At 73.0% G+C, this 111,172-nt stretch carries 108 protein-coding genes and 2 tRNA genes (2 of these 110 only partly in view); 38 read left to right on the top strand and 72 right to left on the bottom strand.

The annotated features are described in order from the left end of the window. Positions 1–70, bottom strand: partial view of a hypothetical protein gene (locus ACZ5UI_RS21965; RefSeq protein ID WP_464191043.1) — the 5' portion only. The gene continues 497 nt to the left of window position 1, outside the view; 70 of the gene's 567 nt are visible here — the first part of the coding sequence; it begins with the start codon at positions 68–70; its stop codon lies off the left edge, out of view. A gap of 85 nt (positions 71–155) precedes the next feature. Here ACZ5UI_RS21965 and ACZ5UI_RS21960 point away from each other — a divergent pair, with 85 nt between their 5' ends. Continuing rightward, complete coding sequence (locus ACZ5UI_RS21960) at positions 156–1,139, top strand: DMT family transporter (RefSeq protein WP_464191041.1); 984 nt, start codon at positions 156–158, stop codon at positions 1,137–1,139. Next, positions 1,066–2,013, top strand: a complete 948-nt coding sequence (locus ACZ5UI_RS21955) for a lytic polysaccharide monooxygenase (RefSeq protein WP_464191039.1) — start codon at positions 1,066–1,068, stop codon at positions 2,011–2,013. The genes ACZ5UI_RS21960 and ACZ5UI_RS21955 overlap by 74 nt, the downstream gene beginning before the upstream one ends. Here the strand turns inward: ACZ5UI_RS21955 and rlmD are convergent. Both rlmD and ACZ5UI_RS21945 read right to left on the bottom strand, forming a co-directional pair. Next, a complete protein-coding gene (rlmD, locus tag ACZ5UI_RS21950) occupies positions 2,010–3,392 on the bottom strand; it encodes a 23S rRNA (uracil(1939)-C(5))-methyltransferase RlmD (RefSeq protein WP_464191037.1) in 1,383 nt (460 codons plus the stop codon). The two genes, ACZ5UI_RS21955 and rlmD, sit on opposite strands and share 4 nt — an antisense overlap. Before the next feature lie 21 nt (positions 3,393–3,413). Continuing rightward, a complete protein-coding gene (locus ACZ5UI_RS21945; RefSeq protein ID WP_464191035.1) occupies positions 3,414–3,884 on the bottom strand; it encodes a hypothetical protein in 471 nt (156 codons plus the stop codon). Between the two features lie 38 nt (positions 3,885–3,922). On the opposite strand from ACZ5UI_RS21945, the gene ACZ5UI_RS21940 reads away from it, so the two are divergent. Next, a complete protein-coding gene (locus tag ACZ5UI_RS21940) occupies positions 3,923–4,600 on the top strand; it encodes a DUF6518 family protein (RefSeq protein WP_464191033.1) in 678 nt (225 codons plus the stop codon). Positions 4,601–4,789: 189 nt separating this feature from the next. On the opposite strand, the gene argF is transcribed toward ACZ5UI_RS21940, so the two are convergent. After that, on the bottom strand, positions 4,790–5,680 hold the full coding sequence (argF, locus tag ACZ5UI_RS21935; protein WP_464191031.1) for an ornithine carbamoyltransferase: 891 nt from the start codon (positions 5,678–5,680) through the stop codon (positions 4,790–4,792). A 27-nt stretch (positions 5,681–5,707) separates the two neighbouring features. On the opposite strand from argF, the gene ACZ5UI_RS21930 reads away from it, so the two are divergent. Then, positions 5,708–6,370 (top strand): endonuclease/exonuclease/phosphatase family protein, encoded by a 663-nt coding sequence (locus ACZ5UI_RS21930; protein ID WP_464191029.1) that lies wholly within the window; start codon positions 5,708–5,710, stop codon positions 6,368–6,370. On the opposite strand, the gene ACZ5UI_RS21925 is transcribed toward ACZ5UI_RS21930, so the two are convergent. The 5 genes from ACZ5UI_RS21925 to thiO are packed head-to-tail and all read right to left on the bottom strand — an operon-like array spanning position 6,336 to position 10,087. Continuing rightward, entirely contained in the window at positions 6,336–7,517 is a 1,182-nt protein-coding gene (locus ACZ5UI_RS21925; RefSeq protein WP_464191027.1) for an MFS transporter, read from the bottom strand. The genes ACZ5UI_RS21930 and ACZ5UI_RS21925 overlap by 35 nt on opposite strands. Beyond that, positions 7,517–7,990, bottom strand: coding sequence for an ester cyclase (locus tag ACZ5UI_RS21920; protein WP_464191024.1), 474 nt, complete (start codon positions 7,988–7,990; stop codon positions 7,517–7,519). Before ACZ5UI_RS21920 ends, ACZ5UI_RS21925 begins: the two co-directional genes overlap by 1 nt. Next, positions 7,987–8,766 carry a thiazole synthase gene (locus tag ACZ5UI_RS21915; protein ID WP_464191022.1) on the bottom strand — a complete coding sequence of 260 codons (780 nt, stop codon included), beginning with the start codon at positions 8,764–8,766 and terminating at the stop codon, positions 7,987–7,989. The genes ACZ5UI_RS21920 and ACZ5UI_RS21915 overlap by 4 nt, the downstream gene beginning before the upstream one ends. Positions 8,767–8,771: 5 nt before the next feature. Then, positions 8,772–8,975 (bottom strand): sulfur carrier protein ThiS, encoded by a 204-nt coding sequence (gene thiS / locus ACZ5UI_RS21910; RefSeq protein WP_464191020.1) that lies wholly within the window; start codon positions 8,973–8,975, stop codon positions 8,772–8,774. Then, complete coding sequence (gene thiO, locus ACZ5UI_RS21905; RefSeq protein ID WP_464191018.1) at positions 8,972–10,087, bottom strand: glycine oxidase ThiO; 1,116 nt, start codon at positions 10,085–10,087, stop codon at positions 8,972–8,974. The genes thiS and thiO overlap by 4 nt, the downstream gene beginning before the upstream one ends. 148 nt (positions 10,088–10,235) lie before the next feature. On the opposite strand from thiO, the gene thiE reads away from it, so the two are divergent. The 7 genes from thiE (at position 10,236) to ACZ5UI_RS21870 (ending at position 17,423) form a co-directional block, all read left to right on the top strand. Next, complete coding sequence (gene thiE, locus ACZ5UI_RS21900) at positions 10,236–10,877, top strand: thiamine phosphate synthase (RefSeq protein WP_464191016.1); 642 nt, start codon at positions 10,236–10,238, stop codon at positions 10,875–10,877. Further along, positions 10,874–11,374 (top strand): hypothetical protein, encoded by a 501-nt coding sequence (locus ACZ5UI_RS21895; RefSeq protein ID WP_464191014.1) that lies wholly within the window; start codon positions 10,874–10,876, stop codon positions 11,372–11,374. The genes thiE and ACZ5UI_RS21895 overlap by 4 nt, the downstream gene beginning before the upstream one ends. Before the next feature lie 13 nt (positions 11,375–11,387). Continuing rightward, the gene (gene lpdA / locus ACZ5UI_RS21890; protein ID WP_464191012.1) at positions 11,388–12,764 is read left to right on the top strand and encodes a dihydrolipoyl dehydrogenase; all 1,377 of its coding nucleotides are present in this window, start codon (positions 11,388–11,390) and stop codon (positions 12,762–12,764) included. Next, positions 12,733–13,284, top strand: a complete 552-nt coding sequence (locus ACZ5UI_RS21885) for a DsbA family protein (RefSeq protein ID WP_464191010.1) — start codon at positions 12,733–12,735, stop codon at positions 13,282–13,284. Before lpdA ends, ACZ5UI_RS21885 begins: the two co-directional genes overlap by 32 nt. Beyond that, positions 13,281–13,526 (top strand): hypothetical protein, encoded by a 246-nt coding sequence (locus tag ACZ5UI_RS21880; RefSeq protein ID WP_464191008.1) that lies wholly within the window; start codon positions 13,281–13,283, stop codon positions 13,524–13,526. The genes ACZ5UI_RS21885 and ACZ5UI_RS21880 overlap by 4 nt, the downstream gene beginning before the upstream one ends. 64 nt (positions 13,527–13,590) lie before the next feature. After that, complete coding sequence (locus ACZ5UI_RS21875; protein WP_464191006.1) at positions 13,591–16,398, top strand: sensor domain-containing protein; 2,808 nt, start codon at positions 13,591–13,593, stop codon at positions 16,396–16,398. A gap of 266 nt (positions 16,399–16,664) precedes the next feature. Next, positions 16,665–17,423, top strand: a complete 759-nt coding sequence (locus tag ACZ5UI_RS21870) for a class I SAM-dependent methyltransferase (RefSeq protein ID WP_464191004.1) — start codon at positions 16,665–16,667, stop codon at positions 17,421–17,423. On the opposite strand, the gene ACZ5UI_RS21865 is transcribed toward ACZ5UI_RS21870, so the two are convergent. Next, a complete protein-coding gene (locus ACZ5UI_RS21865) occupies positions 17,408–18,262 on the bottom strand; it encodes a hypothetical protein (RefSeq protein ID WP_464191002.1) in 855 nt (284 codons plus the stop codon). The genes ACZ5UI_RS21870 and ACZ5UI_RS21865 overlap by 16 nt on opposite strands. A 35-nt stretch (positions 18,263–18,297) precedes the next feature. Then, positions 18,298–18,900, bottom strand: coding sequence for a hypothetical protein (locus tag ACZ5UI_RS21860; protein ID WP_464191000.1), 603 nt, complete (start codon positions 18,898–18,900; stop codon positions 18,298–18,300). Between the two features lie 77 nt (positions 18,901–18,977). On the opposite strand from ACZ5UI_RS21860, the gene ACZ5UI_RS21855 reads away from it, so the two are divergent. After that, positions 18,978–19,235, top strand: a complete 258-nt coding sequence (locus tag ACZ5UI_RS21855; RefSeq protein ID WP_464190998.1) for a hypothetical protein — start codon at positions 18,978–18,980, stop codon at positions 19,233–19,235. Between the two features lie 21 nt (positions 19,236–19,256). Here the strand turns inward: ACZ5UI_RS21855 and ACZ5UI_RS21850 are convergent, their stop codons facing one another. Continuing rightward, a complete protein-coding gene (locus ACZ5UI_RS21850; RefSeq protein WP_464190996.1) occupies positions 19,257–19,886 on the bottom strand; it encodes an MOSC domain-containing protein in 630 nt (209 codons plus the stop codon). Between the two features lie 14 nt (positions 19,887–19,900). Here ACZ5UI_RS21850 and lipB point away from each other — a divergent pair, with 14 nt between their 5' ends. The 6 genes from lipB to ACZ5UI_RS21820 all read left to right on the top strand — a co-directional run bounded on the left by lipB (position 19,901) and on the right by ACZ5UI_RS21820 (position 24,565). Then, positions 19,901–20,596, top strand: a complete 696-nt coding sequence (gene lipB, locus ACZ5UI_RS21845) for a lipoyl(octanoyl) transferase LipB (RefSeq protein WP_464190994.1) — start codon at positions 19,901–19,903, stop codon at positions 20,594–20,596. 67 nt (positions 20,597–20,663) lie between these two features. Further along, positions 20,664–21,845, top strand: a complete 1,182-nt coding sequence (locus ACZ5UI_RS21840; RefSeq protein ID WP_464190992.1) for a DUF4394 domain-containing protein — start codon at positions 20,664–20,666, stop codon at positions 21,843–21,845. An 85-nt stretch (positions 21,846–21,930) separates the two neighbouring features. After that, positions 21,931–22,863, top strand: coding sequence for a lipoyl synthase (gene lipA, locus ACZ5UI_RS21835; RefSeq protein ID WP_464190990.1), 933 nt, complete (start codon positions 21,931–21,933; stop codon positions 22,861–22,863). A gap of 21 nt (positions 22,864–22,884) precedes the next feature. Beyond that, complete coding sequence (locus ACZ5UI_RS21830) at positions 22,885–23,427, top strand: rhomboid family intramembrane serine protease (RefSeq protein ID WP_464190988.1); 543 nt, start codon at positions 22,885–22,887, stop codon at positions 23,425–23,427. Next, positions 23,424–23,600, top strand: coding sequence for a hypothetical protein (locus tag ACZ5UI_RS21825; protein ID WP_464190986.1), 177 nt, complete (start codon positions 23,424–23,426; stop codon positions 23,598–23,600). Before ACZ5UI_RS21830 ends, ACZ5UI_RS21825 begins: the two co-directional genes overlap by 4 nt. After that, complete coding sequence (locus ACZ5UI_RS21820; protein ID WP_464190984.1) at positions 23,597–24,565, top strand: D-alanyl-D-alanine carboxypeptidase family protein; 969 nt, start codon at positions 23,597–23,599, stop codon at positions 24,563–24,565. The genes ACZ5UI_RS21825 and ACZ5UI_RS21820 overlap by 4 nt, the downstream gene beginning before the upstream one ends. Here the strand turns inward: ACZ5UI_RS21820 and ACZ5UI_RS21815 are convergent. The 8 genes from ACZ5UI_RS21815 to hydA all read right to left on the bottom strand — a co-directional run bounded on the left by ACZ5UI_RS21815 (position 24,562) and on the right by hydA (position 33,389). Beyond that, positions 24,562–25,881 (bottom strand): lactonase family protein, encoded by a 1,320-nt coding sequence (locus ACZ5UI_RS21815; protein ID WP_464190982.1) that lies wholly within the window; start codon positions 25,879–25,881, stop codon positions 24,562–24,564. The genes ACZ5UI_RS21820 and ACZ5UI_RS21815 overlap by 4 nt on opposite strands. Before the next feature lie 51 nt (positions 25,882–25,932). Further along, a complete protein-coding gene (locus ACZ5UI_RS21810; protein WP_464190980.1) occupies positions 25,933–27,111 on the bottom strand; it encodes an ABC transporter substrate-binding protein in 1,179 nt (392 codons plus the stop codon). Between the two features lie 46 nt (positions 27,112–27,157). Beyond that, the gene (locus ACZ5UI_RS21805; protein ID WP_464190978.1) at positions 27,158–27,931 is read right to left on the bottom strand and encodes an ABC transporter permease; all 774 of its coding nucleotides are present in this window, start codon (positions 27,929–27,931) and stop codon (positions 27,158–27,160) included. Then, on the bottom strand, positions 27,928–28,746 hold the full coding sequence (locus tag ACZ5UI_RS21800; protein ID WP_464190975.1) for an ABC transporter ATP-binding protein: 819 nt from the start codon (positions 28,744–28,746) through the stop codon (positions 27,928–27,930). Before ACZ5UI_RS21800 ends, ACZ5UI_RS21805 begins: the two co-directional genes overlap by 4 nt. Beyond that, the gene (locus ACZ5UI_RS21795) at positions 28,743–29,588 is read right to left on the bottom strand and encodes an ABC transporter permease (RefSeq protein ID WP_464197856.1); all 846 of its coding nucleotides are present in this window, start codon (positions 29,586–29,588) and stop codon (positions 28,743–28,745) included. Before ACZ5UI_RS21795 ends, ACZ5UI_RS21800 begins: the two co-directional genes overlap by 4 nt. Before the next feature lie 110 nt (positions 29,589–29,698). Further along, positions 29,699–30,730: a TIGR03842 family LLM class F420-dependent oxidoreductase gene (locus ACZ5UI_RS21790; protein WP_464190973.1), complete on the bottom strand. Its 1,032-nt coding sequence runs from the start codon at positions 30,728–30,730 to the stop codon at positions 29,699–29,701. Then, a complete protein-coding gene (locus ACZ5UI_RS21785; protein WP_464190971.1) occupies positions 30,730–31,995 on the bottom strand; it encodes a hydantoinase/carbamoylase family amidase in 1,266 nt (421 codons plus the stop codon). The genes ACZ5UI_RS21790 and ACZ5UI_RS21785 overlap by 1 nt, the downstream gene beginning before the upstream one ends. After that, a complete protein-coding gene (hydA, locus tag ACZ5UI_RS21780) occupies positions 31,992–33,389 on the bottom strand; it encodes a dihydropyrimidinase (RefSeq protein ID WP_464190969.1) in 1,398 nt (465 codons plus the stop codon). The genes ACZ5UI_RS21785 and hydA overlap by 4 nt, the downstream gene beginning before the upstream one ends. 211 nt (positions 33,390–33,600) lie before the next feature. Here hydA and ACZ5UI_RS21775 point away from each other — a divergent pair, with 211 nt between their 5' ends. Genes ACZ5UI_RS21775 through ACZ5UI_RS21760 form a run of 4 tightly spaced genes read left to right on the top strand, consistent with a single transcriptional unit; the run spans position 33,601 to position 38,332 of the window. Continuing rightward, positions 33,601–34,818 carry an acyl-CoA dehydrogenase family protein gene (locus ACZ5UI_RS21775; protein ID WP_464190967.1) on the top strand — a complete coding sequence of 406 codons (1,218 nt, stop codon included), beginning with the start codon at positions 33,601–33,603 and terminating at the stop codon, positions 34,816–34,818. Next, entirely contained in the window at positions 34,815–35,882 is a 1,068-nt protein-coding gene (locus ACZ5UI_RS21770) for an acyl-CoA dehydrogenase family protein (RefSeq protein ID WP_464190965.1), read from the top strand. The genes ACZ5UI_RS21775 and ACZ5UI_RS21770 overlap by 4 nt, the downstream gene beginning before the upstream one ends. 22 nt (positions 35,883–35,904) lie before the next feature. Next, positions 35,905–37,215, top strand: coding sequence for a class I SAM-dependent methyltransferase (locus ACZ5UI_RS21765; protein WP_464190963.1), 1,311 nt, complete (start codon positions 35,905–35,907; stop codon positions 37,213–37,215). A 10-nt stretch (positions 37,216–37,225) separates the two neighbouring features. Then, complete coding sequence (locus ACZ5UI_RS21760; RefSeq protein ID WP_464190961.1) at positions 37,226–38,332, top strand: DNA glycosylase AlkZ-like family protein; 1,107 nt, start codon at positions 37,226–37,228, stop codon at positions 38,330–38,332. On the opposite strand, the gene ACZ5UI_RS21755 is transcribed toward ACZ5UI_RS21760, so the two are convergent. Then, on the bottom strand, positions 38,319–39,002 hold the full coding sequence (locus tag ACZ5UI_RS21755; RefSeq protein ID WP_464190959.1) for a ferritin-like domain-containing protein: 684 nt from the start codon (positions 39,000–39,002) through the stop codon (positions 38,319–38,321). The genes ACZ5UI_RS21760 and ACZ5UI_RS21755 overlap by 14 nt on opposite strands. A 101-nt stretch (positions 39,003–39,103) precedes the next feature. Further along, positions 39,104–40,768: a PAS domain S-box protein gene (locus ACZ5UI_RS21750; RefSeq protein WP_464190956.1), complete on the bottom strand. Its 1,665-nt coding sequence runs from the start codon at positions 40,766–40,768 to the stop codon at positions 39,104–39,106. A 135-nt stretch (positions 40,769–40,903) separates the two neighbouring features. Between ACZ5UI_RS21750 and ACZ5UI_RS21745 the strand changes: the two genes are divergently transcribed. Continuing rightward, a complete protein-coding gene (locus ACZ5UI_RS21745; protein WP_464190954.1) occupies positions 40,904–41,350 on the top strand; it encodes a hypothetical protein in 447 nt (148 codons plus the stop codon). Positions 41,351–41,358: 8 nt separating this feature from the next. Here ACZ5UI_RS21745 and ACZ5UI_RS21740 read toward each other — a convergent pair. The 4 genes from ACZ5UI_RS21740 to ACZ5UI_RS21725 all read right to left on the bottom strand — a co-directional run bounded on the left by ACZ5UI_RS21740 (position 41,359) and on the right by ACZ5UI_RS21725 (position 45,046). Further along, positions 41,359–41,431, bottom strand: a tRNA-Ala gene (locus ACZ5UI_RS21740). 216 nt (positions 41,432–41,647) lie between these two features. Further along, on the bottom strand, positions 41,648–42,499 hold the full coding sequence (locus tag ACZ5UI_RS21735) for a PhzF family phenazine biosynthesis protein (RefSeq protein WP_464190952.1): 852 nt from the start codon (positions 42,497–42,499) through the stop codon (positions 41,648–41,650). Positions 42,500–42,521: 22 nt separating this feature from the next. Then, entirely contained in the window at positions 42,522–43,157 is a 636-nt protein-coding gene (locus tag ACZ5UI_RS21730; protein ID WP_464190950.1) for a hypothetical protein, read from the bottom strand. Between the two features lie 8 nt (positions 43,158–43,165). Next, positions 43,166–45,046: a diguanylate cyclase gene (locus ACZ5UI_RS21725; protein ID WP_464190948.1), complete on the bottom strand. Its 1,881-nt coding sequence runs from the start codon at positions 45,044–45,046 to the stop codon at positions 43,166–43,168. Between the two features lie 28 nt (positions 45,047–45,074). On the opposite strand from ACZ5UI_RS21725, the gene ACZ5UI_RS21720 reads away from it, so the two are divergent. Both ACZ5UI_RS21720 and ACZ5UI_RS21715 read left to right on the top strand, forming a co-directional pair. Further along, positions 45,075–45,147: transfer RNA gene (locus tag ACZ5UI_RS21720), tRNA-Ala, on the top strand. Between the two features lie 101 nt (positions 45,148–45,248). Then, positions 45,249–45,833 (top strand): hypothetical protein, encoded by a 585-nt coding sequence (locus tag ACZ5UI_RS21715; RefSeq protein ID WP_464190946.1) that lies wholly within the window; start codon positions 45,249–45,251, stop codon positions 45,831–45,833. On the opposite strand, the gene ACZ5UI_RS21710 is transcribed toward ACZ5UI_RS21715, so the two are convergent. From ACZ5UI_RS21710 to ACZ5UI_RS21700, 3 genes are read right to left on the bottom strand one after another with little or no spacing between them, the layout of a single operon-like run. After that, on the bottom strand, positions 45,830–48,952 hold the full coding sequence (locus ACZ5UI_RS21710; RefSeq protein WP_464190943.1) for an MFS transporter: 3,123 nt from the start codon (positions 48,950–48,952) through the stop codon (positions 45,830–45,832). The two genes, ACZ5UI_RS21715 and ACZ5UI_RS21710, sit on opposite strands and share 4 nt — an antisense overlap. 9 nt (positions 48,953–48,961) lie before the next feature. Then, a complete protein-coding gene (locus ACZ5UI_RS21705) occupies positions 48,962–49,963 on the bottom strand; it encodes a linear amide C-N hydrolase (protein ID WP_464190941.1) in 1,002 nt (333 codons plus the stop codon). After that, the gene (locus ACZ5UI_RS21700) at positions 49,963–51,267 is read right to left on the bottom strand and encodes an aspartate aminotransferase family protein (protein ID WP_464190939.1); all 1,305 of its coding nucleotides are present in this window, start codon (positions 51,265–51,267) and stop codon (positions 49,963–49,965) included. Before ACZ5UI_RS21700 ends, ACZ5UI_RS21705 begins: the two co-directional genes overlap by 1 nt. Before the next feature lie 59 nt (positions 51,268–51,326). On the opposite strand from ACZ5UI_RS21700, the gene ACZ5UI_RS21695 reads away from it, so the two are divergent. Further along, entirely contained in the window at positions 51,327–51,626 is a 300-nt protein-coding gene (locus tag ACZ5UI_RS21695; RefSeq protein ID WP_464190938.1) for a cupredoxin domain-containing protein, read from the top strand. Here ACZ5UI_RS21695 and ACZ5UI_RS21690 read toward each other — a convergent pair. The 29 genes from ACZ5UI_RS21690 to ACZ5UI_RS21550 all read right to left on the bottom strand — a co-directional run bounded on the left by ACZ5UI_RS21690 (position 51,623) and on the right by ACZ5UI_RS21550 (position 84,158). Then, entirely contained in the window at positions 51,623–52,636 is a 1,014-nt protein-coding gene (locus ACZ5UI_RS21690; protein ID WP_464190936.1) for a LacI family DNA-binding transcriptional regulator, read from the bottom strand. The two genes, ACZ5UI_RS21695 and ACZ5UI_RS21690, sit on opposite strands and share 4 nt — an antisense overlap. 12 nt (positions 52,637–52,648) lie before the next feature. Continuing rightward, positions 52,649–53,671 (bottom strand): 1-aminocyclopropane-1-carboxylate deaminase/D-cysteine desulfhydrase, encoded by a 1,023-nt coding sequence (locus ACZ5UI_RS21685; RefSeq protein WP_464190934.1) that lies wholly within the window; start codon positions 53,669–53,671, stop codon positions 52,649–52,651. Beyond that, positions 53,668–54,450 carry a 2-keto-4-pentenoate hydratase gene (locus ACZ5UI_RS21680; protein ID WP_464190932.1) on the bottom strand — a complete coding sequence of 261 codons (783 nt, stop codon included), beginning with the start codon at positions 54,448–54,450 and terminating at the stop codon, positions 53,668–53,670. The genes ACZ5UI_RS21685 and ACZ5UI_RS21680 overlap by 4 nt, the downstream gene beginning before the upstream one ends. Beyond that, positions 54,450–55,292, bottom strand: coding sequence for a shikimate dehydrogenase family protein (locus ACZ5UI_RS21675; RefSeq protein ID WP_464190930.1), 843 nt, complete (start codon positions 55,290–55,292; stop codon positions 54,450–54,452). Before ACZ5UI_RS21675 ends, ACZ5UI_RS21680 begins: the two co-directional genes overlap by 1 nt. Then, a complete protein-coding gene (gene cofH, locus ACZ5UI_RS21670; protein WP_464190928.1) occupies positions 55,289–57,067 on the bottom strand; it encodes a 5-amino-6-(D-ribitylamino)uracil--L-tyrosine 4-hydroxyphenyl transferase CofH in 1,779 nt (592 codons plus the stop codon). Before cofH ends, ACZ5UI_RS21675 begins: the two co-directional genes overlap by 4 nt. A 4-nt stretch (positions 57,068–57,071) precedes the next feature. Beyond that, the gene (locus tag ACZ5UI_RS21665; RefSeq protein WP_464190926.1) at positions 57,072–58,301 is read right to left on the bottom strand and encodes a cobalamin-independent methionine synthase II family protein; all 1,230 of its coding nucleotides are present in this window, start codon (positions 58,299–58,301) and stop codon (positions 57,072–57,074) included. 36 nt (positions 58,302–58,337) lie between these two features. Further along, complete coding sequence (locus ACZ5UI_RS21660; protein ID WP_464190924.1) at positions 58,338–59,837, bottom strand: amidase; 1,500 nt, start codon at positions 59,835–59,837, stop codon at positions 58,338–58,340. Beyond that, positions 59,834–60,841, bottom strand: coding sequence for an ABC transporter permease (locus ACZ5UI_RS21655; RefSeq protein ID WP_464190922.1), 1,008 nt, complete (start codon positions 60,839–60,841; stop codon positions 59,834–59,836). Before ACZ5UI_RS21655 ends, ACZ5UI_RS21660 begins: the two co-directional genes overlap by 4 nt. After that, positions 60,838–61,851 (bottom strand): ABC transporter permease, encoded by a 1,014-nt coding sequence (locus ACZ5UI_RS21650; protein WP_464190920.1) that lies wholly within the window; start codon positions 61,849–61,851, stop codon positions 60,838–60,840. The genes ACZ5UI_RS21655 and ACZ5UI_RS21650 overlap by 4 nt, the downstream gene beginning before the upstream one ends. Continuing rightward, positions 61,848–63,386 carry a sugar ABC transporter ATP-binding protein gene (locus ACZ5UI_RS21645; protein WP_464190918.1) on the bottom strand — a complete coding sequence of 513 codons (1,539 nt, stop codon included), beginning with the start codon at positions 63,384–63,386 and terminating at the stop codon, positions 61,848–61,850. The genes ACZ5UI_RS21650 and ACZ5UI_RS21645 overlap by 4 nt, the downstream gene beginning before the upstream one ends. Positions 63,387–63,467: 81 nt before the next feature. After that, entirely contained in the window at positions 63,468–64,568 is a 1,101-nt protein-coding gene (locus ACZ5UI_RS21640; RefSeq protein ID WP_464190915.1) for an ABC transporter substrate-binding protein, read from the bottom strand. Between the two features lie 87 nt (positions 64,569–64,655). Continuing rightward, complete coding sequence (locus ACZ5UI_RS21635) at positions 64,656–66,119, bottom strand: benzaldehyde dehydrogenase (RefSeq protein ID WP_464190913.1); 1,464 nt, start codon at positions 66,117–66,119, stop codon at positions 64,656–64,658. Then, positions 66,116–66,634, bottom strand: coding sequence for a hypothetical protein (locus tag ACZ5UI_RS21630; protein WP_464190911.1), 519 nt, complete (start codon positions 66,632–66,634; stop codon positions 66,116–66,118). Before ACZ5UI_RS21630 ends, ACZ5UI_RS21635 begins: the two co-directional genes overlap by 4 nt. Then, entirely contained in the window at positions 66,631–68,229 is a 1,599-nt protein-coding gene (locus tag ACZ5UI_RS21625; protein ID WP_464190909.1) for a GMC family oxidoreductase, read from the bottom strand. The genes ACZ5UI_RS21630 and ACZ5UI_RS21625 overlap by 4 nt, the downstream gene beginning before the upstream one ends. Then, positions 68,229–69,170 (bottom strand): dihydrodipicolinate synthase family protein, encoded by a 942-nt coding sequence (locus ACZ5UI_RS21620; protein WP_464190907.1) that lies wholly within the window; start codon positions 69,168–69,170, stop codon positions 68,229–68,231. The genes ACZ5UI_RS21625 and ACZ5UI_RS21620 overlap by 1 nt, the downstream gene beginning before the upstream one ends. A 52-nt stretch (positions 69,171–69,222) precedes the next feature. After that, the gene (locus tag ACZ5UI_RS21615) at positions 69,223–70,257 is read right to left on the bottom strand and encodes an LLM class flavin-dependent oxidoreductase (protein WP_464190905.1); all 1,035 of its coding nucleotides are present in this window, start codon (positions 70,255–70,257) and stop codon (positions 69,223–69,225) included. Positions 70,258–70,275: 18 nt separating this feature from the next. Beyond that, a complete protein-coding gene (locus ACZ5UI_RS21610; RefSeq protein WP_464190903.1) occupies positions 70,276–71,040 on the bottom strand; it encodes an enoyl-CoA hydratase/isomerase family protein in 765 nt (254 codons plus the stop codon). Next, on the bottom strand, positions 71,037–72,578 hold the full coding sequence (locus tag ACZ5UI_RS21605) for an acyl CoA:acetate/3-ketoacid CoA transferase (protein ID WP_464190901.1): 1,542 nt from the start codon (positions 72,576–72,578) through the stop codon (positions 71,037–71,039). The genes ACZ5UI_RS21610 and ACZ5UI_RS21605 overlap by 4 nt, the downstream gene beginning before the upstream one ends. Beyond that, positions 72,575–73,351 (bottom strand): SDR family NAD(P)-dependent oxidoreductase, encoded by a 777-nt coding sequence (locus tag ACZ5UI_RS21600; protein ID WP_464190899.1) that lies wholly within the window; start codon positions 73,349–73,351, stop codon positions 72,575–72,577. Before ACZ5UI_RS21600 ends, ACZ5UI_RS21605 begins: the two co-directional genes overlap by 4 nt. Positions 73,352–73,454: 103 nt before the next feature. Continuing rightward, positions 73,455–74,390: a hypothetical protein gene (locus ACZ5UI_RS21595; protein ID WP_464190897.1), complete on the bottom strand. Its 936-nt coding sequence runs from the start codon at positions 74,388–74,390 to the stop codon at positions 73,455–73,457. Beyond that, the gene (locus ACZ5UI_RS21590; RefSeq protein ID WP_464190895.1) at positions 74,387–75,307 is read right to left on the bottom strand and encodes a PfkB family carbohydrate kinase; all 921 of its coding nucleotides are present in this window, start codon (positions 75,305–75,307) and stop codon (positions 74,387–74,389) included. Before ACZ5UI_RS21590 ends, ACZ5UI_RS21595 begins: the two co-directional genes overlap by 4 nt. Further along, positions 75,304–75,867, bottom strand: coding sequence for a DUF4202 domain-containing protein (locus ACZ5UI_RS21585; RefSeq protein WP_464190893.1), 564 nt, complete (start codon positions 75,865–75,867; stop codon positions 75,304–75,306). The genes ACZ5UI_RS21590 and ACZ5UI_RS21585 overlap by 4 nt, the downstream gene beginning before the upstream one ends. After that, entirely contained in the window at positions 75,864–76,781 is a 918-nt protein-coding gene (locus ACZ5UI_RS21580) for a PEP/pyruvate-binding domain-containing protein (RefSeq protein ID WP_464190891.1), read from the bottom strand. The genes ACZ5UI_RS21585 and ACZ5UI_RS21580 overlap by 4 nt, the downstream gene beginning before the upstream one ends. Before the next feature lie 163 nt (positions 76,782–76,944). Beyond that, positions 76,945–77,667, bottom strand: a complete 723-nt coding sequence (locus ACZ5UI_RS21575; protein ID WP_464190889.1) for a cyclase family protein — start codon at positions 77,665–77,667, stop codon at positions 76,945–76,947. A gap of 20 nt (positions 77,668–77,687) precedes the next feature. Further along, positions 77,688–78,485 (bottom strand): SDR family NAD(P)-dependent oxidoreductase, encoded by a 798-nt coding sequence (locus tag ACZ5UI_RS21570; RefSeq protein ID WP_464190887.1) that lies wholly within the window; start codon positions 78,483–78,485, stop codon positions 77,688–77,690. Between the two features lie 21 nt (positions 78,486–78,506). Next, entirely contained in the window at positions 78,507–79,556 is a 1,050-nt protein-coding gene (locus ACZ5UI_RS21565; RefSeq protein WP_464190885.1) for a xanthine dehydrogenase family Fe-S subunit, read from the bottom strand. Beyond that, a complete protein-coding gene (locus ACZ5UI_RS21560; protein WP_464190883.1) occupies positions 79,553–81,637 on the bottom strand; it encodes a xanthine dehydrogenase family protein molybdopterin-binding subunit in 2,085 nt (694 codons plus the stop codon). Before ACZ5UI_RS21560 ends, ACZ5UI_RS21565 begins: the two co-directional genes overlap by 4 nt. Continuing rightward, complete coding sequence (locus ACZ5UI_RS21555; protein ID WP_464190881.1) at positions 81,634–82,440, bottom strand: FAD binding domain-containing protein; 807 nt, start codon at positions 82,438–82,440, stop codon at positions 81,634–81,636. The genes ACZ5UI_RS21560 and ACZ5UI_RS21555 overlap by 4 nt, the downstream gene beginning before the upstream one ends. Then, positions 82,437–84,158: a PEP-utilizing enzyme gene (locus ACZ5UI_RS21550; RefSeq protein ID WP_464190879.1), complete on the bottom strand. Its 1,722-nt coding sequence runs from the start codon at positions 84,156–84,158 to the stop codon at positions 82,437–82,439. The genes ACZ5UI_RS21555 and ACZ5UI_RS21550 overlap by 4 nt, the downstream gene beginning before the upstream one ends. 167 nt (positions 84,159–84,325) lie before the next feature. Between ACZ5UI_RS21550 and ACZ5UI_RS21545 the strand changes: the two genes are divergently transcribed. From ACZ5UI_RS21545 to ACZ5UI_RS21535, 3 genes are read left to right on the top strand one after another with little or no spacing between them, the layout of a single operon-like run. Then, the gene (locus ACZ5UI_RS21545) at positions 84,326–84,937 is read left to right on the top strand and encodes a GntR family transcriptional regulator (RefSeq protein ID WP_464190877.1); all 612 of its coding nucleotides are present in this window, start codon (positions 84,326–84,328) and stop codon (positions 84,935–84,937) included. Between the two features lie 32 nt (positions 84,938–84,969). Beyond that, positions 84,970–85,767, top strand: coding sequence for an SDR family NAD(P)-dependent oxidoreductase (locus tag ACZ5UI_RS21540; RefSeq protein WP_464190875.1), 798 nt, complete (start codon positions 84,970–84,972; stop codon positions 85,765–85,767). After that, positions 85,754–86,611, top strand: coding sequence for an SMP-30/gluconolactonase/LRE family protein (locus ACZ5UI_RS21535; protein ID WP_464190873.1), 858 nt, complete (start codon positions 85,754–85,756; stop codon positions 86,609–86,611). The genes ACZ5UI_RS21540 and ACZ5UI_RS21535 overlap by 14 nt, the downstream gene beginning before the upstream one ends. Positions 86,612–86,690: 79 nt before the next feature. Here the strand turns inward: ACZ5UI_RS21535 and ACZ5UI_RS21530 are convergent, their stop codons facing one another. Together ACZ5UI_RS21530 and ACZ5UI_RS21525 are read right to left on the bottom strand one after the other, a co-directional pair. After that, on the bottom strand, positions 86,691–87,608 hold the full coding sequence (locus ACZ5UI_RS21530) for a sugar phosphate isomerase/epimerase family protein (RefSeq protein ID WP_464190871.1): 918 nt from the start codon (positions 87,606–87,608) through the stop codon (positions 86,691–86,693). Continuing rightward, complete coding sequence (locus ACZ5UI_RS21525) at positions 87,605–88,789, bottom strand: Gfo/Idh/MocA family protein (RefSeq protein WP_464190868.1); 1,185 nt, start codon at positions 88,787–88,789, stop codon at positions 87,605–87,607. The genes ACZ5UI_RS21530 and ACZ5UI_RS21525 overlap by 4 nt, the downstream gene beginning before the upstream one ends. A 118-nt stretch (positions 88,790–88,907) precedes the next feature. Here ACZ5UI_RS21525 and ACZ5UI_RS21520 point away from each other — a divergent pair, with 118 nt between their 5' ends. Further along, complete coding sequence (locus tag ACZ5UI_RS21520) at positions 88,908–89,636, top strand: GntR family transcriptional regulator (protein WP_464190866.1); 729 nt, start codon at positions 88,908–88,910, stop codon at positions 89,634–89,636. Here ACZ5UI_RS21520 and ACZ5UI_RS21515 read toward each other — a convergent pair. From ACZ5UI_RS21515 to ACZ5UI_RS21495, 5 genes are read right to left on the bottom strand one after another with little or no spacing between them, the layout of a single operon-like run. Further along, the gene (locus ACZ5UI_RS21515; protein WP_464190864.1) at positions 89,633–90,601 is read right to left on the bottom strand and encodes an aldose 1-epimerase family protein; all 969 of its coding nucleotides are present in this window, start codon (positions 90,599–90,601) and stop codon (positions 89,633–89,635) included. The two genes, ACZ5UI_RS21520 and ACZ5UI_RS21515, sit on opposite strands and share 4 nt — an antisense overlap. Continuing rightward, complete coding sequence (locus tag ACZ5UI_RS21510; RefSeq protein WP_464190861.1) at positions 90,598–91,239, bottom strand: HAD family hydrolase; 642 nt, start codon at positions 91,237–91,239, stop codon at positions 90,598–90,600. Before ACZ5UI_RS21510 ends, ACZ5UI_RS21515 begins: the two co-directional genes overlap by 4 nt. Further along, positions 91,236–92,240, bottom strand: coding sequence for a zinc-dependent alcohol dehydrogenase (locus tag ACZ5UI_RS21505; RefSeq protein ID WP_464190859.1), 1,005 nt, complete (start codon positions 92,238–92,240; stop codon positions 91,236–91,238). The genes ACZ5UI_RS21510 and ACZ5UI_RS21505 overlap by 4 nt, the downstream gene beginning before the upstream one ends. 60 nt (positions 92,241–92,300) lie before the next feature. Further along, a complete protein-coding gene (locus ACZ5UI_RS21500; protein ID WP_464190857.1) occupies positions 92,301–93,773 on the bottom strand; it encodes a DHA2 family efflux MFS transporter permease subunit in 1,473 nt (490 codons plus the stop codon). Beyond that, positions 93,770–94,447 (bottom strand): DUF899 family protein, encoded by a 678-nt coding sequence (locus ACZ5UI_RS21495; protein WP_464190854.1) that lies wholly within the window; start codon positions 94,445–94,447, stop codon positions 93,770–93,772. The genes ACZ5UI_RS21500 and ACZ5UI_RS21495 overlap by 4 nt, the downstream gene beginning before the upstream one ends. Positions 94,448–94,555: 108 nt before the next feature. Between ACZ5UI_RS21495 and ACZ5UI_RS21490 the strand changes: the two genes are divergently transcribed. The 3 genes from ACZ5UI_RS21490 to ACZ5UI_RS21480 are packed head-to-tail and all read left to right on the top strand — an operon-like array spanning position 94,556 to position 97,597. Next, positions 94,556–95,221, top strand: a complete 666-nt coding sequence (locus tag ACZ5UI_RS21490) for a winged helix-turn-helix transcriptional regulator (RefSeq protein WP_464190852.1) — start codon at positions 94,556–94,558, stop codon at positions 95,219–95,221. Between the two features lie 32 nt (positions 95,222–95,253). Beyond that, positions 95,254–96,225 (top strand): iron-siderophore ABC transporter substrate-binding protein, encoded by a 972-nt coding sequence (locus tag ACZ5UI_RS21485; RefSeq protein WP_464190850.1) that lies wholly within the window; start codon positions 95,254–95,256, stop codon positions 96,223–96,225. Between the two features lie 43 nt (positions 96,226–96,268). Then, positions 96,269–97,597, top strand: coding sequence for a cupredoxin domain-containing protein (locus ACZ5UI_RS21480; protein WP_464190848.1), 1,329 nt, complete (start codon positions 96,269–96,271; stop codon positions 97,595–97,597). A gap of 4 nt (positions 97,598–97,601) precedes the next feature. On the opposite strand, the gene ACZ5UI_RS21475 is transcribed toward ACZ5UI_RS21480, so the two are convergent. Continuing rightward, a complete protein-coding gene (locus tag ACZ5UI_RS21475; protein WP_464190846.1) occupies positions 97,602–97,832 on the bottom strand; it encodes a hypothetical protein in 231 nt (76 codons plus the stop codon). A 29-nt stretch (positions 97,833–97,861) separates the two neighbouring features. On the opposite strand from ACZ5UI_RS21475, the gene ACZ5UI_RS21470 reads away from it, so the two are divergent. After that, positions 97,862–98,599, top strand: a complete 738-nt coding sequence (locus ACZ5UI_RS21470) for a 4'-phosphopantetheinyl transferase family protein (RefSeq protein WP_464190844.1) — start codon at positions 97,862–97,864, stop codon at positions 98,597–98,599. Positions 98,600–98,644: 45 nt separating this feature from the next. Here the strand turns inward: ACZ5UI_RS21470 and ACZ5UI_RS21465 are convergent, their stop codons facing one another. Next, positions 98,645–99,286: a hypothetical protein gene (locus tag ACZ5UI_RS21465; RefSeq protein WP_464190842.1), complete on the bottom strand. Its 642-nt coding sequence runs from the start codon at positions 99,284–99,286 to the stop codon at positions 98,645–98,647. Positions 99,287–99,367: 81 nt separating this feature from the next. Next, positions 99,368–99,565: a hypothetical protein gene (locus ACZ5UI_RS21460; protein ID WP_464190840.1), complete on the bottom strand. Its 198-nt coding sequence runs from the start codon at positions 99,563–99,565 to the stop codon at positions 99,368–99,370. A 20-nt stretch (positions 99,566–99,585) separates the two neighbouring features. Between ACZ5UI_RS21460 and ACZ5UI_RS21455 the strand changes: the two genes are divergently transcribed. After that, positions 99,586–100,560, top strand: a complete 975-nt coding sequence (locus tag ACZ5UI_RS21455; protein ID WP_464190837.1) for an acyl-CoA dehydrogenase family protein — start codon at positions 99,586–99,588, stop codon at positions 100,558–100,560. Here ACZ5UI_RS21455 and ACZ5UI_RS21450 read toward each other — a convergent pair. Continuing rightward, positions 100,557–102,593, bottom strand: coding sequence for an ArnT family glycosyltransferase (locus ACZ5UI_RS21450; RefSeq protein ID WP_464190835.1), 2,037 nt, complete (start codon positions 102,591–102,593; stop codon positions 100,557–100,559). The genes ACZ5UI_RS21455 and ACZ5UI_RS21450 overlap by 4 nt on opposite strands. A gap of 75 nt (positions 102,594–102,668) precedes the next feature. On the opposite strand from ACZ5UI_RS21450, the gene ACZ5UI_RS21445 reads away from it, so the two are divergent. Genes ACZ5UI_RS21445 through ACZ5UI_RS21435 form a run of 3 tightly spaced genes read left to right on the top strand, consistent with a single transcriptional unit; the run spans position 102,669 to position 106,753 of the window. Further along, entirely contained in the window at positions 102,669–103,070 is a 402-nt protein-coding gene (locus tag ACZ5UI_RS21445; RefSeq protein WP_464190832.1) for a GtrA family protein, read from the top strand. Between the two features lie 30 nt (positions 103,071–103,100). After that, positions 103,101–104,540, top strand: coding sequence for a dihydrolipoyl dehydrogenase family protein (locus ACZ5UI_RS21440; RefSeq protein ID WP_464190830.1), 1,440 nt, complete (start codon positions 103,101–103,103; stop codon positions 104,538–104,540). A 41-nt stretch (positions 104,541–104,581) separates the two neighbouring features. After that, complete coding sequence (locus tag ACZ5UI_RS21435) at positions 104,582–106,753, top strand: S8 family serine peptidase (protein ID WP_464190828.1); 2,172 nt, start codon at positions 104,582–104,584, stop codon at positions 106,751–106,753. On the opposite strand, the gene ACZ5UI_RS21430 is transcribed toward ACZ5UI_RS21435, so the two are convergent. The 3 genes from ACZ5UI_RS21430 to ACZ5UI_RS21420 all read right to left on the bottom strand — a co-directional run. Beyond that, the gene (locus tag ACZ5UI_RS21430; RefSeq protein ID WP_464190826.1) at positions 106,740–107,339 is read right to left on the bottom strand and encodes a hypothetical protein; all 600 of its coding nucleotides are present in this window, start codon (positions 107,337–107,339) and stop codon (positions 106,740–106,742) included. The two genes, ACZ5UI_RS21435 and ACZ5UI_RS21430, sit on opposite strands and share 14 nt — an antisense overlap. Positions 107,340–107,427: 88 nt before the next feature. After that, the gene (locus tag ACZ5UI_RS21425; protein ID WP_464190824.1) at positions 107,428–110,898 is read right to left on the bottom strand and encodes a hypothetical protein; all 3,471 of its coding nucleotides are present in this window, start codon (positions 110,896–110,898) and stop codon (positions 107,428–107,430) included. Positions 110,899–111,062: 164 nt separating this feature from the next. After that, a protein-coding gene (locus ACZ5UI_RS21420; RefSeq protein ID WP_464190821.1) for an ATP-binding protein crosses the window boundary here: on the bottom strand, positions 111,063–111,172 show its 3' end. Its footprint extends 3,334 nt past the window's final position; only the last 110 of its 3,444 coding nucleotides appear in the window; its start codon lies off the right edge, out of view — the gene reads right to left on this strand; its stop codon occupies positions 111,063–111,065.

Here is a 111,172-nt window from a genome sequence, read left to right as displayed (position 1 = left end):
CGGGCTCGCCCGTGGCCTGGATGACGGCGACCGCGATCAGGTAGACGGCGACCGAGACCGCCCCTGCCACCCCGACTCGGTCCCGTGCCCGCTGCATCCCGGCGGCCAGCGTAGTTGCCCGTCACGTTTGGGGAGGCTCGCGCGTCTGACCGGGGATGAGCGCCGATCGCACGTGGCAGGGCCCGTTCATCGCCCTGGCGGCGATCTGGGGCGCGAGCTTCCTGTTCATCAAGGTCGCCGTCGAGGACCTGCCCCCGTTGCTGGTCGCCCTGAGCCGCTGCGCGCTGGGCGCCGCGGTGCTGTTGGCCGTACTGGCGCTGCGGCGCGAGGGGCTGCCGCGGGACCCGCGCGTGTGGGGTCACCTGGCCATCGTCGCGCTGCTGGGCAACGCGCTCCCGTTCACGCTGTTCGCCGCGGGCGAGCAGCACATCTCCTCGGTGCTGGCCGGGCTGTGGAACGCGACGACGCCGCTGCTGACGCTGGCCGTGGTCACGGTGGCGCTGCCCGAGGAGCGGCCGACCGCCGCCCGCGTCGCCGGCCTGCTGGTCGGGTTCGCCGGGGTCGTCGTCGTGCTCGGCCCGTGGCGCGGCGTGGGCGGCAGCGAGCTGGCCGGGCAGCTGATGTGCCTGGGCGCCACGGCCGGCTACGGCCTCGCCTTCCCGTATCTGCGCCGGACGCTGTCGGGACGGCCGGAGTCGGCGTTGTCGATGTCGGCGGGGCAGCTGCTGTGCGCGACCGGGATGCTCGCGGTCGTCGCGCCCTTTGGGGGCGGCGTCGCCGCGATCCACGCCGACACGATCGCCTCGCTGGTCGCGCTCGGGGCGCTCGGGACCGGCCTGGCCTACGTGCTGAACTTCACCGTCATCCGGCGCGCGGGGGCCACGATCGCCGCGACGGTGACCTACGTCATCCCGCTGTTCTCGACCGTGCTCGGGATCGTCGTGCTCGACGAGCGGCCGACCTGGAACCAGGCGGTGGGCGCGGTCATCGTGCTGGCCGGGGTGGCATGGTCCCAGCGGCCGGTGGGTAGGGTTCCCGCTCGTGGGAGGACGACGCGTCAGGGGCATGACGTGGGTCGGCGGCGTGGCCGTCGCGCTGGCCTGCGCGATCCTGCCCGCGTCCGCCAGCGCCCACGGTGACCTGTCCACGCCGGCCGGGCGCACGACCGTCTGCCATCTGCTCAACCGCGACGCGGCACCCTGCGCGGCCGCCTGGCGGGCCAATCCGCAGGCGCTGTACGACTGGATGGAGGTCAACATCGGCGACGTCGCCGGCCGCCATCGCCAGCGCATCCCCGACGGGCACCTGTGCTCGGCCGGGCGCGACAAGTACGGCGCCTTCGACGCGCCGGGCTCGGCCTGGCCGGCGACGCCGATCCAGCCCGGGAAGCAGACCTTCGCCTACAACGCCGTCGCCCCGCACGCGACGCAGTACTTCCGGCTGTACCTGACCAAGGAGGGCTGGGACGACAGCCAGGCGCTGCGCTGGGACGACCTCGAGCTGATCTACGACAGCGGCAAGCGCCCGGCCGAGGCGGCGCCCACGTTCGACGTCGACGTGCCGGCCCGCACCGGCCATCAGCTGCTGTACCTCGTGTGGCAGCGCAGCGACAGCCCCGAGGCCTTCTACTCGTGCGCCGACGTGCGCTTCTCCGGCGATGGCCCGACGGTCAGCGCCGCGCCGACCGCCGCGGCGCCCGACGCGCCCATGTCCCACGGCACCCACACGATGCCCGCACCCGCCGCCCGGACCTCCAAGCAGGGCGACCTGTCCCTCAAGCGCACGGTGACCAGCGACTGGGGCGCCGGCTACTGCGCCACGGTCAAGGTCACCAACAAGGCCAAGCGCCGGCTGGCCTGGAAGGCGATGGTCGCGGCCACCGGCAAGATCACGTCCCTGTGGGACGCCGCCGGCGCGCAGCACGGCGCGATGCTCCACGTGCACGGTCCGGACTACGCCAAGACGCTGGCCGCCGGCGCGAGCACCAGCTTCGGCTGGTGCGCTGACCGCTAGACGGCCCGGTCCAGCAGCGCGACGCACTCGATGTGCGGCGTCTGCGGGAACATGTCGACCGGCCGCACGCGCTTGAGCGTGTAGCCGGCCTCGGCGAGCTGGGCCGCGTTGGGGGCCAGCGTCGTCGGGTTGCAGCTGACGTAGACGATGCGCTTGGGCGCCGTCTCGATGATGCGGCGGACGATCTTCTGGGACAGCCCGGCGCGGGGCGGGTCGACCATGACGATGTCCGGCCGGCCGGCCTTCTCGGTCAGCTCACGCATCGAGGTGCGCACGTCGCCGGCGAAGAACTTCGCGTTGCGCACGTCGTTGGCGCGGGCCGCGTTCATCGCGTCGGCCACGGCCTCGGGGATGATCTCCACGCCCCACACCTCGCCGGCCCGGCGGGCCATCGAGAGGCCGATCGTGCCGATGCCGCAGAACAGGTCGTAGACGCGCTCGAAGCCGGTCAGCCCGGCGTACTCGCGGGCCACGGCGTACAGCTGCTCGGCCATCTCGGTGTTCGTCTGGAAGAACGCCTCGGGCGAGATCGCGAAGGTCAGGCCGCTGAGCTCCTCCTCCAGCGTGGGCAGGCCCGAGACCAACGAGGTCTCGCCGCCGGCCGTGGTCTCGGCCAGCTGGTCGGTGCGCGTCCAGAAGATGCCCTCGGCGTCGACCGCGTCGACCAGCGACTCGATGTCGAACGCGTCGTCGGGCGCGGGACCGGTGACCAGGCGCACCTGCAGCTGGCCCGTGCGCCGCCCCTCGCGGACGACGAGGTTGCGCAGCAGGCCCTGGTGGGAGCGGCGGTCGATCGCGCTGAGGCCGCGCGCGCGGGCCCAGTCGAGCACCGCGCGGCGCGCGGCGTCGGCGCGCTCGGAGATCAGCAGGCACTCCTCCATCGGAGCAACGAGGTCCCAGCGGCCGGGCGGGTGGAAGCCCAGGTGCAGGGTGCCGGCCTCGTCGTTGCCGAACGAGAACTCGGCCTTGTTGCGGTAGCGCCACTGCTGCTCGGCGGGGACCATGTCCTCGAGCACGAAGCCGTCGAGGTGGCCGATGCGCCGCAGGGCGTCCGCGACCTGCTCGTGCTTGATCTCGAGCTGACGCTCGTAGGGGATCACCTGCCAGGGCGCGCCCGGATGGTCGGCCACCGGCGCGATGCGGTCGGGGCCGGGCTGGACGATCTCGAGCGTGCGCGCCTCGCCGTAGTGGCGCTTGCGCTTGGTCACGCGGGCGCGGACGCGGTCGCCGGGGATCGCGCCCGCGACGAACAGGACGTAGCCGTCCAGGCGCGCGACGCCGTTGCCGCCATAGGCCAGCGTGTCGATCGTCACCTCGACCTCGGCACCCATGTCGGGGCGCGGCGGGCGAGCGGTCGTATCGGGGGTCGAAGCCTCCACCCCCTTGAGCCTAGGGGTGGCTCAGCCGAGCTTCTGCTCGATCGCCCGCAGCACCGTCTTGCGGTTGCCGTGGCGGCGCTCGTAGTCGCGCACCTTGCGCAGCTCCGGCGGGTCCAGATCGGCCAGGCGCGTGACGACCTGCGCGGCGGTCATGTCGTCGTAGCGCGAGATCGGGAAGCCCGGCAGCCCCGCCACCCGCCGGGCCCGATCGCCCTCGCGCAGCAGCCGGTCGCCGACCTGGCGCGAGGCGTCCCCGGCGACGTCCAGCGAGCGGCCGACGAGCGCCTCGAGGTCGTGCAGCAGGTCCTCGGTCTGCTTGCGGCCCGACTCGACCAGCGCCCGGGCCAGCTCCTCGGCGTCGTCGCGGGTCATGCGCCCGCGGCTGACCGCGTCGTCCAGCGTGGCCTGGATCCGGTCCGTGGTGAGCAGGATCCCCTTGGTCAGCAGCTCGACCAGCGATGTCGGGTCGGCCGGCGACGGCGTCTGCGCCATTCCGGCAACCTAGCGCGCGCTGGCGTGTTCCACCACACATGACCCACGCCCCTCGCAATCCACGCGCGCAGCGTGTGCTGCTCCTGGTGCTCGCCGCGATCCTGGCGGCGATCACCCTCGGTGCGGCGATCCGCGGCAGTGCCATGGCCGGGTTCCTCGACGGGCTGGGCCCGGTCGACCGGCTGCGCCCGTGGGTCGCAGCGCTCGGCGCGCCCTGGCTCGTCGTGGCCTGGCTGCTCGGCGTGATCGCCCGCCGGGCCTGGCTCGGCGCGCTGGCCGGAGCGCTGGCGCTCAGCGGCGGCACCGTGGCCTGGTACCTGCTGACCGCCGCCCACCACTACGACCGCGTCGCGCACAAGGTCGTCGGCGTGGCGGCGAGCTGGATCGTGCTGGGCCTGGCCGCCGGCGCGCTGATCGGCGCGGCCGGCGCGCTGTGGCGCTCGCCGCGGTGGCGGGCGATCGGTGCAGCGATCCCGGCCGGCTGTCTCGTCGGCGAGGCCGTGCTGCTGTCGCGCGAGTGGGCCGGGCTGGCGCCGGCGTTCGTCCTGCGCGTCGAGCTCGTGGTCGGGCTCCTGCTGCCGCTCGTGCTCGTGCGTCGGGATCCCTGGCTGCGGCTGGCCGCGGTCGGCCTGACGCTCGTGGTCGCCGCGCTGGCCTTCGTCGGCGAGGACGCGGCGCGGGAGTTCGCGCGCGGCTTCGGGTGGAGCGGGCGCTAGGCGCCGAAGTCGCGTCCGCGCACGAGGAATTCGGACACGCGAACGCGTGTCGCAGCCGCTCGTTGTCCGCCTGAGCCCGGTATGCGGGTCGAAGCCGACAACGGCTCGCGGCGCCACTGCCCGTTGTCCGCTTGAGCCCGATATGCGGGTCGAAGCGGACAACGGGCGTCGCTGAGACCGACGGCGCGCCTAGGCGTTCGCCGTGACGAGCAGCTCAAGCAGCGCCTTCTGGGCGTGGCGCCGGTTCTCCGCCTGGTCCCAGATGCGCTGGCGCGCGCCGTAGAGCACCTCGGGCGTGATCTCCTCGCCGGGATGCGCGGGCAGGTCGTGCAGGGCGATCGCGTCGGGCGCGGCCAGGTCCAGCAGCGCGTCGTCGACGCGGTAGGCGGCCAGATCCCGGCGCCGCGCGTCGGCGGTCTCCTCGTCGCCCATCGAGACCCACACGTCGGTGTAGACGGCGTGCGCGCCGCGGACCGCCTCGGCCGGGTCCTCGACCAGCGTCGCGCCCGCCACCGGATCGATCTGGTAGCCGGGCGGGGAGGCGATCGCCACCTCGACGCCGGCCGCGCCGCCGACGATGGCCAGCGAGCGCGCGACGTTGTTGCCGTCGCCCACGTAGGCGATCTTCAGCCCCTCGACGCGTCCGAACGTCTCGCGCAGGGTGAGCAGATCGGCCAGCGCCTGGCACGGATGGTGGCCGGCGGTGAGCATGTTGACGACCGGCACCGAGGACCACCGGGCGAGCTCCTCGACCAGCGCGTCGGGCCCGGTGCGGATCCCGATCGCCGCCACGTGCCGCGACAGGACGAGCGCGGTGTCGCGGGGCGACTCGCCGCGCGAGAGCTGCATCTCGTCGGGGCGCAGGACGACCGCGTGGCCGCCCAGCTCGAAGATCCCGGCCTCGAAGGAGACGCGCGTGCGCGTCGACGGCTTCTGGAAGATCAGCGCGACGCTGCGGCCCGACAGGACGCCGCCCACGCGCTCGGCCGTGGGCGCGGCCTTCATCTCCAGCGCGCGTTCCAGCAGCGCCAGGATCTCGTCGTGGGAGAGCTCTGCGCCGGTGAGGAGGTGACGGGTCATCGTGAAGCGGGCAAGGATACGACCGCGATGGAGCTGCTCATGTGGAACCTCTTCCACGGCCGGTCGGTCCCCCCTGCCGGTCGCGACCTCCTGCCCGACTTCCGCGAGCGCATCACGGACTGGGACTGGGACGTCGCGTTCCTGCAGGAGGTGCCGCCCTGGTGGCCGCGCGCGCTGCCCGCGACCGCGCGCGACACGGTGCTCACGTCACGCAACTTCCCGCTGTGCCTGCGCCGCCCTCTGGCCCGGCGCTGGCCCGACGTCCTGAAGTCGAGCGGCGGCGGTGCGAACGCGATCCTCGTGCGTCACGGGACGATCCTCGAGCGCCACCGCCTGGTGCTGCGCCGGCTGCCCGAGCGGCGCGTCGTCCAGGCGGTGCGGATCGCCAACACCTGGTTCGTCAACCTGCACGCGACCGCCCACCGACCGGAGCGGGCGCTCGAGGACGTGACGCTCGCGGCCCGCGCGGCGCGCGTGTGGGCGGGCGACGCGCCGATCGTGTTCGGCGGCGACCTCAACCTGCGCAACCCCCAGGTGGACGGCTTCGAGCACGTCGGCGGCCGCGACGTGGACCACCTGTTCGTGCGCGGCCTACGGGCGATCGGTCCCGAGCGCCTGGACCACGGCCCGCTGTCGGATCACGTCCCGCTGCGGTTCACGCTGTCGCCGGGCGGCCGACCCGCTGGGTGACCCCCCACAGCGCCAGCGCGACAACCATGATCGCCGCACCGACCACGCACACCGCCGCCCAGCCGCCGCCCTCGTAGGCGAACGTGCCCAGCAGCGTGCCGGCGGTGCCACCGAGAAAGTAGGCGACCATGTACGCGGTGGTCAGGCGGCTGCGCAGGTCCGGCGCGAGCGCGTAGATCGCCGCCTGGTTGGTGATGTGCGCGCCCTGGACCCCGGCGTCGAGCACGACGATGCCGACCATCAGCGGCCACAGCGACGTCTCGCCCAGCGCCAGCAGGCCCCAGCCGGCCAGCAGAAGCAGGAGGAAGCCGGTGGTGGCCGCGCGGCCGTGCCCGCGGTCGGTGATGCGTCCGGCCACCGGGGCGATCGACGCGCCGACGACGCCCAACAGGCCGAACAGGCCGATCACGCCCTCGCCGTAGCCGTAGTGCGACCCGCCGAGCAGGAAGGCGATCGCCGTCCACAGCATCGAGAAGCAGGCCATCCCGCAGGCGCCCAGGGCCATCCGCTGGCGCAGCACGGGCTCGCGCCGGATCAGCGTCAGCACCGAGCCCAGCAGCGCCGGGTAGGACAGCTCGGTGGTCGGCTCGACCCGGGGCAGCGCCCGGCGCAGGACGAAGCCGAGCACGAACATCGAGGCGGCCGCGAACACGAACACCGCACGCCACCCGGCGACCTCGGCGATCAGGCCGCTGACCGTACGGGCCAGCAGCACGCCGATCAGCAGGCCGCTCATGACGGTGCCGACGACCTGCCCGCCCTCCTTGGGCCCGGCCAGCACCGAGGACAGCGGCACGACGATCTGAGCCACGCAGGCGGTCAGGCCGAGCAGGATCAGCGCGACGCCGAGCCAGGCGATCGACGGCGCCGCCGCGCAGGCCGCGGCGGCCAGCGCCGTCCCGATCAGCACGCGCACGATCAGCTGGCGGCGCTCGAACAGGTCGCCGAGCGGGACCAGCAGCGCCAGGCCGACGACGTAGCCGCCCTGCACCGCGGTGACCAGCAGCCCCGCGGCGGCGGTGGACGCGCCGAAGTCGCCGGCCACCTCGTTGAGCAGCGGCGTGATGTACCAGAGGTTGGCCGCCGTGGCGCCCGAGGTGATCGCCAGCAGCGCGACCAGCCAGCGCGACATGCGCTGCTCGGGCATCAGTCGCCGCGCAGGCCGAAGCCGCGCAGCATCATCAGCGCGCGCTCGCCGACCGTGCCGTGCTTGGGCAGCACGCTCAGCTGGACGGCCGCGTCGTAGACGTCGTAGAAGGCCCGCACCCGCCACAGGCGATCGTCGTCGGGCGCCAGCTCGCAGTAGAAGACGCCGTGCATCGACAGGCGCCGCTTGCTGGCGGGCAGGCGCGGCAGGTCGCCGAGGTGCGTGCCCACGAGCTGGAACGGCGCCGCCACGAAGCGCCCGCCGACGAGCCGTTCGCCGGTGCGCTGCACCTGCGCGTCGGGCATCATCGTCCACAGCTTCGCGGCGTGGTCGGCCAGCTGGTCGAGCCCGTGCAGCGCCCGGCCGCTGAGCGGATCCTCGTAGTGGACGTCGACCGCGCAGCACGAGGCGAACGCGCTGCGCACGCGTCCGCTGAGCGCGGACTGGAAGGCGTCGATGTGGTCGTCGATCACGGCGATGGCGCGAACTCTGGCAGTCCGTCCATGGGCGAGGAGGCCTCGGCGAAGCGGCGGCGCGGGATCCGGCCCGCTTCGAGCGCCAGGCGACCGGCGTCGACGGCGCCGCGGATCGCCCGGGCCATGGCCACCGGATCGGCCGCGCGCGAGATCGCGCTGGCGCACAGCACGCCGTCGCAGCCCAGCTCCATGGCCAGCGCCGCGTCGGACGCCGTGCCGATCCCCGCATCGAGGATCACCGGCACGCCGGCCTGCTCGCGGATGAGCGTGAGGTTGTACGGGTTGGCGATGCCCATCCCGCTGCCGATCGGCGAGCCCAGCGGCATCACCGCGGCGCAGCCCACGTCCTCCAGGCGGCGGGCCAGGACCGGATCGTCGGTCGTGTAGGGCAGCACGACGAAGCCGTCGGCCACCAGCTGCTCGGCGGCGGCCAGCAGCTCGGGCGCGTCGGGGAGCAGGGTGCGCTCGTCGCCGATCACCTCGAGCTTGACCCAGGCGGTGTCGAACGCCTCGCGGGCCAGGTGCGCGGTCAGCACGGCGTCGCGGGCGGTGAAGCAGCCGGCCGTGTTGGGCAGCAGGTCGACGCCGGCGGCATCGAGCACGTCGACCAACGAGCCGCGCGCGGCCGGATCGATCCGTCGCAGCGCGACCGTGACGAGCTCGGCCTGGGACGCCGCGATCGCGGCGGACAGCAGCTCCAGCGTCGCGAAGCCGCCGGTGCCGAGGATCAGGCGCGAGCGCAGCGTGCGCCCGGCGATGACGAAGTCGGTCATGCGGGTCAGCCTCCTTGGACGGCGGTCACGATCTCCACGGCGGCGCCGTCGGGCACCGCCGTCGTCTCCCAGGCGCCGCGGCGCACGACCTCGCCGTCGACGGCGACCGCGACACCGCGGCCCTGGGCGGGGACGCCGAGGCGCTGCACCAGGTCGGCCACGGTCCCGTCGGGCAGATCGTGCTCCGCACCGTTGACTCGGATCGTCATCGAGTGGCCACGAAGCGGTCGGGAGCACACGAGGCCAGCAGCTCGGCGTCGCCGTCGGCGGGCGGGCCGGCCAGCGTGCGCGCGATCAGGTCGGCGGTCAGCGGTGCGAGCAGGACGCCGTCGCGGCCGTGGCCGGTGGCCAGCAGCACGCCGTCGTCGCGCGCGCCGATCAGCGGCAGCGAGTCGGGCGTCGCCGGGCGCAGCCCGGCCAGCGTCTGCTCGATCTCCAGCTCGGCGATCCCGGGCACCAGCTCGCCCGCCTCGCGCAGCAGCTCGTAGACGCCGCCCGCGGTGACGGTGGTGTCGAACCCGCGCTCCTCCATCGTCGCGCCGATCACGTAGCGGCCGTCGCCGCGCGGCACGACGTAGGACTGCGAGAAGCGCAGGGTGCGGGTCAGCAGGCCGGGCCCGGCGGGGTCCCGGAGCCGCACCACCTGCCCCTTGAGCGGGCGCACGCGCACGCCGGCCAGCTCGCCGCTCCAGGCCCCGGCCGCGACGACGACGTGGCCGGCGCGCAGCGTCTCGCCGCTCTCCAGGTCCACGGCATCGGCGGCGACCGCGACGACCCGCGTGGCCGGGCGGACGGCGTCGCCGAGCAGCGCGCGCAGCCCGGCCACGACCCGGCGGGGATCGACCGAGTGGTCGCCGGCCACGTCGAGCGCGCCGCGCAGCGTCGGGGCCAGCGACGGCTCGAGCGCCCGCGCCGCGCTGGGCAGCAGCTTCGTGAAGGACAGCCCGAGCCGCTCGCGCAGCGCCGCCTCGCGCTCCAGCGCCTCGGCCTCGTCGCGGTCACGGGCCAGCATCAGCGTTCCGGCGTCGCGCAGCTGCGGGTCGATCCCCGACGCCTCGCCCAGCTCGCGGGCCACCGCCGGCCAGCGCGCCACCGCCGCCAGGCCGAGGCGGATCGCGCGCTCGCCGTGGTCGCCGAACTGCGCCTCGGAGATCGGCGCGAGCATGCCGGCGGCGACCGGCCAGGCCACGCCGTCGTCGTCACCGGCGTCCAGGACGGCGACCGACAGCCCGAGCTCGCGCACCCGCCAGGCCACGAACAGGCCGACGATGCCGCCACCCACGACGACCACGTCCAACTCGCTGCGTAGCTCGCTGCTCATGCGCTCCTCCCTGCGCCGGCATGACCCGGATCAGGTTGTGACGGTCGGCGGCTGCGGTGCCGCCCTCTCAGCCCGCGGAGGACTCCCGTTGTCGGGCCAGTCTACGCCGTCAGCTGGGTCGACGCCGGCGGTCCGTACCCTGCGCTGCATGGATCGCCGCGAGCGCCTGCGCAGCGCGCGCCTGTACTTCATCGCCGACGCCCGCCCCGGCGGCCGGCCGCTGGCCGACGTGCTGGCGCCCGCCCTGGCCGGGGGCGCCGACCTGTTCCAGCTGCGCGACAAGCACGCCTCCGACGCCGATCTGCTGGCCGCCGCCTCGATCGCGCGCGCGCTGTGCACCGAGGCGGGCGCGCTGTTCGTCGTCAACGACCGCCCGGATCTGGCCGCCGCCAGCGGCGCCGACGGCGTCCACGTGGGCCAGGACGACGCCTCCGTCGCCGCGGCCCGGGCGATCGTCGGCCCCGACGTGCTCGTCGGCCTGTCGACCCATTCGCCCGAGCAGATCGACGCGGTCCCCGACGACGCCGACCTGATCGGGGTCGGCCCGGTCCACGCGACGCCGACCAAGGCCGGCCGGGCGCCCGCCGGTCTGGAGCTGCTCGACTACGCCGCCGCCCATGCGCGGGTGCCGTGGTTCGCGATCGGCGGCCTGGACGCGGAGACGACGCGCGCGGCCGTGGCGCACGGCGCCGGCCGCGTCGCCGTCGTGCGGGCGATCGCCGACGCCCCCGATCCGGCGGCCGCCGCGCGCGAGCTGCGCGGTCTCCTCGAGCCGGTCGCGGTCCGATGAGCACCGAGCCCGACGATCCCCAGGAGCGGATGGCCCGGGGCTACGCCCGCGGCCGGGAGCGCGACGAGGCGATCCGGGCCGCGCTGGCCCCGCTGCCGCCCGGCGAGCGCACGACCTCGCTGAAGGTCGCCGTCGTCGTGTCGATCGTCCTGGCCATCGGCGTGGTCGTCGGCGCGCTGACCACGTCCGATCTGCGCGACAAGGGCGGCACCGTGCCGTTCGGCATCTTCCTCGGCCTCGTGCTGGTGGCGCTGGCCTGGGGCATGTGGCACACGCGCTACTGGGCGGTGCTCGGCTTCGAGGCGTTCCTGTGGTTCCAGGTGATCATCACGACGCTGGCGCTCGTCGTCGCGTCGAGCTGGTCGGCCTTCGCGCTGTGCATCCTGCTGATCGGGCTGAGCGGATGGATGGCCTGGAAGCTCATCCGGGTGATGGCCCGGATCCAGGCCTACGACCGTCTTCAGGCCGTTGAGAGGGCCGAAAACCCCGTGTCCTAGTATCGGGCGAGCCATGGCTTCCTCCTCGTTTGACACGATCGTCATCGGCTCGGGTCCCGGCGGCTACGTCGCTGCGATTCGGGCCACGCAACTCGGCATGAAGACCGCAGTGGTGGAGAAGGACACCATCGGCGGACGCTGCCTGAACTACGCCTGCATCCCGGCCAAGGCCGTGCTGCGCGTGGCCGACGTGCTCAGCGAGGTCCGCGACGCCGGCGAGTTCGGCATCAAGATCGCCTCCGAGCCGGAGATCGACTACGGCGCGGTGATGCAGCGGCGCGAGAAGGTCATCACGACGCTGACCGGCGGCGTGGCGGGCCTGATGAAGAAGAACTCCGTCGAGGTCATCGAGGGCGAGGCCAGCCTGGCCGGTGGCGGCAACGTGTCCGTCGCGGGTGAGACGTACGCCGCGAAGAACATCATCCTGGCCACCGGCTCGGTCAAGCGGCCGATCCCGGGTGCGTCGTTCGGCGGCCGCGTGATCGGCACCGAGGAGGCGTGGGCGCTGAGCGAGCTGCCGCGCAGCATCGCGGTCGTCGGCGCGGGCGCGTCCGGCGCCGAGATCGCCTCCGCGTACGCGCGCCTGGGCGTCAACGTGATGCTGTTCGAGGCGCTCGACCGCGTCCTGCCCAGCGAGGACGCCGACATCTCCAAGCTGGCCGAGCGCGGGCTGAAGAAGCAGGGGATGCAGATCTTCACCAAGACGTTCGTGGAGAACGTCGAGACGGGCGCCAACAGCGTCAAGTTCACCTACTCCGGCGAGGTCGGCGAGGTCGACTGGCTGATCATCGCGGCCGGTCGCGGCCCCGACGTCGAGGCGCTCGGCCTGGCCGACGCGGGCGTCGAGGTCGACGAGAAGACCCACCTGCTGAAGGTCGACGGCGCGCTGCGCACGACCGCATCGGGCATCTGGGCGATCGGCGACATCGTGCCCGGCCCCGCGCTGGCCCACAAGGCCTCCGACGAGGGCGTCATCGCCGTCGAGGACGCCGCCGGCCAGCCGACGCACCCGATCGAGTACCCCGACATCCCGCGCGCGACGTTCTGCACCCCGAACGTGGCCAGCTTCGGCCTGACCGAGCAGCAGGCCAAGGACGCCGGCCACGACGTCGTCGTCGGCAAGGTCCAGTACGGCGCAGTCGGCGCGGGCACGGTCTACGGCGACCGCACCGGCCTGGTCAAGATCGTCGGCGACAGCAAGTACGGCGAGCTGCTGGGCGGCCACATCATCGGCGCCAAGAGCACCGAGCTCATCCAGGAGCTGGTCAACGTCAAGGCGCTGGAAGGCGGCTACCCCGAGGTCGCCCGGATGATCCACGGCCATCCGACGATGTCGGAGGCCGTCATGGAGGCCGCCCGTGCCGCTGACGGTTGGCTCATCCACGGCTGAGGGCCGCCCGCGCTTTCTCTACGACCTCGCGTCGCCGGCCTGCTGGCTGGTGGCCGAGCGCATCCTGCACGTGATGCCGGTGGCCACCGAGTGGGTGCCGGTGCACGTGCCCGGGCACCACGACGCGCTGTCGGCTGAGGAGATCGAGGCGCGCGCCGCCGAGCTGCAGCTGCAGGCCGTGCGCTGGCCGCCGCGCGTGCCGTTCGACTCCGACCTGGCCATGCGGGCCGCGACGTACGCCAAGGGCACCGGACGCGCGGTCGCGTTCTCGCTGGCCGCGTTCCGCCAGGCCTGGTGCGGCGGGCGGGCGCTGGACGAGCTCGACAACGTGGCGATCGCGGGCGCGGCCTGTGAGCTGCACCCGAAGGCGCTGATCAAGGGCGCCGAGCTGCGCTCCACCCGCGACGCGCTGGCCCGGGCGAGCCTCGGCGTGACCGCGGTGCCGGCCATCGTGCTGCCCTCCGGCGAGACGCTGGTCGGCGAGGACGCGCCGGAGCGGGCCGCGGCGGCGATCGCATGAGGGCCAACCGCCGCCTGCGCGTCCTGCACGGTCGCGGATCCAAGCTGCCCTCGTGGCTGGCCGGGCCGGGCGCGGTCGACCGCATCGAGATCGTGGAGATCGAGACGGCCGAGACGATCCTCTTCTGGGACCGCGAGCCGCGCGCCGCGGCCCGCATGCTGCGCCAGCTGCACGCCGACCTCGCCCAGCTGGAGGTCGAGGACTTCCTGGCCAAGTGGTCGGCCATCGCGCCAGAAGACTGACCAACGCTCCTCAGTCGGACGGCGTGTCTCAAGTCCGACGGACGAACGGCCGATGGGCACCCGAATGGATGAGCGCTCAGCGGCCTCTCGCTTCCTCGAGCTGACCCAGCACCTCGCGGCCGGGTTCGGGTTCGACGGCGTCATCCACACCGCCAACGAGGCGCTGGCCACCTTGGTCGGGACCGACCCCACCGGCCGCAAGGCCAAGGACTTCGTGCATCCCGACGACCACGGCGCCCTGGACGCCGCGCGCGCGACGCTGGCCGGCGGGGAGCACACCCACGTGACCACCGAGCTGCGCATGGGCCGCCATCCGGCCTGGCGCTCGTATGAGATCACGGCGGTCCTGCATCCCAGCGGCGGCAGCGTCTTCGCCGTCGCCGAGGACCGCACCGACGCCCGGCTGACCGACGCCCGCCTGGCCGAGGCCGAGGACCGGTTCCGGGCCGCCTTCGACGATGCGGCGATCGGGATGTCGATCACGTCGCTGGACGGCCGCTGGCTGCGCGTGAACCCCGCGCTGTGCGCGCTGGTCGGCCGCAGCGCCGAGGAGCTGGTGGGCCGGACGGTGCGCGAGATCACGCACCCCGACGATCGCGACCGCACCGATCGCGCGATGCACGCGCTGCTCAGCGGCGCCAGCGCCACCGCGGTGGACGAGAAGCGCTACCTGCGGCCCGACGGCACCGAGGTGTGGATCCTGCGGTCCGCCTCGGTCGTCCGCGAGGGCGACCTGCCGCGCTACTTCATCTCCCAGGCGATCGACATCACGCAGCGCCGCGCGGCCGAGAGCGCGCTGCGCGTCAGCGAGGAGCGCTTCCGCTCGCTGGCCGGAGCGGCCCCCGCCGGCGTGTGGTGGGCCGAGCTGGATGGCTCGCTGCGCTACGCCAACGACCGCCTGTGCCGCATCACGGGCCGCACCGCGCAGGAGCTGAGCGACTTCGGCTGGCTGGACGTGCTCCCCGATCCGGTGCAGCCCCATCAGGTGCCCCGGCTGCGCGACCGCGTGCTGGCCAGCGGGGCCGACGGACGCGAGTTCGCGATCAGCACCCCGACCGAGCTGCGCTGGGTGCGCGCCCGCGCCGAGCTGATGCGCGGACCTGACGGCGAGCCGACCGCGTTCGCTGGCACCCTGGAGGACGTGACCGACGCGGTGCGCAACCTGGGCGAGCTGGCCGCGCGCGAGCAGGAGCTGCGGCTGCTGACCGAGCGCTCCAGCGACTTCCTCGCCCGCCTGTCGCCCCAGCTCGAGTTCCGCTACGCCTCGCCGGCCTGTGTGTCGCTGATCGGCTACGCGCCCGACGAGCTGATCGGGCGCGACGCGCGGACGATCGTGCTCGAGGAGGACCTGCCCGTCCTGCGCAAGGCCGCCCAGGAGCTGCGCGACCGCGACACCGTCACCACCGTCTGCCGGGTGGCCTGTCGCGACGGCCGGATCGCCTGGTTCGAGTCGACGCTGGCGCCGATCCGTGACGAGCACGGCGAGCTCTGCGAGGTCGTGTGCGTCGCCCGCGACGTGTCCGAGCGCAAGACGGCCGAGCTGCAGCTGGCCCATCAGGCGATGCACGACGCGCTCACCGGGCTGCCCAACCGGACGCTCTTCCTCGACCGCCTGGGCCACGCCCTGCGTCGCCGCCGGCGCAGCGGCACGGGCGCGCTGGCCGTCCTGTTCTTCGACATCGACCGCTTCAAGGTGGTCAACGACTCGCTCGGCCACGCCGCCGGCGATCGGCTGCTCGTCGACGTCGCCGCCCGCGTCGACGCCGCGCTGCGCCCGGCCGACACCGTGGCCCGCTTCGGCGGCGACGAGTTCACCGTGCTGTGTGAGGACATCGCCGGCGAGCTCGAGGCCGTGGCCATCGCCCAGCGGCTGGTCGACCTGTTCGCCGAGCCCTTCAGCGTCGACGGGCGCGAGGTGTTCCTGTCCAGCTCGGTGGGCATCGCGTTGGCCAACGGCTCGCCCACCGGCCGCGCGAAGGAGCGCCCGGACGACCTGATCCGCGACGCCGACGCGGCCATGTACCGGGCCAAGGAGCTGGGCAAGTCCCGCTACGAGCTGTTCGACACGGCGATGCGCGCCCAGGCCCTGCGCCGCCTGGAGCTGGAGAACGCGCTGCGCCGCGCGGTCCGGTCACTGGCCGACGGCGCTGCCGGAGGCGAGTCGGGCGAGGAGCTGCGCCTGCACCTGCAGCCGGAGATCGCCGTCGACGGGGGAGCGATCGTCGGCTTCGAGGCGCTCGTGCGCTGGGAGCACCCGCAGCGCGGGCTGCTCGGCCCCGCCGAGTTCGTGCCGCTGGCCGAGGAGACCGGGCTGATCGGCATCGTCGGCGAGTGGGTCCTGCGCCGGGCCTGCACGGTGGCCGCCGGCTGGGGCTCGCGCGACCTGACGATCGCCGTCAACGTCTCGCCCCGCCAGCTGGCCAGCGACGACTTCGTCGACCTGGTGCAGACGGTGCTCGCGCAGACCGGCCTGGATCCGGCGATGCTCTGCCTGGAGCTGACCGAGTCGGCGGTGATCGAGACCGGCGCCGGCCCCACGCTCGACGGCCTCAAGCGCCTGGGCGTGAAGCTGGCCATCGACGACTTCGGCACCGGCTGGTCGTCGCTGGGCCACCTGCGCCGCTTCCCGTTCGACATCGTCAAGCTCGACCGGTCGTTCGTCAGCGGGCTGGGGCGCGAGCCGCAGGACGCGTCGATCGCGGCGGCGATCATCTCGCTGGCCCACGCGCTCGGCCTGTCGACCGTCGCCGAGGGCATCGAGACCGGCGAGCAGCTGGCCGTGCTCGCGGCGCTGGGCTGCGACCTCGGCCAGGGCTTCCTGTTCGCCCGCCCGGCGCCGATCGAGACGTTCGGCGACCTGCTGGCCGCCTGACGGCGACTAGTGTCCTGAGTCGGTAATTCGTGTGCAGCTGGTGGATGCCGGGGCGGGTCTGCCGGTGATCGCCATCACCTGTCGTACTGGTGGTACGGGTGGTGATGGCGAGTGCCGGCAGACACGATTCCGGCGCCGCCAGATGCGGGCGAATGAGTGACTCAGGGCACTAGCCTGGCCTTCTGAACGACGCGCTCAGATCTGCTCTGCCGCTGCTGCGCTGCCCCCGCTGTGGCGCCGCGCTGGACGGCGGCGACGACGGCGCCGTGCGCTGCGCCGAGGGGCACGCGTTCGACATCGCCCGCCAGGGCTACCTGAGCCTGCTGGCCGGCGAGCGGCCGCCGGTCGGGGACGACGCGGCGATGGTCGCCGCCCGCGACCAGGTGCTCGGCGCCGGCCGGTTCGCGCCGCTGACCGACGCGCTGGCCCGCGCCGCGGCCCCCGGCGCCCGGCCGGGCGCGATCGTCGACGTCGGCGGCGGCACCGGGCACCACCTGGCCGGGGTGCTGGCGGCCGCGCCCGACCGCACCGGCGTCGTGTTCGACGTGTCGCGCTACGCGCTGCGCCGCGCCGCCCGCGCCCATCCGCGCCTGGCGGCGGTCGGCGCCGACGTGTGGCGCGCCTTCCCCCTGGGCGACGGCGTGGCCGCCACCGTGCTGTGCGTGTTCGCGCCGCGCAACGGCGCCGAGCTGGCCCGGGTGCTGACCGACGGCGGCGTGCTCGTCGTGGCCACGCCCACCGACCGCCACCTCGGCGCGCTGGTCGAGGGGCTCGGCCTCCTGCGCGTCGATCCGCGCAAGGACGAGCGGCTGGCCGAGCAGCTGGGCGGCGGGTTCGAGCTGCTCAGCCGCGAACGCTGCGACTGGACGATGGCGCTGACCCGCGACGACGCGATCGCGCTGGCTGCGATGGGCCCGAGCGCGTTCCACGCCCGGGCGCGCGATCTGCAGGCGCGCACCGCGGCGCTCCCGGACCGGCTGGAGGTCGAGGGGTCGGTGACCGTCGCGGTCTACGGCGCGGTCTGACCGCGCCCGCCGCCGGTCAGCGAGCCCAGCAACCCGTTGGCGGTGTTGCCGACGCCGGTCAGGACGTTGGGCACGCTGCCCACCACCGCGTTGACGGTGTCGGTGACCGGCGCCACCGCGGGCACCGCCTGACCGACGGACTGGACCGTCTGCTGCACGGGGGCCGTGGCCTGCGCGGTCGTGCTGGCCACCGACGAAGTGACGCCCTGGACCGTGTCACCCGCGGTCCGGCCCACCTCGGCGACCGTCTCGGACACCGTCGGCACGGCGGGCGGGGCGGGCGGGGCGGGAACCGTCCGCCTCACCGAGCTGGGTGAGACGCCACCGCCACCGCCACCGCCGGAGCCGACCGCACCGCCGGACGGGTTGCGGCCGGCCGACGCGTTCCCGTCGCCGGTGGTGGCCGTCGCGTCCGCACCACCACCACCGTCACCGGTCGATGACGCGGGCGTGGCCGCGGGCACCGGCGTGGCGGGGGTCGGGGTGGGCGCGGGAGCGGGAGCGGCAACGCTGGTCGACGGAGCCGACGCGCGGGTGATGTTCGGACGCCGCTTGGAGGCGGCGCTCTGGGGCGAGCGCCGAGCGGGCGCGGCGGACGCGGGCGTCGGCGCGCTGACCGGCGTCACCACCGGTCGGGCGGCCGGCGGCGTGGCGGCCGCCCGCGGGCTCTTGGCCGCGGCGGGCACGACGAGCGCCTGCGGGGTGCGGTCCGGCGTGGACGACGCCGGCCAGCCGCCGACGGCCACGACGGCACCGGCGGACAGCAACGTGACCACGCCCGCGACGGCGATCGAGCCGCCCGCGCCGAGCGAGGCCAGAATCGGACGTGTCTGGAACACGCTGCGAGCATGTCCGCTCGCCGGAAAATCGAACCTCATCGTCCCTCCGTCTGGACGTATGTCTCATTCGGCGAGCGGCTGGGGTCCTCTTGCACGCTGGGCGGGGACCGGTCCATGTGCACGAACAGGCACAGGGGTCTGGCCGGGTCGTCGCCCGGGACGCAGCTGCGGTAGAGGTCGTCGCCGAATCGCATCGTGTCGATCGCGTCGAGGTGAGCGCGGTACTGCTGGTACTCCGCATCCGTGCGGTGGCCGACATATCCGGCGACCACCAGCGCCTGCGCCGCCAGCTCCTCCTGCTGAGCGGTCAGCGCAGAGTGGTGCGCGATCCCCACACCGACAAGCGCGATTGTCATCAGCAGGAGTGCCGCTGTCCCGCCGCGATCGCGCGCGATGACCACCGGCAGGTCGGGCCGGCGGCGGCGCCAGGCCCAGCCGATCGCCGGTCCGACCACCGCGACGGCGACCAGGTTGAAGAACAGCGCCAGCACGACCGCGGCGAAGGCGTCGGGCCCGTCGCCGGCGATCGGCAGCGCCTGCAGGAGGATCGCGTCGACCACCACCAGGGCGGCGAAAGACGGCCACTGCCAGGCACCGCGCAGCCGCCAGCGCACGCGCGTGAGCGTGGCCCGCTCCATGCCATCGAGAGTACGCGCAACCCGACCGCCGGTGTCAGGGGACTAGGGTGGAGGCTCACCAACCGGGGGCAGCAGCGATGACCGACGAGATTGAGGTCCAGGAGATCGTCGCGCGGCTGTCGCGACCGACGGCGGGAGGCGGTCACGTCATCGAGCGCGCCGCGATGCGCGCCGAGGGCGACCGGTTCCACCAGGTCGAGGCCTGGGTGATCGACCACGGCGGTCAGGGCGAGGGACCGCCGGCGACCGTGGGCCGCGGGCTGTTCAGCGACCGCGAGAGCACGCAGGCGCCGCCGCCGGTGCGCTACCGGCTGCCCGCCGGCGCGCTGGACTGACGCGCAGGCGGACGGCGCCGCTCAGGCCGCGAGCATCTCGCGCAGGCCGTCGGCCAGCTGCGGGGCGGCCAGCGCGTCGGGCAGCAGCTCGCGGTCGAGCAGGATCGCGTCGGAGACCAGCGCGATCGTCACGCCGTGGTCGGGCCGGTCGACGACCTCGACGGCGTCGCCGGCACCCAGCTCGCCCTCGCGCACGATGCGGAAGTAGACGCCCGGGCGCGACGCCTGGGCGAAGCGCTTGAGCATCTTCTGGTCGTCGAAGCGCATGCCCAGCTTGAAGCAGGGCAGCCGCGGCTGACAGACCTCGAGCTCGACCGTGCCCACCCGCCAGCGCTCGCCGATCACCGCGCCGCTGCAGTTGACCCCGACCGTCGTCAGGTTCTCGCCGAACATCCCGTCGGGGATCTCGCGCTCGAGCACCTCGGCCCACCAGTCGCTGTCCTCGCGCGCGTAGGCGTAGACCGCCTTGTCGGGTCCGCCGTGCACGCGCCAGTCGGCCTGCCCGTCGCCGTCCAGGTTGACGCCGTGCACGCCGACGCGACCGGGCACCGGCGTCTTGACGAAGCCGCTGCCGATCGTCTGACCGCGCCACTGTCCCAGCGGCTTGGGCAGCCCGACGTTGACCGATCGCAGGTGAGGCGCGGAGGACATGGGACAATGGTCGCATGGCCGCCGACCTGCATGTCGTCGATCTGGGCCTCGTCGAGTACCGCGAGGCGCTGGCGCTGCAACACCGCTTCGCCGACGCGCGCGCGGCCGACGCGATCCCCGACACGCTGCTGCTGGTCGAGCACCCGCTGTGCTACACCCGCGGCCGGCGCACGCCGCCCGGCGAGCTGACGCTCCCGGAGGCCTGGTACCGCGATCGGGGCATCGACATCGTCGACGTCGACCGCGGCGGCAAGGTCACCCACCATGCGCCAGGACAGCTCGTCGGCTACCCGATCATGCGCGTGGACCGGGCCCGCGACCACGTCGCGCGGATGGAGCGCGCGCTGGTCGCCGCCCTGGGCGACGAGGGCGTGCCGGCCCGCGGGCGGATGGACGACGGCGTCGCGTTCACCGGCGTGTGGGTGGGCGACGCCAAGATCGCCTCGATCGGCGTGCACGTCTCGCGCGGCGTGACGACGCACGGCTTCGCGCTCAACGTGGACAACGACCTCGAGCCGTGGGGCTGGATCGTCCCCTGCGGCCTGCCGGACGTGCGCACGACGTCGGTGGCCGAGATCACGGGTCGCCAGGGCACCCTGCGCTGCCTGCGCAAGCGCGTGGCCTGGCGCTTCGCGCAGGAGTGCGGGCGGCGCCAGCGGATCGTCTCCCCCGCCCGCGCGTTGGCGGCCGCCGCGCTCGCGCCCGCCTGAGCGCGCACGCCATCCTGCAACACATCGCCGTCGGGTGCGGAAGAATCCCGCGCCCATGCGCTCGCTCGTGACCCCTCGCCGCCTCGCGCTCGCCGCCGTGTTCGCGAGCCTGTGCGTGCCCGCCTCCGCCTCGGCCGCCGAGCAGCTCGTCGGTCTGACCGCCGACAACCAGCTGCTCCTGTTCCGCTCCGACTCGCCCGCGAACCTGCAGGGCGCCGTCACGGTGACCGGCCTGCAGACCGGCGAGACGCTGCTGGGCATCGGCTGGCAGCCCGCGCTCGGGCGCATCTACGCGATGGGCTCGACCAACCGCATGTACGTGGTCAACCCGGTCACGGGCGCCGCCACCGTGGTCAGCTCGACCCCCTTCAGCCCGCCGCTGAACGGCGACGCCTTCGCCTTCGCGCTGGACTCGTCGACCAACCAGGCGCGGTCGTACTCGACCTCCAGCCAGAACCTCCGCGTGTCGATCCTCACCGGCCAGACCGCCGGGGTCGACCAGGCCTACACCTACGACGCGACCGACGCGGGCACCGGCACCACCCCGGTGGTCACCGCGCTGGCCTACTCGCAGCCGCCGGCCGCCGGCGCGGGGCTGGCCGGCCTGTTCGGCATCGACAGCGCCCGTGACGCGCTGATCACCGCGCCCACCCAGCAGGCCACGATCCGCACGGTCGGCGAGCTCGGCGTGGCCACCGAGGGGCCGGCCGGCCTCACGCTGACCGCGGGCGGCACCGCGCTGGCCGCGCTGCGCACGACGACCGACGGCAACCCGCTGCTGTACAACGTCGACCTCTCGACCGGGAAGGCCACCGCGGTCTCCACCGACGAGGAGCGCGCGACGATCGCCTACCGCACCTCGTCCAGCGCCTCGGGCAACACCCCGATCATCTCGATGACCGCGCTCGGCGAAGTGCCCAACGACGAGAGCGACCCGCGGGTCGTCGTGGCCACCTCCAGCAGCCCCAAGGCGACCACGCTGCGCTCCAGCGGCCTGCCCTTCACGACGTCCTGCAACGAGGCCTGCTTCGTCTCGGGCGTGCTGACGGTCGGCAAGACCAAGCAGACCGCGGTCACCGGCTCGGTGCTGGCCAACGCCGGCTGGGTCAAGCTCACGGCCCGGCTGAGCTCGGCCACGAAGTCGGCGCTGAAGAAGGACCCGACCCAGGGCATCTCGCTGAAGGTCACGGTCACCGACGCCGCCGGCAACACGACGAGCAAGACCAGCAGCGGCAGCACCCGGGACTAGCCGGCGGTCGCCGACCGATACGCTGGTCGACGTGGCGGCGGAGCCCCGAAAGCACCAGACCCGTTCGCGGTCCAACCCCGGCGGCATGGACGTCCTGAAGGTGCTCGGCGCCGACGTCCTGCCCTTGACCGCGCGCAAGCCGAAGTGGTTCAAGGTGCCGCCCCCGGGCGGCGCGAAGTACCGCGAGCTGCGCGCGACGATGGAGGCCGAGAACCTTCACACCGTCTGCCAGGAAGCGGCCTGCCCGAACATCGGCGAGTGCTGGGAGCGCGGCACCGCGACGTTCATGATCCTCGGCGACACGTGCACCCGCCGCTGTGGCTTCTGCCACGTCAAGACGGGCAAGCCCACGTGGAACGACCCGCTGGAGCCCGCCCGCGTGGCCCGCTCGATCGCCCGCATGGGCCTGCGGCACGCGGTCATCACGAGCGTCGATCGCGACGATCTGCCCGACAAGGGCGCGCGCATCTGGGCCGCGACGATCCGCGAGTGCCGCCGCCAGGCGCCCAACTGCAAGGTCGAGGTGCTGACGCCCGACTTCCAGGGCCACGAGATGCCGCTGGCCACCGTCATCGCCCAGCGCCCGGACGTGTTCAACCACAACGTCGAGGTGGTCCCGCGCCTGTACCCGGTGGCGCGGCGCGGCTCGACCTGGCAGCGGTCGCTGCGCGTGCTGCGCAACGCCAAGGAGATGGGCGGCGCCGCGGTCACGACGAAGTCCGGCCTGATGGTCGGCCTGGGCGAGACGCACGAGGAGATGGTCGCCGCATTCGCCGACCTGCGCGAGGCCGGCGTGCAGGTGCTCACCGTCGGCCAGTACCTGCGCCCGACCGAGAACCACCTGCCGGTCGTGCGCTACTGGCACCCCGACGAGTTCCAGGCGCTGGAGGCCGCGGCCTACGCGCTCGGCTTCGATCACATCGCCGCCGGCCCGCTGGTGCGCTCCAGCTACCACGCCGATCAGCACATCCCGCAGGACCAGCCGGGCGTCGGTCCGCTGGCCGCAGCCCTGGGCTGAGGCACTAGATTTGACCGGGCGTTGTTCCCGGTCCAGGACGACACCCCGACCGACCGCCTGCCGCTGGTCACGCTGGCGCTGATCGCCGCGTCGGTGCTCGCGCTCGCGCTCACCGGCGGCCCGATCCTGCAGATCGTCCTCGTCGTCCTGTTCCTGTGGTTCTTCGCGCCGGCGGTCGAGGCCGCGTTCGGGCGCGGGCAGTTCCTGTCGTTCGTGGTGTCGGGCGGGGTCCTGGCCTTCGCCGCGCAGCTGGCCGACGACTCCACGCCGCGGATCGCGCTGGCCTGCGCGACGGGCCTGGTGGCCGCGATGATCGGCGCGCACCTGCGCCTGAACCCGCGCTCGCGCGTGATGAGCCTGGTGACGATCCCGTTCTTCTTCACGATCGTCGCGGTTCCGATCGTGATCCTGGCCGCGGCCTGGATCGCCTTGCAGGTGCTGGTCGGGGTCGCGCTGAACTGGGATGACGTGCCGGTCTTCGCCCAGGTCGCCTGCTGCATCTTCGGCGTGCTCTTCGCGCCGCTGCTGGCCCGCGCGGCGCGGCAGTCGGCGCCCGCGTCGTGAGGACGGCCATTCTCGTCGGGGTGCTCACGATGATCGTGGTCCTGGGCGGGCTGACGATCGCCGTGGTCGTGCGCAACGGCCCCGATCCCCTGACCGTCGTCTCGCTCCTCGTCCTGGCCCTCTTCGGCTTCGGCATCCTCGGCGCACTGCGGGAGCCGCCTCCGCCGCCATGAGAGCCGTCCGGGTCCTGTTCGCCGTCGCGGTCCTGGCCGCCGTCGTCGCGGTGGCCCTGCTCGTCGTGCGCCCGGCGCTGGACGACGACTCGGCCGAGCGCGTGGCCGGCTCGACGGGCTCGGACCTGCAGCAGGCGATCAACGGCCCGGTGGCGCCCGAGGTGATCGTCCGCCAGCCGCTGGACGTGGACCTCACGACGACGCTGGACCCCGTGCGCATCGACTTCTCCCACCCGCCGCGCAGCGGGCTGCTGTTCGACGTCGACACCGGCCAGGTGCTGTGGCGCCGCGATCCCGAGCGCGTGCTGCCGATCGCCAGCCTCACGAAGATGATGACCGCGGTCGTCGTGGCCCAGCACAGCGAGCCCGACGACCGCGTGCGCGTGACGAAGGAGGCGCTGGCCTACCAGGGGTCGGGCATCGGCCTGCTGCCCCGCGGCGGCAAGCTCGTGCCGCTGGAGACGATGCTCAACGGGATGCTGATCGTCTCGGGCAACGACGCGGCGATCGCGCTGTCCCAGCGCGTCGGCGGCACCCAGGGCCACTTCGTGAAGATGATGAACGACCAGGCCACCCAGATGGGCCTGCCCTGCTCGCGCTTCGCCCGTCCCGACGGCTATCAGGACGCGGGCAACCACTCCTGCGCCGCCGACCTGGCCGCGCTGGCCCGCGCCGTGCTCGACGAGCCGCGCCTGGCCCGCATCGTCGGCAAGCGGCGCGTCGTGCTGCCCTTCCCGATCAAGGGCGGCAAGCTGTGGCTGTCCTCCCACAACCCGCTGATCGTGGCCGGCTATCCCGGCGTCACCGGCATCAAGACGGGCTACACCGACGCCGCGGGCGAGTGCATCGTGGCCACCGCCACGCGCCACGGGCGGCGCCTGGGCGTGGTGCTGCTGGACTCGCCCGACATCGGCAAGCAGGCCACGCAGCTGCTCAACGCGGGCTTCCGCGCGACGCCCCGTTAGCGCGCGACGACGAGCGCCGTCACCAGCGACGTGGTGACGTAGACGAAGCGGCCGTCGGGCGTGGCCACCATCCCCTGCGGTCCGTACATGCCGGCCGCGGTCTTCGTGCAGCCGCGCGCGGTGCGGTTGCGGCTGTCGGGCGTGACCAGGCAGCCGGCGCGGCCGGGCAGGGCGCGCACGCCACCGGCCGCCTGCGCGAACGCAGACACGCCGTAGCTGACGTTGAACCCGTAGACGAACCGGCCCGACGCGACCACGCCGTCGACCGGCAGCTGCGTGCGGGTGCACCGGCGCCGCAGGGTCCTTCCCTGGGCCACGCAGCCCCGCCGCCCGGCGACCGCGGTCAGGGCCCCGGTGCCCCGCGCCCGCCGAAACGCGGTGACGGCGGCCGCGGATCCGGCCGCGAAGGCCGTGGTCCCGTCGGCGCTGAAGGCGACCGGTCCCGACAGCGGCCCCGGCGCCCGGCCGGTGGTCGACCGACCGAGCGCACCGGTGACCGCGTCGCGCTGGATCACCGCGACGCGCCCGCCGGTGACGTACAGCTGCGCGCCGTCGGGCGAGAGGGCCAGCCCCGACACGGCGCCGGTCAGCCCCGTCGGCGTCGCCCCGCCCAGGGGCGTCAGGACGCCGGTCGTCGCGTCGCGTCCGAAGGCCTGGACGGCACCGCCGCGGCTGGCCACGTAGACGAACGCGCCGTCGGCGCTGATGACCAGCGCGACCGGTTGCGGGATGCCCGTCGCCGCGCCGCAGGTCTCGTCGCCGGGCGCCAGCGCGCTGGCGATGGCCACCTGCTGCAGGCACCCGACCGCGCCGGGCAGCTGCGTCAGCGCGCCGGTGACCGGGTCGCGGGCGAACGTCGTCACCGAGCCGGCGATCAGCTGCGGGGACATCGCGGGGTACTGCCAACCGCTCGCGTAGACGAAGGCCCCGTCGGGGCTGACCGCCACGTCGGTGGCGCCGCTCAGGCCGCGGGCCGGCTGACAGGCGGCGCTGTGCGTCACCCCGGCGGCCTCCAGGCAGGGCGCCTGGGCGGTGTCCAGCGCGACGGCGCCGCTGAGCGGATCGCGCTGGACCACGGCCAGCGACCCGCCGAAGTCGGTCACGTACAGCTGGCGCGTGTCCGGCGCGAGCGCGACGCTGCTGCCGCCCAGGTCGGAGCTCGTGGCGCAGCCGACGAACGTGAGCGTCCAGAAGCCGACGCAGCCGCCGGGCGGACCCAGCGGCGCCAGCGACCCGGGCACCGCCGCCCCGGCTGCGGAGGGCGCCAGTGCGGCGATCCCAGCGATGAGGAGCGCGAGCGCGCCACGGCGGAGCACAGCGCGACTGTCGTCGCCGTGCCCCGCCGTGTCAACTTCACGCTGCGGTGATCAGGCGCCGCCCGGCTCGAGCTTGACCGTGATCGGCTCGAAGTCGGCTCCGGTCGTCTCGGCGTTCTCCTCGCCGAGCTTGGCCAGCGCCTTGGTCGTGTAGTCGTTGGTGTAGGCCAGGCCTTCGGGCTCCTTGGTCAGCACCGTCTCGCCGTCGGCGTTCTTCGTGTCGCTGGCCACCTTGACCGTCTGCGCCCACGCGTCGGCGTTGACCATGCCGATGCCGTCCTCCGAGGGCCAGATCAGCTTGTTGACCTCGTTCATCTGCCACAGCTGATGGCTGGCGCCGAGCTTGGAGCCGGCCTTGACGACCATGTCGCGGCACTCCTCCGGGTTGTCGCGGCAGTACATCCAGCCCTTGTAGCTGGCGGTCAGGAACTTGACCGTCTGGTCCTGGTAGGCCGGATCGTCGAGCTTCGGCGTGGACGCCCAGATCGCGTCCTGGAGCATCGCCGTGCCCTCGTCGTTCCAGTTGATCTTGTTGAAGTCGGCCTCGGTGTAGAGCTCGCCCGTGTCCGGGTTCTCGGCCTCCAGCACCTGGGCGTACTCGTTGTAGATCATGGCCTGCGCGGCGTCGATATCGCCCTTCAGCAGCGCCTGCATGTCGAACTGCTGCTGGACGAGCTCGTTGTCCTTGCCGGGCTGCAGGCCCGCCTTGGTCATGCCCGCGAACAGCTCGAACTCGTTGCCGAAGCCCCAGTTGCCCACCTTCTTGCCCTTCAGGTCCGCCGCCGTGGTGATGTTCTTGTCCTTGAAGGACACCTGCAGCGTGCCGGAGCGCTGGAACACCTGGCCGACGTCGGTGATCTCGGCGCCCTGCTCGCGCGACTGCAGCGCCTTGGGCACCCAGGCGATCGCGTAGTCGGCCTGACCCTGTGCGAGCACGGTCTGGGGCACGATGTCGGTGCCGCCCTCGAGGATCTCGACGTCGAGGCCCTCGTCCTTGTAGAAGCCCTTGTCGCGCGCGGCGATGTAGCCGGCGAACTGGGCCTGGGTGAACCACTGCAGCTGCAGCTTCACCTTGGTGAGCTCGGCGGGCGCGGTCGACGTGGCGCCCCCAGCGCTCGTCGATGCACTCGTCGTGGAACTGCCGCTGTCATCGCTGCCGCAAGCGGCCAGCGTGACGACGGATGCCGTCATGGCCACCGCGCAGAACGCGCGGCGCAGGAACGTGGTCATGTCCTCTCCGATGGGTGGTGGGTGTGTGGGACAGGCGTCCTTCTGCTCATGCCGCGCTGCGCCTCCAGGGCATGGCGATGCGTTCCGCCAGCAGCGCGACGAGATAGAAGATGAGACCCAGCACGATCGCCGCGACGACGATCGCCCAGGCGCGCGGGTAGGCCGAGGCGGCCGCGGCCGACGTGATCGCCGGACCCAGCCCCTTCTGCAGCCCGCCGAAGTACTCGGCCACGATCGCCGCGATCACCGCGGTGGACGCGGCGATCCGAAAGCCGGTGAAGAAGAACGGGAGCGCGCCGGGGATCCGCACGACGCGCAGGACCGCCCACGGGCTGGCGGCGTAGCTGCGCATCAGCTCGTCGTGGATCGGGTCGATCTGGCGCAGCCCCTTGAGCGTGTTCACGAACACCGGGAAGAACACGGCGATCAGCACGATCAGCCGGCGCGGGATCGACGAGGTCGACGCGAACATCGTGTTGAAGATCGGCGTCAGCGCGACGATCGGGATCGCCGCGACGGCCGCCGCCAGCGGCGTGAGCATCTGGTCGAAGAAGCGCAGGCGCGAGGCGATGATGGCCATCACCACGCCGAACAGCAGGCCCAGCGCCAGGCCGATGAGCGCGTTCTGGCCGGTGGCCCACGCCGCCTTGGCGATGATGTCGGTGTTGTCGCGCAGCTGATCCCAGATCGCGCTGGGCGCGGGCAGCAGGTAGGGCTTGACGTCGCGCGCCTTGACGAACCACTCCCACAGCGCCAGGAACACGACGCCGAACAGGACCGGCGGCCACAGGCCCGACCAGATCGCCCGGGCGCGGCTCACGCGCCGGTCCGCCCGCGCAGCGCCTCGCGCACGTCCTTGATCGCGGCGAAGAAGCGCTCGGCCTCGCGCACGTCCTCGTCGCGCGCGCCCAGAGGCACCGAGACGACCTCGGTGATGCGACCGGGCCGGGGCGACATGACGACGACGCGGTTGGACAGGAACACCGCCTCGGGGATCGAGTGGGTGACGAACACCACCGCCGCGCCGGTCTCCTGGGCGATGCGCAGCAGCTCGGTCTGCATGTGCTCGCGCGTCATCTCGTCCAGCGCGCCGAACGGCTCGTCCATCAGCAGCAGCGCGGGCCGGCGGGCCAGCGCACGGGCGATGGCCACGCGCTGCTGCATGCCGCCCGACAGCTGGCTGGGCCGGTGCTGGGCGAAGTCCGACAGGCCGACGAGCTCCAGCAGCTCGGTCGCGCGGGCGCGCCGGGCCGTCTTGTCCATGCCGCCCAGCGCCATCGGCAGCTCGATGTTGCCCTCGACCGTGCGCCACTCCAGCAGGCCGGCGGCCTGGAAGGCGAAGCCGTAGTCCTGGTCGCGGCGCGCCTGCGTCGGCGACTTGCCGTTGACCAGGACGGTGCCGACCGTCGGCGTCATCAGGTCGGCGATGATCCGCAGCAGCGTCGACTTGCCGCAGCCCGACGGGCCGATGAGCGAGACGAACTCGCCCGCGGCCACGGTCAGGTCGACGCCGGTCAGCGCCTCGACCTCGGTCTTCTCGGTCAGGAACGTCTTGCCCAGGCCGCTGATCTCGACGGCGGCGGGCGCCACGTCGACGGCGGTCAGGTCGGTCGGATCGGCGGTCAGGTCGCTCATGCGGTTGCTGTCCCTTCCGGCGTGTAGCGGCGCAACCCGATCTCCAGCAGGGAGATCAGGCCGACGGCGATCAGGCCCATCAGCGCGGCGCCGAGGATCGGCGCGTACACGCGCGCCGGATCGCCGGTGGCCAACTGTGCGTAGGAGATGATCAGGCGGCCGATGCCGCCGCGCAGGCCGGTGGAGATCTCGGCGACGATCGCGCCGATCACCGCCGCGGCCGCGGCCAGCTTCAGGGCCGGGATCAGGTACGGGACCGACGCGGGCAGCCGCAGCCGCACGAGCGTCTGCCACCAGGAGGCGGCCAGGCTGCTGAGCAGCTCGGTCTGCACCGGGGTGGGCGAGGCCAGCCCGCGCAACGCGCCGATGGCCACCGGGAAGAAGGCCAGGTAGGCGGAGATGACCGAGACCGACATCCACGGCCGCCACTCCAGGCCGAACAGGTGCAGGTTGCCGCCCCAGGCGAAGACCAGCGGCGCCAGCGCGACGAGCGGCACCGTCTGGCTGAGCACGATGTAGGGCAGGATGGCCCGCCGCACGATCGTGATGCGCTGCATGGCCAGGGCCAGCGCCAGGCCGACGAAGACGCCGACGGCGAAGCCCGCCGCGGCCAGCCGCAGCGAGTACCACACGGCGCTGAGCACCGAGCCGCCCACCTTCGAGCCGCTGGTGCCCACCTCGTACTGGCCGAACTCCTCGTAGACCGTCCACAGGTGCGGCATCGACGCGTCGTCGCTGCGCGGCAGCACGAGCGTGCCCCCGATCGAGACGCCGTCGTCGGGCATCAGCCACTTGTAGAGCTCCCACAGCCCGGCCAGGATCACCAGCGCCAGCAGCACCATCACCGCGGGCCTGATCTTCCGCCACAGAGATCCCACGGGGGCCCGCCTCCCTGCGGCAGAGCGTTTCCCGTCGCCACGGCCGCTGCTGGCCTGGGTCGGCACCCCTAGCGTCACAGGCGCGCGGCCTCCGGCACGTTGACCTGGGGCATGACCAGCTCGCCGTAGGAGGCCAGCGTCGCGTCCTTGGCGTCGTGCTGCAGGTACAGCGCGAACTGGTCGACGCCGAGCGCCTTGAGCTCGTTCAGGCGCGCGATCTGGTGCTCGGGCGGGCCGATCAGGCAGAAGCGGTCGATGATCTCGTCGGGCACGAACTCGGTGTGCGTGTTGCCGGCCTTGCCGTGCTGGTTGTAGTCGTAGCTCTCGCGCCCGGCGATGTAGTCGGTCAGCGCCGCGGGCACCGCACCGCTGTCGGTCCCGTAGCGCCCGACGATGTCGGCCACGTGGTTGCCGACCATCCCGCCGAACCAGCGGCACTGGTTGCGCGCGTGCTCGAGGTGCTCGTCGGTGCCGTCGGTCACGTAGGCCGGCGCGGCGACGCAGATCGTCACGTCGGCCGGATCGCGTCCGGCCGCCCTGGCCGCGTCCTTGACCGCCCTGATCGACCACTCGGTGATGGTCGGATCGGCCAGCTGGAGGATGAACCCGTCGCCGATCTCGCCGGTCAGCGCGAGCATCTTCGGGCCGTAGGCGGCCACCCACACGGGCAGGCGCGAGTGCGGGTTCCAGGGCAGGCGCAGCCGCGTGCCCTTGTAGTCGACGGTCTCCCCGCCGGCCAGGCCGCGGATGACGCCGATCGACTCGCGCATCTCGGAGATCTTCACCGGCGCGCCGTTGATCACGCGCACGGCGCTGTCGCCCCGCCCGATCCCGCAGATCGTGCGGTTGCCGTACATCTCGTTGAGCGTCGCGAACAGCGATGCGGTGACGGTCCAGTCGCGCGTGGCCGGGTTGGTGACCATCGGCCCGACGATCAGCTTGTGCGTCTCGTCGAGGATGCGGCTGTAGATGACGTAGGGCTCCTGCCAGAGCAGGTGGGAGTCGAACGTCCACGCGTGGCTGAAGCCGTACGTCTCGGCCCGCTTGCACAGGTCGATGACCCGCGCCGCGGGCGGGTCGTTCTGCAGGACGACACCGAAGTCCATCAGCGCTGCTCCAATCCGCCGGCGGCGACCAGGTCCAGCGTCTTGCCCACCGTCCGACCATAGGCCTCGATCGCCACCCGCAGGGCGTCCTCGGGCGAGTCCTCGATCTTCGTGTGCGACAGCGGCGGGTCGGACTGGGCGAAGATCATCACCGTCGGCACCAGGCGCCCCACCTCGGTGGCGTCGTGCAGCGGACCGGAGGGGATCGGCGGTCCTTCGCCCCCACCGGACTCGTCGACCGAGTCGATCGCGAACTGCACCAGCTGGGGATGAAACGGCGTCGGCGTGGCCCCGAAGATGCGCACGGGATCGACCTCGCAGTCGAACGTGGCCGCCGCCTTCGTGCAGGCCTCCAGGCACTCGGCCAGCATCGCGGCCAGCGCGTCGGCCTCGAGGTGGCGCAGGTCGAGCATCATCTCGGTGACGCCCGCGATCGCCGTGATCACGCCCGGCTCGGAGCGCATCGAGCCGACCGTGGTGACGCCGCCGTGCCGGATGCCCACCTCGCGGATCTCCAGCGCCGCCGTGGCCGCCGCCGCGAGCGTGTCGCGGCGCAGGTGCATCGGCGTGGAGCCCGCGTGCGCGGCCTGGCCGGTGAACGTGATCAGGTAGCGCTCGTCGCCGAACGTCCCGCTGACCGCGCTGGCCAGCCGACCGGTGTCCAGCAGGACCGGGCCCTGCTCGATGTGCAGCTCCAGGTAGGCCCGGGCGCCGCCCAGGCGGTTGCCGGCGGCGGCCGCGTGGTCGAGGTCGACGTCGCAGTCGGCCAGCGCGTCCTGGAGGCGCTGGTCCCCCGCGTCGACCAGGTCGCGGACCGCGTCGGGGTCGAGCGTCTGGGCCACCGCGCTGGAGCCCAGCAGCGAGCGGCCGAAGCGCGCGCCCTCCTCGTCGGCCCAGTCGACCAGCCGCACGGTCACGGGCGGGCCCGCTTCGCTGGCGGCCAGCGCCCGCAGCACCCCGAGCGCAGCGAACACGCCCAGCGCCCCGTCCAGCCAGCCGCCCTCGGGCACGGCGTCGACGTGCGAGCCGACGATCACGAAGCCGGCGTCGTCGTTGGCGCCGCGGAGCTCGGCCCAGATGTTGCCGGCCTCGTCGCGGTCGATCGTGACCGGCAGCTCGCCGAGCTTGCCCAGCAGGAACTCGCGCGCCTTGAGCCAGTCCGCGCTCCAGGCCAGGCGGCGCGCGCCGTCCGGGCCGCCGGTCAGCTCGGCCAGCTCGCGCAGGTCGGCCAGGACGTGGTCGACATCGACGATCAGCTCGCTCATGACGCTGCGACCGGCGTCTTGATCGCGCTGCGCTCCACGAACTTCCCGTGGCCCGGCGCGGTCTTGATCTCGCCCTGGTCGTAGACCAGCGTCCCGCGGCAGTAGGTGTGGCGCACCGAGCCGCTGGCCGTCTCGCCCTCGTACAGGTCGTAGTCGACGTTCATGAACGAGTTGTCCACGCCGTAGGCGCGCGGCGCGTTGGGGTCGAACACCGCGATGTCGGCGTCCTTGCCCGGCGCGATCGCCCCCTTGCTGTCCAGGCCGAACCGCGCGGCGATCGCCGTCGAGGTCAGCTCGACCAGCTGGGCCGGCGTGATGCGTCCCGCGGCGACGCCCTCGTCCCACAACTTGGCCAGCCGGTGCTGGATGACCGGCAGGCCGTTGGGCACCAGGCTGAAGTCGTGGTGGCCGCGGGCCTTCTGCTCGCTGTTGAACGGGCAGTGGTCGGTGGAGATCGACTCCAGCACGCCGCGGCGCAGGTACTGCCACAGCGGCTCCTGGTTGACCGCGTCGCGCAGCGGCGGCGAGCAGATGTAGCGCTGGCCGACGCCGTCGCCCTTGCGCAGGTCGTCGATCGTGTTGACCAGGTACTGCGTGCAGGTCTCGCCGGTGACCTTGGCGCCGCGCTGCTGGGCGGCCTCGATCTCCGCCGCCGCCCTCGCGCAGGTCACGTGGACGACGAACAGCGTCGCGCCGGTGTGCTCGGCGATCCGCGCCGCGCGGCCGGTGGCCTCGGCCTCGACGAACTCGGGGCGGGTCAGCGCGTGGTAGATCGCGTCCGTGTGGCCCGCGGCCAGCGTGCGGCGCACGAACAGGTCGACGAGGTCGCCGTTCTCGGCGTGGATCATGATCAGGCCGCCGAGGTCGCGGGCCCGCTCCATCGTGGCCGCCAACGCGTCGTCGCGCGTCATCAGCTCGCCCTTGTAGGCCATGAACAGCTTGAAGCTGGTCACGCCCGCGTCGACCATCGTGGCCATGTCGGCGATCGTCGGCTCGTTGGCGTTGGTGATCGCCATGTGGAAGCCGTAGTCGACGTGCGCGGCGCCGGCCGCGCGGCCCTGCCACTCCTCCAGGGCCGACGTCAGGTTGTCGGGCTCGCGCTGGATGGCGAAGTCGACGAGACACGTGACGCCGCCGGCGGCGGCGGCCTGCGTGCCGGTGTCGTAGTCGTCGGAGGACATCATCCCCATGAACGGCATCGACAGGTGCGTGTGGTTGTCGATCAGGCCCGGCAGCAGCAGGCAGCCGCTGACGTCGACGATCTCGGCGCCGTCGGGCGCGGTCACGCTGCCCACCGCCGCGATCTGCTCGCCGACGATCAGGACGTCTGCATCGACCTCGCCATCGGCGGAGACGACTCGTCCTCCCTGCAGCAGGGTCACGGAATCGCTCATGGGGTCCTCCCCTCGTCGTGGTCGCAAAGCAGCATCATCGAGCACGACGGCGGTCTCTTGCAGCGGTGCAGCGCAAGTGGGGCATCCTCGCCCGTCTGGTGATGGTCTGGCTATCGCACCTTTGTCAGGTCTGACGGGCCCGTCGTTGTACGACAGGTCCAGTCACGTAAGCTCCCGACTGGCCAGTCAGCCAAGACCGAGGAGACCCCGGGTGGACCTGAACGACACGCCCGAGCAAGCCGCGTACCGCGCCCAGGTACGTGAGTGGCTCGAGCAGCACCGCGACGAGGCGCCGTCGGCGCGCAACACCGACGAGTCCGAGGAGCAGGCCTACCTGGCCGCCCGGCGCGCCTGGCAGGGACAGCTCGCCGAGGGCGGGCTGGCGGGCGTCGTCTGGCCCAAGGAGCTCGGCGGCCAGGGCCTGGGCCCGATCGAGCAGGTGATCGTCAACCAGGAGCTGGGCGCCGCCGGCGTCCCCGGGATCCTCGACGTGATCGGCGTCGGCATGCTCGGCCCGACGATCATCGCCCACGGCAGCGACGAGCAGAAGGCGCGCTACCTGGGGCCGATGCTCCACGGTGACGAGGTCTGGTGCCAGCTGTTCTCCGAGCCCGCCGCGGGCTCCGACCTGGCCGGCGTGCAGGCGCGCGCCAAGCTCAACGACGACGGCACCTGGACGCTCAACGGCCAGAAGGTGTGGACGACGAACGCCCAGTTCGCCGCCTACGGCCTGCTGCTGGCCCGCACCGACGCCGACGTGCCCAAGCACAAGGGCCTGTCGATGTTCATCGTCGACATGGGCGCCCCCGGCGTGACCACGCGCGGCCTGCGCCAGATCTCCGGCGAGGCCGAGTTCAACGAGGTCTTCTTCGACGACGTCACGCTGCCCGGCGACGCCGTCGTCGGCGGGGTCGGCAACGGCTGGGGCACCGCGCTGACCACGCTGATGTTCGAGCGCCTGACCATCGGCCTGGGCTCCGAGGCGCTCGGCTATCGCGCCGACCGCTTCGCCAAGCCGATCGCCGATGACCCGGCGGCGCGGATGGACCCGGACGTGCGCAAGCGCCTGGGCGAGATCGCCGCCGACCTGCTGGCGCTGCGCTTCACCTCCTACCGCACGCTGACCGCGCTGCAGAGCGGCCAGATCCCCGGCCCCGAAGCGGCGCTGGCCAAGGTCACCACGGTCAACGGGGCGATCGCCGCCACCGACCTGATCGCCGACGTGATCGGGCCCGAGGCGCTGGACGAGTCCAGCGAGTGGGCCTACGCGATCTCCTTCCTGCCCGGCCTGAAGTCGGCCGGCGGCACCGAGGAGATCCTGCGCAACACGGTGGGCGAGCGCGTGCTCGGCCTGCCGCCGGAGCCGCGCCTGGACAAGGGCATCCCCTTCTCCGAACTGCGCGCCAAGGAACGGGAGGCAGCCGTATGAACCTTTCACTGAGCGACGAGCAGGAGTTCCTGCGCGAGGCCGCCCGCGGCACGCTCGCGCGGACCGACACCGTCGAGGCCGCCCGCGGTGCGCTGGAGGGCGGCGAGCTGCCCGACCTGTGGCCCACGGCCTGCGAGGCCGGCTGGCCCGGCCTGCTGGTGTCCGAAGACCACGGCGGCGCCGGCCTGGCCCCGTTCGACGCGATGCTCGTGATGGGCGAGACCGGTCGCGTGCTGGCGCCGGTGCCGCTGCTCGGCCACCTGGTGGCCTCGTGGCTGCTCGATCGCGGCAACTACGCCGACATCGAGGCCATCGCCTCGGGCGAGAAGCGCGCCGCGTTCGTCGGCGCGATGCCGCCCGGCGATCTCGACGCCGCCTGGACGTGGGAGCCCAAGAGCGGCAAGACCCGTCCCCCGGCCGGAGGCGACACGGCCCACTGGGTCGTCGACGCACCCGGCGCCGACGTGTTCGTCGTCGTGGGGAGCGGTGGCGCGGTGACGGTCATCGAGGGCGGCGCGGTCGAGACGGCCACCCGCTACGACGCCACGCGCGCGCTCGGCCACGTGTCGTTCGCCGCGGGCACCTCGACGGGTCTGGAGGTCGAGCCCTCCGACGCCGCGTCGGCCTGGCATCTGGCCCAGGCGCTGATCGCCGCGGAGTCGATCGGCACGGTCGAGACCTGCCTGGACCTGGCCCTGGCCTACGCCAAGGAGCGCTTCACGTTCGGCCGGGCGATCGGCTCCTACCAGGCGGTCAAGCACAGCCTGGTGGAGATCCTGCGCCTGATGGAGAACGGCCGCTCGCTGCTGTACTACGCCGGGTGGGCCGGCGAGTCCAAGCCGGAGGAGTTCGCGCTGGCCGCGAGCGCCGCCCGCTCGGCCGCCGGCCGCGCGCTGGACGCCTCGACCCGCATCAACATCGCCGTCCACGGCGGCATCGGGGCGACCTGGGAGCACGACGCGCCGCTGTACTTCCGGCGCGCGCAGCTGTCGCGGCGGCTGCTGGGCGGGACCGGAGCGGCCACGGATCGCGTCGCCGCGGAGGTGCTCGCTTCGGTGGCGTAGTGCCGTGGCGTAGGGTTTGCGCGTGACCTGCGCGCAGATCGCGGCCCCGCTGGCCGCCCGCATCGATGAGCTCGCACCCGGCGCCCGCCGGGTGCGCATCCGCTTCTGGGACGGAAGCGAGATCCCCTCCGCCGACGGCGACCCGGACGTCCCCGCGGTCATCCTGCGCTCGCCGCGGGCGCTCTCGCACGTCGCCTGGCGCCCCGGCGAGATGGGCATCGCCCGCGCCTGGGTGTCCGGCGAGGTCGACGTCGATGGCGACATCGAGCAGGTCCTCAGCCTGCGCAACAACTTCGAGGGCATGGACCTCGGGCCGCGCGAGCTGGCGCTCGTCGTCAAGACGGCGCGCAAGCTGGGCGCGCTGCGGGGCGGCAAGCCGCCGATCCCCGCGGCCGAGTTCCGCAAGGAGGGCCGGCTGCACTCGGTCGGCCGCGACAAGGTGGCCATCCGCCACCACTACGACGTCTCCAACGAGTTCTACCGGCTGGTCCTGGGGCCGACGATGGTCTACTCGTGCGCCTACTTCGCCGACCCCTCCGAGAGCGTCGACGTGGCCCAGGAGCGCAAGCTCGAGCTGATCTGCCGCAAGCTGCGCCTGACCGAGGGCGAGCGCTTCCTCGACGTCGGCTGCGGCTGGGGCTCGCTGGTCATGCACGCGGCCAAGGAGCACGGCGTGCAGGCCGTCGGCGTGACGATCTCCGACGCCCAGGCCGAGCTGGCCCGCGAGCGCGTGCGCGAGGCGGGGCTGTCGGACCGCGTCGAGATCCGCGTGGCCGACTACCGCGAGGTGGCCGACGGGCCGTACGACAAGATCGCCTCGGTCGGCATGTACGAGCACGTCGGGCGCGCCGAGCTGGGCGGCTACTTCGAGCACGTGCGCGGGCTGCTGCGCCCCGGCGGGCTGTTCCTCAACCACGGCATCTCGCGCGTCGCGCCGCACGTCAAGCGCAAGCCGTGGGCCAGCGACGCGACGTTCCTGTCGCGCTACGTCTTCCCCGACGGCGAGCTGTCGCTGCTGGGGACGGTCGTCGAGGCGGCCGAGCGGGCCGGCTTCGAGACGCGCGACGACGAGACGCTGCGCGAGCACTACGCGCTGACGCTGCGCGAGTGGGTGCGCAACCTGGCCGCCCATCGCGAGCGCGTGATCGAGATCGCCGGCCAGGACCGCGAGCACGTGTGGCGCCTGTACATGACCGGGGCGGCGCTGGCCTTCGAGTCCGGCGAGATCGGCGTGCACCAGACGCTGTTCGCCAACCCGGGCGCGCCGCACGGGCTCCCGCTGATCCGCAAGGGCCTCCTGCCCCACGCCTGGCAGGCCTCGGGCGACGCCTGACCGTCGCGTCGTGGGCGACGCCGTCCGCGCCTTCCGCGTCGCCCGCCAGGGGCTGGCCGGCGACGGGTCGCCATCGGCGCAGGACGTGCTGGCCGTCTGGGCCGTGCAGGACTCACCCCCGGGCGCGGCCGCGACGGCGCTGGCCGCGCGCGGCGTCGCGGTCGACGGCCGCTGGCTAGACCGCGCCTGCTTCGAGATGCGCGACGCGGTCGCGCTCTACAACGCGCGCACGGCGACGGCGGTGGTGCCCGCTTCGGAGGTGGCCGCGTTCGCCACCGCGCTGCATCCGGGAACGGACGAACGGGCGCTTCAGGAGATCCTCGGCGGCGCGCTGCGCGAGAGCGACCGCTCCCCGGTCGAGGCCGCCGCGCTGGGCGTCGCGGCGATCGCCGACGCGCTCGACGGCGTCGCGCTCAGCCGCGACGACCTGCACGAGCAGCTGCGCCGGCGGCTGCCCGCCGACCTGCTGCCCTGGTGTCCGGGCTGCGAGAGCCACCACGCGCGCCGGGGCCTGCTGGTGCTGGCCGGGCTCGAGGGCCGGCTGTGCCTGGCCGGACGGGCGGGCCGCCAGCCCGCGTTCGCGCGCACCGACCAGCTCGTGGGGTTCCGGGCGCCCGCGCGGCGGACGGCGCAGGCCGAGCTGGTGCGCCGCTACCTGTCGCGCTACGGCCCCTCCACGCCGAAGGAGCTGGCGGCCTGGGCGGGGATCGCCCCGGCGCACGCCGCGACGCTGTGGGATCAGGTCCCCGCCGACGAGCTGTCGCCGGTCGGTCAGGCCTGGGTGCTGCGCGCGGACGTTCGCACCGTCAAGCGCCCACCCGCGGCCCACGGCGTGCGCCTGCTCGGACCCGGCGACCCGCTGCTGCTCGGGCGCGACCGCCAGGCGCTGGTGCCCGACGAGGCGGTGCGCAAGCGGCTGTGGTCGCCGATCCCGACGACCGGGCTGGTGCTGGTCGACGGCGAGCCCGCCGCAACCTGGAAGGCGCGCAAGCAGGGCCGGCGCCTGACGCTGACCCTCGATGCGTTCGCCGCGGTGCCGGGCCCGCCGCTGGCCGAACAGGCCGAGCGGCTGGCCGCGGCACGCGGCTGCACGGCGGCCCAGATCAGCCGACGATGAAGCCGGTCTGCTGGACCGCCTTGAGGATCTCGTCCTTCGTCTTGGGCTCGTCGAACGGTCCGTTGGGCGTGATCCCGCCCTTGCCGCGCGGATCGTCCTGCTGGGCCAGCATCGCGATGCCGGCGCGGTGGCTGGCCTCGACGGTGAGGATCGACCCGGCAACCCCGAGGATGCTCGGCGTCTTGATGTTCCCGGCCTGACCGAGGTAGGCCGAGACGCCCGTGTTCTCCAGGACGTAGGCCGTCTTCAGGAACGCGCCCGGATCGCTGGTCGTGCCCTTGAAGTCGAACTTCGGCTCCGAGACGGCGGCCGAGCCCAGCGCCTGCTGCAGCGTCTGGACGTGGGTCGTCTCGTCGGCGGCCAGCAGCACGGCCATCCGCTGGACGTTGCCCGACAGCGCCTGGCTGGCGGCCGCGCGCCGGTAGAAGTCGGCCTCCAGGTACTCGAGTGTGAGCGCGAAGTTCAGGATGTCGATGTCGCTCTGCGGAACGTCGGCGGCGATGGCGCTGGGCGCCAGCACGCCGAGCAGCGATCCGCCGGCGACGAGCCCGGCACCGGCCAGGCCGGCTCGCCGGAAGAACTGCGCTCGATCGATCCCGGCCTTCTCGGCGGTCTCGGCGATCGCCCCGTCGGCGTCGAATGCGGTCAGGTCAACGTGGTCGCGCGGCATGTGAGTGCGTGCGCCTCCCCTAGGTCGTTGGCACGTCCCAGGTTCTGTCGGGGCCCGCGGCCGAGCGGATCAGGTTCTCGCGCGACCTGGCGCGTCGCCGGTCACGCGATGGCCGGCGCGACGCCGTCGCCGCCCACCGACTTGGCCGCGTACATGGCCAGGTCGGCCGCGGCCAGCAGGGTCTGGGCGTCCGGCGCGTCGGGCGGGATCGGCGCCACACCGATGCTGGCCGTCGTGCGCAGCTCGTCATCGCCGAAGTCGACGGCCAGGTCGCGGATCGTCGCGCACAGGTTCTCGGCGACGGCCAGCGCGGCGGCGGGGTCGACCGAGGCCAGCAGCACGGCGAACTCGTCGCCCCCGATGCGCGCGACGGCGTCGCTCTCGCGCAGCCGGGTGCGGACCGCCCGCGCGACGCCGCGGATCAGCGCGTCGCCGCCCTGGTGGCCGTAGGTGTCGTTGACGCGCTTGAGGCCGTCGAGATCGAACAGCAGCAGCGCGGTGGACGCCCCGTGCCGGCGCGCACGGCCGATCTCGCGGCGCAGCTCCTCCTCGAAGCGACGGCGGTTCCACAGCCCGCTGAGCGGATCGTGGTCGGCCAGGTGCTGCAGCGTGTCCTGCATGCGCTTGCGCTCGCCGATGTCCTGGATCTGGGAGATGTAGCCCTGTGGGGCGCCGTCGGCGTCGCGCAGCATCGACACCGACAGCTGGGTCCAGACGCGCCCGCCGTCCGGGGCCAGGTAGCGCTTCTCCATGGCGTAGTGCGGGATCTCGCCCGCGGTCAGGCGGCGCAGGTGGTCGAGGTCGATGTTCAGGTCCTCGGGATCGGTCAGCTCCTGGAACGAGGTGTCCAGCAGCGCGTCGGCCGAGCGCTCGAGGATGTCGCACAGGGCGGTGTTGACGCGGGTGAACCGGCCGCCGAGATCGACGAGCGCCATCCCGATCGGGGCGTCGTCGAAGGCCAGGCGGAAGCGCTCCTGCGCGTCGCGCTCGGCGCCCTCGGCCGCGACCTGGACGCTGACGTCGCGGGTGGAGGCGTGCAGCTCGGGCTGGCCGTCGCGACCGGTCCCGGCGACCCGCCGGGCGACCGTCTCGACCCAGATCCAGCGGCCGTCGCGATGGGCCATGCGGTAGCGCGCCGTGCGCGGCTGCTCGTCGGCGACCAGCCCGGCCAGCGCGGCGGTCGTGTGCGCGTGGTCATCCGGGTGGATCAGCTCGAAGGCCGAGCGCCCGACGACCTCGACCGCGGCCCAGCCCAGCACCGCGGTGACGGCGGGCGAGGCGTACAGGTAGGTCGCGTCGAGCGTGTGGCGGGAGATCATGTCGGTGGCGTTCTCGGCCAGCAGGCGGAACTCGCGCTCGGAGCGCTCCAGCGCCTCGCGGCCGCTCATCTGCTCGCTGATGTCGCGCACCACGGCGACGGCGCCGGCCACGTCCCCGGACACGCGCAGCGGCAGGAACTCGGTGCGGTAGACCACGCGGCCCGGGCCGTCGGGCGCCTCCAGCGTGGACGTGCCGCCGGCCAGGGCGATCCGATAGTGCGGCTCGTAGACCGAGAACTGCGGGCCGAGCACCTCGGGCAGCGGCCGGCCGACGATCGCGTCGGGCTCCCAGCCCCGCGACTCCAGCGCCGTGCCGCACACGAACCGCAGCACGAGGTGGGGGTCGACGACGACGACCGCGGTGTCAGGCATCGACGCGAGCACGGCCAGCAGGAGCCGCTGTGGCTCGGTCACCGGGGGCGTGGGGTCGGGGGGCGATGCGGGCATGGAGGCGAGACCCGGCTGGTTTGACGGGTTCGTGGTAGATCGGCGGCTTCCTGCGTGTCATTGAGCGGACAGTCGAATTGGCGCGTCGCGACTCTTAGGGCGCCCTAATGCTTCTTGCTAGCCTGATGCGGGTCGATGGTCGTCCTAACGACGCTGCTGCCCAGGGCTTGCGCCTTTGCTGAGACATCCGATCTCATCGCCGGTCTCGGCCTGCCCGTCGCGCCGGTTGACCAGGAGAGCTGGTTCGGCATCCACGAGCCGCTCGAGGACGAGGCCCTGCTGGCGCTCCTGCTGGCCCGGGTGAGCGCCTTCGGCGACGTCGCCGATCCGCTCGCCGCCTACCTCGCGCGCCACACGGCGCTGGTCACCGACGCGATGGACCACGCCGTTCGGCGCCTCGGCGCCGTGCCGTCGCTCGACGACGCCCAACTGCGCTTCGGCGCCCGCGGCCTCCCGGAGGCGCTCGCGCTCAGCCCGGCGGGCTGGCTGATCGGGGGCGACCGCGCGACGCTGGCCGAGATCGCGGCCGAGCGCCTGGACGAGCACCTCGCGCAGCTGCGGCCCCACATCGGCCCCGGCTGACGCGGCGATGGAGCCAAGGGGGATCGAACCCCTGACCTCCTGCTTGCAAAGCAGGCGCTCTCCCAGCTGAGCTATGGCCCCGCGACGGCGAGTGTAGCCAGCACGGGCACGTGTGAGGAGCAGGAAGCGCGGAGAGGCGCCCCCTGCTCATCAGAGGGGCGCCTCCCACGCGTTACCTAGGTGCGCACCGCCTGTTCCCCGGAGGCGATGCGCGTATGTTGCTTCCCCTTGGTCGGCAGCCGACCGGCCGACTTGCACCGATGCACCAGCGTCTGGACGGACGGTCGAGCGTGCCGCTCAGAGCGTGATCTGCGCCTCGAAGACGACCATGACATCGCCTCCGACGCGGACCCGATCGCCCTCCACGCGGCAGTCGATGCGACACGGGCGCCGCATCTCGACGCCCTGCGTGACCGTCAGGCGCTCCAGCCCGCGGCGGGCGTGCACGTGGGCCATCAGCGGGCCCGCGGCGGAGCCGGTGCCCGGATCCTCGCGCGACAGCTCGCCCTGCAGGAACAGGCCGCGCACCCGGGCCCGGTCGCCGTCGACGGCCGACACGTAGAGCACCTCGCCACCGACGTCGGCCATCAGCGCGGCCAGGCCCACCGGATCCACGCGCACCCGGGCCAGCGCGTCGGCGTCGGCCACCGGCGCGATCAGCTGGTTCATCCCCGTGGAGATCATCTGGCAGGGCAGCTGCGGACCGGCCGCATCCTGGGCGTCGAGGCCGACGACGGGCAGCACACGCGCGGGGTCGATCTCGGCGCCGAACACGGCCGGCTCCTGCAGCACCGAGGCGTGGCCCGTGGCGCCCGAGCGGCGCACGTCGATCGGCTGCAGCCCGGCCCGCGTCTGCTGCACGTAGCTGGCCGTCTCCTCGCCCCGGGCGAGCGCCACCGCGACGGCGGTCCCCAGCGACGGGTGGCCGGCGAACGGCAGCTCCCGGTGGGGCATCCAGATGCGGTTGCGGTAGTCGGCGCCGTCCTGCGTCGCGGCCTGGATGAACGTCGTCTCCGACAGGTTCGTCTCGGCCGCGAAGGCGCCCTGGGTCTCGTCGTCGATGCCGTCGGCGTCGTGGACCACCGCGAGCTGGTTGCCCGACAGCGGTGCATCGCTGAACACGTCCAGCCAGGTCAGGCGGCGGGACACGGGGGCGGGGGCGGGGGCGGCCTCAGCCGTCGAAGTCGAAGTCGCGCGGGGGGCGCTGTTCGAACCACAGCCGGTCGTGCTCCGGCGTCTCCTCCAGGAAGTCCGGCGTCTCCTCCAGCACGTCCTGCTCGCCCGGCGTGGGCTCGGGCGCGGGGCGCTCGACCGGCGCGGCCGGGTCCGGGCGGCGCTGGGCCTCGTGCACGTCGGCGGCGTCGAAGGCCACCGTCGGCTGGTCGACGCTCGGCGGCGCCTCGTAGAGCGGCTCGGGATCCGGTTGCGGGTCGGGCTCCGGCTCGCGGGCGGCCGGTGCGGGCGCGGGCTCCGGTTCGGGCTCAGGCGCGGGCGGCTCGGGCTCGTACGCGGCGGGCTGCGGCTCCGGCTCGTGGACCGGCTCGGGGGCCAGCGGCTCCCAGGCCGGCTCGGCGCGGGCGCCGGGGTCGAACTCGGGCACGTCGTCGATTTCCGGCGCATGCGGATCGAGCGTCGGCTCGAACTCCGCGACCTCCGGATCGGAGGGTCGGGAGACCTCGAGCGGCTCGGGTCCGCGGCGGGCGGGTCCGAGCGCCTCCTGCTCCTGGCGAGACACCTCGGTGGGGTCGGCGCCGGAGCGCCGCTTCAACTCGAGGTGCTCGCGAATGGCGTCGTCGAGCAGTCCCATCGTGCTCCCTAGACCTTACCGCCCGCTCGCACCGTCTTGTTCTTCCCCGCGTGCTTGGCCTCGTACAGCGCCGCGTCGGCGGCCGCGATCAACGCGCCGCCATCGAGCGCGTTGCCGGGCATCGAGGCCACCCCGAGCGAGGCCGTGACGCTGATCGCGCCGACCCCCTCGACCAGCGGGATCTCCAGCGCCGCGACCTCCTGGCGAACGCGTTCGGCCAGCTGATAGGCGCCCTCGATGTCGGTCTGGGGCACGACGACGGCCAGCTCCTCACCCCCGTAGCGCGCGGGAGAATCGATCTCCCGGGATGACTCGCGCACCACGCGGGCGACCTCGGCGAGCACGCGGTCGCCCTGCTGATGGCCGTAGGTGTCGTTGACGCGCTTGAAGTTGTCGATGTCCAGCATCACCAGGCTCATCGGCTGCTCGAAGCGCTTGGCCCGCTCGGACTCGGCCACCATCGCCTCCTGGAAGCGGCGGTGGTTGTACAGGCCGGTGAGCTCGTCGGTGACCGCCTGGCGCTGCACGGCTTCGTGCAGGCCGACGTTCTGGATCGACACCGAGGCGGTGCCGGCCAGGTAGGAGAGCAGCTCCCGATCGCGGTCGGAGAACGGCTCGCCGTTGCGCACGACTGACAGCAGCCCGATCACCTCGCCCGCCTCGGTCCCGGTCAGCGGATGGGCCAGCGCGTGCATCGTCTCGAAGGCCGACTCGCTGCCGCGACCGGAGACCAACGCCTCGGCCTCGGCGATGCGCAGCGGCTCCAGGCGGTTGTCCAGGCCGCCCGCCCGCACGATCTCCTGCAGCGGGCGGCCGGAGGAGGGTCGCGCGCTGGCGCGGCCGCCGTCGGCCCCCAGGCCGTCGACGGCGGTGCGGACGACGATCTCCAGCAACGCGTCGCGGTCGAGGTTGGAGGCGAAGGTCTGGCCGATGCGCCGCAGCGAGGTCTGCAGGCGGGCGCGCTCCTGGCGCAGCTCCTCCAGGCGCCCGGACAGCTGCTCGGACATCTTGTTGAACTCGACACCGAGCTCGGCGAACTCGTCGCGCCCGCTGGTCGACACGCGGGTGGAGAAGTCGCCGGCGGCGATCCGCCGCGCGGCGGCCAGGAACGACCCGATCTGCGCCTGCAGCGAGCGTGAGACGGCGATCGCGAAGGCCATGGCCAGGACCAGGAAGCCGATCAGGATGGCCGCCGCGAGCAGGCGGCTGCGCGAGATCGCGCTCTCGCGGCTGGTGTCGTCGCCCAGCACGGTGACGTCGACCGCCTGGCCGGCGAACCCGGTCTCGGCGAACGACACCGTGCGGTAGTCGGTGCCGTCGATGGTCACGTCGACCGGCTGGCCGGGCCGGGGCAGGTCGGCCGCGGTCAGGCCCGGGACGGTGCTGGCCAGCACGTCGCCGTCGACGGCCACCGCGCTCCCGGTGCTCGACAGGTCGCGCACCGTGCGGGTGTACTCGCTGGCCAGCGTGACCGACACCTGCAGGCGCCCGAAGCGCGCACCGCCCTCGCCGACCAGGGAGCGGGCGGTCGGCGCGATCGCGTCCTTGGCGCCCTCGTCGAGCGTCACGTCGCCGCCGGTGATGACGATCCGGTCGATGTCGCGGGCGGCCAGCAGGGCCCGCACCCGCGCCCGCGCGGCCGCCTCGTCCTGGTCGCGCAGCGCGCGCGCGAGCTGCGCGTCGGTCCCGACGGCCGACACGACCTTGTCGGCGTCGCGCCGCGCGTCGGTGTACAGGTTCATGGCCACGTCGCGGCTGACGCGCACGCCCGCGTCGGCCTTGCCCGTCTCGTTGTCGGCGATCAGGCGGAACAGGACGATCGCCACCGACAACATCGGCACGATGACGATGAGGACGAAGAACAGGGTCAGCCGTGCGCGAAAGCTCATTCGATCCGTGGCTACACTAGGCCCGCCTGGGGCTATAGCTCAGTTGGGAGAGCGCCTGGATCGCACCCAGGAGGTCGGGGGTTCGAGTCCCCCTAGCTCCATCGCCCGAAACCCCCGCCATGCGCGGGGGTTTCGTCGTTCTGGACGGATGTCCGGCAAACCGGAATCCGGCGCATGACGGATATGGGAGGGTCGCACGATCATGCGACGCTCACTGCCCCTGGCGATCATCGCCCTGCTCGTCGTTCTCACCGCGCCCGCGGTCGCCGCCCCCCGTTCGTCCTACGCGATCTACGGCGAGTACGCCACCGCCAACAAGCTCATGAAGAACGAGCTCAACCGCCGCGTGTTCAACAAGGTCGAGGCGCAGGCCGGCCGCGACATCCACCTCAACGCCGACGGGTCGATCACGCTGCGCCCGGGCCGCTACCGCATCACCGGCTTCTCGATCACCACGATGCAGTCGACGTTCGCCCCGCCCGTCGCGCTGAACGACACCAACTACCCCGGCTACGCGCTGGTCTACGACGTGGCCGACGAGGACGCGCCCGGGCAGACGCTGCTCGAGGACGCGCTGGGTCTCGGCAGCCCGCAGAACGCGCTCGACGGGACGGCCAGCACGTTCGACCTCGTCTACGCACCGCGCAAGCGCACGCGGATCGCCGTCGGGCACCAGTCCGGCGACGCCATCGAGGCGGCGGCCGAGGTCTACCTGGACGTCTACTCGGTGGCCGGCGTCCCGAGCGACTACCACGTGTTCGCGCGGGTCTCGATCACCCGGATCTAGTCGAACAGCACGGCGGGCGCCTGCTCGAGCGCTTCCAGCGTGGCCCGGCGCCCGGACTCGCGCATCACGTCGATCAGGTGGAACTCGAGCACGCCCACGCCCATGTCGGGCGGGCGGATGATCAGGCTGGCCAGCTCCAGCGCGTTCTGCCGGCTGCGCTTGGCGGTGAGCACCGACACCCGCTGCAGGGTGTCCAGCAGGCCCGGCAGCGGCTCGATCGCCGGTTGGGACTCCGTCGTGGTGTCGACCGCGATGATCGGGCCCTCCTCGCGGGACATCCAGGCCACGGGCAGCGCGTCGACCACCGCGCCGTCGACCAGCAGCCGGCCGTTGACCACCGCGGGCGGGGCCACGCCGGGCAGGCTCATGCTCGCGCCCACCGCCTCCCACGCGGGGCCCGCGCGCATGACGATCTCGTCGCCGGTGTACAGATCGGCGGCGACGCAGAAGAACGCGCGCGGGAACGCCTCGATCGAGCCGGGCAGCGTGCGCTGCAGGACCGCGCGCACCCGCCGCCCGCGGATCAACGAGTGCTTGGGCAGCCCGTAGTCGTTGGCCGGCTTGCCCCGCACCCAGTCGTCGTAGATGCGCGCGTCGATCTCGGCCGGGCTCATCCCGCTGGCGAACATCGCCCCGATCAGCGCGCCCATGCTCGCCCCGCCGACCCGGTCGATCGTGATGCCCGCGGTCAGCAGCTCCTCGAGGACGGCGATGTGGGCCAGCCCGCGCGCGCCGCCGCTGGAGAGCACGATGCCCACCGAGCGGCCGGTCACCCGGCGCGCAGCGACCGCGACGCCGTCGGCGACGCCGTCGGGCGCCACCACCTGGTGCATCCGGGGGTTCAGCGCCTCCAGCCAGGGGCCCAGCGCGGCGCCGGGCTGGTCGACGAAGACCAGGTCGCAGCCCGGCGGCGCCTCGGGCGGTGGCGGGCCGGCACCGGCCACCACGATGGTGCGGTCCGCGTCGCGCAGGCACTTGCGCCGCCACGGGCCGTCGCGCCGGGCCAGCAGCACGACGTGGTCGTAGACCTCGTCGAGGTAGTGGATGTCGGCGTCCGGACCGGTCTCGTCGTCGAGGACGGCCACCGTCCCGTACCGCCGCACCGTCTCGATGAACGCAGCCCCCACCTCGTCCAGCGGCGCGCTCGGATCGAAGGCGGTGACGGCCAGCAGCGTGTTGGACGGGAGCGGGAACTCGGCGCCGGTCGGCCGCTGATGCAGCAGCTCGCGCGCCAGCGCCGCCGACAGCCGTCGCGCGCTGTCGGGGTTGTCGTGCAGCACCCGCTCCAGGTCGGCCGCGGGGATGCGCAGCAGCACGCTGTCGCGCCGGGCGCGGGCGAGTCCCGTGCGCGGCGCGCCGGCCAGCACCGTCGCGTCGCCCAGCGCGGCGCCCGGCCCGGCCAGGATCGGCGGGGCGTCGCCGTCGACCATCTCGATCCGGCCGGACTCGACGACGTAGACGTCCTCGGCCGCGTCGCCGGCCGCGAACAGGACGGTCCCCGCCTCCAGCCCCATCGGCACGGCCTCCGCGGCCAGGCGCTGGCGATCGTCGGCCGACAGCTGCGCGAACAGCGGCACGCCGGCCAGCAGCTCGGCCGGCGAGCGCGCAACGACGTCGGCCAGGACGGGATCGGGCGGGGGCGAACGGCGCTCCGGGCGCACGAACGTCCGCGGCGCCGGCGGCGGCGCCTCCAGCAGGGGCGGCGCGCCCATGCCCGGCACGCGCCCGAGCAGCAACGCGCCGACCGCGGTGAGCGCGAAGCAGCCGCCGGCCAGCAGCCAGCCGATGCGGTAGGACGACACGTCCTGGGCCGTCGAGAGGTCCCCCGTGATGGCCACCAGCGCGGCGACCCCGAGCACGGCGCCGAGCTGGCGGGCGATCGCGTTGATCGCGGTGGCCACGCCGAACTGCGCGCGCTTGACCGCGCCGACGGCGGCGGCCGAGATGACCGGGAAGGCGATCCCCACGCCCAGGCCGCTGACCAGCGTCGCCGGCAGCCACACCTTGTAGGGCTCCGAGTCGTCGGCCACGCGCGTGACCAGCAACGCGATGCCGCACGTCCAGATCAGGCCGCCGATCGCCACCGTCCTGGCCGCGCCGATGCGCATGGCCAGCGCCGCGGCCGGGCGCGCGGCCAGCGCGGCGACCATCGGCGCGGGGATGGCCAGCAGGCCGACGGTGACCAGGTCGTAGTCCCACACCTGGGTCAGGAACAGGACGTTGCACAACCCCGCCGCGTACAGGCCGGTCGCGCCCAGCACGGTCAGCACGTTGGCCAGCCAGACCGACCGGATGCGCAGCAGCGCCAGGTCGACGATCGGGGACTTGTGCCGCCGCGCGCGGCGCACGAACAGCGCACCGGTGCCGATCGCGGCCAGCAGGCAGCCCGACCACAGCAGCACGGCCCAGTCGTCGCTGTTGACGATGGCCAGCGCCAGCAGCGTGATCGTGGCGGCCAGCAGGAGCGCGCCGCCCATGTCCGGCGTCGTGCGGGGCCCGATGGCCCGGCTCTCGACCAGAAGGCGGCGGGCCAACACGATGGTGATCAGCCCGATCGGGACGTTGATCAGGAAGGCCGCCCGCCAGCCGATGCCGTCGATGAGCAGGCCGCCCACCACCGGGCCCAGGCCGGCCGAGACCGCCCCGGTCGCGCTCCACAGCGCCACCCCGGTCGCGCGCCGCTCGGCGGGGAACGCCTCCAGGACGATGGCCAGCGAGGAGGGCACGACGATCGCCGCCCCGGCCCCCTGGATCATGCGCGCCGCGATCAACAGGCCCAGCGACGGCGACACCGCACAGCCGATCGAGGCCAGCGTGAAGATCGACACGCCGATCAGGAACAGCCGCCGGCGCCCGAGCACGTCGGCCAGCCGGCCGCCGGCCAGCAGCAGCGCGGCGAAGACGATGTTGTACGCCGTCAGGATCCAGGACAGCGCGTCCAGGTCGGTACCGGAGAACGACCGCTCGATCGCCGGGAACGCCGTGTTGACCATCGTCGCGTCGACGAAGGCCAGCGAGACGCCCCCGGCCGCGACGGCCAGCACGGCGTTGGGGCCGACCGCATGGCGGACGGGAGTGGGCGCCCGGACCTGCTCGGGCGGCGATGCGGTGGTCGCCACCGCGCGACACTAACCGAAGGGCAGCACCCCGGGGGCGGCGGGAAGCGCAAGCTGGCGCACCTCGCTGCCCAGCGCCAGGTCGAGGTCGGCCAGCGCGACCTGGCGCGGCGTCGGGTCCTCGTAGGTCCGCAGCACGTAGCGGCCGCCGGCCAGATCCGAGACGCTCGTCCAGGCCGTGTAGTCGCCGTTGCCCGACGGGTCGCGCACCAGGCCCTTGGGGATGTCGAAGGCGTTGGCGATGTGCAGGGCCGTGGCCAGGCCGTCGTCGGCATCGGTGACGCCCAGCGCGGCGTGGGACATCGCGGTGGCCCGGATGAAGCGCGAGGGCGGGGTCCAGTCGCCCGGCAGGCCGAGCAGGCCGCTGCCCTCGCCCAGCGGACGCACGAGGATGCCGTCGCCCAGGTCCAGCGGCGGGACGTTCAGCGCGCTGAGGTTGACGTAGTTGCGCAGGTTGGCCAGATGCCAGTCGAACGGCGGCGCGTTCGTGCACACGCCGACCGGGTTGTCGTGCACCACGCGCACGCCGCCGACCCATTCGACCACCGCGGCGGCGCCGGCGCGGTCGTGCAGCACGAGGTGGATCGGCAGGATCGCGCCGAGCACCGCCTCGACGCGGTTCCACACGGTCACGTCCTCGATCAGCGCGACCGCCTCGGCCACCGTCGCGGCCTGGGCCAGCACCAGCGAGGCGACCTCGTCGGCGGAGACGAGCGCGTCGGCGGCGACGCCCGCGTGGTCCTGGTACTGCGCGTAGCCGGGCAGGTACAGCAGCGCGGCGCTCAGACCGGCCTCGTTGAGCCCGTCGGTGGCCGACATCCGCCCCAGCGCGCCCACCCCGGCGAACCCGTACGTGGCCTCCCACCGGTGCCCGTCACCGTCGGGCGCGGTCCCGGTGAACGCCGTCCCCCGGGGCACCACGAGCAGCCGCCAGCCCATGTCGGCGGCGAACTCCATCGTGCGCCCGACCACCACGTCGCCGTCCGCGGTCTTCAGGCGAAAGCTCGTGCACATCAGGCGGCCAGCCGTTGCGCGGTGGCGTCGGCGATCGCCCGGTCGAGGATCTCCAGGCCGAGGTCGACCTCGGCCTCGGTGGCGGTCAGCGGCGGGGCGATGCGGAAGACGCCGCCCATGCCCGGCATCTGCACGATGTTCATGTGCAGGCCGAGCTCGAAGCAGCGGCTCGTGACCGCGGCGCCGAGCGCGTCGGCGGGCTCCTTGGTCTGGCGGTCGAGCACGAGCTCGATGCCCTGCAGCAGGCCGCGGCCGCGCACCTCGCCGATGCACTCGTGGGACTCCTGGAGCGACAGCAGGCCGGCCCGCAGGCGCTCGCCCAGCTGGCCGGCGCGGGCGACGAGGCCGTCGCGGGCGATCACCTCGAGCACGGTCAGGCCGACCGCGGCGGGCAGCGGGTCCGACACGTGCGTGGTGAAGAACAGGTACCCGCGCTCGTGGCAGCGCTCCTCGATCTCCGCGCTGGTGACCACTGCGGCCAGCGGCAGGCCCGCGCCCAGCGTCTTGGACAGCGTGAGGATGTCGGGCACGACGCCGTCGCGCTGGAAGGCGTACATGTCTCCCGTGCGCGCGAGCCCGGTCTGCGCCTCGTCGAGCACCAGCAGCATGCCCCGCTCGCGGCACTTCGCGGCCAGCGCCGCCAGATAGCCGGGCGGCAGCTCGATCACGCCCCCCGAGGAGAGGATCGGCTCGATCAGACAGGCGGCCAGGCCGCCGCTGGACTGGCGGTCGACCAGCTCCCAGGCCGCGTCGAGCTCGCCCTCCCAGTCGTAGTGGCCGTCGCGCATGAAGCGGCTGCGGTACGGGTTGGGCGCCGGGATGGCCAGGTTGCCGATCATCGCCGGGCCGTAGCCGCGCCGGCCGTGGCTGTAGGTCGCGCTGGCCGCCGCGCCGGTCATGCCGTGCCAGGACTGGCTGAACGACACGACCTCCCAGCCGCCCGTGTAGAGCTTGGCCAGGCGCAGCGCCGCCTCGTTGGACTCCGCGCCGGTGGTCAGCAGCAGCGCCTTCTGCAGCGGCGCCGGCAGCGTGGCCGCCAGCTCCCGCGCCAGGTCGACGACCGGGCGGCTGAGCATGCCGCTGAACAGGTGGTCCAGCGAGCCGACCGCCTGCGTGACGGTGGCGACCACCTCCGGGTGGGCGTGGCCGAGGATCGCGCTCATCTGCCCGGAGGTGAAGTCGAGGATCTGGCGCCCGTCGGCGTCGTAGACGAACGACCCCTCCGCGCGCTCGATGATCGCCGGCGTGAACGTGCCGCCGTAGCGGATCAGATGGCGGTCGACGTCGGACCAGAACTCGGGCATGGGGCGAAGTCTGACCGAACGCGGTGATCCGCTCCAGCCTCGGAGCGCGCATCGCCTGCATGTTCCTCGCCCCCGTCGTCCCGCTGCCGGTCGCCATCGCGGCCAGCGCCCCGCAGGTCGTCCTGAAGGACATCTCCTTCAAGCCCGAGACGCTCGCCGTGTCCAAGGGCACGACGGTCACCTGGAAGTGGGACGACGGCGACGTCCCCCACAACGTGACCAGCCGGGGCAAGGCGCGCTTCAAGAGCTCGAGCACGAAGGCCAAGGGCACCTACAAGGTGCGCTTCACGAAGGCGGGCACGTACAACTACGTCTGCACGCTGCACTTCGGGATGAACGGGAAGATCGTGGTGCGTTAGCGCCGCGGTCCGGTCGACTCGCGCACCTGCAGCGAGACGTCCAGGCGTCGGGCCTCGGGCCGCTCCCCGAGCAGGAGCTTCATGGCCAGGAAGAACGCCTGGCGCCCGAGCTCGTACATCGGCACGCTGACCGTGGTCAGCGACGGATGCAGGTGGCTGGCCATGCGCACGTCGTCGAAGCCCGCGACCGACACGGCGCCGGGCACGTCGACCGCGCGGCTCTGCAGCTCGCGCAGCGCCCCGAAGGCCATCAGGTCGTTGGCGGCGAACAGCGCGGTCACGTCGGGCCGGCGGGCCAGCAGCGCGGCGGCGGCCGCGGCACCGCCCTCCTCGGTGAAGTGACCCGACTCGGTCAGGTCGAGGTCGGGCTCGATCCCCCCGGCGCGCAGCGCGGCGTAGTGGCCGAACGAGCGCTCGACGCTCGGCGGGAAGTCGGGCGGCCCGTCGATCCAGCCGATCGCCCGATGCCCGAGCTCGAGCAGGTGGCGGGTCATCATCGCCGCGCCACCCTGGTTGTCGGCGGCGATGAACGGGCGTTCGTCGTCGCTGTCGGACAGGCGCACGACCGCGTTGCGCTCCTCGAAAGGCGTCAGCAGCGCATCCAGCGCCTGGCGGTAGGTCGTCTCGGCGAAGCCGCCGCCGGCGAAGACGATCGCGTCGACGCGGTGCGACAGGAACGCCCGCACGTAGGCCAGCTCGCGGTCGGGATCGCGGTCCGAGCTGGAGATGAACAGCTGGTAGCGGTGCTCGTGGGCCGTGTCCTCCAGGCCGCGCACGATCTCGGCGAAGTAGGGATCCGAGATGTCGTGGACGATCACCGCGATCGTGTTGGAGCGGTTGGTGACCAGCCCGCGGGCCAGCATGTTCGGGTGGAACCCGAGCACGTCGGCGGCGCGGTGGACGCGCTCGCGGGTCTGCTCGCTGACCGGATGCGTCGAGCCCGACAGCACCCGCGACACCGTGGCCACCGAGACGCCGGCGACGTTCGCTATCTCGGTCAGGGAGGCCACGAGCGCGCGATCCTAACCGTCGATCCTGGGAGCGCCACCGTCGGCGAAGACGGCGGGATGGCCACCCGTGTGCCAGAAGACCACGGTGTCGCCGGGCCCGAAGCGACCGTCGGCGTCGTTGCCCAGCAGGCCCGCGAACGCCTTGCCGCTGTAGGTCCGATCGAGCACCCAGCCGCCGTGCCGCGCGGCCCAGCGGATGGCCGCGTCGCCGTCGACGCTGGGGACCGCGTACCCCGGCCCCAGCCACCGTTGATCGAGCTCCAGCAGGCCGGGGACGTGCTCGCCGCCGGCCAGCCCCAGCTCGGCCAGCGCGGCGTGGGCCAGCTCGCGCGCGTCGGCGGCCAGGTCGCGGCCGGGCTCCTTGGCCACCTCGATGGCCAGGATCGCCGGGCCGGGATCGCCCAGTGCCCGGTCGGCGGCGGCGCCGGCCAGCAGCCCGCCGTGCGTCCCGCCGGTCGAGCTCGCGTGGACGATGGCCGCGGGCCGCAGACCGCGCTCATCCAGCTGGCCGCGCAGCTCGCGCCACGCCGCCGTGAAGCCGAGCGCGCCGGTGACCGTGCTGCCGCCCATCGGGATCGCGTACGGCGTGCGCCCGGCGGTGCGCAGCTGCGCGACCACGCCGGTCAGCTCGGCCGAGAGCGCCTCCCAGTCGTCGGTGCCGGGCTGATGGACGACCGCGCCGAACAGCTCGCCCAGCAGCCGGTTGCCGGTCGGCTCGGCGTGCGCATCGCCGCCGAGGACGAGGTGCGTCTCCAGCCCCAGGATCGCGCCCGCGGCCGCGGTCATGCGCGCGTGGTTGGACTGCTCGGCGCCGACCGTGACCAGCACGTCGGCACCGGCGGCCTGCGCGGCGCCGCACAGCAGCTCGAGCTTGCGCGCCTTGTTGCCGCCCATGCCCAGGCCGGTGAGGTCGTCGCGCTTGACCAGCAGGCGCGCGCCGCTGGGCAGCAGCGGCCCGTCCTCCAGCGCCGTGGGCAGCGTGGCCAGCCGGGCGCGCGGCAGCTCGGCCAGCGCGGTGGTCAGGGGATCGGTCATGCGCAGCGCACCTCCACGGAGCCCAGGCGGTCGAACTCGGCCAGGTACGTGCTGCCCGGCGTCGCCGCGTGGGCGCCGGCCACCGCGCCCGTGATGACGACGTCGCCCGCGGCCAGCGACTGGCCCCGTTGGGCCAGCGCGTTGGCCAGCCAGGCCACCGACCGCGCCGGATCTCCCAGCACCTGCGCGCCGGCGCCGGTGGCGACGATCTCCGCGTCGCGGCTGAGGACGAGGCCGGTCAGCCGCAGGTCCAGCCAGTCCACCGTGGTCACCGTCTCCCCGAGCACGACGTGCGAGCAGAGCGCGTTGTCGGCCACCATGTCGACGGTCTCCGTCGCCGCCGCGTCCAGCCGGCGGGCGAAGACCTCGATCGCCGGGCGCACGCCCGCCGTCGCGGCCAGCACGTCGGCGGTGGTCACGTCCGGTCCGCTCAGCGGCTGGCCCAGGACGAAGGCGATCTCGCCCTCGGCGAAGGGCTCGTGCAGCGCCTCGGCCGACAGCGTCCCGCCGTCGGGCACGACCATGCCCGACAGCAGGCGGCCGTAGATCGGCGGCGGCGACTGCGCGGTGCGCCCGACGATCCCCGCCATGCCGACCTTCCAGCCGATCGGCTGCTGGCCGGCGGCGATCAGCCGGTCGACGAGCGCCTCCTGGATGGCGTAGGCGCCGTCCAGGTCCAGCTCGGGCAGCGTCTCGCTGGGCGGCGGGACGCGCGTGCCGTCGGCCTGGGCGCGCCACAGCGCGTCGGCCACGGCGTCGGCCTCGGTCGCTGGGTGCATCACGCTGCACCGCCCTCCGCGATCAGCGGGGCGACGGCGGCGCGCATGACGACGTCGGCGCCGGCCACGCCGGTCCAGCGCTCGAAGGCGATCTCGGCCTGGGCCACGAGCATCTCCGCGCCGTTGGCCGCGGGCAGCCCGCGGGCGCGCACCGCGCGGGTGAGCTCGGTCTCGGGCGGGACGTAGACGAGGTCGAACACCGCGGCGCCGGGCCCGAGCTGCTCGGGGTCGATCGGCGTGCCCGGATCGAGCATGCCCACGGTGGTGGCGTTGACGACGAGGTCGGCGTCGTGCAGCGCCTGGGCCAGCGCCGGGTCGTCGAGCGCGATCGCCGTGGCCGGCGCCCCGGCCTCCGTGGCCAGCTCCTGCGCGGAGGCCAGGCGGCGGCCGGCGACCAGCACCTCCGTCGCCCCGCCGTCGAGCGCGGCCCGCACGGCGGCCCGGGACGCGCCGCCGGCCCCGACGACGACGACGCGGGCGCCGGAGAAGTCGCGGCCCAGGTCGCGCTGCACCGCGGCGGCGAACCCGGGCGCGTCGGTGTTGAACCCGACCAGCGCCCCGTCGTCGCGGCGCAGGACGCTGTTGACCGCACCGATCGCCGCCGCCTGCGGCTCGACCTCGTCGAGCAGGGCCATGATGTCGCGCTTGTAGGGCGCGGTCACCTGGAAGCCGAACCAGGCGGGATCGCGCACCTCGGCGACGAACGCGGCCAGGTCGCCGGGGTCGATCTCGCGCAGCTCGTAGCGGGCGTCGATGCCGTACGCGTCGAAGGCCGCGTCGTGCATGACCTTCGAGTGGCGGCGGCGCAGGGGCTTGCCGATGAGGGCGACGCGACGGGTCATGCGGGCACTCCAACCGGTTCGTAGAGGGTGGTTCGTTCGGCGGCGGGGCGGCCGGCGGCGTGGGCGGCGGCGATCAACTGCGGCGGATCGAGCTTGGTGCCGTGATAGGAGCCGGCCAGACGCGAGATCGATTCCTCCATCAGCGTCCCGCCGAGATCGTTGACGCCCCACCTGAGCGACTCGGTCGCCGTCTCGACGCCCATCTTCACCCAGGAGGCCTGCAGGTTGGTGATCGTCTTGCCCAACGCCAGGCGGAACACGGCGGTGTGCTTGAGGTTCTCCTCCCGGGAGATCTCCTCCACCCCGTGCGTGCGGCCCAGCAAGGTCATGAACGGGATGAAGCTCAGCGGCACGAACTCGGTGAAGCCGCCCGTGCGCTCCTGCAACGAGCGGATCACGCGCATGTGCTCGGCCAGCTCCCACGGCTCCTCGATATGCCCGAACATCACCGTCGACGTCGACCGCAACCCCGCGTTGTGGGACGCCTCGATCACCTCCACCCACCGCGCCACCGGCAACTTGTTCGGGCTGATGCGCTGACGCACCCCGTCATGCAGCACCTCCGCCGCCGTCCCCGGCGTCGAACCCAGGCCGGCGTCCCTGAGCTGGGCGAAGATCTCGCTCAACGGCAACCCGCTGATGTCCTGCATGTGCGCGATCTCCATCGGCGAATACGCGTGCAGATGCAGATGCGCCGCCTCATCCTTGGCGATGCGCAGATAGGACAGGTAGTCGTCGAACGACCAATCCGGATGGATGCCCGACTGGATGCACAGCTCGCTGGCGCCGTAGTCGACCGCGTCGCGGATGCGGGCCCGGAACTCCTCTTCGGGATGCTGATAGGCATCCGGTGAGCGCTTGCCCTGCCCGAACCCACAGAACGCGCACCCGACGATGCACACGTTGCTCACGTTGATGTTGCGGTTGACCACGTAGGTCACGGTGTCGCCCGCCAACTCCGCGCGCAGCTCATCCGCCGCCTGACGGATGTCCTCGATCGCCTCCGGCCTGGTCTCCGCAAACAACGCCGTCAGCTCATCCTCCGACAACCAGGCGCCCTCACGACCCTTGGCGATCGCCCCAGCCACCAGATCGGTCCGGATCGCCCGCTCGTCGCGGCGGCCGGAGCCCTTGCGCGGGATGAACGACCAGTACTTCGTCTTGACCACGTCGAGCACGCCCTGGGCCAGCCACTCGGGGTCCAGATACGGCGGATGGGCCGCCAACCGCTCCGTCAGCGCGTAGCCCAGCGGCTGCAGCTGCTTGCGGAGCTGATGCGGGTGCGCGACGCCGCCCAGATCGGTCCCCCCGGCGGCGATCAGGTCCGGCGACGGCACCTGGATCGCCACGTCCGGCAGCAGCTCCTGGGCCAGCGCCACCAGCGCCGGGCTGCCCACGCTCACCGCCTGCACGTGGTCATGCTCGCCCGCGGCCAGCGCCTCGAGCGCCCACGCCTCGTCGACCGCGACGGTGAGCGGGATCCGCAGCTGACCGGCGGCCCGGACCGTGTCGTGATCGAAGGCCAACCCCAGGGACGCTGTCACCTCGCGCAGCCGCGCGAGATCCTCAGCTGACAGCGCCCCGAGGTCGGCGTGCACGAGCAGGCCGCGTTCCAAGGCCCGCTCGCACGCCCACAGCACGTCGTCCACGTCGCCGGCCAGCACGACCAGCTCCTTGACGCCGCGGCGAGCCGCGGCGTCGATGCTCGACTCCACCGCATCCGGCGCGTGCGGGAGCGACAGCGTCACGTTGCGCGAGAAGGTGACGCGTCGCACCGTCCTACTCCTCGAACTTCGACGGGACGACGTCGATGACGAGGTTCTCGTCGGCCGCCGGGATGTACGTCTCCGGCAGCCCGAGCTCCTTGCGCACGATGTTCGCGCCCATGGCCAGCGCCGCCGCCTTGTAGAAGGCGACCGTGCGACCCGCGCCCTGGCGACCGAACCCGCAGTCCGAGGACAGGATCAGGTTCTCGGGCTCGATGTACTTCAGCGCCGTGCGGATGCTGTCGGCCACCTCGGGCGGCCGCTCGGCCTGCAGCGAGCGGTGCGAGACCGCGCCGATGGCGATCTTCTTGTTCGTCTTGCCCTTCCAGGGCGCGAACAGGTCGATCTCGGCGTTGTGGCGGTCGTGCATCTCCACCGTCCACACGTCGCAGTTGACGCGGTCCAGGTAGATCTCGAACGCGTTGGCGTAGGAGCTGTCGTCGTAGACCCGCTGCATCATCGGGTTGCCCCAGCAGGTGTGGATCCAGACCTCGACGTCCTCCAGGCCCGAGATCTCGTGGTTGATCGCGTCGACCAGGAAGTCCAGCGTCTCCTTGTCGTCCTTGAAGAAGGCCGCCATGAAGTGGATCGTCGGCTCCTCGACCTGGATCACCTCGCACCCGGCCGCGGCCAGGCGGCGGAGCTCCAGGTTCATGGCCGTGGCCATGTCCCAGATGATCTGCTTCTTCTTGTCGTCGGCCTTGGGATAGACGTCGGTGTGGCTGTCCAGGAACAGCGCCATCACCTGGGCGGAGACCGTGCCGAACTTCACCGGCTTCTTCGCGCGGGCCTGCGTGAGCCGCCAGAGCTTGGCGTACTCCAGCTGGTTGCGCGGGTTGTGCTCGATCTTCCCGGTGACGATCGGCCACCGCCACGACGTGTAGATCTCGTGCAGCAGCGTGCCCGGCTGGTACTCGCGCAGCCAGTCCTGCGGTGCCTCGACCGGCTGGAGCTCGTCGAACTCCAGGCCCTTCCAGCGCTGCAGCGGGTAGTGGTGCCAGGACCTGCCGGCGAAGTCGGCGTCGAGGAAGTAGTCGCCGTTGGTGACGAGGTCCAGGCCCGCGCGCTCCTGATCGGAGACGACCACCGACAGCGCGTCGGTGAACTGCTCGCGGTACTTCGGGTCCAGCATCCCCGAGCTCAGGGGCTTGCCCCACAGGTTCTGGTCGAACCAACTCGGCCGCGGCCACGATCCGGTGACGGTCGCAGGCAGCACGAGATCCTTCGTGGCGGTGAACGCCATGACTGACTCTCCTCTCCTCTTCTGAATGTGGACCGACTACTGCGCGAGCGGTCGCGCCTCGCAGAGCTCGTAGGCCTCCTGCCACGGGCGGCAACGCTCGAGCGCGGCGCTCGCGGCCAGCACGTCGGCGTCGCCCCGCAGGGGCCCGACGATCTGCAAGCCGACGGGCAGGCGCTCGTGCGCCAGACCGGCCGGCACGGAGGCCGCCGGATGCCCGGAGTAGTTGAACGGGAAGGTCAGCGTCCACCCGATGACCGGATCGACCTCCACCCCGTTGATCTGGCTGGGCCCGACCGTCTCCCCCTTGACCGCGCTGTTGAGCGGCGGCAGGGCGCCCAGCGTCGGGCTGACCAGCAGGTCGTGGTCGGCGAACACGGCCTGGATGGCGTCGAAGCAGGCCGTGCGCAGCATCTGGTCGTGGCTGATGTCCATCGTGCGCGCCTCCAGGCCCTGGTCCATGAAGCGCAGGTAGGCCTCGGGCAGCTCGTCGCGATGGGCGCCCAGGAAGTCATGCCCGCCGGCCTTCAGGCCTTCCAGCCCCTCGAGGTTCAGCGGCGTGATCAGCCGGCCCCACAGCTCGGCCAGCTCGTTCTGCGACGCGGGCCAGGCGATGTCGACCTCCTCGACGATCGCCCCGGCCTCGGCCAGCGCGGCCACGGCCTGCGCGCACACGGCGCTGACCTCGGGATCGACGGCGAAGCCGCCGAGCGTCGGCGCCCACGCGATGCGGGTGCCGACCAGCGGGCGCTGCAGCGCGCCCAGCGGGTCGTCGTCGAACGGGAAGCACAGCGGATCGCGCGGATCGGGGCCGGAGATCAGCGTCAGCCACAGGGCCGCGTCGGCCACCGTGCGGGTGACCACGCCCTCGTAGCAGAAGGGCGTCAGCATCGAGAAGGCGTTGGGGCGGTTGAGCCCCGGCACGCGGCCGGTCGACTGCTTGTAGCCGAACAGGTTGCAGCAGGACGCGGGGATGCGGATCGAGCCGCCGCCGTCGGTCGCCTCGGCGAACGAGAGCAGGCCGTCGGCCACCGCGGCCGCGGCGCCGCCCGACGAGCCGCCGGTGTTGCGCGTGGTGTCGAACGGGTTGCGCGACGGCCCGAACAGCGGGTTGTCGCAGGTGGCGCGGAAGCCCATCGGCGGGCTGTTGGTCTTGCCGATGACGATCGCCCCGGCCTCCTCCATCCGCTGCGCCCAGATGCACGTCGCGTCGACCGTGTGGTCGTGCAGGCGGGCGATGCCGCCCAGCGTCGCCGGCCAGCCCGGCTTGAAGTCGAACAGGTCCTTGATCGCCGTGGGCACCCCGTGCAGCGCGCCGACCGGCGCGCCCGCGGCCAGCGCCGCGTCGGCGGCCCGGGCCGCCGCGCGCGCCTCGTCGAAGGCCCGGAACGTGAACGCGGTGATCGACGGGTCGCGCTCCTCGATCCGCGCGATCGTCGCGTCCATCAGCTCGGTGGCCGACAGGCGCCGCTCGCGGATGAGCAGCGCCAGCTCGGTCGCCGACGTCCAGGCCAGCTCCGACGACACCGACGCGCTCATGCCCGCCGCTGTACCTGCGCGTAGAACGTGACGAGCAGCAGGATGATCAGCCCGTAGAGGATCTGCCGGATCGAATCGTCCGCGTTGAGCAGCGTCAGGAACGAGTCCAGCACGGTCAGGATCAACGCGCCCATGATCGTGCCCGAGTAGGTGCCGATGCCGCCGAAGATCGACGTGCCGCCGATCACCGCCGCGGCCACCGAGGGCAGCAGGAACGAGTCGGCCAGACCGAGGTCGGCCGCGTTGATCAGACCGGCCAGCAGGATGCCCGCGATCGCGGCCAGCAGGCCGATGATCACGTAGGTCCCGGTCAGCAGCTGCCACGCCCGCATGCCGGCCAGGCGCATGGCCTGCGGGTTGTTGCCGTAGGCGTAGAGCATGCGGCCGTACCCCGACCGTCGCAACGCGAAGATCAGGATCGCCGCGATCACGATCCACACGACGAGGCTGGTCGGGATGAAGTCCAGCGAGCCCTTCCCGAACAGCGGCTCGCCGCCGATCTTGCGCACGAACGAGGGCACGTCGGTGCCGCCGGTGCGGTTCTCGGCCGCGCGCACGGTGAGCAGGCCGGTGACGATGCCCGCCATGCCCAGGGTCATGATCAGCGGCTGCACCTGGAAGACGCCGATGCCGATGCCGTTGACCAGGCCGACGACGAGCCCGACGAGCAGGCCGAGCGCCACCGCCTTGACGGTGCCGTCGCTGGCGTTGGAGGCCATCACGTAGGCCGCGGCGGTGGCCGTCGCGCCCATCGACAGGTCGATGCCCCGGGTCAGCATGGCCAGCGTCTGGCCGCCGGCGATGATGGCCAGCGGCGCCGCGTAGCGCAGGATCGCGCCGAGCTGCCCGGTCGAGAAGTAGCTCGACTTGGTGATCGTGCAGGCGATCACCAGCAGCACGAGGATCACGCCCAGCATGATCAGCGGCTGGTCGATCAGCAGCCGCTTGGCGCGGTCGAACGTCGCAGGCGTCTCCACCTGCGGCGCGGGAGCCGAGACGCTCACGCGGAACCTCGCTTCTTCAGCAGGAGCCCGCCGAGCATGACGACCGCCACGATCAGCGCTCCCTGGATGACCTGTCCGTAGTTCGCGTCGACGCCGAGGAAGGTGAGCACCGTGACGGCGGCCGACAGGATGAAGGCGGCGATGATCGGGCCCAGCAGGCCGCCGCGACCACCCGCCAGGCTGACCCCGCCGATGCACACGGCGGCGACCGAGGTCAGCGTGTAGAAGTCGCCCGAGAGCGGGCTGCCGATGCCGGTCGTGGAGGTCAGCGCCAACCCGCCCAGCGCGGCGAACAGGCCGCCGAAGGTGTAGGCCAGGATGCGCGTGCGGGCCACCGGCACGCCGCTCAGCTCGGCCGCGACGCGGTCGCTGCCCACGGCGTACATGGCCAGCCCCAGCTTGCGCGAGCGCAGCGGGATCCACACGACGATGAACACACCGGCCAGGATCAGGAGGCCGTTGGGGATCCACTCCCACACCGACGAGCCGGTCGACAGCGTCTGGAAGTCGATCGGCGAGCCACCGCCCGGCGTGGCCAGCACGATCAGGGCCACGCCCGACCACACGAAGCCCAGGGCCAGCGTGGCGATGATGTCCGGCACGCCGGAGCCGACGACCGTGATGCCGTTGATCGTGCCGATCACGACGCCGATCACGATGACCAGCGCGGAGATGGCCAGCGCGGAGCCCAGGGAGGTCTTGCCCTCCATCAGCGACGCCGCGATCACGTTGGTCAGGGCCATCACGGCGCCGACCGACAGGTCGATGCCCCGCGAGATGACCACGACGCTCTGGGCCATCGCGGCGAAGGCCAGCGGCAGCGCGGCGATGACCAGCGACTGCACGTCGAACGACGTGAAGTTCGGGGCCACGTTGGCCTCGATGATCAGCAGGACCACGAGGATCCCGATGACCGCCACGGTCCAGGCCTGGCGCTGGACGATTCGGCGCCACTTCAGGCCGGCACCGCCGCTCTGTGGCGGCGGAGCAGTCTCGGTAGCAGTGCTCATTCGACCACCCCTGGGACGTAGTTGGCGGGTCGGTCGGCCGAGTGGGTGGTGCCCGTCGCCTCCGCCTCGACGAGGCCGTGGGCGGAACGCAGCAGGCGGGCCTCGGTCGCCTCGGATGCGGGCAGGCGGTCGCTGATGCGGCCCTGGTGGAGCACGACCACCCGGTCGCAGACCAGCGGGATCTCGGTCAGCTCGGACGTGAACAGCAGCACGGCCGAGCCCTGCGCCGCGAGCTCGCGCAGCAGCGCGTAGATCTGGCGCTTGGTCCCGACGTCGATGCCGCGCGTCGGGTCGAAGCACAGCAGCACCTCGAAGCCGGCGGCCAGCCAGCGGGCGATCGTCAGCTTCTGCTGGTTGCCGCCCGACAGGCGGCGCGCGGCGCGCGAGGCGCGCGTGTCGACCTGCAGGCGCTCGATCGCGTCGTCGACCCTCGCGCGCTCGGCCTTGGCGTTGAACACGCCCCACTTCTTGGCCGGCGAGTACAGCGGCGCGGCGATGTTCTCGCGGATCGGCCGATCGGGCAGCAGCGCCATCACGCGGTCGGCGGGCACCAGCACCATGCCCTGGCGGATCGCGTCGGCCGGATCGCGGAACTTGACCTGCTTGCCCTCGCGCTCGATCTGGCCGCTCTTGGCCCGCGACATGCCGGCCAGGATCTCGAACAGCTGCTCCTGACCCTGGGCCTCGAGCGCGGCGACGCCGACGATCTCCCCGGCGCGCACGTCGAAGTCGACGCCGTCGGGGTACTCGGGATCGACCTGCAGGCCGGTGACGGTCAGCGCCGCCGGGCCGGAGGTGTCGACGACCGCCTCGCTGGCGGCCTCCTGCACCTCGGCGGTCAGCGACTGCGCGGACTCGCCGAGCATCAGCTCGACGATCCGGTCCTCGGCGCCCTTGGTCGAGTCGAGCGTGCCGACGGCGCGGCCGTCGCGCAGGACGGTGGCGCGATCGCACAGCATCGTGATCTCGGCCAGGCGGTGGGAGACGAACAGCACCGACCCGCCGCGCTCCTTGACCTGGCGGGCGACGACGAAGACGCGCTCGGCCAGATCGGACGGCAGCGCCGCGGTGATCTCGTCCAGCAGCAGCAGCTGCGGGTCGTAGGTCATGGCGCGAGCCAGGTCGATCATGCGCAGCATGGCCAGCGGGACGTCGGCGACGAGCTCGTCGGGATCGATGTCCAGCTCGATCTCCCGCAGCGCGGCGCGCACCTTCTTGGTGTCGGCGCCGGTCAGCCGCAGGTTCTGGTGGATGGTCAGGTCCGGCACGAGGGCGGGATCCTGGAAGACGGGGCACAGCCGCTTGCGGCGCGCTTCGAGCGGCGAGGAGACCGACAGCGGGGCGTCGGCCAGGCGGATCTCGCCGCGGTCGGCGCCGATCACGCCGGTGAGGATCTTCACCAGGGTGCTCTTGCCGGCGCCGTTGGCGCCCAGCAGCGCGTGGATCTCGCCCGGCTCGACGTTGAGGTCGACCGAGCGCAGGGCCACGACGGGGCCGTAGCTCTTGGCGATGTTCTGTACGGAAAGAAGGCTCATTACGGGGTCACCGGCCCCACGGCCGGACGCCCTTTCGGACGTCCGGCACTTGGGGGTACGGGGAGTCGGGTCAGCGACGGCTCACGGCCCTTCGCAGCTCTTGAGCTGCTCGGGGGTGAAGTCCGTCTTGCCCGGGATCGACATGGTCACCGAGTAGGTCGGCGGCAGCTTGGGGTCGTAGTTCGACTTCCAATCGGCCTCGTTGGACGAGTCCCAGACCTCGGGGGTCAGGGTCGTGACCTTCTCGGGGTTGTCGCCGTTGAGCGCGTCAATGGCGATCTTCGTGCCAACGCCGCCGATGATGGCCGGGTTGGTGATCATGACGCCCTTATCCTTGACGTCCGGGTCGTTCATGATCTGCTTCATGAACCCGTTGTTGTCGGCGCCGACGATCGGCACCAGCGGCTTGCCGGCCGTCTTGTAGGCGTCGACGATGATCGCGTCGATGCCCGACGTCCAGACACCGTCGACCTGCTCGCCGGACTGCAGGATGTTCAGCATCTCCTTCGAGCCCGTCGGCCAGTCCCAGTTGCTGTAGACCGACTTGACGACCTTGATGTCCGGGTACTTCTTCAGGGCCTCCATGAAGCCCTCGTGGCGGTCGGTGTCCGCGGGGACGCCCTTGGCGCCGCGCATCTCGACGATGTTGCCCTTGCCACCGAGCTTCTCGGCCAGCCAGTCGACGCCGAGCTCGGCGTACTTCTTCTGGTCGTTGGTGGCGATGTAGGCGTCCGGCGACGTGACGGCCTGGTCGACGGCGACGAAGACGACGCCCTTCTGCTTGGCCTGCTGGATCACCGGGTTCAGCGCCGCGGCATCAGCCGGGTTGGCGATGATCGCGTTGGCGCCCGCGGAGATCAGGTTGCGGATCGCCGCGATCTGCTCCGGCGCGCCGCCGTTCTGGTTCTGGACGATGACCTTGCTGACCTGACCGCTGGCCGCAGCCTGGGCCTTGATCGAGCAGATCATCTCCTCGCGGAAGCCGTTGCCGACGAGCGTGTTGCTGACGCCGATCACGTACTTCTTGTCGGAGTTGCCGCTGGCCGTGCTGCTGCCGGTGCTGCTGCCGCTTGCGCTGGCGGAGCCCGTGTCCGTGCTGTCGTCACCGCTGCCGCATCCGGCGACAGCGAGGGCGCCGACACCCAGGCCGATCATGAGGCACTTGGTGCCCCACTTCCTCATACTCTCCATCCTGCTCTCCTCACCTCGGTGGAACATGCTCCTGCGTACTCCCCGACTCCTCCAGTGGGACCCCTGAGGGCCTCCTCCTCAGAAGGCAAAGCGCGGCGGTGAATCCCGGGTCGTGCACCATTGCCACTGGGTGAACTCCTCCCAGTTGGCCACGGAGCCGAACCGGCCGCCGTTGCCAGACGCACCCCACCCCCCGAAGGGGGCGATCGCCTGGTCGTTGATCGTCGTGTCGTTGACGTGCACCATCCCGACCTTCATCGATCGGGCGATCTCCATTCCACGTCCAATGGACGACGTGTAGATCGAGGCAGCCAACCCGTACTCCGTCTGGTTGGCCAGTTCCACGGCCTCGTCGACGCTGGCGAAGGTGGTGATCGCCGCGACGGGACCGAAGATCTCCTTCTCGAACGCGGGCATCGCCGGGGTGACGCCCTCCAACACGGTGGGCCGATAGAACAGCCCGTCGTGGGTGCCGCCAGTCCGTAGCGACGCGCCCGCATCGACCGTGTCGCGCACGATCGTGTCGAAGTTGTTCAGCTGACGCTCGTTGATGATCGGCCCGAGCGCGACGTCCTCGCGCCACGGGTCCCCGACGGCCAGCGCCTCGGCCCGTCCGGTGATCGCGTCCAGGTACTCGGCGGCGACGCCCTCGGCCACCAGGTGGCGGCCGGTCGAGAAGCACAGCTGGCCCTGGTGCAGGAACGAGCCCCACGCCCCGGACGAGGCCGCGCCGTCGATGTCGGCGTCGTCGAGCACGATCAGCGCGTTGTTGCCGCCGAGCTCGAGCGAGACCTTCTTCAGGTTGATGCCCGCCAGCTCGCCGACGCGGCGGCCGGTGGCCGTCGAGCCGGTGAACGAGATCAGCCGGGTGTGCGGGTCGGTGACCAGCGCCTCGCCGGCCTCCGCCGCGCCCGGAAGCGCGTGCAGCAGGCCGTCGGGCAGACCGGCCTCGGCGAAGATCGAGGCCAGCAGCAGGCCGCCGGTGACCGGGGTCTGCGCGTCGGGCTTGATCACGACCGCGTTGCCCAGCGCCAGCGCGGGCGCGATCACGCGGATGCCCAGGATCACCGGGGCGTTCCACGGCGTGATGGCGCCCACGACGCCCAGCGGCACCCGCTGGGCGAAGCTCAGCCGACCGCGCTCGGTGGTGGGCAGCAGCTCGCCGTAGGGCTGGCCGGTCAGCGCGGCGGCCTCGCGGATCTCGCCCACGGAGATGCGGTGCTCGTGGGTCGAGCGGGCGCGGATCTCGCCGGTCTCGCGCACGAGCCACTCGACGACCTGGTCCTTGCGGGAGTCGAGGATCTCGGCCGCCCGGCGCAGGATCGCGGCGCGCTCCTCGAACGAGGTGGCGGCCCACTCGGGCTGGGCGGCGGCGGCGCGGGCGCAGGCGGCGCGCACGTCCGCGGCCCCGGCCAGCCCGACCGTGGCCAGCACGTCACCGGTGGCCTTCTCGCGCACGTCGACGGTCCCGCCCTCGGCCGAACGCCACCCGCTGCTGTACAGCTGGCCGTCCCACTCGGTGGGGGTTGCGAGGGCGCTCATGCGCCCACCGTTCCGTGCTCGTCCGTCGTCAACACAGATCTCTCCTGGGTCAGATCATCAGTAATCGATGATCCGCTTGTCAAGCCGGAACCGCCGGGAACCGCGCGATAGACAGGCCCACGCGCCAAGAGTGGCTCGATCAGCCCCTCTTCGACGTAGTTGGGGATGATCTCCGGACGCACCTCGGTCGGCACCTGGCCGTCGTAGCCCAGCCGCCGGCGCACGTCGGGGTCGATGTAGTAGCCGCCGACGATCACCAGCAGCAGCGCGTCGTGCGCCTCGGGGTCGTCGCGCTGCAGGATCTCCAGCGAGCCCTCGTGGTCGGCGGGGTCCACCTGCGCGATCGCCCGCAGCAGCGGGGCGGTCAGGTCGTCGCGGACGGCCAGCACCTTGTCGAGCTGGCGGTCGGCCACGCCGACCTCGCTGGCCGCCGGCATGTCGTGCGCGGCGGGGATCAGCACGTCGGCGAAGGCGCGCAGCTGGTCGCGATGCGCGTCGTTGACGGTCTCGCTCATGCGGCGCTCCTCTGCTCGCGGCGGGTGGCGATCAGGTGGTCGGCGGTGCGTGCGGCGAAGGCGACGATCGTGCTCGTCGGGTTCACGCCGCCCGAGGTCGGGAACACGCTGCCGTCGACGATGTACAGGTTGTCGACGTCGTGCGCGCGGCCCCAGCCGTCGACCACGGAGGTGGCGGGATCGTTGCCCATCATCGCCGTGCCGATCAGGTGCCAGCCGGAGTAGCGCATCAGCCGCTCCTCCTCGATGTGGTAGGCGCCGGCCTCGACCAGCGACTCCCGGGCGCGGGCGATCTGGAAGTCCAGACAGCGCCGCGAGTTGTCGCCCACGCGGTAGGTCACCTTCGGCGCCGCCAGCCCCGAGGAGTCGGTCAGCGTCGGGTCCAGCGTGACGCGGTTCTCGGGATCCGGCAGGTCCTCGCCGAAGATCCCCCAAGAGGCGCCGCGACCGAGGTAGCGGCGCATGTGCAGGTGGTGGTCCGGGCCCCAGGTGGCCTTGCCGGCACGCGTCGGGAGCGCGTTGTTGATCGGCCCGCCGGTCGGCGCCAGCGACCACTTCGCCCCGCGCACGAAGTCGCGCGAGTCGTCGCTCTCGTAGAACTCGTAGCAGACGATCTTGGAGCCGACGTGGCCGTACCAGGAGTGCAGCGGCTCGTCGAACAGCCCCAGCACGTTGGCGAACGGGTGGACCATCAGGCGCCGCCCGACCATGCCGCTGGAGTTGGCCAGGCCGTCGTCGCCGCCCGACAGCAGGAGCAGCCGCGCCGTGCCGATCGCGTTGGCCGCAAGGACGACGACGTCGGCGTCGATGTGGCGCTCGTCGCCGTCCAGCGTCACGTAGTCAGCGCCGGTGGCCCGACCGTCGGGACCGGTGGTGACCTGCGTCACGCGCGCCCCGGTGATCAGCGTGGCGCCGTCGTTGATCGCGTGGCCCCAGTGCGTGTGGTCGGTGCTGGCCTTGGCGCCCTCCGGGCAGCCGTGCAGGCAGGCGGCCCACTGGGCGCAGGCCCGGCGGCCCTCGCTGGGCACCGACAGGACCGAGTTCGTGCCCGGCCACCAGTGCCAGCCCAGCTTCGTGTGGGCGCGGGCGATCTTCAGGGCCGGCTTGCCGATGGGCAGCGGCGGGAAGGGCGGCTCGAACGGGTCGGGGTAGGCGGGATCGCCGCCCAGGCCCGAGGCGCCGAACTCGTAGTCGGTCTGCTCGTAGTACGGGCGCAGGTCCTCGTAGGAGATCGGCCAGTCGTCCGCCACGCCGTCCTGGGTCTTGACGCAGAAGTCGGAGGGGTGCAGGCGCGACCAGTCGCCGGCGTAGAGGATCAGCGAGCCGCCCACGCCGTTGAACATCAGCGTGGCGATGTCGGACTCGGACTCCTCGACGGGGTAGTCCTGGGGCAGCGCGCGGTCGTTGGGGCTGTGGGCCCACTGCTTGCGGGCCATCAGCTCGAACTCCGGCCGCGGCGCGGGGAACTCGTCGAGCTCGTGCCAGTGGCCCTGCTCGAGACACACGACGGACATGCCCGCCGTGGCCAGCCGTTTGGCCACGACGCCGCCGGACGCGCCGGCCCCGACGATCAGGACATCGACCTTCTCGCCCATCAGGCGGTCACCCCTTCCATCAACCCGACCTCGACCAGGACGTCGGACAGCCGCTGCTTCTCGGCGTCGTCCAGGCCGATCAGCGGCGGACGCACGGAGGAGTCCTCCAGGCCCGGGACGCCGAGGATGTGCAGCGCCTCCTTGGTGCGGGCGCGGTAGTTGGCCACCGGCGCGTCGAAGATCACGTCGGCCAGGCGCTGGACGCGCTTGCCCAGCGCGCGCGCCTCGTCGATGCGCCCGTCGTTCCAGGCGTCGATCATGTCGGCCTGCTCGCGGGTCATGATCGCGCCGAAGCCGATCAGGGCGCCCGTGCAGCCCAGCATGAACGACTCCAGGATGAAGTTGTCGTTGCCCGTCAGGTAGGTGAACTCGCCCGACTGGTACTTGGCCGCCTGCTCGACGATCCGGAACGTGTCCAGGTACCGGCGCGCGTCGAAGGAGGCCTCCTTCATGGCCACGACGTTCTCGATCTCGATCAGCGCCTTGAGGGTGTCGGCCTCGAAGTTGACGCCGCCCAGCATCGGCTGCAGCTGGAAGGCGATCATCGGCAGGCCGACCTCGGAGATCGCCTCGTGGTAGCCCACCGGGATCCGCGGGTCCAGCGGCTGGCTCATGTAGGCCGAGATCGGGAAGACGAGCAGCGCGCTGGCCCCGGCCGCCTGGTAGTCGCGGGCCTGGGCCACGGCCTGCGTCTGGAACGGCCCGGCCACGCCGGCCACGATCGGCAGATCGGTCTCCTCGCCGACGACCTCGATGACCCGGCACTTCTCCTGATGGGTCAGGTGTGGGCCCTCGCCGGTGTCGGCGTTGATGGCCAGGGCCACTGGACCCTGGGGGCTGATCCACTGGATGTAGCGCCGCAGCGCGGGCTCGTCGATGACCCCGCCGGCGGTCATCGGGAGCACCGTCGCGGGGATCAGCCCATCAAGGTTCAGTGACACGGCAATCGTTTTCCTCTCTCGGCTTACTTCTACTCGATGGCTCGGAGAGCGGTCAAGCCGCCACGCGACGCCCGGTGGGCGCGTTGGCCGGGAACGTGACGTTGGGCACGATGTGCTTGACCCACATGTCGAGCTGGTCGACGTCCGGGGTCATCGTGTGCAGCATGAAGTAGCCGATGCCGGCCTCCACGCGGGCCTGCAGCTGCGCGACGATCTCGTCGGGCGTGCCGAACAGGTAGACCGACTCCAGGTAGTCCTGGCCGCGGCTGGTCGACATGACCTTCAGGAACGCCGGGCCCTGCTCGGCGCGCGCCTTGGCCGAGTCGTTGGTGTCCACGAAGTGCATGAAGTTCTCGTGGGCCACGGTCAGCGACTCGGGCGTGCGGCCGCGCTCGGCCAGGCCCTCCTTGATCTCCTCCCAGTCGCGCGCCTGGTCCTCCGGCGGGCAGGTCGGGCGGGGGATCCAGCCGTCGGCGTTGAGGATGCGCTCCTTGACGGCCGGCACGAGCATCGGCTTGTCGGGCGAGTTGGGGTTGGCCAGCTGCGAGCCGCCGCCGATCCAGATCTCCGGCGGGATGCTCGGGCGCGGCTCGATCGAGATCTCGTCGATCTGGAAGTGCTTGCCGTGGTAGGTGAGCGTCTCACCGGCCATCAGCGGCACGATGATGTCCAGGATCTCGTCGGTCCGCTTGCCGCGCTGGGACTTGTCGCCGCCGGTGGACAGGAACTCCTTCTGGTTCCAGCCCACGCCCGCGCCCAGGATGAAGCGGTTGTTGGACAGGTACTGCAGCGTCGACATCTCCTTGGCCAGCACGACCGGGTTGCGCGTCGGCAGCACGAGCACCGAGGTGCCCAGGCGCACGCGCTCGGTCACGCCCGCGGCCACCGCCAGCGTGCTCAGCGGCTCCAGGAACGAGGACGAGTAGAAGTGCGGAGCCGACAGCAGGTGGTCGGTGACGAACAGCGAGTCGAAGCCCAGCTCCTCCACGCGGCGCGCGAAGGTCTTGATGTTGGCGGCCCGCTCGGGGCCGTCGTCCTCCCAGATGTACGTCGGGAGGAAGACCCCGAAACGGTCGATGTTCTCCATGGTGTGTGCTGTCTCCCCTCAGGTTCCGGAGAAGTCCGGCGGTCGCTTTTGGAAGAAGGCGCGCTGGCCTTCGAGCATGTCCTCGCTGGCGAAGACACGGTCCGACGCATCGAGCTCGGCCGCGAGGCCGGCGTCGATGTCGAAGTCATGGGCGTGCTCGATCAGGCGCTTGGCCTCGCGCACGGGGATCGGGCCGCGCTGGGCGATCGTCTCGCCCATGGCGATCGCCGCGGCGCGGGCCTGGCCGGCCGGCACGACGCGGTTGACCAGGCCGATGCGGTCGGCCTCGGCGGCGTCGATCAGCTCGCCGGTGAAGATCAGCTCCTTGGCCCGGGCCGGGCCGACGACGGCGGGCAGGCGCTGCGTGCCGCCGCTGCCCGGCATCACGCCGAGGCGCACCTCGGGCATGCCCAGCCGCGCGTGCTCGGCGGCGATGCGGATGTCGCAGCACAGCGCCAGCTCCAGGCCGCCGCCCAGCGCGTCGTGCTCGAGCGCGGCGATCGTGGGCAGCGGGCACTCGGCCAGCATCCGGTAGACGTACTTCTCGTAGAGCAGCTTGCCCTGGGCCACGCGCTTGTGCAGGCCCTCGAACTCCTTGACGTCCGAGCCGGCGCAGAACGCGCGCTCGCCGGTGGCGGCCAGCACGACCGCGCGGGTCTCGCCGCTGGCCGCGACCGCGTCCAGCGCCTCGTGCAGCTGCTCCATCGCGGCCACGTCGACGAGGTTCAGCGGCCCGTTGTCGAGCTCGATGACCGCGACGACGCCGGGGGTCAGGGTGATCATCGGGCCAGCCCCATGACCTCGTCGCGGTACACGCGCGGGTCGATCGGCTTGAGGTCCTCGGCGACGATCGGAGCGAAGCCCATCTGGTCGACGACGTCGCGCTGGACGTCGAGCCCCTCGGCGATCTCGATGAGCGTCACGCCCTCGGGGCGCAGCTCGAAGACCGCGCGCTCGGTGATGTAGCGCACCTGCTGCCCGCGGGCCAGCGCCTGCTCGCCGGAGAACGAGATCTCCTGCACGTCGGGCACGAACTTGGGCATCGAGCCCTCGGCCCGGATCTGCAGGCGGCCGTCGTCGAAGCCGAGGTCCAGACCGCGCGCGTTGAGCGTGCCCACGAAGTTGATGCGCCCGGTGCGGGCCGAGATGTTCGGGAAGCCGCCGGGCCCGCGCACGCGCCCGGGGAACGCGTGCACGTTGACGTTGCCGAAGCGGTCGATCTCGGCGAACGACAGGCTGGTGATGTCCAGCCCGCCGCCGTCGTAGAAGTCGAACATCGACGGCTGCTCGAGCATGGCCTGGAAGTTGAACCCGGCGCCGCCCTCGTTGCCGGCCACCGGGGCCCCGCCGAAGATGCCCTGCTCGACGGTCAGGATGAACTGGTCGGTGATGCCCTCCTCGAAGGCGATCGCGCCGATGCCCTGGCTGATGCCGAAGCCCAGGTTGCAGATGTCGCCGGCGCCGAACTCCAGTAGCGAACGACGGGCGATGACCTTGCGCACGTCCAAGGGCACCGGCGCGTGGCCGACGGCCGGACGGCGCAGGCGACCGGCGTAGTAGGGCGAGTACCGCGTGGCATAGGTCTGCGTCTGGTCGGGATCGACGACGACGATGTCGACCAGCGCGCCGGGGACCTCGACCGCGCGCTGGGGCAGCGTGTTGGCGGGGGCCAGCTGCTTGACCTGGGCGATCACCTTCCCGCCGCTGTTGCGGGCGGCCATGGCCATGGCCAGCATGTCACCGCGGACGGCCTCCTCCTCGAGCGTGAGGTTGCCGTCCTCGTCGGCCGTGCTGGCCCGGATGACGGCCACGTCGATGGGGAACGCGTGGTAGAGCAGCCACTCCTGGCCGCGCAGCTGCACGACCTCGACGAGGTCCTCGGTGGTGCGCGCGTTCTGCTTGCCGCCGGTCTGGCGCGGGTCGACGTAGGTGCCCAGGCCGACGTGCGTGACCAGGCCCGGGCGACCGCCGGCGATCTCGCGGCAGAGCAGCGACAGGACGCCCTGGGGGAACGAGTAGGACTCCAGCTCGCCGGCCTCGACCAGCGCACCCAGGCGCGGCTCGTTGCCGATGTTGCTGCCGATCGTGCGCTTCATCAGGCCGGGCAGCGCCAGCTGGGAGAAGCCGCGGTCGGCGAAGTCGCCCAGGCCGACGACGCGGACGGTGGTCAGATCGCGCGGATGCCCCTCGGCGCTGAACACCTCGGCCAGCGTGTCGATCAGCTTCTGCGGGACCGCGTGGCCCGCGCCCGAGCCGGCGAAGATGACGGTCGCGCCGTCGGCGATCTCGCGGATGGCCGCGTCGGCGTCCAGGACCTTCATGGCATCAGCCCGCCGGAGTTGGCGCCCAGCGTCTGGCCCAGGAACAGCGAGGACGCGTCGCTGAGCAGGAAGACGACCGCGTTGGCGATCTCCTCGGGCTGACCGAAGCGGCCCAGCGGCAGCTCGGCCATGCGCTTGCGCCCGACCTCGCCGGTGATCACGTCGGCCGAGGTCATGTCGGTGACGATCACGCCGGGCGCGACGCAGTTGGCCCGGATGCCCTGCTGGCCGTACTCCCGGGCGATCGACTTGGCCAGCGCCATCACGCCGGCCTTGGCGGCGGCGTAGTGGGCGACGCCCGCGAAGCCGATCTGGCCCAGGCGCGAGCTGATCATCACGATCGAGCCCTTGCCCCGTTCGAGCATCCCGGGCAGCACCGCCTGGCTGCAGGCGAACGCCGCGGTCAGGTCGGTGGCCAGCACCAGGTTCCACTCGGCGTCGCTGATCTCCAGGAACGGCGACTGGGGCATGATCCCCGCGTTGTTGACGAAGCCGTCGATCGGCCCCATGCGCTCGATGACGCTGCGGACCATCGCTCGAGCCGCTACGGGGTCGCTTAAATCGGCCTCGAAGATCTCGGCCCGCCGCCCCAGCGTGCGCACGTCGGCGGCGACCGCCTCAGCGCCGTCCAGCTGCTGGTGGTAGGCGATGGCGACGTCGGCGCCCGCCGCCGCGCAGGCGCGGGCGATCGCGGCGCCGATGCCGCGGCTGGCACCGGTGACGAGGACGAGCTGGCCTTCCAGCGCGTCCGTGGCAAACGCTTTCCTCTCCATCCGAGGGCGACCGTATCAGCTGTTGTCCGAGGGGTGCAACTGTTCTCTCCTCCTGGTCGGCAAGCGTTTGCCGAACCGCAGGCGACGCTAGCAGCTCTGCGCGCTACCGGTACCAGTCATCCGCGGGAACCGGGATCGCGCCGACCCGCTCGCGCCATGGTGTCGCATGCTCGCGGGCCAATGCGCCGATTCGCTCCAGGTAGGGCACCGACGTGTCGCGCAGGTGGGCGCGCGAGGCGTCGGCGTCGGCCACCAGCGCGCCGTCCCACAGCGTGCGCCCGACGACGAAGCCCGACGCGCCGGCCGCGCAGGCGTCGACGATCTGGCCTTCGAGCGTCTCGGCGTCGGCGCCGCCGCCGAGCAGGACCCACGGGGTCTGCGGGCCGCAGGCGTCGTCCAGCGCCGCGCAGGCCGCCGCGTCACCGGGGTACTGCAGCTTGAGGATCCCCGGATCCACCTCGGTCAGCTGGCGTGCGGTCTCGACCACGAGCTCGGCGTAGCGCTCCGGGGGCAGGTCCTCGCCCTCGCGGGCGAAGACGATCGGCTCGAGCACGAGCACGATCCCGGCGTCGCGGCAGGCGTCGGACGCCGCGCGCGCGGTCTCGGCCTGCGGGCCGCGCTGATCGTCGAGGTCGGGCCGGTAGGGGAGCAGCAGCTTGCAGCCCGACGCGCCCAGCGTCGCGGCCTTGGCCGGGTTCCAGCCGGGCAGGAAGCTGGTCAGGCGCAGGTCCCCCGAGTCGCCGTAGCCCTGGGCCTCCAGCGGTATCACCAGCGCCGTGTCGCCGGGCAGCGCACCGGCGGCCAGCGCCTGGGCGGCCGAGAACTCGGCGTCGAGCAGCAGGATCGTCGCGCCGGGCGCCAGCGCGTGCGCGACGCGCAGCTTCAGCTCGGTCAGCTGCTCCCGCGAGGGCTCGGGCAGGCCGCGCTTTCGCATCGCCACGCCGAGCGAGTCGCGGTGGTCGACGGCGGCGCCGACGATGATCCCGTCGCCGCCGGCGATCTCGTCCATCGCACGGGCACGGGCGGGGGTCCAGGTCATCGGTTGGCGGTCTCCATGAATCGGTTCAGCTCGTCGAGGGTGGCCATCGCGTCGCTGCACGAGTGGCGCGAGGCGGTGATGGCGCCGTTTGCCGCGGCAGTGCGCCCCGGGTCCTGGCCGCGCAGCAGCGCGTAGCCCCAGCCGCCGGCGAACGCGTCGCCGGCGCCCAGGCCGTTGACGACCTCGACGGGCCACACCGGCTCGTCGCGGACGCTGCCGTCGGGCTCGTAGACCGTGGCGCCCTCGGGCCCGTGCTTGACCACGCGCACCGCGGGTGAGTCCGCGGTCGGGTCCAGCCCGGACGCCGCCCACTCCGAGTCGCCGCCCAGGATCGTCGTGGCGAACGGCGCCACGCGCGCGGCCTGGTCGAGGAACTCCGAGGCGTCGCGCCACAGCGCGGGGCGCCAGTCGAGGTCGAAGATCGTGTGGCCGGCCGACGCCGTGCGCGTCTGGGCCACGGCGTGGATCGCGGACCGGCTGGGCTCCAGCGCCAGCGCCGTGCCGCTCAGGTAGACCAGCGGCACCCGGGCGGCCACGTCCAGGTCGATGTCGGCCGGCGTGATCTCCCAGTCGGGGCAGGTCGGGGTGCGATGGAAGGTGATCGGGAAGTGGTCCGGGGGCCAGATCTCGCAGAAGGCCAGCGCGGTGCGCAGCTCGGGATGGGTTCCCAGCCACGTCGTGTCGATGCCTTCGCGGGCCAGCCAGTTGCGCAGGAAGCGACCGTGCCCGTCGTCGCCGACCGCGCTGAACACGGCCGACCTGACGCCCAGGCGGGCCAGCGCCGTGGCGATGTTCGTGGCGAAGCCGCCCGCGTACTGGCGGAACGTCTCGACGTCCTCCAGCGCGCAGTTGGACTGCTCGGGGTACAGGTCGAGCGCGACCCGGCCCACGACGAGCGCTTCGAGCTCGTCACTCATGCGACCACCTTCCGCAGCCGTTCGTGTCCTGCTGCCAACAACGGCACCGCCATCGCGCGGGCCCGCGGCAGCTCCGGCGCGATGCGGTCGTGCATCCACTGCAGCTTGGCGAAGGCGCGCTCGGGCCCGGTGCGGCCCTTGGTGATCCACCCCTCGACGAGCGGCACCATGACCTCCAGGAACGACAGCGAGTCGGCCGCCTGCAGCAGGTCGGCCTCGGGCCAGCCGCCCTCCTCGTGCACGGCGATCAGCGTCGCCACCTGGTCGCGCAGGCCGAAGGGCGCACCCGCGTCGTCCAGCCAGCGGCCGGTGGTGGCCGCGGCGCGGCGCTGGTGGAAGCGCAGGTAGCCGGGCACGTCGAAGTGCCGCGCGCTGTCGTAGGGCGGCTCGGGATCCGGGAACGCGCGCTCGCTGTCGTGGGTGACGGTGGCGAGCTGCAGCGCCTCGCTGGCGCCCGGGTCCAGCTCGAGCAGGATCTCCAGCGCGCGGGTCAGGTGGTAGGGGTGCGGGTGCACCTCCTCGATCCACGCCGTCGCGCCCGCCACCAGCTCCGTGGTCACGTCGTCACCGGCCGGGCCTGCAGCACGAACAGCTCGCCGCCGGCCAGCGCCCACTCGATGTCCTGCGGCACGCCGGTGCGCTCGTGCAGCCCGGCGCCGATCTCGGCCAGCGCGCGCAGCTGCTCGTCGTCCAGCTTGGGGGCACCGCCGCGCGCCTCGTCCAGCGGCTCCTCGCGGGTGCCGCCGCCGGGCGCGGAGACGATCGCGAACGGCTGCACGTGCACCTGGCGCTTGCGCACGGTGCCGTCGCGCTTGAGCACGTAGTGGTCCGGGGTGACCTCGCCGGAGACGACCGCCTCGCCCAGGCCGAACACGGCCTCGACGACCATCCGGTCCTTGCGACCGCCGACGGGGTCGACGGTGAACATCACGCCGGCCACGTCGGCGTCGACCATCCGCTGCACGACGACGGCCATGTCGACGTCGTCCAGCGAGCCCTTCTCGGCCCGGTAGAACAGCGCCCGCTCGCTGAAGAACGAGGCCCAGCAGTCGCGCACGCGCGCGAGCACGTCGTCGATGCCGCGCACGTGCAGGTAGGTCTCCTGCTGGCCGGCGAAGCTCGCCGCCTCGCTGTCCTCGGCACAGGCGCTCGAGCGCACCGCGACGGGCACGTCGCCGTCGCCGCCGCCGAGCGCCGCGTAGGCCTCGGTCAGCGCGGCGCGCAGGCCGTCGGGCACCGGCGCCTCGAGCACCAGCGCCTGGGCCCGCTCGGCGGCCGTCGGCCCGCCCTCGGCCACCACCGCGCGCAACGCCGCGCCGCCGTCGGGCAGCGCGGCGGCCAGCACGTCCGCGGTCACCACGAACCCGGGCGGCACCGGCAGGCCGAGCGCCGCCATGCGGGCCAGCGAGGCGCCCTTGCCGCCGGCGCGCGCGACGTCGTCGCAGCCGGCATCGGGGAAGGCTAGGACAGCCATGCGGGAATCCTTCGTGCCATTCGGTGGATGATCGTGCGTGTCTGAGGGTGATCGCCGGCCGCGGTCGTACTGGTCGTCCGGTTGCGGTCGGCGATCGCCGTCAGACACGTGCGAGCGCCGCCGAGGGCCGGAGGAGATCCGCATGGGTGTCCGGGGACCGCCATCACTCGTCGATGATCGCCACGGCGCGCACCGGCGCGGCGGTGGTGCCCGTCCACTTGATCGGCAGCACGTTGAGCTGGAAGCCGTGCGGGCGGCCGATCTCGTCGAGGTTCATCAGGTTCTCCAGGTGCCAGTACTCCTCGTCCCACATGACGCGGTGGGCCTCCCAGAAGTGCTTGGTCTCGAACATCGCCCACACCGGCGGGTCGAAGGTGATCGCGTCGCAGCCCATCATCCGCACGCCGCGCTTGATCAGCCACAGGGTCGCCTCGGCGGTCATCCCCGGGTGGTCGGTCTTGTAGCGCTCTTCGTCGTTGTAGCGGCTGGCGCCCGTGTGGATGATCACGATGTCGCGTTCCTTGGGGGCGTAGTCGATCTTGCGGAACGCCTCCTCGATGTCGTCCTCGGTGATCCGGTAGCCGGGGATGCGATCGGTGAAGTCGAGCAGCACGCCGTCGGAGATGCACCACTCCAGCGGGATCGTCTCGGCGCCGCCCGCGGTCGGGACGATGTGCTTGCGCGCGTCGCAGTGCGTGCCCACGTGGTCGTTGACCACGATCAGGTTGCTCGCGGTCAGCGAGTTCACGCCGTACGCGGCCGCGCCCACGCGGGTCGCGAACTCCTCGTGCGTCTCGTACACGGTGATCGCCGGCGGGGGGACCCGCTGGAACGTGACCATGTCCATGTGGACCGGCATTGACAGGTCCACGATGCGTCGGGCCATCTAGCTCTCTCCTCTACGGGTCACTGACATGCGGTGAGTCCTCCGTCCAGGGTCAGGACCTGGCCGGTGATGAACGACGAGGCGTCGCTGCACAGCAGCAACGCCGCGCCCACGACGTCGTCGGTCTCGGCGATCCGGCCCAGCGGGATGCGCTTCTCCAGGCCCTCGCGGAAGGCGTCGTCCGATAGCAGCCCGGCGACCTGGGCGGTGCGCACGAAGGTCGGCGAGATCGCGTTGACGGTGATCCGGTGCTTGGCCCACTCGGTGGCCTGCTGGCGGGTCAGCGCGTCGACCGCGCCCTTGGCGGCGACGTAGGCCGAGAAGCCGTTGTTGATGCCGAGCTGGCCGCGCACCGACGACAGGTGCAGGATGTGGCCGCCGTTGCCGCCGGCGATCATCGCTCGCGCCGTGGCCTGCGCGGCGTACAGCGCGCTGCGCAGGTTGAGGTCCATGATCCAGTCCCAGGCGTCGTCGGGGTAGGACTCCGCCGGGTACACGGCGTCGCCGGCGCCGCCGCCGACGGTGGTGACCAGGCCGTCGACGCGGCCGAAGTGCGCCACGACGCCTTCGAGCGCCCGGTCCACCTCGTCGCGCTTGGTCGCGTCGGCGGGCGCGGCCAGCGCCGCGTCGCCCAGCTCGTCCGCCAGCGCCTGTGCCTTCTCGGCGCTGCGGCCGAGGATGGCGACCCGGCCGCCGACGTCCACGAACGCGCGCGCCAGGCGCTCACCGATGCCGCCGTAGCCGCCGGTGACCACGATCACGCGGTCGTCCAGACGGAAGCGATCCAGTTCGCTGGCCATGCTCTCCTCCACGGTCATCGATTATCGATCCTGACGCTATCAGCTTCGCCGCAGCCGGCGCCACACCAGCACCGTGACGGCCAGCACACCGAGCGCCGGCAGCGCGCGCTTGAGCACCGCACCCCCGCCCACCGCCCCGACGTCGAGCACCTCGGCCGTGGGCGCGGACGCCTGCTGGCCCGACAGCTCGGCGGCCAGGCAGGCCGCGAACTGGTCCATCAGCTTGGCGCTGACGTCCTGCATCACGCCGCGGCCGAACTGGGCCAACGGGCCGGTCACGTTCAGGTCGGTCTCGACGGCCACCCGGGTGCCGTCGCCGTCGGGCGTCAGCACCGAGGTGATCGTCGCCGACGCGTTGCCCTGGCCGCGGTCGGCCCGCGCGCTGGCCTTCATCACGCTGCGATGCGCGGCCTCGTCGGCCTCCTGCTGCTCCAGCGAGCCCTGGAAGGTGTTGAGCATCGGGCCGAGCTTCAGCTTCATCTCGCCCGTGTAGGCGTCGCCGTCGCGACCCTGCAGGCTGGCGCCGGGCACGCACGGCGCGATGCGCTCGACGTCGAGCAGGATCGCCCACGCCTGGTCGATCGGCGCGGGGACCGTGAACGCGTTCTCCAATTTCATCGTGGACTCACCTCGGGTCGGTGGGCGGTCGGCCGCGGCCTGCTGGACCGCGGCGACGATCTTCTTGTAGGAGCCGCAGCGGCACAGGTTGCCGCCGAGCGCCTCGGCGATCTCGTGCTCGTCGGGCTGGGGGGACTCGTCCAGCAGGGCGCGCGCCGTGAGCACGAAGCCGGGCGTGCAGTAGCCGCACTGGAACGCGTGCTGGTCGGCGAAGGCGCGCGCGGTCGGGTCGCCCTCGGGCAGCCCGTCGACCGTCGTCACGCGACGGCCCGCCGCCTGCGCGGTGAGCAGCAGGCATCCGCTGACCGGCTCGTCGTCGACGAGCACGGTGCAGGCGCCGCACACGCCGATGCGACAGGTCTCGCGCACGCTGGTCAGGTCGGCCTCGCGGCGCAGGACGTCCAGCAGCATCTCGTCGCTGCGGCACTCCAGCTCCACCGGCCGGCCGTTGAGCTCCAGCGCGACCTTCATGCGCTGGTCTCCTCGCGCGCGTGCGCGCGGGCGTCCACCGCGTCGAGCACACGCTCGGCGGTCATCGGCAGCTGGGTCAGGTGCAGGCCGTAGGTGGCCAGCGCGTTGCCGATGGCCGGCGGGATCGGCGGCAGCGCCGTCTCCCCCAGGCCGTGCGGGACCGCGCCCTCGCGCTCGAACAGATCGTGCGTCAGGCGCGGCAGGTCCGCCGCGGCCGGGACGTTGTAGTCCGACAGGTTCGCGTTGGTCACCTGGCCGCTGTTGAAGTCGATCGCCTCGTACAGGGCGGTGCCCAGGCCCATGATCATCGAGCCCTCGTTCTGCAGCTCGGCGCCCGGGCGGTTGACCACGCGGCCGGCGTACACCGAGGCGTGCAGGTGGCGCACGGAGAGGGCGCCGGTCTGCTCGTCGACCTCGACGTGGGCCGCCGCCGCGCCCTGGTGCCAGTGGGTGCTGGCCACGCCCTGCCCGGTGTCGGGATCCAGGCCGCCGCCGTTGGAGATCTCGCCGAACCCGCGCTGGCCGTCGCCGGCCTCCAGGTCGCGGACCGCCTCGCGCAGCGCGCGGCCCATCATGTACGTGGAGCGGCTGGACGTCGTGCGCGTGTCGTACGGCACCACATCGGTGTCGGCGTCGGGAACCACCACCTGGCCGGGCTCGCACTCCAGCAGCTCGGCTGCCATCAGCTGGAGGCTGCGGCGCACGCCCTGCCCCATCTCGGCCGAGGCGCACTGGATCTCGTAGCCCACGGGCGTGCGCACCACGGCGATGCCCGCGCGGCTGGGCGTCTGCATCCCCTTGAGCAGCACGCACAGGCCCTTGCCGGTCGGGTCGGCCTCGTAGCCGACCGCGTCGGCCGCGGCCTGCAGGCACTCGGCGAAGTGCACGTCGTCCATCACCTCGCCGGTGGCGAACGCGTCGCCGTCCTTGAGCACGTTGCGCAGGCGCAGGTCCAGCGGGCTCATCCCCAGCTCCGCCGCGAGCAGGTCCATCGTGCGCTCCGAGGCCCACACCGACTGCATCGCGCCGTAGCCGCGGTAGGCCCCGTTGGGCGGCAGGTTGGTGTAGATGCACGAGCTGTCCACGCGCACGTGCGCGATCCGGTAGGGACCGACGCCGGCGTAGCCCATCTTCTGCGCGACGCCGGGGCCGCAGTCCGCGTAGGCGCCGGTGTCGACCCAGCAGTCGATCTCCTTGGCCACCAGCGTGCCGTCGCGGGTGGCGCCGATGCGCACCTTGACCACGGCGGGGTGGCGGTTGAGCGTCTGCCACTCCTCGGCCCGATCGAGCACCGCCTTGACCGGGCGGCCCGCCTTGCGCGCGAGCGCGGCGACGATCGCCTCCAGGCGCACGAACGTCTTGGCCCCGAACGAGCCGCCCATCGGCGGCGCGATGATGCGCACGCGCGACTCCTCGATGCCGAAGATCCCGGCCAGGTCCATGCGCACGTTGAACGGCGTCTGCGTGCCGGTCCACACCTCCAGGCGCCCTTCGTCGGTCCACCGGGCGAGCGCGGCGTGCGGCTCCATCGGCGCGTGCTGCGCGCCGGGCGTGGTGAACGTCTCCTCGACGATCACGTCGGCCTGCGCGAAGCCCTCGGCCACGTCGCCGGTGCGGATGCGGAAGCGGTGGCAGATGTTCGTGCCCGCCTGCGGGCGCAGGTCGAAGTAGGCGGCGTCGTTGTCGGAGATCGCGTGCTGCGCGTGCACGAGCGGCGCGCCGTCGGCCACGGCCTCGACCGGGTCGAACACCGCGGGCAGGTCCTCGTACTCGACGTCGACGAGGTTGACGGCCGCGCGCGCCGCCTCGCGCGTGGGCGCGGCCACCGCCGCGACGATGTCGCCGACGAAGCGCGCCCGGTCGGCCAGCACGAACTGGTCGGCGATCTGGCAGCCGTAGCGGTTCAGGTCGGCGGTGTCCTGCGGCGTGAGCACGACGACGTCGTCGGGCACCGCGCTGGTGTCGATGCTGGTGATCGTGCCGTGCGGGATCGACGCGCGCACGAACGCGGCGTGCCACATCCCGTCCAGCGCGACGTCCTGGGAGTACTTGGCCCGGCCGGTGACGCGCGGGTCGCTCATTGCACCTCCGCCACGGCCCGGGCGACCTCGACGGCGATCACGCGCTTGCGGTAGGCGGCGCTGCCGCGGGCGTCGGACATCGGCGCGATCCGCTCGGCGTAGGCGGCGCCGATCTCCTGCGGCGTCCCCGTGCACACCTCGGGGAACTCCTGGGGCTTCTCGGCCACCGCGCCGACGACGACGCGCAGGCCGTCGGCGCGGCGCACGGCGGCGACCGCCACGCACGGCCGGTCCTCCGAGCTGCGCGAGCGGAACTTGCGGTAGGTCGCGGCGCGCGGACCGGTGGGCACGCGCACCTCGATCAGCAGCTCGTCGGGCGCGATGCACGTCTCGTAGTGGCCGACGATCAGGTCGCTCATGCTCACCGTGCGCTGGCCGCGCGCCTGGGAGGCCAGCGTGACCGTCGCCCCCAGCGCGGTCAGCATCGCCGGCGGGTCGCTGGCGTAGTCGGCGTCGGCCAGCACGCCGCCGACCGTGGCCTGGTTGCGCACGCGCGGGCTGGCCACCACGCCGAAGGCGTGCGCCAGCGACGGCAGGTGCTGGAGCACGAGCGGCGCCGTCTCCACCGTGCGGTGGCGGACCATCGGGCCCAGGCGCAGCACGTCGCGCTCGCGGGTGATGCGGTCCAGCCCGTCGACACCGGCCAGGCTGAGCAGCGTCTGCGGGCGCAGGAACCCCTGGTTCATGAGGATGCCCAGGAACGTGCCGCCGGCCAGCACCGTCGCGTCCTCGCCCAGGCGCGCCTTGTGCTCGAGCGCCTCCGTGAGCGAGGTCGGCGCCAGCCAGTCCGGTCCGTCGGTCAAGACAGGATCTCCACGACGCCCGAGCTGCCGTTGACGCGCACGCGGTCGCCGGTCTTGATGCGGTCGCCGGCGTTGGACGTGCCGACCACGGCCGGGATCCCGAACTCGCGCGCGACGACCGCCGGATGCGAGGTCGTGCCGCCCGCCTCGGTGACCAGGCCGCCGATCTTCGTGAACACGACGACCCAGGCCGGGTTCGTCATGCGGCACACGAGGATGTCGCCCTCCTCGACCTGCGAGAACTCCTCGGGCGAGGAGACGAATCGCGCCGGCCCTTCGACCACGCCGGGGGACGCGGCCAGGCCGCGCACCTCGCCGGTCAGCGTCGGCTCGCCCGCGGTGAACTTCTCCGGGAAGCCCCAGTTGGCCACGTAGGGGAAGTCGAGGAACTCCTGCGTGACCGTGCCCACCCACGAGCGCGGGCGGATCTCCTCGGCGTCCTCGCGCTCGTCGCGGCGGTCGGAGACGAGGTCCTTGGGATCGAACGCGTTCGAACCGGCCATCAGCTCGCGCAGCTCGCCGTAGTGCAGGTACATGACGTCCTCGGCGTCGTGCAGCACGCCGGCCCGCTCGAGGTTGCGCCCGATGCCGATCAACACGATGCGCAGGCGCGCGTTCGTGCCCTGGTCGCAGTAGAAGTGGTGATCGGGCGTCAGTGGGTTCATGCCCAGCGACAGGTCCAGCGCGGTCTGCAGCCGCTCGCGGTCCGCGCCCTCCACGCCCTCCATCAGCTCGCGCTTGGCCGCCTCGAGGTCGTCGGTCACCGCCTGCAGGTTGGCCGGGTAGTCGTAGTCGGTGAGGACGTAGCCGCGGATCGCCTCGATGATCGGCGCGGGGTCCTCGCGCCAGGTCGGGTAGGCGAACTCGTGCGACCAGATCGACTTGTAGCCGAAGGCGGCCTGGTGGGGCTCGAGGCCGTCGGCCAGGAACTGGCGGCCGCGCTCGGTCTCGCCCAGGCGGCGCAGGACGTCGGCGGCGTTGCCGCCGTCGAAGGCCGCGCGCAGGTCGGCGTCGGCGGCCACCTGGTTCTTCAGCTCCCACAGGTCGCGGATCGAGTCCCAGTTGCGGTCCTCCAGCGAGGACTGCAGGCGGCCGAGCAGCTCGGCGTCCACCTCGCCCTTGACCGCGGTGGCCACCTCGGCCAGCTTCGAGGAGCTGGCGAACTGGGCCAGGTTGAGCATCCAGTGGATCTTCCAGTGGCGATCGTGCATGTCGATCGCGTCCTCGAGCAGCACCGCGAGCGCGACGAGCTCGGCGTTGTCGTAGTCGAAGGCGTCCAGCCGGGCGAAGTTCGCCTCGATCTCGGGGCGCAGGCGATCGCGCCACCAGCCCATGAAGTTCGCCGCGTAGTGCGGGAGCGTCCAGTCCAGGTAGGCGCCGATGCGGTCCGCGTAGCCGGCGCGGCGCGGCACCCGCGGCGCGTAGCGGGCGTTGTACTCGGTCGCCTCGGGGGTGACCGCGGGATCGCACGGGATCGCCGCCGTGTAGACGTAGCCGTTGATGCACTTGGCCACCCAGTCGGCGGCGAACGGCGTGCCGAACCGGCGGAACATGTGGTCGCAGGTCAGCCACCAGCCGCCGATGTCGAAGAACATCGGCGTCACCGGGTTGGGCACGTGCAGGTCGTCGAAGACCCAGAACAGGTCGCTCTCGCCTGCGTCCCACTGGATGGGGAACTCGTCGTCCCCCAGGAAGCTGCCCAGCACCCCGTCGCTCACGCCGTCTCTCCTCTCAACCATGGCCCGTTCCACCCGGGCGGCGGCCGGGATAATAGATGATCGATGATTGGTGGCAAGTCGACCGGTCTAGCGCTATTGTCCCGTCGGCCATGGGGGCAACGGAGGCCGGAGGGCTGACTTCCACACAGCTGGGCCCGACGCGGACCGTGCTGCGTGAGCAGGTCAAGGAGCTGCTGCTGCAGCGCATCATCACGGGCCAATACGCCCCGGGCCAGCGGCTGGTCGAGACGCGCATCGCGCAGGAGTTCGGCATCAGCCAGGCGCCCGTGCGCGAGGCCTTGCGCGACCTGGAGCTGCTGCGCTTCGTCGAGTCCGCGCCGTTTCGCGGGTCGTGGGTGCGGCAGATCTCGCGCGAGGAGATCGCCCAGGTCTACCCCGTGCGCGCCGCGCTCGAGGAGGTGGCCGCGCGCGAGGCCGCCGTCAAGCTCGGCGGTGACGTCTCCGCGCTGGAGGCCGAGCTGACCGAGATGCTCGCCGCCACCGACCTGCACGAGCAGGTGGCCCACGACGTGCGCTTCCACGAGCTGATCGTCGAGGCGGCCGACAACCGGCCGCTGATGGCCGCCTGGCAGGCGCTGCAGGTCGCGGCCGTGACCACGATCACCGCGCTGGCCACCGGCATGGCCCGCGACGAGATCGCGCTGCGCCACGAGCCGATCGTCGAGGCCCTACGCGTCGGCGACGCCGACACCGCGGGCACGGCGATGCGCGCGCACCTGGAGGAGTTCGGCCGGCTCGTCGAGGCCGAGCCGGCGTAGCGCGTCGCGGCCGGCGGGTGTACCGTCGGCCTATGCAGTCATCTAGACAGCTTGGGGCGCTGGCCGGCGCGCGGGCCGCCGTCACCGGCGTCTCCGCCGGGATCGGGGCCGAGATCGCCGTCGCGTTCGCGGCCGCCGGCGCCGACGTCGCGGGCCTCTACCTGGACGACGAGGACGGCGCCGAACGCACCCGCGCGCGGATCGAGGAGGCCGGCGGGCGGGCGCTGCTGCGCCAGGGCAACACCGCCGACGTGGCCGCCGTCGAGGCGCTGGCCGACGAGGTCGTGCGCGCCTGGGGCGGCCTGGACATCTGGGTCAACAACGCCGCGCGGCTGTTGGTCAAGCCGTTTTTGGAGATGACCGACGAGGACTGGCACGGCCTGCTGGCCGCCAACCTGCACGGCTACTTCCACGGCTGCCGCGCCGCCGCGCGGCAGATGGTCGACGCGGGGACCGGCGGGCGGATCGTCAACATCAGCTCGGCCTCCGACGTGCTGGTCAACTCCGACCTGAGCGCCTACATCGCCGCCAAGGGCGCGATCGTCGCGCTGACCAAGCAGCTGGCCGTCGAGCTGGCTCCGCACGGCATCCGCGTCAACGCGATCGCGCCGGGCGCCGTCGACACCCCGCTCAACGCGACGGCCTACACGCCGGCGGTGCGCGAGGTCTACGCCCAGCGGATCGCCATGGGCCGCATCGGCACCCCCGACGAGATCGCCGACGCCGTGGTGTTCCTGGCCTCCGACGCGTCGCGCTACGTGACCGGCGTCGAGCTGCTGGTGGACGGCGGGCTGACCATCAACGGCAACGTCGGCCATGCCCGCGGCTGACGCGCCGCGGGTCCTCGTCGAGGGCCTCGACCATCCCGAGGGCGTCTGCTGGGATCCCGATGCGGGCGTCGTGTGGGCGGGCGGGGAGGACGGCCAGCTGTACCGGGTGACGCTGGACGGCACGTTCGCGGAGCTGGCGGTGCGCGCGCCGTCGTTCGTGCTGGGCCTGGCCGTCGACGGGCGCGGGCGGCTGGCCGTCTGCGCTTCGGCCGACGGGTCGCTGTGCGTGTCCGACGGGACCTCGGTCCGCCGGGTGATCTCCGAGGTGGACGGCGAGCCGCTGGTGCTGCCCAACTACCCGGCCTTCGCGGCCGACGGCACGCTGTGGCTGAGCGCGTCCGGCGAGTGGTCGCGCAACGACGGGCGCGTGGTGCGCATCGACGCCGACGGCAGCGCGACGACGTTCTCGCGCGCGCGCCCATGCTTCAGCAACGGCCTGGCCGTGTCGCCGGACGGGCGCTGGCTGTGGCAGGTCGAGTCCTTCGACCCGCGGGTCTCGCGCTACGACCTCGAGGCGGGCGACGGCGTGGCCGAGACGGTGATCGAGCTGCCGGGCACGGTGCCCGACGGCCTGGCCTTCACCGCCGACGGCGGCGTGCTGATCTCGCTCTACCGGCCCGACCGGATCCTGTACCTGGATCCGGCCGGCGCGCTGGAGGTCGTCGCCGACGACTTCCAGGGGACGATGATGGCCGCGCCCACGAACGTGTGCTTCGCGGGCGACGGGCTGGACCGGGTGGTCGGCGCCAACCTGGGCCGCTGGCACCTGACGCTGTACGAGGGCCTCGGGCTGGTCGGCGCGCCGCTGTTCCGGCCGGCGCACTGGGCCGCCGACGCGATCTAGGGCCCCGCCGTTGTCCGCTGCGACCCGCATACCGGGCTCGAGCGGACAACGGCGCGGGCGGCGGCCGCCTCGACCGCGCTCAGTGGATGAACGGCCGCAACGTGTCCCGGGCGATCAGGAACCCGCGCTGGACGAGCTCGGCCGTGCCCTCGAAGCGTCGGTCCTCGTGCTCGATCGAGACGACGCCGTCGTAGCCGACCGCGTAGAGCGCCGCGAAGTAGCGCGACCAGTCGACCTGGCCCAGGCCGCACAGGCGCGGGACCTGCCAGCCGATGCCGGCGCCCATCACGCCGTGGTCGTAGAGGCCGTCGGGGCGGACCTCGACGTCCTTGCCGTGCGTGTGCAGCAGGCGGTCGCCGAACTCGTAGACCGCGCGCTCGATGTCGATCATCTGCCACACCAGGTGGGACGGATCGAGGTTGAGGCCGAAGTTCGCGTCGGGGATGCGCGTGAACATCTCCCGCCAGATGGCCGGCGAGTAGGCCATGTTGTTGCCGCCCGGCCATTCGTCGCCGGTGAAGATCATCGGGCAGTTCTCGATGGCGATGTTGACGCCGCGCTCGCCGGCGTAGGCCACCAGCGGCGGCCACACCTCGTCGAACACGTCGAAGTTGTCGGCGATCGAGCGGGTCTTGTCGCGGCCGATGAACGTGCCGACGGTGGGGACGCCGAGCAGCTGGGCGCCGTCGATGACCGCCTTCAGGTGGGTCGCCGCGGCCGCGCGCGCCTCGGGGTCGGCGTCCAGCGGGTTGGGGTAGTAGGCCAGCGCGCTGATCTCCAGACCGCGCGCGGCCAGGCCCTCGACGATCGCGGTGGCGCCCGCCTGGTCCAGGCCCGCGACGTCGATGTGGCTGACGCCGGCGTACCGGCGCACGGCGCCCGCGGCCACCGGCCAGCAGGCGACCTCGAGCGTCTCGAACCCGTTGGCCGCGGCCCAATCGGCGACCTCGTCCAAGGTCTGGTCGGGGAAGGCGGCGGTCAGCAGTCCCAGCTTCATGACGGCGTGGTCTCCTCTCGAATCTCGCTGACGCTCACCCAGCGGGCCTCGCGCGCGCTGCGCGCGATCGCGGCGCCGATCAGCGCCTCCTCATGCCCATCGGCGAACGTCGGGTAGTCAGGTGTGTCGGTCCCGCCCGGCCCGCCGTCGGCCACGGCGGCGTACACCGCGCGGTACAGCTCGCGGAACGTGTCGGCGAAGCCCTCGGCGTGGCCGCCGGGCAGGTGCGTGGTCGCGGCGGCGCTCGGGTGCATCAGGGAGGCGTCGCGCATGAGCAGCTCGTTGGGCCGGCCGCGATGGCCGAGCCACAGGCGCTCGGGCGCCTCGGACTCCCAGGCCAGCGCGCCGCTGGACCCGTCGATCTCGAACGACAGCAGGTTCTTGCGCCCCGCCGACACCTGGGAGATCGTCGCCACCGCGCGGGCGCCGCCGTCGAAGCGCAGCAGCAGGCCCGCCGCGTCCTCGGTGGTCATCGGGTGGTCGACGGTCTCGCCGTCGGTCGCCGCCGCGTACGTCTCGACCGGGCCGACCGGCTCGCGGCGCACGGGGATGAACGTCGTCAGGTCGGCGCACACCGCCTCGACGTGCTGCCCGGTGACGAACGTCATCAGGTCGATCCAGTGCGAGCCGATGTCGCCCACCGCGCGCAGCTCGCCGCCGACCGCGGGATCCAGGCGCCAGTTCCAATCCGTCTCCAGCAGCAGCCAGTCCTGCAGGTAGCCGCCGCTGACCAGCCGCACGTCGCCCAGCTCCCCGGCCCGCACGCGCGCGGCCGCCTCCTGGACCTGCGGGTAGAAGCGGATGTTGAAGTTGACCGCGTGCACCAGGCCGGAGGCCTCGGCCAGCGCGAGCAGCTCGGCGGTCTCCGTCGCGTCCAGCCCGAGCGGCTTCTCGCAGACGACGTGCTTGCCGGCGGCCAGCGCGGCGCGCACCTGCGGGGCGTGGGCGTCGTTGGGCGAGGTGATGTGGACGACGTCGACGCGGGGATCGGCGAGCATCGCCTCGAAGCTCTCATACGGCTCCGGCAGCCCGGCGGCGCGGGCCTTCTCCCGGGCCCGCTCCGGCGATGAGCCGACCACGCCGGTGACCTCGATGCCCAGGCGCCGCAGCGCGTCGACGTGCACCACCCCGATGAAGCCCGTGCCCACCACGGCGGCGCGCACGACGGTCCTGTCCCCCATCCCACTCCTCGTCTGGTCGTCTAGACAGGTCGGCACGCTACCAGGAGGGCCGTGCGCGCCGGAAGCGCACTGGATGACCGGACAACCGGACCGGTCCATGCGCGGGTAGGATCGCCCCGTGGACGAGCCGCGCTTCACGCCCCGCTACTACGAGATCGAGCAGGCGCTGCGCGAGCGGATCGAGGCCCTGCGCCCGGGCGACCCGCTCCCGTCCGACGCGATGCTGTGCCGCGAGTTCGCCGTCAGCCGCATGACCGCGCGCAACGCCGTGCAGCGCCTGGCCCAGGAGGGGCTCGTGCGGCGCGTGCCCGGGCGCGGCACGTTCGTGGCCGAGCCGCCCGCGCACCGCACCGCCGACAGCCTGCTGAGCTTCTCCGAGGAGATGCGCCGGCGCGGCCGGCGGGCCAGCTCGGACCTGGTCGACCTACGCACGCGCGCGGCCGACGACGTCGAGGCCCAGCGCCTGCGCCTGGACGGCGACCGGCAGGTGATCGTGTTGCAGCGGCTGCGCAAGGCCAACGGGCAGCCGGTCGCGCTGGAGACCGCCGTGCTCCCCGCGCGGCTGGCCGCGGCGATCGACGGCGTCGACTGGAACGCGGCCTCGCTGCACGCCGTGCTGACCGCCGCGGGCGTGCAGCCGCGCACGGGCCAGGCCACGATCACCGCGCAGTCGGCCGGCCCGGCGGACGCGCGGCGGCTGGACGTGCGGCGCAACGCCGCGCTGCTGGTCGAGCAGCGCCTGATCGTCGACGCCGACGGCACGCCGGTCGAGCTGACCGAGACGCGCTACGCGGGCGACCGCTACGCGCTGGACGTGCTGTTCGACGTGCAGCCGCCGGCGCGTTAGCGCCAGAGCGCGGAGACCTCGACCCAGGTCTCGCGCTCCTCGCCGGGCGCGAGCAGCGGCAGCACGCCCGCGGCGCGATCGGCCGCGCGACCGAGGACGCTGCAGTTGGCCGGCTCGATGCCCAGCACGTAGGCGCGCTGCGCGGTCTGCAGCCACTGGTGCACGCGCGGCAGCGCGGTGCGGTCCCAGCGCACCTCGACGGCCAGGCCCAGCGCGGGCTGCTCGACGCGGGCGACGCCCTCGGCCCCGGTACCGAGGTGGTGCTCGAACACGCGCTCGGGCGTCTCGTCGGCCAGCGGCGCCCGGTTCCAGGCGGGCGCCGCCGCGGCCGCGGCAGGATCGCGCGGGGCGACCGAGCGGTGGTCGTCGAAGGCCAGCGTGGCGCCCGCCGACCACAGCGGCGCGCCCAGGTTGACGTGGTAGAGCACCGGCGCCGGCTCGGGCTCCGTGCCCAGGTTGGCGGTGCGATCGGCGACCAGCACGCGGCCGGTGTCGGCCCAGGTGGTGATCGTGCGGTGCGTCTCCAGGCACGGCCCGAGCGCCGCGCCCTCGCGCATCGTCGCCTGGACCACGACCGCCAGGTCGCCGTCGACCTCGGCTCGGGCCACCGACGTGATCGTCGCGCGCTGGTGGGAGGCGTCGCCGTGCAGGCCGTGACCCTCCGACGGCGCGCCGACGTTGCGCCGCCCGCAGGTGGTGACCAGCCCGCCGCCGAACGCGGCGCCCCAGTCCTCCCCGTGGGGCGCGGTCAACGGCGCGGTCTCACCGACCGCGGAGATCCAGGCCAGCGGCACGCCGCGCGACCAGGCGGCGCCGATGTCGCAGCCGCGGTCGGGCAGGATCCGCACGTCGATGCCGCCGAGCACGCGCACGTCGATCGCGCGACAACCGGCGGCCGGTCCGTCGGCGACGACCGAGGAGACGACCGTCGCGCGCTGGTGCGCCGACAGCACGGACGTGGTCATCGCGCGGCCGCCAGCTCGTCGAGCACGAGGTCCAGCGTCAGCGCGCCGGCCCGGGCGTGGGCGTCGGCCGCCACCGCGCCGGCCCGTTCGAGGGCGATCACGCGCGCGCCCGCGGCCAGACCGGCCTCGGCCCCGGAGGCCGTGTCCTCGATCACCACGCAGTGTCCGGCGGTCACGCCGAGCGCGGCCGCGGCGGCCAGGTACCCGTCGGGCGCCGGCTTGGGGCGCGGCACCTCGCCACCGCAGACCAGCACGTCGAAGCACTCCGCCACGCCGGCCGCGCGCAGCGTGCGTTGCACGCGCGGGCGGCGCGAGGCGCTGACCAGCGCCAGCGGCACGCCGCGCTCGTGCAGGGCGCGCACGACGTCGATCGCGTCCGTGAACACCTCGAGGTCGGCGTCGATGGCCGGGAACAGGTGCGCCGAGTGGGCGGCGAAGAGGTCGTCCTCGGGCGGCAGCGCCACGCGGTCGGCGAAGACCCGGTAGGCCTGCCCGAAGCTCTTGCCCGGCAGCGCGGCCAGATCCTCGGGCGTTGGCTGGTACCCGTGGCGGGCGATCACCTCCGACCACGCCGCCTGCGACAACGGCTCGGTATCGGCCAGCGTCCCGTCGAGATCGAACAGGACGGCGCCGGTCACCGGGGGTCCAGGACGAACTTCACCCCGTCCCCGGCCCGCGAGGCGTCGAACGCGCGGCGGAACTGCGCGATCGGGACGACCTCGGTGACCAGGGGCTCCAGCTCGATGGCGCCCTCGTCCAACAGCGCCATCGCGCGCGCCCACGAGGTGGGCGTGCTGGCGAAGCCCGCCGTCACGGTCAGCTCCTTGAAGCAGATCAGGTCGTAGGGGATCGTCACGTCCTCGCCGCGCAGACCGATCTGCACGAGCAGCCCGCCGCGGCGCAGGGCGCGCAGGCCGTCGGCGATCCCCGGTCCGGCGCCCGAGCACTCGACCGCGACGTCGAAGGACTCCTCGTCGATCGGGTCGGCACCGGCGATCGACGTCGCGCAGCCCAGGCGGCGCGCCATCTCCAGGCGAGGCGCGTCGCGCTCCGTCCCGCGCACCGTGACGCGCCCGCCGCTGGCCGCGGCGGCCTGGGCGGCGATCAGACCGATCGCGCCCGGACCGACGACGAGCACGCGGTCGCCGGCGGCGACGGTCGCGGGGTCCATCATCGACTGGCAGATGCAGGCCAACGGCTCGCTCAGCGAGGCGGCGGCGTCGCTGAGGCCGGCGGGCACGCGGTGCAGGCCGTGGGCGGGCACGACCACCGAGGACGCGAACGCCCCGTCGACGTGCGTGCCGATCGACTGCCGCTGCGGGCACATGTTCGGCCGGCCGGCGCGACAGAAGCGGCACTGCCGGCAGGTCGCGTAGTACGTCTCGCTGACCACGCGCTCGCCCAGCCACGCGGCGTCCACGTCGGCGCCCAGCTCGGCCACCGTGCCGCACACCTCGTGGCCCATCGTCACCGGCGGCACGCTGGGGTACTCGCCGGCCTCGATGTGCAGGTCGGTGCCGCAGATCCCCGCGGCCCGCACCTCGAGGCGCACGTAGCCGGGCGGCACCGTGGCCGCCGGCTCCCGTTCCACGAGATCGATGTTCCCCTGGCCGGGGGCCAGCTTGGCGACTCCGAGCATCTGTCTAGACAGGCTATACCGCTGCTCGAAGGCGCGTCAACGCGCGGGCGGCCGGCCCGCTCAGCCGGCGTGGGCGTACGCCGCCTCGGCGTCCGCCTCGGCCTCCGCGTCCCCGGCCGGCGCCGGCTTGGGCGAGCGCAGGACGAAGACCGACACCAGCACCGCCACGCCGAGCAGGGCGGCGCCGACCAGGTAGGCCAGGTGATAGCCGCCGTTCAGGGCCGCGTCGGTCGCATCGCCCGCCTTCCTCAGCGCGTCGGTGCGCTCCGCGGCCAGCGTGGCCAGCACGGCCAGGCCGATCGCCCCGCCCACCTGCACGCTCGTGTTGACCAGCCCCGAGGCCAGGCCTGCGTCCTCGGGCGTGGCCCCGGACATGGCCAGCGTCATGACCGCCGCGAACGACAGGCCCGCCCCGAGACCCAGGAACAGCATCACGGGCAGCAGGTCACGCACGTAGCTGCCGTCGACCGGCGTGCGCGCGAACAGCAGCAGGCCGATGGCGATCAGCACCAGGCTCGGGGTCAGCACGGCCTTGGCGCCGAAGCGCATGGTCAGGCGCCCCGAGAAGCCCACGGACATGATCCCCATGATCACCGTCGCGGGCAGGAAGGCCAGGCCGACCTCCAGCGAGCTGTAGCCCAGGATCTCCTGCAGGTACAGCGCGCCCAGGAAGAACATCCCGAACATCCCGACGACGATCAGCGCCTGCACGATGTTGGCGCCCACGACGTTGCGCGAGCGGAACAGGCGCAGCGGCATCAGCGGGTTGGCGGCGTGGTCCTGGCGGACGAAGAACCCGACCAGCAGCGCCAGCGAGATCGCGCCCAGCAGGAGCGTCCGAGCGGCGACCCAGCCGTGCTCCTCGATCCCCAGGATCGTGTAGACGCCGAGCATCAGCCCGGCGGTGATCAGCACGGCGCCGGGGACGTCCGCGCCGGCGCTCAGGCCGAGGCCGGGGCGCGACGAGACCAGGCGCATCGCGGCCACGATCGTGAACACCCCGAGCGGGATGTTGATGAAGAAGATCCAGTGCCAGTTGATGGCCTCGGTCAGGATGCCGCCGGCCAGCAGGCCGATCGAGCCGCCGGCGCTGGCCACGAAGCCGAACACGCCGATCGCCTTGGCCTGCTCGGCGGGCTCGGGGAACAACGTGACGATCATGCCCAGCACGACCGCCGACGACAGCGCCCCGCCGACGCCCTGGATGAAGCGGGCGGCGATCAGCATCTCCTGGCTCTCCGATAGCGCGCACAGCAACGACGCCGCGGTGAAGATGCTCAGGCCGATGATGAACACGCGCCGCTGGCCGATCAGGTCGCCGAGCCGGCCGGCCAGCAGCAGCAGGCCGCCGAAGGCGATCATGTAGGCGTTGACCACCCAGGCCAGGTTGGCCTGGCTGAAGCCGAGGTCGTCGCGCACGACCGGCAGGGCGACGTTCACGACCGTGCCGTCGAGCACGATCATCAACACGCCCAGGCACAGGACGTAGAGCGCGATCCAGCGGGAGCGGTCGTTGGTGGTCGGGTCGGTCATGCGGGTACCTCGTCGCGCTTGCGCAGTCCGCCGAGCTCGTCGCGTCGGCCCAGCGGTGCTCGATCGAGCAGCTGCCAGGTGGGGTTGAGGGCGTCGGTTCCGCGATCCATGGTCGTGTACGTGTGGTAGACGGTGCCGCCGTCGAGGACGAAGCAGCTCAAGGCCATCAGCTCCATGGATCGGAGCCGGTCGAGCGCCTCGGCGTCGGTGACGGTGCCGAAGTTGTAGCCCTCAGACTCGGCCACGAACGAAAAGTCATCGTCGAAGGTCGTATCGCCGGACGAGACCCACGGAATCGTCCAGTCGAAGCGGTCCTTGTAGGCCTGCAGGACGGGCAGCGGGGACCGCGAGGCGAACAGGAACGTCACGTCGCGCTGGTTGAGGTAGGCGGCGGCACGCTCCATCTGGTCGCTGTGGAACGTACAACCCGGGCAGCCGTCGGGTGTGTCGGGCCCGTGCATGAAGTGGTAGACGACGAGCTGCGAGCGCCCGTCGAACAGCTCGGCCAGGCCCTTGGGGCCGTCGACCGTGTCGAACACGTAGTCGGCCTCGACGGGCACCCAGGGCAGCTCGCGCCGCCGGGCCGCGAGCGCGTCGCTGCGGCGGGTCAGCTCCTTCTCCTCCTCCAGCAGCTCGCGGCGGGCCTTCAGCCATTCCTCGCGCGTCCCGATCATCTGCGCTCGCCTCCCGTTCCTCTCGCTTGTCCACGGAGGTTCTAGCACATGAGTTGGTATTTCGTACTTCACAATTGGTAATACCGAGCATCTGATACGGTAATCCCCGTGGCCAAGCGACGCACCTACGGCGATGCCTGCGGCGTCGCCCGCGCGCTCGATCGCGTGGGCGAGCGCTGGGCGCTGATGATCGTGCGCGAGCTGCTGCTCGGGCCCAAGCGCTTCACCGACCTGCGCACCGAGCTGCCCAACGTCAGCCCGGACGTCCTCAGCCAACGCCTGCGGGACCTGGCCGAGGCGGGCATCGTGGCCAAGCGACAGCTGCCGCCGCCCGCCGCGTCGGTGGTCTACGAGCTGACCGAGCGCGGCCTGGAGCTGGAGCCGGTGATCCATGCGCTGGGCACGTGGGGCGCCCGCATCCCCGTGACGCCCGACGACACGCGCATGAGCTTCGACGCCCACGTCCTCAGCCTGCGCACGCTGTTCGACCGCGCGGCCGCCGGCGACTTCACCACGGTGATCGAGCTGCGCCTCGGCGGCCGGCCGTTCTGCGCGGAGATCTCACGCGGCGGGCGCTTCACCATCGAGCCCGGCACCGCCCCGGGCGCGCACGCGATCATCGAGGGCCCGCCCGAGATGGTGCTGGGGATCGCGCACGGGCGCATGCGCGCGACCGACGCGATCCGCACGGGCGACATCACGGTCACCGGCGACGTGGCCGCCGCCGAACGCTTCCTCGGGCTGTTCCCGCTGCCCGAACCAGCGCCCGTTTGACGCACCGCCCGTCCGGGCATTAGGGCGCCCTAATGCATCGTTTCGCCATCGCGGTCGCCGCGCTGGCCGCGCTCGCCCTGCCGGGATGCGGCACCGACGACCCGCGCTCCACCCAGACCGCCGCCAGCAGCACCGGCGGCCCGGTCGTGCTCCAACACAAGTTCGGCACCACCACGGTCGACGGCGCGCCGCAGCGCGTCGTGGCCGTCGGCTTCAACGACCAGGACTTCGCGCTGGCCCTGGGCGTGCGGCCCGTCGGCGCCCGCCAGTTCCAGGCCGGCATCGACATCACCGACCGTCCGTGGGCCCAGGCGGCCCTGGCCGGCACCCAACCCGAGCTGATCGGGGCCGAGGAGCTGAACTTCGAGCAGATCGCCGCGCTGCGACCCGACCTGATCCTCGGCGTCTACTCGGGCATCACGCGCAAGGACTACGACCTGCTGTCGGCGATCGCGCCGACGCTGGCCCAGAGCGGCGACTACATCGACTACGGGATGCCCTGGGAGGAGCAGACGCGGTCGATCGGCCGGGCGCTCGGGCGCGAGCAGCGGGCCGACGCGCTCGTCGCCGACGTACGGGCGCGGTTCGCCCAGGCCCGCCGGGAGCTCGGCAGCGCGGGCCAGACCTACGCGTTCGCGGCGGGCAACGGCGGCAAGCTGTACCTGTACGACGACGAGGACCTGCGCTCGCGCTTCTTCGCGTCGCTGGGCTTCGCGCTGCCCAAGCCGATCGCCGACCTGACCGGCCGGTCGTTCTTCGCCGAGATCTCCGGCGAGCAGCTCGAGCTGCTCGACCAGGACCTGCTGGTCATCTACGGCAAGGAGGCCGAGCTGCGCAAGATCCCCGGGTTCGACCGGATCGGCGCGGTGCGCGACGGCCGCGTGATCTACCTCGATCCCGCGGGCGACCTGGCCAACGCGCTGGGCTTCAGCAGCCCGCTGAGCCTCCCCTACGCGATCGACGGGTTCGTGCCGCGCATCGCCGCGCGTCTGAGAGATTCGTGAGAAGGCGGCGCGCGCCGCGCCGAGCGCGCGGTACGGTCGCCGCGTGCGACTCCTCCTGATCGTCCTGCTGGCCGCCGGGTCGCTCGCCGCGTGGGCCTCGGCCGCGTCGGCGGAGACGAAGCTGGTGACGATGCAGGCCGGTCCGTACGAGGTCGGCGGCTACCAGGTGCGGCTCTCCGGCAAGGAGAACCGCAGCGTCCCCAGCCCCGGCGTCGACGGCTACATCACGCACATGGAGGCCGACGTCGTCGACGTCAAGACGGGCCAGCCGGTGCCCATCAACCGGATCATGCTGCACCACATCGTCTTCTCCAAGGCGGGCACCGGCGTGGCCGGCGGCGCGTTCTACGGCGACGGCGAGGAGCGGGCGACGATGGACCTGCCGCCCGGCTACGGCTACCCGATCGCCGCGGGCGACCAGTGGTCGTGGGTGTGGATGCTGATGAACCACAAGCCGTCGACCGACCGCGTCTACATCCGCTACCGGATGACGATCGTCACCGGCGAGCCGCGTACGCCGGTCGTGCCGATCGCCTTCGACACCTCGCGGCTGCGCCAGGGGCTCGTGTTCGACGTGCCCGGCGGCGGCGGACCGGGCTCGGTGGACGTGCGCTCGATGACCCGGCCGGCGCCGGTCGCGGGGCGGCTGGTCGCGGGCCTCGGCCACGTGCACGGCGGCGCCAAGGACCTGACGCTGACCCAGCCCGACTGCGGCGGGCGCACGCTGTATCGCTCGACGCCGACCTGGGGCCTGGCCGACCACCCGTTCTACCGGGTGCGCCCGGTGCTGCACGAGCCGGGTCCGATCAACATGTCCCAGCTGCGCTCCAGCGCCGGGATCCCGATCGCCGCGGGCGAGCGGCTGACGCTCACCTCGCGCTACGACAACGAGCTCCCGCACACGCGCGCGATGGGGCTGATGCTCACCTACCTGGCCCCCGACGAGACGGTCACCGAGCCCTGCGGCGCGCTGCCCGCCGACGTGCAGTCGGTCAAGCCAAGCCTTCCGGGGCGCCTGCTCGCGCCGGTCCAGCGCATCCGGATCTACGACTGGACGCCCAAGGGCACCGCCGCCACTGTGGCCGGGCCGAAGGGCGCGCTGCGCCGGGTCAGCGGTGCGCCGACGGTGGTGGCCGACGGGCGCTCGTTCAGCACCGGCAACCTGTCGGTGCCCGTGGGCACGACGGTCAACTGGTCGTTCCCGTCCGACGAGCTGCACAACGTGACCGTGGCCGACGGCCCCGAGGGGTTCTCCTCCGACCGCCTCAAGGACGGCGGGACGTACGCCAAGCAGCTCACCCGCCCGGGCACCTACACGCTGTTCTGCGAGCTGCACCCGGTGGGCATGATCGAGCGGATCGTCGTCCGCTAGTGACTCAGGGCACTAGACCCGTCCCCAGCTGCAGGCGGACGCCCCAGTAGGGCTCGCCGCGGCGCACGAAGTACGCGGTGTTGGGCGACAGGTCGAAGATGGCCACCGCGCCGTCGGCGCCCTGCACGTGCACCGACGCGCCCTGCACCGCGACGATCACGCCCGGTTCGCGCGCGCCCAGGTGCACGATCAGCACGTCGTCCCCGACCTGCGGCAACGTTCGACTGGGCGGCATTTCCTCACGATAGGCGTAGCCTCTCGGGGATGAGCGCGGCGGTGCCTTGCACGGTCTGGTGGGCGTGGCCGCGCGAGGCGACCGAGGCCCAGCTCGCGCTCCTGTCCGACGGCGAGCGCGCGCGTCACGGGGCGCTGGGCCGCGACGCCGACCGGGCCCGCTTCGCCACCGCCCGCCTGATCGCCCGCGCGGCGCTGGGCGCGCGCACCGGACAGCGGCCGCAGGACGTCGAGCTCGACGCCACCTGCCCGCGCTGCGGCGAGCAGCACGCCAAGCCGGTCGCGGGCGGCCGGGCCGCCGGCCTGGAGCTGTCGATCTCCCACAGCGGCGAGCGTGTGGCCGTGGCCGTGGCCGAGGGCGCGCAGGTCGGCGTCGACGTCGAGGGCCCGTCCGCGCTGGGCGGCGGCGACGGGCGCGATCTGTGGGAGGCGGTGCTGCGCCCCGGCGAGCAGGCGATCGTCGCGCGGCTGCCCGAGGAGCTGCGGGCCGAGGCCTTCCTGGGCGTGTGGACGCGCAAGGAGGCGATCCTCAAGGCCACCGGCGACGGCCTCGACGTGGCCATGACCGAGCTGGAGGTCTCGCCGGCCACGGCCGCGCCGCGCGTGCTGGCCAGCGCCGGCCACCTGCCGCCCGCCGAGTCGATCGCGCTGGCCGAGCTGCATCCGGGCGCCGGCTACCGCGCGGCGCTGGCGGTGATCACCCGCGGCCTCGTCGACCTCGAAGAGGTCGACGCCGAGGTGCTGCTGGCCGATCTGCCCAACGCGTGAGGCCCGGCCGGAGCCGGGCCTCGAACGTGGTCTGCGGGCGGGCCGTCAGGCGTTCTTCGGCACGCAGAGCGCGTACACGCGCAAGATGCGGTTGGTGCCGCTGAGGTTGCGGCCGTAGGCGTCCCAGCCGGTCACCTCACCGGTCGGGGCCTGCACGGGCAGGGTCGCCGTGATCGGCGCCTCGAGCGCCGTCGGGGCCAGCGTGGTGGGGATCAGCCAGGCGCCGCCGCCGCCGATCGCCTTCTCGTTGGCGTTGCAGCTGACGTCGACGTTCGCGCCGGTCGCCGTGGGGATCTCGGCGGTCTGCGCGGTGGCCACGCGCACGGCGTTGGCCATGAACGCGCCGGGGGCGCGGCCCTGCAGGGTGGTCGCGGTGTCGGCGGTCTTGGCCGTATCGGCGGTCTTGGCCGAGTCCGCCGTCTTGGCCGTGTCGGCCGCCTGGGCGGACTGGGCGCTCTGCGCCTGCTGGGCCAGCTGGGCGGCGGGGACGATGCCCAGCTTGGCCTCGTTGACCTGCGCGCCGCCCAGGGCGTTGGCCATGACCCGGTTGCCCGGGATGCTGTTCGTCTTGATCGACTTGCCGCTCAGCGACGCGGCCGCGTAGCCGGTACCACCGAGCGCCACGAAGAGCGCGACGATGGCCAGCACGAACGCGGGCGACGGGCGGGAGATGGTGATGGATCGCATGCGGACCAGGCTCCCGCCCCGCGGCCACCCGGTCTGCTCACTGCTCGACGTCCGAACTGTCGCGTGTGCGACAGAGGTCGGTCAGTCGCGCGCGGTGATCTGGTCGAGGTTGACCTCGACCACCTCGTGGGCGCCCTCGACGGCGATGTAGGCCAGCGGTGGCCCGCCGAAGAACACGGCGTTGTCGCCGCCGCCGACGTACACGGCCGGCACGACGTTGCCGCCCTCGACGTGCACCCACACCTTCTGCCCCTGCTTGAACAGGCCGTCATCCGCCATGGCCGCCAACCTACCGCAGCGTGGACGATCCCATCCCCGCCGCCCGCCGCGTCGCCGCCGACGTGCTCGCCCCCGCGGCCGAGCAGACCGACGCGTCCGGCGTGCTGCCCGCGGCCAACCTCGACGCGCTGGCCGCCGCCGGGCTGTACGGCCTGGGTGCCGGCGACGCCGACTTCCTCGACGTGTGCACGGCGATCGAGATCGTGGCCCAGGCGTGCCTGACCACGGCCTTCGTGTGGACGCAGCACCTGGGCGCGCTGCCGGTCGTCGCGCACACCGCGCCCGACGCGGTGCGCGAGGCCTGGCTGGGGCCGATGTCGACCGGCGCGCGTCGGGTGGGCGCCGCCTTCACCGGCGCCGCGCTGCCCGGGCCCGCGCTGTTGCACGCCACGCCCGAGGGCGACGGCTGGCGCCTGCACGGCGTGACGCCCTGGATCAGCGGCTGGGGGCACATCGACGCGATGCACACCGCCGGGCGCGCGCCCGACGGGCGCGTGGTCTGGGCGCTGCTCGACGCCGACGCCGATGGCCTGTCGACCCAGCCGCTGGCGCTGCTGGCGGTCAACGCCAGCGCGACGGTCAAGGCCGCCTTCGACGGCGTCGCCGTGCCCGCCGGCCGCGTCACCCAGATCACGCCCGAACCCGCCGGGTCGGCGATCGTGCCGCCGGCCACCCGCATCCACGCGGCGCTGTCGCTCGGCGTGGCCACGCGCTGCGCGAGCCTGTTGGGCTCCGAGCGGCTGGCGGGCGAGATCGACGCCGTCCGGGCCGCGCTGGACCGCGCGCTGGCCGACCCCGACGCGATGGCCCAGGCCCGGGCCGACGTCGCCGAGCTGACCGTGCGCGCGGCCGGCGCGCTGCTCGTGCAGACGGGCGCCCGGGCCGCGGTCGCGGAAGGCGCCCCGCAGCGCTTGGTCCGCGAGGCGCACTTCCTGTCGATCTTCGGCTCCCGCGCGCCCATCAAGGCGGCGCTGCTGGAGCGGCTCGGGGCCTAGGCGCTGGCCGCCGCCAGCAGCTGGTCGCCCAGGCCCTGCAGGTCGTACAGCCCGGAGACGCTCGTCTCCTGACCGACCTGCTGGACGACGCTCATCAGCGCGCTGGCCCCGATGCGGCCGTCCTGGAACCCGCCGCTGGAGCTGTCGGCCAGGACGTAGCGGATGCGCCCGTCCTTGACCGCCTGCGCCAGCCACTGCACGCTGACCTGGCTCTCGCTGCCGGAGAAGCCGCCCAGGCCGGCCACCGACACGCTGCCGTCCGCGTTGAGGACCGCCGACGCGGCGCTGGACTGGCTGGAGACGCCGAGCGTCCCGCCGCCGTTGGCCTGGACGTAGGCGATCGCCTCGGTCAGCGACTGGCCGCCGCCCCCGAACATCCCACCGCCGCCGCCCTGGGCCGGGGCCGTACCGGTGCCGCCGTTGCCGAACAGCGAGCCCACGGCACCCGGCGAGGTCGAGCCCGAGGTGCCTGCGCCGGAGCCCATCTGCGGTGGAGCGCCACCGCCCGGCATGCCGCCACCACCGCCGGGACCGCCCCCGCCCGGTCCGCCGAAGCCGACCTGCGTGGTCGGGCCACCCGCGGGGAACGTGCCGCTGGTCGCGTGGCCCAGCGTCTGCACCGCCCAGGTGGCCGGGGCGATCGCCAGCAGGGCCAGCGCACCGCCGACCACCCACGCGCGCCAGTGCTCGGCGATGGGCAGGGCCAGGGCGATCGCGGCGGCCACGCCGCCCGCGCCCAACAGGCCCGCGACCCAGTGCATCGTGTCCTGCGAGCTCAGCACCGCCAGCTCGACGCCGACGCCGGCGGCGATGGCCAGCGGCGCGGCGATCCGGGCCAGCAGCGATCCGCGAGCCAGCTCCGCCGCGCCCGCGCCGACCAGGGCCGCCGCGAACGGGGCCAGGAGCGACACGTAATACGGGTGGAAGATGCCCTTGGCGAAGCTGAACACCACCGCGACGGTCAGGAACGCACCGCCCGTGGCGATGATCCAGCCGGTGCGCGGGTCGGTCCGCCTCAGCCGCGAGGCGATCGCCACGACCACGAGGGAGGCGACCGCGAAGCCGAGCAGCCAACCCGCCTGCCCGCCCAGCGCGTTGTTGAGCAGGCGCAGTGGGCCGGGGTCGCCGCCGAACATGGTGTTGCCGCCGCCGAAGCCGCCGCCGCCCGGGCCGCCGGCCTGACCGTCGACGCGGCCCAGGCCGTTGTAGCCGAAGATCAGCGACCACACGGAGTTGTCGTTCGTGCCCGAGATCCAGGGGCGGTCGGACGCCGGGGTGAGCGTCACCAGCAGCGGCCAGGCCAGCGCGGCCGCGGCCAGCGCGACGCCGCCGGCCAGCAGCTGCTTGATCGCCACGAGGCGGCCGCGCGGGGCGACCCACAGGTAGGCGGCGGCCAGCGCCGGCAACATGATCAGCGCGGCGGCCATCTTCGTCTCGAAGCCGAGGCCGATGCACAGGCCGGCGATGACCAGCCACCGCGTGCGGCCGTCCTCCAGGCCGCGCACCATCGCCCACAGCGCGCCCACGCTGCACAGCACGAGCAGCGCGTCGGGGTTGTTGTGGCGCGACACGGCGACCATCACCGGGGTGATGACCAGCGCGAGCCCGCCGACGAAGCCGGCGAAGCGCCCGAACCGGCGGCGCACGAGGTCGTAGGTCAGCCCGACCGACGCGACGCCCATCAGCGCCTGCGGCACGAGCATCGACCAGGAGGAGAAGCCGAACGCACGGACCGACAGCGCCTGCACCCACAGGGCGGCGGGCGGCTTGTCGACGGTCTGCAGCGAGCCGGCGTCGAACGCGCCGTACAGGAACGCGTGCCAGCTGTCGGCCATGCTGCGCACGGCCGCGGCGTAGTACTCGTTGGCGAACCCGTTGCGCGACAGCGCCCACAGGTTCAGCAGACCGGCGAGGACGAGGAGGAGCAGCAGCTCCGGGCGGATGGCGGCGATGCGCCGCGCGGTGGTGGTCGCGCGCTGGCGGATCCCGAGCGAGGTCGGGATCGGCCGCGGCGGGAGGCTCAGGTCGGACACGCCAACCAGACTGGATCCCCAACCTCAGAGGCGACTGAGAGGTTTCTCAGGCTTCTCGCGGGCAGGTCCTCTTCCATGTCGTCCATGACCTTCGGCGCCCAGCTGCGCAGCTTCGTCGTCATCGGCGTCCTGTGCACGCTCGCCTACGCGGCGATCTACGCGCTCCTGCGCGGCAGCGGTCTGGGCCCGTTGGCCGCCAACGCGCTGGCGCTGGCCAGCACGATGGGCGCGAACTTCGTGGCCAACCGGCGCCTGACCTTCCAGGCCACCGGCCAGCCCTGGCTGCCCCAGCTGGCCGGCTACGCGGTGGCCTACGCGCTCGGCGTCGCCGCCTCCAGCGTCGTGCTGCTGGCGCTGCAGTCCGCGCTGGGCCACCCCAGCGGCCTGCTCGACACCGCCGCCGCGGTGTGCTCCGGGCTGGCCGCGACCGCCGTGCGCTTCGTGCTCATGCGCGGCTGGGTCTTCCGCACGGCATAGCCGCGGGCCCCGACCCGCGATCATCCGGGCATGAGCACGGACACCGACACCTGGGACGTCATCGTCATCGGCGGCGGCGCGGCCGGTGAGAACGCCGCCGACTACGCCGTCAAGGGCGGCCTGACCGCGGTGATCGTCGAGGCCGAGCTGCTGGGCGGCGAGTGCTCGTTCTGGGCCTGCATGCCCAGCAAGGCGCTGCTGCGCCCGGTCGAGGTGGCCGGGCTGACCCGGCAGCTGCCGCTGTCGCCCGCCGCGCGCGTGGACGTGGCGGCCACGCTGGCCCGCCGCGACCGCATCAACCACGGGCGCGACGACACCTCCCAGGTCGAGTGGGCCACCGGCGCGAACGTCGATGTCGTGCGCGGCGCGGGCCGCCTGACCGGCGTGCGCACGGTCGCCGTCGGCGAGCGCGTCCTGCACGCGCGCCAGGCCGTCGTGCTGGCCACCGGGTCGCAGGTCACGTTCGCCCCGGTCGACGGGCTGGCCGACGCCGCCCCGTGGACGTCGCGCGACGTGACCAACATGGCCGAGGTGCCCGGCCGCGTGCTCGTGGTCGGCGGCGGGGTCGTGGCCTGCGAGTCGGCCACCTGGCTCAACGGGCTGGGCGCCGAGGTGACGCTGGTCGAGCGCGGCGACGCGCTGCTGGCCAAGCTGGAGCCCTTCGCGGGCGAGCGCGTCCGCGATGCGCTGGAGGAGCAGGGCGTCCGCGTCCGACTGTCCGCGACGCTGGCCGCCGTCCGTCGCGACGCGGTGGACGCCGCGCCCGCGCTCGGGCGCCCGCACGGCGGCCCGGTCGTCGCGGTGATCGACGGCGCCGAGCTGGAGGTCGACGAGATCGTCGTGGCCACCGGCCGGCATCCGGCGCTGCAGGGCGTCGGGCTGGAGCAGGTCGGCCTGGACCCGGGCGACCCGCTGCGCCTCGACGACCATCTCGCCGTCCAGGGCGTCGCGGGCGACTGGCTGTACGCGGTCGGCGACGTCAACGGTCGTGTGCTGCTCACCCACCAGGGCAAGTACCAGGGCCGCGTGTGCGGTGACGTGATCGCCGCGCGGGCCCAGGGCGAGCCGGTCGATGCGCCGCGGTTCTTCGCCTCGGCCGATCACGCCCAGGTCCCGCAGGTCGTCTTCACCGATCCGCAGGCGGCGTCGATCGGGCAGACCGAGGCGCAGGCGCGCGCGGCCGGTCACCCGGTGCGCACGGCCGAGCTCGACATCAGCGTGGGCGGCGCGACCGTCAACCGCGACGGCTACAGCGGCCACGCCAAGCTCGTGCTGGACAGCGAGCGCGAGGTGCTGCTGGGCGCGACGTTCGTCGGTCCCGAGGTCGGCGAGCTGCTGCACGCCGCGACGATCGCCGTGGTCGGCGAGGTGACGCTGGGCCAGCTGTGGCACGCGGTCCCCGCCTACCCGACGGTCAGCGAGGTGTGGCTGCGGCTGCTGGAGGCGCTGCGCGCCGAGGGCTGGCGCTGAACGGCTAAGGCTCCGGCGCACACGCGTCGATATCTGGAGGGATGCGCTTCCCCCACGCCCGTCGTGCGCTGCCGCTCGCCCTGGCCCTCCTGCTCTTCCCCGCCGTCGCCCACGCCGAGGTGGTGCCCGGCGAGATCGTCGTCCGCTTCGCCCCCGACGCGTCGCGCGCCGAGCAGGCCGACGTGCTCACGCAGGCCGGCGCCGAGGACTCGACGCGCCTGCCGCTGCCCGACACGCACGTCGTGCAGCTGGCCCAGGACGGCGACGAGCGGGGCACGGCCGACCGCCTGGAGGACCGCGACGACGTGCTGTGGGCCGAGCCCAACTACGTCGTCCACGCGGACCTGACGCCCAACGACCCGTCGTTCCTGTCCTCGCTGTGGGGGCTGAACAACACCGGCCAGTCGCTGCTGCAGGCCAAGCAGGGCGTCGGCTACGCGATGACCACGGGCAGCGCGGGCATCGACATCGGCGCGCCGGCCGCGTGGGACACCACGACCGGCAGCGCCTCGGTGCTCGTCGGCGTCGTCGACACCGGCGTGGCCAGCCACCGCGACCTGGACGCCAACGTCAACGGCGGGCTGTCGCGCGACTTCCGCGATCACGGCGCCAACGCGATCGACGACCCGCGCGCCGACGCCGACAGCCACGGCACCCACGTGGCGGGCACGATCGGCGCCGTGGGCGACAACGCGACCGACGTCACGGGCGTGGCCTGGCACACCGGCCTGGTGGCGCTGCGCGTGCTGGACGCGGGCTCGGGCAGCAGCGCCGACGTGGCCGCCGCCTTCGCCTACGCGGGCGCCAACGGCATCCCGATCGTCAACGCGTCCCTGGGTGGACCGGACAACTCGACCGCGATCCGCGACGCGATCGCCAACTCCCCCAACACGCTCTTCGTCGTGGCCGCGGGCAACGACAACGCCAACGTCGACGCGACGCCGACCTACCCGTGCGCGTACACCTACGCCAACCTGATCTGCGTCGCCTCGATCGACAACGACGGCGCGCGCTCGTACTTCTCCAACTACGGCGCGACCGCGGTCGACCTGGGCGCGCCCGGCAACGGCATCGTCAGCACGGTCCCGGCCTACACGACGTCGCTGACGTCGGCCTCCAACTGGCCTCACACGGGCGACTGGACCTGGTCGGGCTCGACCTGGATGAGCAGCATCACGCCGTCGATGTCGAGCTCCGCGCTGACATCGCCCGTCGGGGGCGTCAGCCTGGTCGGCCAGCGGGGCTGCTCGGTGACCGCCTCGCTGGTGTCCAGCATCCCCAGCGGCCAGGGCCGCGTGATCTTCGAGCGCTCGATCGACGGCGGCGCCACATGGGACCAGATCGGGGTGCGCGACACGCCCACGACGCTGCGCACCGTGGACTTCGCCGTGGACGCCGACGAGCAGGCCAGCGTGCGCGTGCGGGTGCGCGTGACGACGACCGCCAGCGCACCGACGACGAGCAACGCGGTGCTGGTCTCCGGCCTGAAGCTGCAGTGCGTGACGCCGGGCGCGAGCTCCGCGACGGCGATGCTCAGCGGCACGTCGATGGCCACCCCGATGGTCGCCGGCGTGGCCGCGCTGCTGCTGGCCTCCAAGCCGACGGCGACGGTCGCCGAGCTGCGCACGGCGCTGCTGTCCAGCGTGACGCCGATGAGCTCGCTGACCACGACCACGACCACCGGCGGGCGCGTGGACGCCGAGGCCGCGCTCTACGCGCTGGCCCATCCCCCGACGCCGCCGGTCTCCGGAGGCGGGTTCGGCGGCGGTGGCGGTGGCGGTGGCGGCGCGGTGACGACGCCCACGCCGGCTCCGACGCCCACCCCGACCCCGATCACCATCCCCACGCCGGTGGCCCCGACCACGGTGCCGACGCCGGCGAAGGTCGCCCCGACGGCCACCTGGCGCGTGGACGCCGACGACCTGCTCGACGACGGGCGCCTGACGTTGCGCGTCGGCGTCAGCGCGGACGCCTCGGTGCGCGCCACGGCCGGGTTGTCGTGGCCCGACGGGCACACGACGCTGTCCGCGGTCACGCGCAGCGTCAGCTCGGGCGACAGCGCGACGCTGCGCCTGCGCGTGTCCGACCGCGGCCTGCGGGCCGCCCGCCGCGCCCGCAAGGCGGGGCGGCGAGTGACCTTGCGCGTCGTGCTGACGGTGACCGGCAGCGACGGCGCCAGCCGTCAGGTCGAGCGATCCGTCAGCGTGCGCTGACCACCTTGAGGGTGGCCACCGCGCCGTTGCGGGCCAGATCCGTGCCGTAGGAGACCGTCGCCTTGACGGACGCCGAGGCGACGCCGGGCACGGTGACCGTCGGGGCCGAGCTGTAGCCGGCGCCGCCGTCCAGGAGCGTGACGGAGACGACCTTGCCCTGGCGCACCACCGCGGTCGCCCGGGCGGCGCGGTGGGTCCAGCTCTCCCCGGCGGACTGGTTGTAGCGGTAGTAGTTGGAGACCTCGTCGAGGCGCTGGTTGGTCACGCCGTACGGCGCCAGGACCTTCAGCAGGGCGGCCTTGTTGGCCTGCGCCTCCTGCTCGGTCGGGCCGCCGCTGCCCGCGCCCGCCGGATGCACGCCGGAGAACGCCTCGCGGAAGACCTCGGTCGGGACACCGAGGCCGGCCGCGACGAGCACGACCGGGCGGCCGTTGTCGACGGGGTTGGTGCTGTGGCCGCCGCTGAGCTGCAGCGTGACGGTCCTGGTCTGGGCGGCCGCGCCGGACGACGGGCCGGCGACCACCGAGGCGGTCAGCGCCGCGGTGGCCAGGATGCCGGCGGCGACGGCGATGGGACGAGACGACATGGTGCGCTCTCCTTCGAGGAAGCGGGACGGACGTTGGGTGCGTCCGGCACGATTCCGAACACGTCTCGGAATTCCCTGAGAGCTTGCCCTACGAGCGCCGAGACTTGCGCGCCTTGCGCTGCCCCTTGGCGCCCGCGACCCGCGCGCTGCGGGCCGCCGACCGCTGTCCGGCCCGGTCCAGCGCCCGCACCGTCACGCGCGTCGGGCGCTGTGGCGTCAGGCTCTTGGGCGGACCGGCGACCCGCGCCACGCGCTTTCCGGCGGGGATCACCGTGCTCGTACCGCCCCCGTCGCCGTAGTCCACGCGCACCTCGAAGGGCGTGCGCAGCCGGCTGCCGGGCGTGACGCGCACCTGCAGCGCGCTGCCCGCCCGGCGAACGGTCACGCGCTTGGGCGGGCGGAAGGCCGGCGGGGCGGGCTGATCGAAGCCGCCCACGGTCTGCTCGGAGATCGGGATGCCGTCCCCATCCAGCAGCTGGGCGACGATCACGTGGCGCCCGGAGGTCTGGGCCTGGGGGCGGAAGCGCAGCGTGCCCGAGCGACCCGGGGTGGCGGCCAGCGGCATGTCGCCGCGCCGCGTGCGCTCGACGAAGCTGACCCGCGCCTCGGTGTTGGCGGTGATCGCGTAGCGGATCGCCTGCCGGCCGCCGGCGGCCTTGACGACCTTGGCGCTCAGCTTCGGCGTCGGCGCCGGGACCGCGCCGGTGACCTTGGTCAGCGCCGGCGCGCCGGGCTGGGCCACCACCTCGTAGCGGCCGGGCTTGGGGTTGTCGATGTCGATGGCCAGCGCGTGCGCGGACTCCGAGCCGTCGATCGCCACGCCGGGACCGTCGAGCGCCACGGGCGCGCCGCTGGGGTCGGTGACCGTGACCGCGGGCAGGCCCTCGGCCGTGTAGGTGTTGATCGACAGGAACTTCGCCCCCGCCGGAGCGTCCACGGCGCGGGGCGTCGCCCCGGCGGCCGCGCGCGCCCGCAGCAGACCGACGCTCACGTCGGTGAACCAGCAGGAGTCGCCCTTGTGGCGCGAGACGTCGCCGCCCCAGGGGTACGACAGCGTGTAGTAGTCGCCCAGGAACGTCGTGCAGCCGGCCAGGCCCTTGGTCGAGGCATGGGCGGTCAGCGACTCGCAGTAGTTGACGAACTCGATGCCCACGCAGGCCTCGGCCTTGCCGCGGGCCTCGAACCCGGGAGGTCCGACCGCCATGTCGGCGGTCAGCCCGACGTAGGCCCAGTCCTTGTCGCCGACCTCGACCAGCGCGTGGCCGCGGATGTAGCCGTCGGAGTTGGCCTCGACCCAGGCGTTGGCCACCTGGATCGCGCTCAGCACCTCCAGCGTGCCCTCCACGCGCACGACGAACGGGTTGGCGAACGTCAGCCCGATGTGCCCGTCGAGGTCCAGCGCGTACAGCCCGGGCCCGAGCGCGACGGCGCCGACCTGCACGCCGCCCTCGATGGCCAGCGGGATGTTGTTGCGGTTGACCGCGATGCCGGCGTTGATCTGGTGCAGGTAGATCAGCGGCGGCGGCGCGAACAGCGTGATGCCCGGGAACGGGAGGTTGTAGGCGGCGGTGGCGCTGAACGACGTGCTGTCGAAGCTGGCGGCCAGCTCGAGCGACGCGCCACCGGGGATCTCGACCTTGCCGCTGCCGTCCCAGCGGTTGCCCTCGCGGGTCCAGCGCACGTCGAGGTTGCGCACGACGAGCGGCGGGATGGGCAGCGTGTCGGCGTGGATGTGCAGCGTGTCCAGGTCGAGGCCGCCGGTGGGCTTGACGACCAGGTCGGCGTGGCCGGTGAGCCCGAAGAACTGCGCGCCCAGGTCCAGGTCGACGGGGATCCGCACGCCACCGCCGGAGGCCAGCGGCGCCAGCTGGCCGGCGACCTTGAAGCCGCGCACGACCGTCGGGTACTTGGGCAGGTCCAGGACCGGCTGCCCTTCCTTGGCGGTCAGCTTCTGCTCGAGCTTGCCCTGGAAGATGAGGATGTCCCCGCCGACCGCGGCCGGGATCTCGACCTTCGCCTCACCGGTCGTGTAGAGCGTGACGGCCTTGGTCGCGTTGTCGACGTCGATGACCACCTGGCCGCCGTTGAGCGGGCTGATGCGCAGGCCGTTGTAGAGCACGGGCGCGTTGGAGACCGACTTGCCCTTGTTCGTGCCCAGGCCGGGCAGGAAGCAGGTCTTGCCGTCCTCGATCGTCACCTGCACGGCGGCCACGGCGACGCGGCCGCACTCCCTGGTCACGGTGACGCCGCCGTCACCACCGCCACCGCCCGGGCCCGACCCCGGCGTGCTGCCCGGCAGCCCCGGCAACGGGCTCGCGCCCTGCGGGCCGAACGGCGCGATGCGCACCTCGCCGCTGTTGAAGTCGCTCTGCCAGACGGCGAAGCCGCCGCCGTCGGGCGCGGCGCCCACCTCGGTGTTGGCCACGCCCTGCCGCGCGGCGGTCAGCCGCTGCGGCGCGCCGAAGCTCGTGCCGTTGGCGCTGGTGCGCACGTACAGGCCCGCGCCCGCGCCGTCGTCGGTGCGGTGGTAGGCGGCGATCAGCGGACCGCCGGCCGCGGCGCCGCCGCTGGTCAGCACGACGTCGTCGGCCGGTTCGGTGGCCAGCTGGACCGGCGCGCCGCCGTCCAGCGGCGTGACCACCGCGCGCTGGTTGAGCTTCGGGCTGGCGCCGCCGATGGTGGCCAGCGCCAGGCCCTTGGGGCCGTTGGCCAGCGCGGTCTGCTCGGTGCCGCCCTTGGTCGTCTGGGGCGCGGAGAAGCCGTCGATCGAGGACGGCTGCCCGGCGGTCGGGAAGCGGCGCACGACGTGGCCACCACCCTGCTTGGCGTAGGCCAGCGCGATGCCGCCGCCGGGCATCGGCGCCAGCGCGCCGCTGATCGCGTCGGGGATCAGGAAGGAGTCGGCGGTGAACGAGCCGCCGGCCAGCGACTGGAACGCGGCCGAGCCGCCGCCGGCCAGCGAGCCGCCGACGCTGCCGAACAGGCCGATCAGCGGGTTGCTGTCCGGGCCGAAGGCCACCGGCCGCGTGCCCATGGTCAGGCCGGAGGCGGCGGGCAGCCCGCCGCTGAAGCTGTCGCCCGCGTCGGTCGAGGCAAAGGCGATCGTCGTGGTCGTCGACTCGCCCGCCGCCGTCTCGTAGGTCGTCACCGAGCGCGTGGAGAGGATGAACAGCTGGTCGCCGAGCACGAGCGGATAGGCGCCCGCGCCGGCATCCTGGTTGTAGGCGGGATCGTCGGCCGGCCCGTAGGACTTGGGCGGGGTGATCACCCGCGTGGACTCGGGGTTGGCGCACACGGTGGCGCCGCGCGGCAGGCGGCAGAAGCCGATGCCCCCGGCCTGGCCGCTGGTCGCGTCGGTGGCCACCAGCCAGGTCACGTAGGCGGTGCCCGCGTCGTCGACGGCCACGTGCGGACGCGGCTCGGTCAGCGTGCCGGTCAGCGCCACCGAGGACGCCGTGCCGGTGGTCGTGGTCGAGCCGCCGGGCGTCCCGGTCTTGACCGTCGGGGTCCCGCCGCTGAAGGCCGGCGTGCGGGCGACCGGGACTGCCGATCGCGCCACGTCTGCACACGCGAGCGCGACCAGCAGCACCCAGCCAACCGCCAACCCCGCCCGCCCTGTCATCCCGAAGGTCCTTCCGTCCGTTGCCCGTCCGCGCGGCGATCGTGTCCGACCGACGTTGCACGAACGTTGCGCGCCGTCGTCCTGGTGACCGCGCGCGTCCCCTACCGGACGATCTCACCCAACAGCCGCGCCGGCCCGAGCAGCCCGGTGGCCTCGGCCCGGGCGGCGGCGGCCTGGGCCACGCGGGTCGCCTCGGCGGGATCGCCTTCGG

It is taken from the genome of Conexibacter sp. JCM 18997 (assembly GCF_055391915.1).
The sequence above is the reverse complement of the archived record's forward strand: the minus strand, read 5'-3'. Positions and strand labels throughout refer to the sequence as shown.

Coding starts and splice junctions, on each gene's coding strand:
- ACZ5UI_RS21810 (WP_464190980.1), bottom strand. CDS start 27,111: ATGACCACGTTCCTGCGCCGCGCGTTCTGCGCGGTGGCCATGACGGCA.
- ACZ5UI_RS21800 (WP_464190975.1), bottom strand. CDS start 28,746: ATGAGCGACCTGACCGCCGATCCGACCGACCTGACCGCCGTCGACGTG.
- ACZ5UI_RS21930 (WP_464191029.1), top strand. CDS start 5,708: ATGGAGCTGCTCATGTGGAACCTCTTCCACGGCCGGTCGGTCCCCCCT.
- ACZ5UI_RS21725 (WP_464190948.1), bottom strand. CDS start 45,046: ATGAGCTTTCGCGCACGGCTGACCCTGTTCTTCGTCCTCATCGTCATC.
- ACZ5UI_RS21850 (WP_464190996.1), bottom strand. CDS start 19,886: ATGTCCTCCGCGCCTCACCTGCGATCGGTCAACGTCGGGCTGCCCAAG.
- ACZ5UI_RS21630 (WP_464190911.1), bottom strand. CDS start 66,634: ATGAGCGAGACCGTCAACGACGCGCATCGCGACCAGCTGCGCGCCTTC.
- ACZ5UI_RS21730 (WP_464190950.1), bottom strand. CDS start 43,157: ATGGGACTGCTCGACGACGCCATTCGCGAGCACCTCGAGTTGAAGCGG.
- ACZ5UI_RS21770 (WP_464190965.1), top strand. CDS start 34,815: ATGAACCTTTCACTGAGCGACGAGCAGGAGTTCCTGCGCGAGGCCGCC.
- ACZ5UI_RS21915 (WP_464191022.1), bottom strand. CDS start 8,766: ATGACCGACTTCGTCATCGCCGGGCGCACGCTGCGCTCGCGCCTGATC.
- ACZ5UI_RS21695 (WP_464190938.1), top strand. CDS start 51,327: ATGTTCCTCGCCCCCGTCGTCCCGCTGCCGGTCGCCATCGCGGCCAGC.
- ACZ5UI_RS21940 (WP_464191033.1), top strand. CDS start 3,923: ATGACCCACGCCCCTCGCAATCCACGCGCGCAGCGTGTGCTGCTCCTG.
- thiO (WP_464191018.1), bottom strand. CDS start 10,087: ATGAGCAGCGAGCTACGCAGCGAGTTGGACGTGGTCGTCGTGGGTGGC.
- ACZ5UI_RS21435 (WP_464190828.1), top strand. CDS start 104,582: ATGCGCTTCCCCCACGCCCGTCGTGCGCTGCCGCTCGCCCTGGCCCTC.
- ACZ5UI_RS21595 (WP_464190897.1), bottom strand. CDS start 74,390: ATGACCTGGACCCCCGCCCGTGCCCGTGCGATGGACGAGATCGCCGGC.
- ACZ5UI_RS21495 (WP_464190854.1), bottom strand. CDS start 94,447: ATGATCGGGACGCGCGAGGAATGGCTGAAGGCCCGCCGCGAGCTGCTG.
- ACZ5UI_RS21700 (WP_464190939.1), bottom strand. CDS start 51,267: ATGCCCGAGTTCTGGTCCGACGTCGACCGCCATCTGATCCGCTACGGC.
- ACZ5UI_RS21785 (WP_464190971.1), bottom strand. CDS start 31,995: ATGAGCGAGCTGATCGTCGATGTCGACCACGTCCTGGCCGACCTGCGC.
- ACZ5UI_RS21895 (WP_464191014.1), top strand. CDS start 10,874: ATGAGCACCGAGCCCGACGATCCCCAGGAGCGGATGGCCCGGGGCTAC.
- ACZ5UI_RS21665 (WP_464190926.1), bottom strand. CDS start 58,301: ATGGCGTTCACCGCCACGAAGGATCTCGTGCTGCCTGCGACCGTCACC.
- hydA (WP_464190969.1), bottom strand. CDS start 33,389: ATGAGCGATTCCGTGACCCTGCTGCAGGGAGGACGAGTCGTCTCCGCC.
- ACZ5UI_RS21790 (WP_464190973.1), bottom strand. CDS start 30,730: ATGGACTTCGGTGTCGTCCTGCAGAACGACCCGCCCGCGGCGCGGGTC.
- ACZ5UI_RS21875 (WP_464191006.1), top strand. CDS start 13,591: ATGGATGAGCGCTCAGCGGCCTCTCGCTTCCTCGAGCTGACCCAGCAC.
- ACZ5UI_RS21660 (WP_464190924.1), bottom strand. CDS start 59,837: ATGAGCGCGTCGGTGTCGTCGGAGCTGGCCTGGACGTCGGCGACCGAG.
- ACZ5UI_RS21640 (WP_464190915.1), bottom strand. CDS start 64,568: ATGAGGAAGTGGGGCACCAAGTGCCTCATGATCGGCCTGGGTGTCGGC.
- ACZ5UI_RS21525 (WP_464190868.1), bottom strand. CDS start 88,789: ATGGGGGACAGGACCGTCGTGCGCGCCGCCGTGGTGGGCACGGGCTTC.
- ACZ5UI_RS21570 (WP_464190887.1), bottom strand. CDS start 78,485: ATGACCGTGGAGGAGAGCATGGCCAGCGAACTGGATCGCTTCCGTCTG.
- ACZ5UI_RS21590 (WP_464190895.1), bottom strand. CDS start 75,307: ATGAGTGACGAGCTCGAAGCGCTCGTCGTGGGCCGGGTCGCGCTCGAC.
- lpdA (WP_464191012.1), top strand. CDS start 11,388: ATGGCTTCCTCCTCGTTTGACACGATCGTCATCGGCTCGGGTCCCGGC.
- ACZ5UI_RS21605 (WP_464190901.1), bottom strand. CDS start 72,578: ATGAAGGTCCTGGACGCCGACGCGGCCATCCGCGAGATCGCCGACGGC.
- ACZ5UI_RS21505 (WP_464190859.1), bottom strand. CDS start 92,240: ATGCTCGGAGTCGCCAAGCTGGCCCCCGGCCAGGGGAACATCGATCTC.
- ACZ5UI_RS21625 (WP_464190909.1), bottom strand. CDS start 68,229: ATGGGCGAGAAGGTCGATGTCCTGATCGTCGGGGCCGGCGCGTCCGGC.
- ACZ5UI_RS21635 (WP_464190913.1), bottom strand. CDS start 66,119: ATGAGCGCCCTCGCAACCCCCACCGAGTGGGACGGCCAGCTGTACAGC.
- ACZ5UI_RS21745 (WP_464190954.1), top strand. CDS start 40,904: ATGGTCGTCCTAACGACGCTGCTGCCCAGGGCTTGCGCCTTTGCTGAG.
- ACZ5UI_RS21960 (WP_464191041.1), top strand. CDS start 156: ATGAGCGCCGATCGCACGTGGCAGGGCCCGTTCATCGCCCTGGCGGCG.
- ACZ5UI_RS21715 (WP_464190946.1), top strand. CDS start 45,249: ATGCGACGCTCACTGCCCCTGGCGATCATCGCCCTGCTCGTCGTTCTC.
- ACZ5UI_RS21820 (WP_464190984.1), top strand. CDS start 23,597: ATGAGAGCCGTCCGGGTCCTGTTCGCCGTCGCGGTCCTGGCCGCCGTC.
- ACZ5UI_RS21860 (WP_464191000.1), bottom strand. CDS start 18,900: ATGGAGCGGGCCACGCTCACGCGCGTGCGCTGGCGGCTGCGCGGTGCC.
- thiS (WP_464191020.1), bottom strand. CDS start 8,975: ATGACGATCCGAGTCAACGGTGCGGAGCACGATCTGCCCGACGGGACC.
- ACZ5UI_RS21600 (WP_464190899.1), bottom strand. CDS start 73,351: ATGGAGAGGAAAGCGTTTGCCACGGACGCGCTGGAAGGCCAGCTCGTC.
- ACZ5UI_RS21855 (WP_464190998.1), top strand. CDS start 18,978: ATGACCGACGAGATTGAGGTCCAGGAGATCGTCGCGCGGCTGTCGCGA.
- ACZ5UI_RS21945 (WP_464191035.1), bottom strand. CDS start 3,884: ATGGCGCAGACGCCGTCGCCGGCCGACCCGACATCGCTGGTCGAGCTG.
- ACZ5UI_RS21465 (WP_464190842.1), bottom strand. CDS start 99,286: ATGCGATCCATCACCATCTCCCGCCCGTCGCCCGCGTTCGTGCTGGCC.
- ACZ5UI_RS21430 (WP_464190826.1), bottom strand. CDS start 107,339: ATGTCGTCTCGTCCCATCGCCGTCGCCGCCGGCATCCTGGCCACCGCG.
- ACZ5UI_RS21650 (WP_464190920.1), bottom strand. CDS start 61,851: ATGAGCACTGCTACCGAGACTGCTCCGCCGCCACAGAGCGGCGGTGCC.
- ACZ5UI_RS21500 (WP_464190857.1), bottom strand. CDS start 93,773: ATGACCGACCCGACCACCAACGACCGCTCCCGCTGGATCGCGCTCTAC.
- ACZ5UI_RS21440 (WP_464190830.1), top strand. CDS start 103,101: ATGAGCACGGACACCGACACCTGGGACGTCATCGTCATCGGCGGCGGC.
- lipA (WP_464190990.1), top strand. CDS start 21,931: ATGGACGTCCTGAAGGTGCTCGGCGCCGACGTCCTGCCCTTGACCGCG.
- ACZ5UI_RS21540 (WP_464190875.1), top strand. CDS start 84,970: ATGCAGTCATCTAGACAGCTTGGGGCGCTGGCCGGCGCGCGGGCCGCC.
- ACZ5UI_RS21955 (WP_464191039.1), top strand. CDS start 1,066: ATGACGTGGGTCGGCGGCGTGGCCGTCGCGCTGGCCTGCGCGATCCTG.
- ACZ5UI_RS21645 (WP_464190918.1), bottom strand. CDS start 63,386: ATGAGCCTTCTTTCCGTACAGAACATCGCCAAGAGCTACGGCCCCGTC.
- ACZ5UI_RS21680 (WP_464190932.1), bottom strand. CDS start 54,450: ATGCACCCAGCGACCGAGGCCGACGCCGTGGCCGACGCGCTGTGGCGC.
- ACZ5UI_RS21445 (WP_464190832.1), top strand. CDS start 102,669: ATGTCGTCCATGACCTTCGGCGCCCAGCTGCGCAGCTTCGTCGTCATC.
- ACZ5UI_RS21615 (WP_464190905.1), bottom strand. CDS start 70,257: ATGGAGAACATCGACCGTTTCGGGGTCTTCCTCCCGACGTACATCTGG.
- ACZ5UI_RS21705 (WP_464190941.1), bottom strand. CDS start 49,963: ATGTGCACGAGCTTTCGCCTGAAGACCGCGGACGGCGACGTGGTGGTC.
- ACZ5UI_RS21530 (WP_464190871.1), bottom strand. CDS start 87,608: ATGAAGCTGGGACTGCTGACCGCCGCCTTCCCCGACCAGACCTTGGAC.
- ACZ5UI_RS21575 (WP_464190889.1), bottom strand. CDS start 77,667: ATGGCCCGACGCATCGTGGACCTGTCAATGCCGGTCCACATGGACATG.
- ACZ5UI_RS21675 (WP_464190930.1), bottom strand. CDS start 55,292: ATGACCCGTCGCGTCGCCCTCATCGGCAAGCCCCTGCGCCGCCGCCAC.
- argF (WP_464191031.1), bottom strand. CDS start 5,680: ATGACCCGTCACCTCCTCACCGGCGCAGAGCTCTCCCACGACGAGATC.
- ACZ5UI_RS21795 (WP_464197856.1), bottom strand. CDS start 29,588: ATGGTGCTGCTGGCGCTGGTGATCCTGGCCGGGCTGTGGGAGCTCTAC.
- ACZ5UI_RS21880 (WP_464191008.1), top strand. CDS start 13,281: ATGAGGGCCAACCGCCGCCTGCGCGTCCTGCACGGTCGCGGATCCAAG.
- thiE (WP_464191016.1), top strand. CDS start 10,236: ATGGATCGCCGCGAGCGCCTGCGCAGCGCGCGCCTGTACTTCATCGCC.
- ACZ5UI_RS21565 (WP_464190885.1), bottom strand. CDS start 79,556: ATGAAGGTCGCGCTGGAGCTCAACGGCCGGCCGGTGGAGCTGGAGTGC.
- ACZ5UI_RS21925 (WP_464191027.1), bottom strand. CDS start 7,517: ATGCCCGAGCAGCGCATGTCGCGCTGGCTGGTCGCGCTGCTGGCGATC.
- ACZ5UI_RS21750 (WP_464190956.1), bottom strand. CDS start 40,768: ATGCCCGCATCGCCCCCCGACCCCACGCCCCCGGTGACCGAGCCACAG.
- ACZ5UI_RS21460 (WP_464190840.1), bottom strand. CDS start 99,565: ATGGCGGATGACGGCCTGTTCAAGCAGGGGCAGAAGGTGTGGGTGCAC.
- ACZ5UI_RS21685 (WP_464190934.1), bottom strand. CDS start 53,671: ATGACCGATCCCCTGACCACCGCGCTGGCCGAGCTGCCGCGCGCCCGG.
- ACZ5UI_RS21515 (WP_464190864.1), bottom strand. CDS start 90,601: ATGACCACGTCCGTGCTGTCGGCGCACCAGCGCGCGACGGTCGTCTCC.
- ACZ5UI_RS21485 (WP_464190850.1), top strand. CDS start 95,254: ATGCATCGTTTCGCCATCGCGGTCGCCGCGCTGGCCGCGCTCGCCCTG.
- ACZ5UI_RS21470 (WP_464190844.1), top strand. CDS start 97,862: ATGAGCGCGGCGGTGCCTTGCACGGTCTGGTGGGCGTGGCCGCGCGAG.
- ACZ5UI_RS21535 (WP_464190873.1), top strand. CDS start 85,754: ATGCCCGCGGCTGACGCGCCGCGGGTCCTCGTCGAGGGCCTCGACCAT.
- ACZ5UI_RS21610 (WP_464190903.1), bottom strand. CDS start 71,040: ATGATCACCCTGACCCCCGGCGTCGTCGCGGTCATCGAGCTCGACAAC.
- ACZ5UI_RS21755 (WP_464190959.1), bottom strand. CDS start 39,002: ATGCCGCGCGACCACGTTGACCTGACCGCATTCGACGCCGACGGGGCG.
- lipB (WP_464190994.1), top strand. CDS start 19,901: ATGGCCGCCGACCTGCATGTCGTCGATCTGGGCCTCGTCGAGTACCGC.
- ACZ5UI_RS21475 (WP_464190846.1), bottom strand. CDS start 97,832: ATGCCGCCCAGTCGAACGTTGCCGCAGGTCGGGGACGACGTGCTGATC.
- ACZ5UI_RS21580 (WP_464190891.1), bottom strand. CDS start 76,781: ATGGCTGTCCTAGCCTTCCCCGATGCCGGCTGCGACGACGTCGCGCGC.
- ACZ5UI_RS21560 (WP_464190883.1), bottom strand. CDS start 81,637: ATGAGCGACCCGCGCGTCACCGGCCGGGCCAAGTACTCCCAGGACGTC.